This is a genomic window from Priestia megaterium (assembly GCF_023824195.1).
In the GTDB taxonomy this organism is placed as follows: Bacteria; Bacillota; Bacilli; order Bacillales; family Bacillaceae_H; genus Priestia; species Priestia megaterium_D.
Window position 1 is genome coordinate 3914663 of record NZ_CP085442.1, and the last position, 115343, is coordinate 4030005.

At 38.4% G+C, this 115343-nt stretch carries 120 protein-coding genes, 1 pseudogene and 1 riboswitch (2 of these 122 running past the window's edge); of the genes and pseudogenes, 26 read left to right on the top strand and 95 right to left on the bottom strand.

Going from position 1 to position 115343, the window contains the following annotated elements; genetic code table 11:
* Both LIS78_RS31500 and LIS78_RS20350 read right to left on the bottom strand, forming a co-directional pair.
* On the bottom strand, positions 1-50 hold the beginning of the coding sequence (locus tag LIS78_RS31500) for a hypothetical protein (protein WP_016765283.1). Its footprint begins 76 nt before the window's first position; 50 of the gene's 126 nt are visible here — the first part of the coding sequence; the start codon lies at positions 48-50; the stop codon falls past the left edge of the window.
* A 103-nt stretch (positions 51-153) separates the two neighbouring features.
* Positions 154-558: a secondary thiamine-phosphate synthase enzyme YjbQ gene (locus tag LIS78_RS20350; RefSeq protein ID WP_061859442.1), complete on the bottom strand. Its 405-nt coding sequence runs from the start codon at positions 556-558 to the stop codon at positions 154-156.
* Positions 559-675: 117 nt separating this feature from the next.
* Between LIS78_RS20350 and LIS78_RS20355 the strand changes: the two genes are divergently transcribed.
* The 3 genes from LIS78_RS20355 to LIS78_RS20365 are packed head-to-tail and all read left to right on the top strand — an operon-like array spanning position 676 to position 4355.
* On the top strand, positions 676-2112 hold the full coding sequence (locus tag LIS78_RS20355) for a spore germination protein (RefSeq protein ID WP_061859443.1): 1437 nt from the start codon (positions 676-678) through the stop codon (positions 2110-2112).
* A gap of 15 nt (positions 2113-2127) precedes the next feature.
* Positions 2128-3231, top strand: a complete 1104-nt coding sequence (locus LIS78_RS20360) for a GerAB/ArcD/ProY family transporter (RefSeq protein ID WP_061859444.1) — start codon at positions 2128-2130, stop codon at positions 3229-3231.
* Entirely contained in the window at positions 3228-4355 is a 1128-nt protein-coding gene (locus tag LIS78_RS20365; protein ID WP_061859445.1) for a Ger(x)C family spore germination protein, read from the top strand. Before LIS78_RS20360 ends, LIS78_RS20365 begins: the two co-directional genes overlap by 4 nt.
* Before the next feature lie 6 nt (positions 4356-4361).
* On the opposite strand, the gene LIS78_RS20370 is transcribed toward LIS78_RS20365, so the two are convergent.
* Positions 4362-4730, bottom strand: coding sequence for a hypothetical protein (locus tag LIS78_RS20370; RefSeq protein ID WP_061859446.1), 369 nt, complete (start codon positions 4728-4730; stop codon positions 4362-4364).
* 230 nt (positions 4731-4960) lie between these two features.
* Between LIS78_RS20370 and LIS78_RS20375 the strand changes: the two genes are divergently transcribed.
* Positions 4961-5563: a DUF3885 domain-containing protein gene (locus tag LIS78_RS20375; protein ID WP_061859447.1), complete on the top strand. Its 603-nt coding sequence runs from the start codon at positions 4961-4963 to the stop codon at positions 5561-5563.
* A gap of 38 nt (positions 5564-5601) precedes the next feature.
* On the opposite strand, the gene LIS78_RS20380 is transcribed toward LIS78_RS20375, so the two are convergent.
* The 5 genes from LIS78_RS20380 to LIS78_RS20400 form a co-directional block, all read right to left on the bottom strand.
* A complete protein-coding gene (locus LIS78_RS20380; RefSeq protein ID WP_061859448.1) occupies positions 5602-6297 on the bottom strand; it encodes a hypothetical protein in 696 nt (231 codons plus the stop codon).
* Complete coding sequence (locus LIS78_RS20385; RefSeq protein WP_061859449.1) at positions 6297-7166, bottom strand: ABC transporter ATP-binding protein; 870 nt, start codon at positions 7164-7166, stop codon at positions 6297-6299. The genes LIS78_RS20380 and LIS78_RS20385 overlap by 1 nt, the downstream gene beginning before the upstream one ends.
* A complete protein-coding gene (locus tag LIS78_RS20390; RefSeq protein WP_028410922.1) occupies positions 7163-7531 on the bottom strand; it encodes a GntR family transcriptional regulator in 369 nt (122 codons plus the stop codon). Before LIS78_RS20390 ends, LIS78_RS20385 begins: the two co-directional genes overlap by 4 nt.
* 105 nt (positions 7532-7636) lie before the next feature.
* Positions 7637-8392, bottom strand: a complete 756-nt coding sequence (locus LIS78_RS20395) for an alpha/beta family hydrolase (protein ID WP_252284271.1) — start codon at positions 8390-8392, stop codon at positions 7637-7639.
* A gap of 217 nt (positions 8393-8609) precedes the next feature.
* Positions 8610-9500, bottom strand: a complete 891-nt coding sequence (locus LIS78_RS20400) for a YitT family protein (RefSeq protein ID WP_013058693.1) — start codon at positions 9498-9500, stop codon at positions 8610-8612.
* Between the two features lie 259 nt (positions 9501-9759).
* Between LIS78_RS20400 and LIS78_RS20405 the strand changes: the two genes are divergently transcribed.
* From LIS78_RS20405 to LIS78_RS20415, 3 genes are all read left to right on the top strand, one after another.
* Positions 9760-10569: a DUF4397 domain-containing protein gene (locus tag LIS78_RS20405; RefSeq protein WP_061859451.1), complete on the top strand. Its 810-nt coding sequence runs from the start codon at positions 9760-9762 to the stop codon at positions 10567-10569.
* Complete coding sequence (locus LIS78_RS20410; protein WP_061859452.1) at positions 10566-11189, top strand: class F sortase; 624 nt, start codon at positions 10566-10568, stop codon at positions 11187-11189. Before LIS78_RS20405 ends, LIS78_RS20410 begins: the two co-directional genes overlap by 4 nt.
* Before the next feature lie 128 nt (positions 11190-11317).
* Positions 11318-12136 (top strand): glycerophosphodiester phosphodiesterase family protein, encoded by an 819-nt coding sequence (locus LIS78_RS20415; RefSeq protein WP_195782092.1) that lies wholly within the window; start codon positions 11318-11320, stop codon positions 12134-12136.
* A 41-nt stretch (positions 12137-12177) separates the two neighbouring features.
* Here LIS78_RS20415 and LIS78_RS20420 read toward each other — a convergent pair whose 3' ends face one another.
* The 12 genes from LIS78_RS20420 to LIS78_RS20475 all read right to left on the bottom strand — a co-directional run bounded on the left by LIS78_RS20420 (position 12178) and on the right by LIS78_RS20475 (position 22104).
* Positions 12178-12864, bottom strand: a complete 687-nt coding sequence (locus LIS78_RS20420; RefSeq protein ID WP_195782091.1) for an ABC transporter permease — start codon at positions 12862-12864, stop codon at positions 12178-12180.
* A 1-nt stretch (position 12865) separates the two neighbouring features.
* Positions 12866-13708, bottom strand: a complete 843-nt coding sequence (locus tag LIS78_RS20425) for an ATP-binding cassette domain-containing protein (protein ID WP_195782090.1) — start codon at positions 13706-13708, stop codon at positions 12866-12868.
* Between the two features lie 118 nt (positions 13709-13826).
* The gene (locus LIS78_RS20430; protein ID WP_252284272.1) at positions 13827-14336 is read right to left on the bottom strand and encodes a GNAT family N-acetyltransferase; all 510 of its coding nucleotides are present in this window, start codon (positions 14334-14336) and stop codon (positions 13827-13829) included.
* A 35-nt stretch (positions 14337-14371) separates the two neighbouring features.
* Positions 14372-15577: a TolB family protein gene (locus tag LIS78_RS20435; protein ID WP_252284273.1), complete on the bottom strand. Its 1206-nt coding sequence runs from the start codon at positions 15575-15577 to the stop codon at positions 14372-14374.
* Between the two features lie 101 nt (positions 15578-15678).
* Positions 15679-16497, bottom strand: a complete 819-nt coding sequence (gene yidC / locus LIS78_RS20440; protein WP_013058701.1) for a membrane protein insertase YidC — start codon at positions 16495-16497, stop codon at positions 15679-15681.
* A gap of 21 nt (positions 16498-16518) precedes the next feature.
* Positions 16519-16791, bottom strand: coding sequence for a hypothetical protein (locus LIS78_RS20445; RefSeq protein WP_013058702.1), 273 nt, complete (start codon positions 16789-16791; stop codon positions 16519-16521).
* A 211-nt stretch (positions 16792-17002) separates the two neighbouring features.
* Entirely contained in the window at positions 17003-18382 is a 1380-nt protein-coding gene (locus tag LIS78_RS20450) for a sucrose-specific PTS transporter subunit IIBC (RefSeq protein ID WP_252284274.1), read from the bottom strand.
* A 178-nt stretch (positions 18383-18560) separates the two neighbouring features.
* Positions 18561-19388 (bottom strand): PRD domain-containing protein, encoded by an 828-nt coding sequence (locus tag LIS78_RS20455; protein ID WP_195782086.1) that lies wholly within the window; start codon positions 19386-19388, stop codon positions 18561-18563.
* A gap of 37 nt (positions 19389-19425) precedes the next feature.
* A complete protein-coding gene (locus LIS78_RS20460; protein ID WP_013084668.1) occupies positions 19426-19923 on the bottom strand; it encodes a PTS sugar transporter subunit IIA in 498 nt (165 codons plus the stop codon).
* A gap of 255 nt (positions 19924-20178) precedes the next feature.
* Positions 20179-20805, bottom strand: a complete 627-nt coding sequence (locus LIS78_RS20465) for an FMN-dependent NADH-azoreductase (protein ID WP_045293975.1) — start codon at positions 20803-20805, stop codon at positions 20179-20181.
* A gap of 140 nt (positions 20806-20945) precedes the next feature.
* On the bottom strand, positions 20946-21398 hold the full coding sequence (locus LIS78_RS20470; protein WP_195782085.1) for a transporter: 453 nt from the start codon (positions 21396-21398) through the stop codon (positions 20946-20948).
* A gap of 160 nt (positions 21399-21558) precedes the next feature.
* Positions 21559-22104: a hypothetical protein gene (locus LIS78_RS20475; protein WP_097824454.1), complete on the bottom strand. Its 546-nt coding sequence runs from the start codon at positions 22102-22104 to the stop codon at positions 21559-21561.
* Positions 22105-22790: 686 nt separating this feature from the next.
* Between LIS78_RS20475 and LIS78_RS20480 the strand changes: the two genes are divergently transcribed.
* Entirely contained in the window at positions 22791-23957 is a 1167-nt protein-coding gene (locus LIS78_RS20480) for an FtsW/RodA/SpoVE family cell cycle protein (protein ID WP_013084672.1), read from the top strand.
* A 244-nt stretch (positions 23958-24201) separates the two neighbouring features.
* Here LIS78_RS20480 and LIS78_RS20485 read toward each other — a convergent pair whose 3' ends face one another.
* Both LIS78_RS20485 and deoD read right to left on the bottom strand, forming a co-directional pair.
* Positions 24202-25650, bottom strand: a complete 1449-nt coding sequence (locus LIS78_RS20485) for a SulP family inorganic anion transporter (RefSeq protein WP_252284275.1) — start codon at positions 25648-25650, stop codon at positions 24202-24204.
* A 219-nt stretch (positions 25651-25869) separates the two neighbouring features.
* Positions 25870-26574, bottom strand: a complete 705-nt coding sequence (gene deoD, locus LIS78_RS20490; RefSeq protein ID WP_013058711.1) for a purine-nucleoside phosphorylase — start codon at positions 26572-26574, stop codon at positions 25870-25872.
* A 194-nt stretch (positions 26575-26768) separates the two neighbouring features.
* Between deoD and LIS78_RS20495 the strand changes: the two genes are divergently transcribed.
* Complete coding sequence (locus LIS78_RS20495; protein ID WP_013058712.1) at positions 26769-26921, top strand: hypothetical protein; 153 nt, start codon at positions 26769-26771, stop codon at positions 26919-26921.
* Between the two features lie 51 nt (positions 26922-26972).
* Here the strand turns inward: LIS78_RS20495 and LIS78_RS20500 are convergent, their stop codons facing one another.
* The 5 genes from LIS78_RS20500 to LIS78_RS20520 form a co-directional block, all read right to left on the bottom strand.
* A complete protein-coding gene (locus LIS78_RS20500; RefSeq protein WP_013058713.1) occupies positions 26973-27296 on the bottom strand; it encodes a hypothetical protein in 324 nt (107 codons plus the stop codon).
* 246 nt (positions 27297-27542) lie between these two features.
* Complete coding sequence (locus tag LIS78_RS20505) at positions 27543-28169, bottom strand: phosphatase PAP2 family protein (RefSeq protein ID WP_252284276.1); 627 nt, start codon at positions 28167-28169, stop codon at positions 27543-27545.
* A gap of 235 nt (positions 28170-28404) precedes the next feature.
* Positions 28405-29175 carry a sporulation protein gene (locus LIS78_RS20510; RefSeq protein ID WP_043976625.1) on the bottom strand — a complete coding sequence of 257 codons (771 nt, stop codon included), beginning with the start codon at positions 29173-29175 and terminating at the stop codon, positions 28405-28407.
* On the bottom strand, positions 29162-29995 hold the full coding sequence (locus LIS78_RS20515; protein WP_252284277.1) for a serine/threonine protein kinase: 834 nt from the start codon (positions 29993-29995) through the stop codon (positions 29162-29164). The genes LIS78_RS20510 and LIS78_RS20515 overlap by 14 nt, the downstream gene beginning before the upstream one ends.
* 6 nt (positions 29996-30001) lie before the next feature.
* Positions 30002-30256, bottom strand: coding sequence for a hypothetical protein (locus tag LIS78_RS20520; protein WP_114324454.1), 255 nt, complete (start codon positions 30254-30256; stop codon positions 30002-30004).
* Between the two features lie 117 nt (positions 30257-30373).
* Here LIS78_RS20520 and LIS78_RS20525 point away from each other — a divergent pair, with 117 nt between their 5' ends.
* Positions 30374-31435: a DUF2515 family protein gene (locus tag LIS78_RS20525; RefSeq protein WP_252284278.1), complete on the top strand. Its 1062-nt coding sequence runs from the start codon at positions 30374-30376 to the stop codon at positions 31433-31435.
* Positions 31436-31493: 58 nt separating this feature from the next.
* Here LIS78_RS20525 and LIS78_RS20530 read toward each other — a convergent pair whose 3' ends face one another.
* The 3 genes from LIS78_RS20530 to LIS78_RS20540 form a co-directional block, all read right to left on the bottom strand.
* The gene (locus tag LIS78_RS20530; protein ID WP_013058720.1) at positions 31494-31664 is read right to left on the bottom strand and encodes a YozD family protein; all 171 of its coding nucleotides are present in this window, start codon (positions 31662-31664) and stop codon (positions 31494-31496) included.
* A 265-nt stretch (positions 31665-31929) separates the two neighbouring features.
* Positions 31930-32616: a germination protein YodN gene (gene yodN / locus LIS78_RS20535; protein WP_013058721.1), complete on the bottom strand. Its 687-nt coding sequence runs from the start codon at positions 32614-32616 to the stop codon at positions 31930-31932.
* A gap of 202 nt (positions 32617-32818) precedes the next feature.
* Complete coding sequence (locus tag LIS78_RS20540) at positions 32819-33034, bottom strand: YozE family protein (protein WP_013058722.1); 216 nt, start codon at positions 33032-33034, stop codon at positions 32819-32821.
* A 408-nt stretch (positions 33035-33442) separates the two neighbouring features.
* On the opposite strand from LIS78_RS20540, the gene LIS78_RS20545 reads away from it, so the two are divergent.
* Positions 33443-34480 carry an acyltransferase family protein gene (locus LIS78_RS20545; protein ID WP_013058723.1) on the top strand — a complete coding sequence of 346 codons (1038 nt, stop codon included), beginning with the start codon at positions 33443-33445 and terminating at the stop codon, positions 34478-34480.
* 121 nt (positions 34481-34601) lie between these two features.
* Positions 34602-35447, top strand: a complete 846-nt coding sequence (gene dat, locus LIS78_RS20550; RefSeq protein WP_195782079.1) for a D-amino-acid transaminase — start codon at positions 34602-34604, stop codon at positions 35445-35447.
* 35 nt (positions 35448-35482) lie between these two features.
* Here dat and LIS78_RS20555 read toward each other — a convergent pair whose 3' ends face one another.
* The 13 genes from LIS78_RS20555 to LIS78_RS20615 all read right to left on the bottom strand — a co-directional run bounded on the left by LIS78_RS20555 (position 35483) and on the right by LIS78_RS20615 (position 48074).
* Positions 35483-35761 (bottom strand): YokU family protein, encoded by a 279-nt coding sequence (locus LIS78_RS20555; protein ID WP_013058725.1) that lies wholly within the window; start codon positions 35759-35761, stop codon positions 35483-35485.
* 14 nt (positions 35762-35775) lie between these two features.
* Positions 35776-37188 (bottom strand): lysine 2,3-aminomutase, encoded by a 1413-nt coding sequence (gene kamA, locus LIS78_RS20560; protein ID WP_050691578.1) that lies wholly within the window; start codon positions 37186-37188, stop codon positions 35776-35778.
* 67 nt (positions 37189-37255) lie between these two features.
* The gene (gene ablB, locus LIS78_RS20565) at positions 37256-38104 is read right to left on the bottom strand and encodes a putative beta-lysine N-acetyltransferase (protein WP_195782077.1); all 849 of its coding nucleotides are present in this window, start codon (positions 38102-38104) and stop codon (positions 37256-37258) included.
* A gap of 26 nt (positions 38105-38130) precedes the next feature.
* Positions 38131-39396, bottom strand: coding sequence for a peptidase (locus LIS78_RS20570; protein WP_028410900.1), 1266 nt, complete (start codon positions 39394-39396; stop codon positions 38131-38133).
* 13 nt (positions 39397-39409) lie between these two features.
* Positions 39410-40072, bottom strand: coding sequence for a 3-oxoacid CoA-transferase subunit B (locus tag LIS78_RS20575; RefSeq protein ID WP_252284279.1), 663 nt, complete (start codon positions 40070-40072; stop codon positions 39410-39412).
* Positions 40057-40758 carry a CoA transferase subunit A gene (locus LIS78_RS20580; RefSeq protein ID WP_252284280.1) on the bottom strand — a complete coding sequence of 234 codons (702 nt, stop codon included), beginning with the start codon at positions 40756-40758 and terminating at the stop codon, positions 40057-40059. The genes LIS78_RS20575 and LIS78_RS20580 overlap by 16 nt, the downstream gene beginning before the upstream one ends.
* Positions 40759-42108 carry an aspartate aminotransferase family protein gene (locus LIS78_RS20585; protein WP_252284281.1) on the bottom strand — a complete coding sequence of 450 codons (1350 nt, stop codon included), beginning with the start codon at positions 42106-42108 and terminating at the stop codon, positions 40759-40761.
* Positions 42109-42216: 108 nt separating this feature from the next.
* Positions 42217-43452 (bottom strand): dicarboxylate/amino acid:cation symporter, encoded by a 1236-nt coding sequence (locus LIS78_RS20590; protein WP_252284282.1) that lies wholly within the window; start codon positions 43450-43452, stop codon positions 42217-42219.
* A 540-nt stretch (positions 43453-43992) separates the two neighbouring features.
* A complete protein-coding gene (locus tag LIS78_RS20595; protein ID WP_195782073.1) occupies positions 43993-45462 on the bottom strand; it encodes an NAD(P)/FAD-dependent oxidoreductase in 1470 nt (489 codons plus the stop codon).
* A 217-nt stretch (positions 45463-45679) separates the two neighbouring features.
* Positions 45680-47080 carry an ATP-binding protein gene (locus tag LIS78_RS20600; protein ID WP_028415123.1) on the bottom strand — a complete coding sequence of 467 codons (1401 nt, stop codon included), beginning with the start codon at positions 47078-47080 and terminating at the stop codon, positions 45680-45682.
* A 153-nt stretch (positions 47081-47233) separates the two neighbouring features.
* Positions 47234-47407, bottom strand: coding sequence for a YjcZ family sporulation protein (locus LIS78_RS31505; RefSeq protein ID WP_286676934.1), 174 nt, complete (start codon positions 47405-47407; stop codon positions 47234-47236).
* 90 nt (positions 47408-47497) lie between these two features.
* Positions 47498-47923: a hypothetical protein gene (locus tag LIS78_RS20610; protein ID WP_229754532.1), complete on the bottom strand. Its 426-nt coding sequence runs from the start codon at positions 47921-47923 to the stop codon at positions 47498-47500.
* A complete protein-coding gene (locus tag LIS78_RS20615; RefSeq protein WP_195782072.1) occupies positions 47913-48074 on the bottom strand; it encodes a hypothetical protein in 162 nt (53 codons plus the stop codon). Before LIS78_RS20615 ends, LIS78_RS20610 begins: the two co-directional genes overlap by 11 nt.
* Before the next feature lie 214 nt (positions 48075-48288).
* Here LIS78_RS20615 and LIS78_RS20620 point away from each other — a divergent pair, with 214 nt between their 5' ends.
* The gene (locus tag LIS78_RS20620; protein WP_195782071.1) at positions 48289-49044 is read left to right on the top strand and encodes a DUF4397 domain-containing protein; all 756 of its coding nucleotides are present in this window, start codon (positions 48289-48291) and stop codon (positions 49042-49044) included.
* 31 nt (positions 49045-49075) lie between these two features.
* Here the strand turns inward: LIS78_RS20620 and LIS78_RS20625 are convergent, their stop codons facing one another.
* The 7 genes from LIS78_RS20625 to ilvA all read right to left on the bottom strand — a co-directional run bounded on the left by LIS78_RS20625 (position 49076) and on the right by ilvA (position 55849).
* Positions 49076-49648, bottom strand: coding sequence for a YpmS family protein (locus tag LIS78_RS20625; protein ID WP_252284283.1), 573 nt, complete (start codon positions 49646-49648; stop codon positions 49076-49078).
* 12 nt (positions 49649-49660) lie between these two features.
* Positions 49661-50545 (bottom strand): SGNH/GDSL hydrolase family protein, encoded by an 885-nt coding sequence (locus tag LIS78_RS20630; RefSeq protein ID WP_014458541.1) that lies wholly within the window; start codon positions 50543-50545, stop codon positions 49661-49663.
* Between the two features lie 236 nt (positions 50546-50781).
* Positions 50782-51360 carry an SCO family protein gene (locus LIS78_RS20635; RefSeq protein WP_286676935.1) on the bottom strand — a complete coding sequence of 193 codons (579 nt, stop codon included), beginning with the start codon at positions 51358-51360 and terminating at the stop codon, positions 50782-50784.
* Between the two features lie 24 nt (positions 51361-51384).
* On the bottom strand, positions 51385-53001 hold the full coding sequence (locus LIS78_RS20640; RefSeq protein WP_195782070.1) for an ATP-binding protein: 1617 nt from the start codon (positions 52999-53001) through the stop codon (positions 51385-51387).
* A 150-nt stretch (positions 53002-53151) separates the two neighbouring features.
* The gene (locus LIS78_RS20645) at positions 53152-53994 is read right to left on the bottom strand and encodes a DegV family protein (protein ID WP_195782069.1); all 843 of its coding nucleotides are present in this window, start codon (positions 53992-53994) and stop codon (positions 53152-53154) included.
* Between the two features lie 170 nt (positions 53995-54164).
* Positions 54165-54416 (bottom strand): YpmP family protein, encoded by a 252-nt coding sequence (locus LIS78_RS20650; protein ID WP_013058743.1) that lies wholly within the window; start codon positions 54414-54416, stop codon positions 54165-54167.
* A gap of 161 nt (positions 54417-54577) precedes the next feature.
* The gene (gene ilvA, locus LIS78_RS20655) at positions 54578-55849 is read right to left on the bottom strand and encodes a threonine ammonia-lyase IlvA (RefSeq protein ID WP_252284284.1); all 1272 of its coding nucleotides are present in this window, start codon (positions 55847-55849) and stop codon (positions 54578-54580) included.
* A 231-nt stretch (positions 55850-56080) separates the two neighbouring features.
* Here ilvA and LIS78_RS20660 point away from each other — a divergent pair, with 231 nt between their 5' ends.
* Entirely contained in the window at positions 56081-56299 is a 219-nt protein-coding gene (locus LIS78_RS20660) for a hypothetical protein (RefSeq protein ID WP_252284285.1), read from the top strand.
* A 60-nt stretch (positions 56300-56359) separates the two neighbouring features.
* Here LIS78_RS20660 and LIS78_RS20665 read toward each other — a convergent pair whose 3' ends face one another.
* The 13 genes from LIS78_RS20665 to LIS78_RS20725 all read right to left on the bottom strand — a co-directional run bounded on the left by LIS78_RS20665 (position 56360) and on the right by LIS78_RS20725 (position 70967).
* On the bottom strand, positions 56360-56509 hold the full coding sequence (locus tag LIS78_RS20665) for a hypothetical protein (protein WP_195782065.1): 150 nt from the start codon (positions 56507-56509) through the stop codon (positions 56360-56362).
* A 134-nt stretch (positions 56510-56643) separates the two neighbouring features.
* On the bottom strand, positions 56644-57129 hold the full coding sequence (locus tag LIS78_RS20670; protein ID WP_209150607.1) for a dihydrofolate reductase: 486 nt from the start codon (positions 57127-57129) through the stop codon (positions 56644-56646).
* Positions 57126-57920 (bottom strand): thymidylate synthase, encoded by a 795-nt coding sequence (locus LIS78_RS20675; RefSeq protein ID WP_013058746.1) that lies wholly within the window; start codon positions 57918-57920, stop codon positions 57126-57128. The genes LIS78_RS20670 and LIS78_RS20675 overlap by 4 nt, the downstream gene beginning before the upstream one ends.
* 483 nt (positions 57921-58403) lie before the next feature.
* On the bottom strand, positions 58404-59306 hold the full coding sequence (gene purU / locus LIS78_RS20680) for a formyltetrahydrofolate deformylase (protein ID WP_195782063.1): 903 nt from the start codon (positions 59304-59306) through the stop codon (positions 58404-58406).
* Positions 59307-59592: 286 nt separating this feature from the next.
* Positions 59593-61398, bottom strand: a complete 1806-nt coding sequence (locus LIS78_RS20685; protein WP_252284286.1) for an IucA/IucC family protein — start codon at positions 61396-61398, stop codon at positions 59593-59595.
* Complete coding sequence (locus LIS78_RS20690; RefSeq protein WP_252284287.1) at positions 61395-62552, bottom strand: MFS transporter; 1158 nt, start codon at positions 62550-62552, stop codon at positions 61395-61397. Before LIS78_RS20690 ends, LIS78_RS20685 begins: the two co-directional genes overlap by 4 nt.
* Positions 62553-62555: 3 nt before the next feature.
* The gene (locus LIS78_RS20695) at positions 62556-63845 is read right to left on the bottom strand and encodes a lysine N(6)-hydroxylase/L-ornithine N(5)-oxygenase family protein (protein WP_252284288.1); all 1290 of its coding nucleotides are present in this window, start codon (positions 63843-63845) and stop codon (positions 62556-62558) included.
* Positions 63824-64417 carry a GNAT family N-acetyltransferase gene (locus tag LIS78_RS20700; RefSeq protein ID WP_252284289.1) on the bottom strand — a complete coding sequence of 198 codons (594 nt, stop codon included), beginning with the start codon at positions 64415-64417 and terminating at the stop codon, positions 63824-63826. The genes LIS78_RS20695 and LIS78_RS20700 overlap by 22 nt, the downstream gene beginning before the upstream one ends.
* Positions 64414-66168, bottom strand: a complete 1755-nt coding sequence (locus tag LIS78_RS20705; RefSeq protein ID WP_252284290.1) for an IucA/IucC family protein — start codon at positions 66166-66168, stop codon at positions 64414-64416. Before LIS78_RS20705 ends, LIS78_RS20700 begins: the two co-directional genes overlap by 4 nt.
* Positions 66146-67666, bottom strand: coding sequence for a pyridoxal phosphate-dependent decarboxylase family protein (locus tag LIS78_RS20710; protein WP_252284291.1), 1521 nt, complete (start codon positions 67664-67666; stop codon positions 66146-66148). The genes LIS78_RS20705 and LIS78_RS20710 overlap by 23 nt, the downstream gene beginning before the upstream one ends.
* 1 nt (position 67667) lies before the next feature.
* Positions 67668-69032 carry an aspartate aminotransferase family protein gene (locus LIS78_RS20715; protein WP_252284292.1) on the bottom strand — a complete coding sequence of 455 codons (1365 nt, stop codon included), beginning with the start codon at positions 69030-69032 and terminating at the stop codon, positions 67668-67670.
* 262 nt (positions 69033-69294) lie between these two features.
* Positions 69295-69987, bottom strand: a complete 693-nt coding sequence (locus LIS78_RS20720; protein ID WP_195782055.1) for a copper homeostasis protein CutC — start codon at positions 69985-69987, stop codon at positions 69295-69297.
* 251 nt (positions 69988-70238) lie between these two features.
* Positions 70239-70967 (bottom strand): polyadenylate binding domain-containing protein, encoded by a 729-nt coding sequence (locus LIS78_RS20725; RefSeq protein ID WP_252284293.1) that lies wholly within the window; start codon positions 70965-70967, stop codon positions 70239-70241.
* 162 nt (positions 70968-71129) lie between these two features.
* Between LIS78_RS20725 and LIS78_RS20730 the strand changes: the two are divergent.
* Together LIS78_RS20730 and LIS78_RS20735 are read left to right on the top strand one after the other, a co-directional pair.
* Positions 71130-72559, top strand: a pseudogene (locus tag LIS78_RS20730) (cryptochrome/photolyase family protein).
* Positions 72560-72799: 240 nt separating this feature from the next.
* Positions 72800-74005, top strand: a complete 1206-nt coding sequence (locus tag LIS78_RS20735) for an ATP-binding protein (RefSeq protein WP_252284294.1) — start codon at positions 72800-72802, stop codon at positions 74003-74005.
* A gap of 24 nt (positions 74006-74029) precedes the next feature.
* Here LIS78_RS20735 and LIS78_RS20740 read toward each other — a convergent pair whose 3' ends face one another.
* The 3 genes from LIS78_RS20740 to LIS78_RS20750 all read right to left on the bottom strand — a co-directional run bounded on the left by LIS78_RS20740 (position 74030) and on the right by LIS78_RS20750 (position 75121).
* Positions 74030-74218, bottom strand: coding sequence for a hypothetical protein (locus tag LIS78_RS20740; RefSeq protein WP_252285372.1), 189 nt, complete (start codon positions 74216-74218; stop codon positions 74030-74032).
* A gap of 133 nt (positions 74219-74351) precedes the next feature.
* Complete coding sequence (locus LIS78_RS20745; RefSeq protein WP_025750238.1) at positions 74352-74837, bottom strand: metal-dependent hydrolase; 486 nt, start codon at positions 74835-74837, stop codon at positions 74352-74354.
* A 116-nt stretch (positions 74838-74953) separates the two neighbouring features.
* A complete protein-coding gene (locus tag LIS78_RS20750) occupies positions 74954-75121 on the bottom strand; it encodes a hypothetical protein (RefSeq protein WP_014458527.1) in 168 nt (55 codons plus the stop codon).
* Between the two features lie 124 nt (positions 75122-75245).
* Here LIS78_RS20750 and LIS78_RS20755 point away from each other — a divergent pair, with 124 nt between their 5' ends.
* Complete coding sequence (locus LIS78_RS20755; RefSeq protein WP_028410878.1) at positions 75246-75488, top strand: hypothetical protein; 243 nt, start codon at positions 75246-75248, stop codon at positions 75486-75488.
* Positions 75489-75524: 36 nt separating this feature from the next.
* Here the strand turns inward: LIS78_RS20755 and LIS78_RS20760 are convergent, their stop codons facing one another.
* From LIS78_RS20760 to gabT, 4 genes are all read right to left on the bottom strand, one after another.
* Positions 75525-76949, bottom strand: a complete 1425-nt coding sequence (locus LIS78_RS20760) for an NAD-dependent succinate-semialdehyde dehydrogenase (protein WP_209150613.1) — start codon at positions 76947-76949, stop codon at positions 75525-75527.
* A gap of 31 nt (positions 76950-76980) precedes the next feature.
* Positions 76981-78351 carry a sigma-54 interaction domain-containing protein gene (locus tag LIS78_RS20765; protein ID WP_252284295.1) on the bottom strand — a complete coding sequence of 457 codons (1371 nt, stop codon included), beginning with the start codon at positions 78349-78351 and terminating at the stop codon, positions 76981-76983.
* A 139-nt stretch (positions 78352-78490) separates the two neighbouring features.
* Complete coding sequence (locus LIS78_RS20770) at positions 78491-78670, bottom strand: hypothetical protein (protein ID WP_229754530.1); 180 nt, start codon at positions 78668-78670, stop codon at positions 78491-78493.
* Between the two features lie 151 nt (positions 78671-78821).
* Positions 78822-80177 carry a 4-aminobutyrate--2-oxoglutarate transaminase gene (gabT, locus tag LIS78_RS20775; RefSeq protein ID WP_014458523.1) on the bottom strand — a complete coding sequence of 452 codons (1356 nt, stop codon included), beginning with the start codon at positions 80175-80177 and terminating at the stop codon, positions 78822-78824.
* Positions 80178-80453: 276 nt separating this feature from the next.
* Between gabT and LIS78_RS20780 the strand changes: the two genes are divergently transcribed.
* Positions 80454-80879 carry a DUF2621 domain-containing protein gene (locus tag LIS78_RS20780; protein WP_013058765.1) on the top strand — a complete coding sequence of 142 codons (426 nt, stop codon included), beginning with the start codon at positions 80454-80456 and terminating at the stop codon, positions 80877-80879.
* A 31-nt stretch (positions 80880-80910) separates the two neighbouring features.
* On the opposite strand, the gene LIS78_RS20785 is transcribed toward LIS78_RS20780, so the two are convergent.
* The 3 genes from LIS78_RS20785 to LIS78_RS20795 all read right to left on the bottom strand — a co-directional run bounded on the left by LIS78_RS20785 (position 80911) and on the right by LIS78_RS20795 (position 82984).
* On the bottom strand, positions 80911-81402 hold the full coding sequence (locus LIS78_RS20785; RefSeq protein WP_013058766.1) for a CcdC family protein: 492 nt from the start codon (positions 81400-81402) through the stop codon (positions 80911-80913).
* A gap of 105 nt (positions 81403-81507) precedes the next feature.
* On the bottom strand, positions 81508-82065 hold the full coding sequence (locus LIS78_RS20790) for a DUF2179 domain-containing protein (RefSeq protein WP_013058767.1): 558 nt from the start codon (positions 82063-82065) through the stop codon (positions 81508-81510).
* Between the two features lie 211 nt (positions 82066-82276).
* Positions 82277-82984, bottom strand: a complete 708-nt coding sequence (locus LIS78_RS20795) for a cytochrome c biogenesis CcdA family protein (protein ID WP_116075867.1) — start codon at positions 82982-82984, stop codon at positions 82277-82279.
* A 139-nt stretch (positions 82985-83123) separates the two neighbouring features.
* Between LIS78_RS20795 and LIS78_RS20800 the strand changes: the two genes are divergently transcribed.
* Positions 83124-83300 (top strand): aspartyl-phosphate phosphatase Spo0E family protein, encoded by a 177-nt coding sequence (locus LIS78_RS20800; RefSeq protein ID WP_013084718.1) that lies wholly within the window; start codon positions 83124-83126, stop codon positions 83298-83300.
* 21 nt (positions 83301-83321) lie between these two features.
* Here the strand turns inward: LIS78_RS20800 and LIS78_RS20805 are convergent, their stop codons facing one another.
* The 8 genes from LIS78_RS20805 to yneA all read right to left on the bottom strand — a co-directional run bounded on the left by LIS78_RS20805 (position 83322) and on the right by yneA (position 91388).
* Entirely contained in the window at positions 83322-85127 is a 1806-nt protein-coding gene (locus tag LIS78_RS20805) for an ABC transporter ATP-binding protein (RefSeq protein ID WP_252284296.1), read from the bottom strand.
* Positions 85117-86880, bottom strand: a complete 1764-nt coding sequence (locus LIS78_RS20810; RefSeq protein WP_252284297.1) for an ABC transporter transmembrane domain-containing protein — start codon at positions 86878-86880, stop codon at positions 85117-85119. Before LIS78_RS20810 ends, LIS78_RS20805 begins: the two co-directional genes overlap by 11 nt.
* Positions 86881-86970: 90 nt before the next feature.
* A complete protein-coding gene (locus LIS78_RS20815; protein WP_013058772.1) occupies positions 86971-87183 on the bottom strand; it encodes a YneF family protein in 213 nt (70 codons plus the stop codon).
* A gap of 90 nt (positions 87184-87273) precedes the next feature.
* Positions 87274-87714, bottom strand: a complete 441-nt coding sequence (gene sirA / locus LIS78_RS20820) for a sporulation inhibitor of replication protein SirA (protein WP_013084721.1) — start codon at positions 87712-87714, stop codon at positions 87274-87276.
* A 148-nt stretch (positions 87715-87862) separates the two neighbouring features.
* The gene (tkt, locus tag LIS78_RS20825; RefSeq protein ID WP_195782047.1) at positions 87863-89869 is read right to left on the bottom strand and encodes a transketolase; all 2007 of its coding nucleotides are present in this window, start codon (positions 89867-89869) and stop codon (positions 87863-87865) included.
* A 167-nt stretch (positions 89870-90036) separates the two neighbouring features.
* Positions 90037-90267 (bottom strand): DUF896 domain-containing protein, encoded by a 231-nt coding sequence (locus tag LIS78_RS20830; RefSeq protein ID WP_195782046.1) that lies wholly within the window; start codon positions 90265-90267, stop codon positions 90037-90039.
* A 69-nt stretch (positions 90268-90336) separates the two neighbouring features.
* A complete protein-coding gene (locus LIS78_RS20835; protein WP_042991935.1) occupies positions 90337-91005 on the bottom strand; it encodes a YneB family resolvase-like protein in 669 nt (222 codons plus the stop codon).
* A 53-nt stretch (positions 91006-91058) separates the two neighbouring features.
* The gene (gene yneA / locus LIS78_RS20840) at positions 91059-91388 is read right to left on the bottom strand and encodes a cell division suppressor protein YneA (RefSeq protein ID WP_013084723.1); all 330 of its coding nucleotides are present in this window, start codon (positions 91386-91388) and stop codon (positions 91059-91061) included.
* A 146-nt stretch (positions 91389-91534) separates the two neighbouring features.
* Here yneA and lexA point away from each other — a divergent pair, with 146 nt between their 5' ends.
* The 6 genes from lexA (at position 91535) to LIS78_RS20870 (ending at position 96918) form a co-directional block, all read left to right on the top strand.
* Positions 91535-92152, top strand: coding sequence for a transcriptional repressor LexA (gene lexA, locus LIS78_RS20845; RefSeq protein WP_013058778.1), 618 nt, complete (start codon positions 91535-91537; stop codon positions 92150-92152).
* 211 nt (positions 92153-92363) lie between these two features.
* Complete coding sequence (locus LIS78_RS20850; RefSeq protein ID WP_252284298.1) at positions 92364-93491, top strand: hypothetical protein; 1128 nt, start codon at positions 92364-92366, stop codon at positions 93489-93491.
* Between the two features lie 54 nt (positions 93492-93545).
* A complete protein-coding gene (locus tag LIS78_RS20855) occupies positions 93546-93809 on the top strand; it encodes a hypothetical protein (RefSeq protein ID WP_252284299.1) in 264 nt (87 codons plus the stop codon).
* A 216-nt stretch (positions 93810-94025) separates the two neighbouring features.
* Entirely contained in the window at positions 94026-95531 is a 1506-nt protein-coding gene (locus LIS78_RS20860; RefSeq protein WP_252284300.1) for a glycosyltransferase family 39 protein, read from the top strand.
* Between the two features lie 20 nt (positions 95532-95551).
* The gene (locus LIS78_RS20865) at positions 95552-95944 is read left to right on the top strand and encodes a GtrA family protein (protein WP_042452636.1); all 393 of its coding nucleotides are present in this window, start codon (positions 95552-95554) and stop codon (positions 95942-95944) included.
* Positions 95941-96918, top strand: a complete 978-nt coding sequence (locus LIS78_RS20870) for a glycosyltransferase family 2 protein (protein WP_252284301.1) — start codon at positions 95941-95943, stop codon at positions 96916-96918. Before LIS78_RS20865 ends, LIS78_RS20870 begins: the two co-directional genes overlap by 4 nt.
* Positions 96919-96956: 38 nt before the next feature.
* Here LIS78_RS20870 and LIS78_RS20875 read toward each other — a convergent pair whose 3' ends face one another.
* From LIS78_RS20875 to hflX, 8 genes are all read right to left on the bottom strand, one after another.
* Positions 96957-97934, bottom strand: coding sequence for a cation diffusion facilitator family transporter (locus LIS78_RS20875; RefSeq protein ID WP_195782042.1), 978 nt, complete (start codon positions 97932-97934; stop codon positions 96957-96959).
* Positions 97935-98043: 109 nt separating this feature from the next.
* On the bottom strand, positions 98044-99870 hold the full coding sequence (locus tag LIS78_RS20880) for an APC family permease (RefSeq protein ID WP_195782041.1): 1827 nt from the start codon (positions 99868-99870) through the stop codon (positions 98044-98046).
* 162 nt (positions 99871-100032) lie between these two features.
* Positions 100033-100174, bottom strand: a riboswitch (cyclic di-AMP (ydaO/yuaA leader).
* 191 nt (positions 100175-100365) lie between these two features.
* Positions 100366-101412, bottom strand: a complete 1047-nt coding sequence (locus LIS78_RS20885; RefSeq protein WP_252284302.1) for an N-acetylmuramoyl-L-alanine amidase — start codon at positions 101410-101412, stop codon at positions 100366-100368.
* 119 nt (positions 101413-101531) lie between these two features.
* On the bottom strand, positions 101532-101711 hold the full coding sequence (locus LIS78_RS20890) for a hypothetical protein (protein WP_195782039.1): 180 nt from the start codon (positions 101709-101711) through the stop codon (positions 101532-101534).
* A gap of 621 nt (positions 101712-102332) precedes the next feature.
* Positions 102333-103667: a type I glutamate--ammonia ligase gene (glnA, locus tag LIS78_RS20895; RefSeq protein WP_013084732.1), complete on the bottom strand. Its 1335-nt coding sequence runs from the start codon at positions 103665-103667 to the stop codon at positions 102333-102335.
* A gap of 83 nt (positions 103668-103750) precedes the next feature.
* The gene (locus LIS78_RS20900; protein WP_014458504.1) at positions 103751-104158 is read right to left on the bottom strand and encodes a MerR family transcriptional regulator; all 408 of its coding nucleotides are present in this window, start codon (positions 104156-104158) and stop codon (positions 103751-103753) included.
* Between the two features lie 190 nt (positions 104159-104348).
* Positions 104349-105611, bottom strand: a complete 1263-nt coding sequence (locus tag LIS78_RS20905; protein ID WP_209151771.1) for a methionine gamma-lyase family protein — start codon at positions 105609-105611, stop codon at positions 104349-104351.
* A 14-nt stretch (positions 105612-105625) separates the two neighbouring features.
* On the bottom strand, positions 105626-106888 hold the full coding sequence (hflX, locus tag LIS78_RS20910) for a GTPase HflX (protein ID WP_374726307.1): 1263 nt from the start codon (positions 106886-106888) through the stop codon (positions 105626-105628).
* Positions 106889-107165: 277 nt separating this feature from the next.
* Here hflX and LIS78_RS20915 point away from each other — a divergent pair, with 277 nt between their 5' ends.
* Positions 107166-107777 (top strand): trimeric intracellular cation channel family protein, encoded by a 612-nt coding sequence (locus tag LIS78_RS20915; RefSeq protein WP_013058789.1) that lies wholly within the window; start codon positions 107166-107168, stop codon positions 107775-107777.
* 32 nt (positions 107778-107809) lie between these two features.
* On the opposite strand, the gene spoVK is transcribed toward LIS78_RS20915, so the two are convergent.
* The 6 genes from spoVK to bcaP all read right to left on the bottom strand — a co-directional run.
* Complete coding sequence (spoVK, locus tag LIS78_RS20920) at positions 107810-108766, bottom strand: stage V sporulation protein K (RefSeq protein ID WP_013058790.1); 957 nt, start codon at positions 108764-108766, stop codon at positions 107810-107812.
* Between the two features lie 187 nt (positions 108767-108953).
* Positions 108954-109178 (bottom strand): RNA chaperone Hfq, encoded by a 225-nt coding sequence (gene hfq, locus LIS78_RS20925; RefSeq protein ID WP_013058791.1) that lies wholly within the window; start codon positions 109176-109178, stop codon positions 108954-108956.
* Between the two features lie 32 nt (positions 109179-109210).
* Entirely contained in the window at positions 109211-110161 is a 951-nt protein-coding gene (miaA, locus tag LIS78_RS20930; protein ID WP_252285365.1) for a tRNA (adenosine(37)-N6)-dimethylallyltransferase MiaA, read from the bottom strand.
* A 100-nt stretch (positions 110162-110261) separates the two neighbouring features.
* Positions 110262-112139, bottom strand: coding sequence for a DNA mismatch repair endonuclease MutL (mutL, locus tag LIS78_RS20935; RefSeq protein WP_252284303.1), 1878 nt, complete (start codon positions 112137-112139; stop codon positions 110262-110264).
* A gap of 18 nt (positions 112140-112157) precedes the next feature.
* Positions 112158-114815 carry a DNA mismatch repair protein MutS gene (gene mutS / locus LIS78_RS20940; RefSeq protein WP_195782036.1) on the bottom strand — a complete coding sequence of 886 codons (2658 nt, stop codon included), beginning with the start codon at positions 114813-114815 and terminating at the stop codon, positions 112158-112160.
* Positions 114816-114981: 166 nt separating this feature from the next.
* Positions 114982-115343: the final stretch of a branched-chain amino acid transporter BcaP gene (gene bcaP, locus LIS78_RS20945; RefSeq protein WP_195782035.1), read on the bottom strand. The gene runs 1036 nt beyond the window's last position; only the last 362 of its 1398 coding nucleotides appear in the window; its start codon lies off the right edge, out of view; the stop codon is at positions 114982-114984.

Sequence of the window (115343 nt, forward strand, 5' to 3'; positions counted from 1 at the left end):
TTTTCATTTTCTTTTTTTACTGTTTCTTGTTCTGCACCTATCTTTTCCATTGTTCAATCTCTCCCTTTAACTGTTATATAACATTTATATTAAATTAACTTTGTTTTATAACAATTTTCAGAAAAAAGTTGGACAATGACGTATGAAAAAAAGTTATTGTGGGGATAAAATTTTCACATAATACGTACGAGTCCTCGGTCCATCAAACTCACAAAAATAAATTCCTTGCCACGTTCCCAGCAGCAGCTGTCCATCGTGAACGATTATATGCTGAGAGGAGCCGACCGTGCTCGCTTTGAGATGCGCCGCCGTATTTCCTTCCATATGAAGATCTAACTTATGTTCCCAAGGATATACTTCATCAAAGCGCCGAATCATATCGGTTTTTACATCCGGATCCGCATTTTCATTAATTGTTATACCAGCGGTTGTATGAGGACAGTAAACAATTACAGCCCCTTCTTTTAATCCTTCTGTTCTTATCACTGCCTGTACTTGACTCGTGACGTCGATCATTTCGTCACGCTTATTCGTTTTTAACGTAAATGAATGCAGCATACCATCACCTCTTTTCTTTACCATAACATATCTTTTCTATTCTTCCACATTTTTCGCATAACTCGTTTTCACATCGTAAACACTAAGCTCATTAACACAACAGGCGGTGAGTTATTTATGCTCGATTCAAAATTTCAGCCCAATGCAGACTACACCGTTCAAACGTTTCTAGATTTGGTGGGTCAAAATACAGATGTTGGTTCCAAAAAATTATGGCTGTCTCCCACAAAATATACATGCATTATTTATCTCCAAGGATTAGTCGACGGCGAAAAACTTGATAACCTTACTCAGCATATAGTTGAGACAAAAGCAAAAAGCGAAACGCAAACAATCGATGACATTGATTCGTTTATTTCCGTCATTAAAGACAAAGAAGTCTATACATACAAACAAGCGATCTCCTGTTTTTTTAAAGGTCAGCCCCTGCTGTTTATTAGCGAAAGCACTAAGGCATACTCGTTGAATATGTCCATGACGAAACAGCGCTCTTTAAGCGAACCTACAACAGAAAAAGTAGTGCGCGGCCCTAAAATTGCTCTTATCGAAAACTTAGATGAAAACCTTGGTCTTTTAAGGCAGCGTTCTACCGAAGAAGAAATGGTTATTGAAGACATTTATATTGGAAATACAAAGGAACATCGAACAAGTATCGTTTTTCATAATAAACACTGTCAAACTCACATTGTGAATCAAGTCCGAGAGAAATTATTAGATATTCCTTTAGATAACATTCAAGACTCAGGAATGATTGAAGAATTTTTAGAAGAAGCACCTTACTCACCGTTTCCTCAAGTACAAAATACCGAAAGACCGGATCGTGTTCTCGCTGCGGTGAATGAAGGGCGAGTAGCCATTTTAGTAGATGGCTCCCCTTTTGCTCTTTTAGTGCCTACAACTTTCGATATGATTATGAAATCACCCGATGATTATTACGAAAGATGGATAGCCGGTTCATTGCTAAGATTACTAAGGTACTTGTCTATTTTTATTACCCTATTCTTTTCAGCTATTTATATTTCACTCGTTTCGTTTAACCAAGGTCTGCTTCCGACGGAGCTAGCTATTACTATTGCCGCCACACGAGAAAACGTTCCTTTTTCTCCTTTCATCGAAGCAGTGGTCATGGAAGTGACGCTTGAATTATTGCGCGAAGCCGGGCTGCGCCTCCCTACTCCTGTCGGACAAACAGTTGGACTTGTAGGCGGGGTTGTTATTGGTCAAGCAGCGGTAGAAGCCCATATCGTTAGCTCCGTTATGATTATTGTTGTATCTGTATCGGCAATTGCGTCCTTTACCGTTCCTCAATACGGAATTGGCCTTTCGTTTCGAATTTTGCGTTTCGTATCTATGATGATTGCAGCAGTCTTTGGGTTATATGGCGTTACCATGTTTTTTCTTGTTCTCGTCATCCATTTAACCAAACTCGAAAGTTTTGGTATGGCTTACTTCAAACCGTTTTTTGCGTTAAATAAAAAAGCATGGAAAGACTCGTATGTTCGTCTTCCAAACAAAAGCCTAAAACAGTCTAAAAATAAATCTCAGCAAAACTAACAAAAGGAGGACCATATGGAACAATCACAGTCACAATCAAGCAAGCTTCTTTCCGATTTTTACGCCATTTCAATTATTTCTTCAACTATGCTTGGCGTCGGTTTATTAACGCTGCCAAGCAGCATTACAAATCAGACAAATAATGCAGATGGATGGATTGTACTGATTATGGACGGTCTTTTGTTCATGGGAATTGTTCTGTTTTTAGTCTGGATGGTTAAGTATTTTACGATTAGCTGTATGTTTGATTTCACACAGGAAGTAACCGGCAAGCTGATTGGAAATATATTTAATTTTGCTATGGTCGTTTATTTCACATCTGTGGCAAGTTTTGAAGTAAGAGCTATGGCAGAAATGATTCATTTTTATTTACTGGAAACGATGCCTATTGAATTAATCATCCTTTCGTTTATTTTAACAGGCGTCTATTTAATCACTGGCGGTATTGATTCTATTGGGAAAGTAATGGCGCTATGTACACCTATAACCATCATTATCCTTCTTACCTTATATGCTCTTAGCATCGGAATGGTGGATTTAAAAAACTTGCAGCCCGTGTTAGCTGATGGATTCAGCCCGCTTCTTTCTGCTTTTACAACCGTCTCTGTTTCCTTTTTAGGAATCGAAACGATTGTATTTCTACCGAAACATATGAAAAACAAAAAGCATTTACGAAAAGTTTCCATCATCGGATTTTCTATTCCTTTACTTTTATATATTATCACTTACGTATTAGTTGTCGGCGCTTTATCCGTTCCAGAAGTAAAAACAACCGTTTGGCCTACAATTGAATTTGTTCAAACACATGAAGTAAAAGGAATTTTCTTTGAGAGACTTGAATTATTTTTGCTTATTGTCTGGCTTCTTCAGTTTTTTTTAACCTTTGTGATGTATTTCTTTTTAGCTGTTTCAGGCTTTAAAAAGATCTTCAAAAACCGATCAACGACGAATATTATCTTTCTTGTACCAGTTTTATTTATGAGCGCTTTAGCACCCAAAACAGCAAGCGATGTGTCAAATTTTTCAACGGTACTGGGCTGGGCATTTTTAGTGACATTTTTAGTTATTCCTCTTTTTTTCAGCCTGTTAATGAAAATAAAAAAGGTTGTGTTCCAATGACGAAAAAATGTCTTCCTGTCATAATGACCATTTTTTTATTGTGCGGCTGTACAAACCATCGAAATATTGAACAACTTGCTCTTGTTATAGGAGTGGCAATGGATATTACGTCGAAAATAGAACCAAAAACAGGAAAAAACCAGCTTGTGCTGACTCATCAAACGTTAACCGAAACGGAATCCGGAAATATGTCTTCTTCTATTCCGTATAAGAACATTACAACTGCCGGCCCTACAATTCATGAAATCACGCGAAATATTTCGATGAAATCAGACCCTATATACAGTCAGCATCAGCGAGCGCTTTTAATAGGGGAAAAAGCGAGTAAAACGATTCCTCTTGATGCGCTTATCAATCAGTTTGTTCGTGATAATGAGATACGGCGCAGCAGCCTTGCATTTGTTACAAAAGGCGATGCTAAAAACGTTTTAACAATTCAAGGAATGTCTGTGCCGCCAGTCAACTTAATTTACGAGCTTGTTTACAATAAATTCAAAACGAATAAAATTCTAAATCCCCTAACAATGGGCGAGCTATCAGCTAAGTTAAAAACAGATCAAAGCTTTCTGATACAGCGGCTTTCTAAAATTAAAAATAGTGTTGAAATAGACGGTGCGGCAATCATAAAAGATAAGAAAGCAAAATTCACCTTAACTCAGCACCAAGTGGAGGCTTTAACGTGGTTAACGGGGAATATTAAAGGCGGAATTATTTACGGCAAACACGGGCCATATCCCTTTTCCTATGAAATTGGAGATGTTCAGCAAGATGTGAAGGCCCGCATTGATTCAAATCACTCCGTTCACTTTGATATCAACGTTCAAACAAGCGGCAGGCTGTCAGAAGATTGGGAGACTTCAAAACAGGCTCTGTCCGCCTCTAATGTCAAGAAAGTCGAGAAAAAAATAGAATCAATTATTCGTAAAGACGCGAAAAAAACACTCCGTTTGCTGCAAAACAGCTATAAAGCTGATGTAATTGACCTGCATGATTACGTACGAATTCATCATCCTCGTTTCTGGAAAAAACATCAGCATGAATGGGATGAAATATTTAGCCAGTCGACCATTGACTATCATGTTGATGTTCAAATTAAAGATTTTGGGACACAGGGCAGAGATTAGCTCTTATTACTCAACGCCAGCTTCAGTCAGCTCTTTTTTCTTTAGTTCCATAATCGTGAACTTATCGGTATAGTTTTTGCTGACGAAAAGCTGGCGTTCATTGTCGTTATTAAAATAAAATTTTTTATCATCTTGATATTGAAAATTCACTTTTTTCTTTTTCATTTGTTTAATAAACGTTAAGTAGTCATCTGAATGAATGAGATACCTTTTAGGCTTATCCGATATTTGCACAACGTCTTCGCCCGAAGACTTTAATTTTACAATACTCCATGCAATAGGAAGAGGGTTACCTTCTTGAAAGATCATTTTGTGAAAAATAAGCACAAAGAAAGCAGCTGTAATAATTGAAATAAGAACAAGCTGTTTTTTCACCGTATATCATCCTTTCTTCACCTCGTTACTACGTTAAGTAATACGACAGGCGTATGAAAAAACCTGTTCATACGCAAAGGTTGTGTAAAGAAATAATGCAAAACCAACAAAATATAACAGTTTGGTTACCTTTTGATTAAATAACATTACTTCTTTACAAATTTAGCTAATCACGTGATAGACTAAATTCAACATATTAAGTCAGGACTAAACTAAATGAGGTGTTGCGTATGACCACAATGCGACTTCAATCATACTTAACAACAATGTTTCCAAATGTTCAAATGAAAAGACCTCTTTTTTACAACGCGCCCGCAGGTATCCGCTTTACGCTTACCAATCAAAAAGGCGTATGGGAACGAGAATACATGAAAAATGTGTACGCACGCGCTTATGAAATTTTCGAGACACTCCATGAAAAAAATGATGAGCTGTTACTTGTTTTCAAAGCGAATGCTGCACAGGATGATTTACTTTTAAAAAAGAAAAAAGAAACAGCTATTAAAAAATTCATTCGCTCTCGCCTGAAGAAACAAGAAGTTCAATCCGTAGCATTATTAAATAACACTGAGTATATTATTGCCTGTAAAACAAATGATGTGAAAGAAAAGCTTCTTTTGCAATCAATTGCTAACCGCGATCTTCATATTCATCCGGCTATTGAAGAAGAGTGTTACATTGTGAATTTGAATAAAGAAACCATCTTCCACCTATACGACGAGCGCGGACTGGACATTGTATCGAACAATCAGTCTTCTCTTCAACTGCTTCAGCAAAAGTTTCACGACTGGATTCTAGATATTGATGCAGCTTGTTCTAAAAAAGTACAATAAAAAAGCAATCATTCAGTAAAGGAATGATTGCTTTTTTATTAGGCTTGATGGACAGGAGACGCTTTTTTTAAAAATAGCCAGTTGATAAGGAAGAGTAGGAAGCTTACGATAACCATTGTTCCAAATGCAAGTAATAACGACCCGTTCGAAAAGCTTTTTATAAAATGAATAACCGGTTCTTTTGTCACTGGAATGGTAAACAGTAAAATTAAAACAGCACCGGTGATCATCCCTCCTGTTTGCCCGAATTTGTAAACGATGCTGCCGAGCAAACACGCTGCTGCTGTAATAAAAAAGATAAATACAGCGTCTGTTAAAAAGTGCATAGCGACAGTAGGGTCGTGAAAGATAAAATCGCTCGCATAATAAAGCTGAACATTCATTAAATTCAAACTATTAATCACCTTTGTAGAAACGCTCATGATCACCACATTGATAAGTGACATCACAATTGCAAATAGAGCAAAAACACAGGTCATCGTTAAAAGATATGCTTTACGAGTAGCTCCTAACTTTAAGCAAAAGGAGAAACTTTTTCGAATGATAATAAAACTGACAATACCTGAAAAGATGTACTGCGGCATACTTGTTACTAATAGAAGATGCTCATTCACCTGACTGAACACTAAAATATCTACCGCAACAAAAGCTAACAGAATCGTCCAAAAGCGAATCATTAAATACTTTAGTTCAACGTAGAGCGAATAACTAATGGCGGCAAACTGTCCTTTCATTACGCTACACCTCCACGATTGGCTGTAAGATAAATCATAATATCCTGTATGTGAACAGCTTCTACATGAAATGAACTGTCGACAAGTTCTTCAGCATAAATATCTTCATTAAAGAGCACTATTTTTTTCTCTCCTCCAAATACTTGTTCATGGATTACTTGCTTTCCTTTTTCATATTCTTCAATTTGACTTTTAGGTCCTTTCACACTTACACAGCGCTGCTGCAAATTTTCTGCCGTATCCTGAAGAATCAGCTTTCCTTTTTGCATAATGAGTACTTCTTCAAATAAATTACTTACTTCATCGATTAAGTGCGTTGAAATAATGAATGTGCGTGGATATTCTTCATATTCATCCAATAAAAGCTCATAAAAGCGCGCTCGCATCGCAGCATCAAGTCCAATATAAGGTTCATCAAAGATTGTGATGCTCGTTCGAGAGGATAGCCCAACAATAATTCCTAATGCTGATTCCATACCTTTAGATAATGCTTTCACTTTCATATTACAATCTAAATCGAACTCTTCCATAAGCCTCTCAGCAGCTTCTTGGCTCCAATAAGGATAAAAAAGTGACGCAATTTTTAGCACGTCTTTGACTTTTAATGTTTTTTTGAAATTTCCGCTTTCGTTAATTAAGCAGATGTTTTGCAAAACAGAGCGGTTTTCAAACGGAGATTGATTTCCCACTTTTACCTCTCCTGTCGTAACTGGAATATGTCCGGCTACAATTTGCATAAGAGTCGTTTTGCCCGCTCCGTTTCTACCTAGCAACCCGTATATTTTATTTTGTGCTAGCGTAAGTGAAATGTCTTTTAACACTTGTTTAGATCCATAGCATTTATTTAACAGCTGCGCTTCTATATTCATTTTATTTCCCCCTTGTCTAACAGCTCTTTTAACTCGGTTACCGTAATTCCTAAATGCTGTGCTTCTTTTTTCAGCGGAACGATAAAACGGTTATAAAATTCTTCTTTTCTTTGTGTAAGCAATACTTCTTTTGCGCCCGCACATACAAACATCCCTATCCCTCTCTTTTTATACAATATTCCGTGGTCAACTAGCTGATTAATTCCTTTAGCTGCTGTTGCAGGGTTAATGCGATACATTTTGGCAAATTCATTCGTAGACGGTACTCTTTCTTCTTCTGGAAAAGCATCATTCAAAATATTCTCTTCAATGGTTTCTTTAATTTGTTGAAAAATTGGTCGCTGATGATCTAATGATTGTTTCATTTTGACTACCTCACTTAAGTGGTTCATTACTCATGTAACTAACTATATAACTAGTTGGTTATTTTTTCAAGTTTTATTTCCAAAAAAAAGAAAAAAGTCCATCAGTTAGTTACTGACGGACTTTTTCATTTGACTGTTTAACCACTTGACCGTTCTTTTTACTAGCTCATCCTGCTGCTCTTTAGGAGAAATACTGGCTTTGTTGTCTCCTTTTTGTTTCCCGTACATTCCAAACTGTGCGTGATTAGCTCCTTTTACTTGGACCAACTCCGTATTTTTTGAAAGTAAATGCTTGGTTTCTTTAATTTTTTTAGGCGTCGACAAACCATCTTTCTCACCGGTTAAAGACAAAATAGGGTAATTCGAGGTTGAAAAATCATTTTTATTCATGGGATACGATGCTAAAAGAACTAAGCCTTTTATTGAGGTTTGATGATCATACGCATAAGAGGCTGCACTCACTCCTCCAAGGGAATGCCCTCCGATAAACCATGCGGAAATCTTCGGGTAGCTCTTCACAATATCCGTCGCTTTGCTTTGACTAAAGAAGCTCATATTAAACGGAGAATCTACAACAGCAACAAGATATCCTTCATTTGCAATTTGCTGAGCATAATAGCCATATGCTAACGGCTCTACTTTAGCACCTTGATAAATAATATAGCCGGCTTTTATCTGTTTGTTCGTTTGGGCCTTGAATACGTAATAATCGTCTTTCTTCACTACTTTTTTCTCATCTAATAGTGAGTGAAGCTGCTTTGAAGGTTCATAATCAAAACCTGACCATATGACAAAAAAAGCTACGGTTACTGCAATAAGAACGGCAAGACCGACTCCTAATATTTTAAACGTTTTTTTCATGTCACTCCCTCTTTCTGTTTTTTTACTATGTACTCTTTCTATATCTTTTAGACATTTTACATGTTTGTTTCAAAGACATACAAGAAAAAAGAGGGGCTCAATATGCATGAAGCAGCAAAAGTGACGCAAACCATTACAAATAATCGAATAAGCATAGAAAGCTAAAAATTCTGCTGTAAGCTATATAAGGAGCAGTCTCATTAGTAGACAACCTTCATTAATGAATATCTCGTTTCTTAAACCTTCCTCCCCTGACTTCAGCAATAGCCGCTACAGCAAAAAAAGCAGATGGATCTATCTCATCGATAATCGCTTTTAGCTTTGCTTCTTCAAGCCTGGTAATAACACAAAAAATCACTTTTTTATCATCTCCCGTATACGCCCCTTCCCCATTTAAATACGTGACGCCTCTCCCTAAACGAGCAAGAATTGCTTCGCCAATTTGTTCATATTGTTCGCTGATAATCCAAGCTGACTTAGACTCATCTAATCCTTGAATCACAATATCAATCGTTTTAAAAGCAATGAAGTAAGCCATTAAAGAATACATAGCGCGATCCCAGCCAAATACAAAACCGGCACTTCCCAAAATAAATAAATTAAAAAACATAATTGTCTCACCTACGGAGAAAGGCGTACGCTTATTAAATAAAATAGCTAATATCTCGGTGCCGTCTAGCGAACCTCCGTACCGAATAACAATTCCTACTCCCACACCAAGAACAATTCCGCCAAACACAGTTGCTAAAAGAGGGTCACCTGTTAAGACCGGTAAGTCGTGAAAAATAGAGGTAGCAATGGATAGAATGATAACACCTAAAAGCGTAGATAGCGCAAATGTTTTTCCAATTTGCTTGTATCCGATAAAAAAGAATGGAAGATTTAATACGAAGATATAAAAGCCGATTTGAACATCCGTTAAGTGGGATAAAATAATAGATATACCTACAATTCCACCGTCAATAACCTCATTAGGGACAAGAAAAAATTCTAGTCCGACGGCCATTAAAAGGGCTCCCACTAAAATAAACAGCATGCGCTTTACAATCATTTTAGCTGATAGCGAACGATGAACAACCTTTTTTATTTCATGATTCGTTTGCAGCACATAACTTCCCCTCCTTTTGTAATAGAGACATCAACTACTAACCAAACGCTCTATTTTAATATTATCACAAAATTCAAACTATTTACCCGCTCCTTTACAAAAATTTCATCTAATGAAATAAATTATGCATATATTGGATAAAATTGTAGATGATAACAAATGAATAAATGCCCGAGTACGTTCAAAAGTGAATGCATGCTGACCACTTTTCATACGGGATTAACAGGACAAACTTAGATTAAAAGGAGAGTAAAACGTTATGAACCGTGTAAAGATTATTGCTGCTTCTTTACTCGCAGTTTTATTGCTAGCTTTTTCAGATAATTTCACTTCTGCAGCTGTGCAGGAGGCGATGATACGAGTTGTGCATGCGTCACCTGATGCACCTGAAGTAGATATATATGTGGACAATCAAAGCATCGTAGTCGGCGCATCGTTTAAAGATGTGACAGATTACCTTAAGGTACCTGCGGGGTCTCATAAAGTAGAGGTATATGCCATAGGTACAAAAGGAAAAGAAAAACCTGTCATTTCCACTAATGTAACCGTCGAAGCAAACAAAGCATATACCCTTGCTGCCATTAACCAAGTTGCACACTTGGAATTAAAAGTAGCTCAAGATGATATGAACGTAGCTAAAGGAAAGAGTAAAATCCGAATTGCTCACTTTTCTCCAGATGCTCCCGCTATTAATGTAGGTATTAATCACGGCCCTACCTTGTTTAAAGACACTGCTTTTAAACAAATGACAAATTATTCTGAAGTAGATGCCGGAACCTATGATTTAACCGTCGCAACTAGTCAAGACAATAAAAAAGTACTGGACATTCCAAACCTTAATTTAGAAGCCAACACGGTCTACACAGTGCTCGCTATTAACAAAGCCGACAGTCTTGAAACGCTTTTATTAAAAGATAATACGGCTATGCCTTCCGAAATGCCAAAAACAGGTATGGGCGGTGCTTCACAGGATAATTATAATTCAATTGTGCCGGTTCTTACTTTATTAGGAATTGGAGCGGTCGCTATATTTGTTGTTCGTCGTCACAGAGGATACGAAAGCGAATGAAATGGATAGGAGGGGTTTTCACCTTTTCTTTTATACTATTCATGAGCAGCTGGTTTGCCCAATCAGCAATTGCAAACAGCTCGACAGATTTTGTTGTGAAGATGGCTGAAACAAAATCGGCTCAATCCTTGAAATCTTCAGGGACTGCTTCTACGCCTCTTCCATCTCAGCTTATTATTCCGAAGCTTCATATCAAGGCTTTTATAAAAGGAATGGGCCTTACTAATCAAGGTGAAATGAGCGTTCCTGATAATGGTCATGATGTAGCTTGGTTTAAGCTTGGAGCAAGACCCGGAGAGGAAGGAAATGCGGTCATTGCAGGACACGTTGATGACCAAAAAGGTCCCGCTATCTTCTATCATCTCGACAAGCTTACAAAAGGAGATGAAATTTTTGTAACCGATCAGCAAGGGGATCAGCTGACCTTTGTTGTTACTAATAAAGCTTCTTACCCCCGAGATTCTGCTCCTATCAGAGAGATTTTCGGTCCAACTTTTCAACACCAGCTTAATTTAATCACCTGTACGGGAACATTTGATCACAAACAGAAAACTCATGAGCGCAGACTCGTTATTTATACAAGCCTCCGTCCGGAAAAAACAGCCGATGTTTCTCACTAAACATCGGTCTTTATTACTTTTAATTACATACTGGTTCGTTTTATTTAAATATTTACACAGCCTTAATATGAACACAACATCTCGCTAGTAAACTAATGCACGACCCCTCAATAAAAAGGAGTTTTGATATGAGACGAAAATGGTGGTTTGTAAGCTCACTCACTCTTTGTTTATGCGGTATTTTTATGTTTATACATACGCAGGCAGCTTCTACTCAAGCAGAAAAAGTAGCCATTATTGCTCATCGAGGCGCATCAGGATATGAGCCAGAGCATACGATGCAATCTTATCTCGCCGCCGTACAGCAAAAAGCAGATTACCTTGAACTTGATCTTCACATGTCTAAAGATCAGCAGCTTGTAGCAATTCATGACTATAGAGTTGACCGAACGACAAATGGAACAGGATATGTAAAACAGTATACAGTGAAGCAGCTTCAGCGTTTGAACGCAGGAAAAGGTAATAAAAAAGCCGTCATTCCAACTTTAGAAGAAATATTCCGTACGTTTGGCAATCGAACAAACTATTATATTGAAACAAAATCTCCTCATGAATATCCAGGTATGGAAAAAGAATTGTTAACGCTGATGGCTAAGTACAACATTCATACTGATCATGTTATTGTACAATCATTTAGTCCTGAAAGTTTAAAAACCGTCCATCGATACCGACCTACTATGAAACTAATTCAACTGATTCGTTCCAAGCAAACCAATATGTTAACAGATCAGCAGTTCAGACAAATTAAAACGTACGCGAACGGCATCGGTCCTAATGCAAACACGTTGACAAAACCATATGTACAAAAAGCTCGCTCGTATGATTTAGACGTCCATCCGTATACAGTAAATGATGAAAAACAAATGAGAACACTTATCGAGTGGGGCGTAACCGGCATGTTTACTAATTACCCGGATCGTCTTTATAACGTGCTTCATAATAAATAAACACTTGCCGCGGCAAGTGTTTATTCTTTATACATCTCTTTTTATACATCTCTTCTATTCGCCCGCCACAAGTACAGGCTAATTAATGCTATGGCATAAAGCAAAGCCCAGCCAAACACCAAAAATTTATTTAATCCTTCGTTAATAAATTGAATGATTGCAGATACAGGTGGCAGTACATACAGCAGCAGTCCGCCTCCTTGATACGGAAATGAGACGCCTGCCGCTGCAAGCGTAACGATTAAAATAAATAGAGGTCCGAACCACGATAAGCTGCCTTCTCTTACAACATCTCTTGTAAAAACAAGACCTATGCTCATACCAAGCAAACTAAACGTCCAGTGAATAATAAACCCAAACACCATTTGCTTAGTGGATATATCCACTTCAAACATATCAAGCAGCACGGGATAAGCAATTGAAACCGCTGATAAAAATGTAAACAGCAGAGCACAGCTAATAAGTTTGCTCGTAAAGTACTTGTTTTTTTTCCCTACGTGAAGTTTTGTAATAACTTCTTGACTGGAATCTTCCGCGTGAAACAGTGACATTGTAAACCAAGTAGTTAAAAAAAAGAGGAAAAGTGCCGTATTAAAAAAGCTATCAAGCACTGGATTCGGTCTATATGTATAGTTCATAAACAGCGAAATAATATAAAGTGCAAGCGGCGGAATATATCGATACGATTTAATGTATGTAATAAAGTGATAGCGAATCAATGCACCCATCTTAAATTTCTTCCCTTTCCATATGATATAGCTTTACAACTTCAGCTTGAACAGCAAGCAATTCTGCAAGAAACTCATTTACATATTTTTTATCTATATAAAAAATCCAGTAGTTTCCGTGCTGTTCAATTTTCGTGCACTTTTCTTTTAATAAACGAAGCGGCTTATTCAGAATGACATTTGCCTCAATAACCGTTAAATGCTCAATGAGTTGAACGCGCTCATTTTTTAAAATGCGCTGTGAGCCAATGGTGATAACACGATCCGCTACAGCATGAATGAGCCTTTCTTCATGACACGTAAATACAATGGTCATCCCTCGTTCTTTGAGCTTTGTAAAAATTCGTTCTACTTCTAGCTGAGCACGAGCATCTAATCCTGATAGAGGTTCATCAAGCAATAGCAGCTTAGAAGAACTCAGCAGTGCTTGCATCATGTTGACTTTTTGCTTCATTCCTTTTGAAAAAGAAATGATTTCTTCATGTCTAAACTCTACCATTTCGAAAGTTTCGAGCAGCTCTTCAATTCTAGAGCTGCGCTTTTTCTTAGACAATCCTTGAATTCGTCCCATGTGCTGCAAATAACCTGCTAGCGTAAAACGCAGCTCCTGAGGAAATTGTTCCACCACAAATCCAGGCGTACCGGTTTCTTTATGAAAGTGAACTGTCCCTTTAGTCGGTTTAGATAATCCGCCAATTAGCTTTAAAAACGTACTTTTTCCCGCACCGTTTTTTCCAACAATCGCGACAGTCTCTCCTTTATAAAGGGTCGTATGAACGTTTTCTAATACGGTATGTTTTTTGTATACTTTTGCAACATTTTTTAATTCAATCAGTTTTTCCATCTGCTGCCTCGCCTCTCCATAATCCTATATGTTAAATCATAGCATATTTATGGGGAATGTGCTTCCATCTCTATACGTTTCAGCTAAATTTTCCCGCACAAAAAAGCCTTTGATCATATCAAAGGCTTTTCATAGACAATACCATATGCTCTTCATCGATAAATTCACCATCTACTTGAAGAGCTCTTTTTTCATACGCATAAGAAGTAAAACCGAGGCTTTTGTATAGGGCTTTTGCTCCTTCATTTTTAGCAGCGACGGCCAGGTAGATTTGCAAAACATTCGTTTTGGAAAAAGCTTGTTCAACAGCGGTTTTTAACAGCTTCTTTCCAAGACCTTTCCCCCTTGCTTCAGGGACTACGTACATCCCCCAAATATCTCCTTTATGCTGAACTTTTAAAGGCTTTTGCTGCTGAAACCCTACGATCCCCACAAGTTGTTTTCCCATAAAAGCTCCTACTACAAATTCTGATTGGCTGCTTGGAAAATAATTTCGGATATCAGCAATTTCTTTTTCATATTCTTCTTCATAACTTAAAATAAAACTTTCGGGATGATCTTTTAAAGCACGAAGACGGAGTTCAAAGTACACGTCAGCGTCTTCTTTTACCAACAATCGTATATTCATTTTTTCACCTTAGTTTCTTATGTTTTAATTAGCTATTAAGGGCTGTACACGCTAAATACTTCATTCCACCGATACAGCTCATAATAATTTCCCGGCAGGTCTAAGTCTGAAATGAGTACCTTATCATTTTTCGTATCTTTTACGCGTGTTAAAAGATTTGCTTGTTTTCGATTTGTACGAATCCACATCGTTTGATTCGTTGCTTTATGATAAACAGGCGCGTAATCTCCTAATCCTTTTTGGGGAAATGTGAACTGACTTTGCTTATTGGTCTTTACGTTCATGCTATACAAAAAGGGCAGTGGCCTCTTTTTTTCATCATTCGACCACCCTGCTTCGGGCACACGTGAAATGATGATGTTATCTTTTCCTGTCCAAGTAAAATCCCAATCTGCGAAGCCTTTTGGAGTAAACACATGTTCTTTAAAAACCGGCATCTCTTTTAAAGTGAACTTTTTATTTTCTGTGGCAAACCTTCCTTCCCCATTAATAAATGCCAGTACTTGCTCTTCATTGCTCCACTTAAACCAATTGGGTACGTTAAGCATATCTCCCACTACTTGAAAAGCTTTCCCTTCTTTTGTAATGATGCACAGCTTATTTGCATCTGCAGACATCGAAGCCGTTGGAATAGCAATAAAACTAATCCATTGACCGTTAGGAGACCATTTGAAGCTGCTTGTTGTATACGCAAAAAATGAATCATTTTCTGCTGGCAGCGTCGTAAAAGCCTCCACTTTTTTTACGTCTAACCCTGCATATTTGCTCACTGTATATAGCTTTACCGGTCCCCATCCCGTGGGCGCCAGCGCAGCAGCTGACGTAATTAAAAATCGATCTCCTTCTGGAAACCATGAAAACTGATCAACCCCTACGGCTACACGCTTCTTTTCATGCGTTTTAACGTTGTAATATACTAAGATTCCATTCGAAATATACGCAAGTTCCTCAGCAATCGGTGACCATTGATAATGAGTCACATCATGTTCAACAAGTAGCGGTTTTCCTTTTAACGGTGCAATCATTAAAGAATCATTTTCTGCATAAGCAACCATATCTCCATGAGATGACCATTGAGGCATAGAGGCATGACGACCATTGGATAACTGCCTTTCGGTACCGTTATCATATACCCATAGGTTTCCTTGCCGTATAAAACTGACTTTCACTGTATTGGCAGCATTTATTTGCATAGGGAACAACATAAGAAAAAGCAGACATAACGCTATTTTTTTCACCATGTTCACTCCTGTCTTTTTTTATAGCGTTACACAAATCTCCTTATCTCATCACATTTTTGAAAAAATAAAAAAGCGCAGCTATTCGCTGCGCTTTTTGTATATTATGATTTTGACTTAGATTTTGGTGATGGCTTTGTTTTAGCTTGTGCTGTATTATTAGCCGCATCTTTTTCTTTTAATAAACTCATACGTTTTTTCAAGTAGTAACCTTGTCCAATTCCAAATAAGTTACCAATTACCCAATATAATGCAAGAGCAGATGGAAGTGAAATTCCCGCTACTAAGATGAAGATTGGCATAATGTTCATCATCATTTTCATTGGAGGTTGAATTTCATCCGTCATACTTACACGAATTTGTAAGAATGTCGTAATCGCTGCAACTACCGGTAAAATGAAGTAAGGATCTGGCTTTCCTAAACTTACCCATAAGAATGAATGCTGTGCAATTTCATGCGTTCGTGCAATGGCATTATAAAATGCGATAATAATAGGCATTTGAATAAAGATTGGCAAACATCCGCCAACCGGATTAATTTTATGCGTTTGGTAAAGCTGCATCATTTCTTTTTGCTGCTTTTGCTGTGTTTCAGGATCTTTTTTACCAGCATATTTCTTTTGAATCTTTTCCATCTCTGGACGAAGTGCTTGCATAGCCATCGTGCTCTTTTGCTGTTTTAAAATAAGCGGCAATAGAACTAAACGAATGATAACCGTCGCAATAATAATAGACAGACCATAGCTTCCGCCTGCCCACTCAGCAATTTTCGTTAATGCCATAGATAAAGGGTAAACAAAATAATGATCCCAGAATCCGCCGCTTGTAGCCGTGACCGGTGTTTTTGTACTGCTACAGCCGGCTAGAGCTAAAAGAAGCGCTCCCATTAAACCAAGCAATAATAATTTTTTATTTCTTTTCATATTCTTTCCTCCTAATAATGACTAAATGTATGAAGTGTTTTTCAGAAGGAAAGGATCTTCTTCATCATTATTCTTCTCTTTAACTGGTGTTTTTCTATACACATGTATAAATACATTTCGTCTTTTCCATATTGTTAATACTGAAGGATCAATCCCTGCATTCACATGGTCGGTGACAGGTTCCGCATGAAAAGCCGTAAACCTAGCTTCACGAAGCATATAATAACAAAGGATGTATAAAACGAAAGCAGATAAATACGGCGCATATAGAAAAAGATCGTGATAAAATTCCATGTGCCAGCTCTCTTTCTGACTATAATAGTACAATCCAATATATGTAGTGTAGCATTTACATTCCTGTTACACAACATCAACTTATCTCTTTGACTGTTCTACGTATTACTTTTTAAAAAGTTTCATATTTACGACACAAAATTTGCTCACCATAAAATATGATGAGCAAATCTAATACCATTCTCTATTCTCGTATGCTTACCGCTGGTTCTCAGTCTTCTTTTAGTTTCATTAACCACGTAACGCCGAATGCTACACCCACAGAGATAACCATACCGATTATATAGTGAATTAAATTGCTCATACCAAGCGGTGCAGCGATTGCCATCATTGGAATACCTGTGAGTCCGTATGCATTGGCTACTACGTGCATAAGTACAACGTAGCCTCCCCCGGCTGCTCCGCCTATAGCCGCAGCAATAAATGGCTTTCGAAGCCTTAAGTTAACGCCGAAAATAATCGGTTCTGTAATTCCTAAGAAGGAAGAAATAGCCGCTGGAATCGCAATTTTTTTCGTTTTGGCATTTTTCGTTTTAAAGTAAACAGCTAATCCTGCTCCTCCCTGCGCCACATTCGCGCAGGCCCAAATAGGAAGTAAGAAGTTAACGCCAATCTTCGGATTAGCAAGCAGTCCTGCTTCAATAGCATGAAAACTATGCTGCAAGCCTGTTAATACAATGGTTGAATATAAGCCACCAAACAAAATTCCTGCAAACACTCCGGCTACATCGTATAGAGACTGAAGGCTGATCGAAATTAAATCTCCAATATAGCGGCCGAAAGGACCAATAAACACAAGTGACACAAAGCCTGTGATAATAACAGTTAAAAAAGGCGTAACAAGTAAATCAACCGAATTCGGCACAATTTTCCGGAGTCCCTTTTCAATTTTGCTCATGACGTAGATAGCCAATAAAATTGGAACGACAGTACCTTGATAGCCAATCAGCGGAATACTTAAGCCAAACAAATCCATATATTCTGGCTTAGCATCTGCTAATGTCCACGGATTTAATAACATCGGATGCGTCAAGATCCCTCCGATAACCGCTCCCAGATAAGGATTTGAACCAAATTCTTTTGCAGCTGAAAATCCAATTAAAATCGGTAAAATGATAAATGCTGCGCCTGAGAACATATCTAACAACACAAACAACGCGCTATCTTCTGAGACCCAGTGGAACGCTTTCATCATCCCGAGCAATCCCATTAATAAACCACTGGCTACAATGGCTGGAATAATGGGAACAAAAATATTGGAAAGCATGCGGGCAAAACGAGCAAATGGGTTCATTTTCTTTTTCATTTCTTCTTGGTGATCCACTGGGGCAGCAGCCTCTTCAGCACCTAATTCTTTAACAAAAGCAGCGTGAATTTTATTAACGAGACCGGTTCCAAAAATGATTTGAAACTGTCCTGAATTTGAAAAAGCCCCTTTTACATCTTCTATTTCATCCAAACCTTTTTGATCTATTTTGCTTTCATCTCGAATAACGAGGCGCAAACGCGTAGCACAGTGCTGAGCACTAGCAATATTTTCTTTTCCTCCTAAAAGCGGAACAAGCTTTTTAGCAATTTCTTTTACGTCCATCTTACTTCCTCCTTTTTGTATGTCATAAAAAAAGCAAGACCTAAAATACGCTTATAAAAGACATAGTTGTCCTTCATGCGCATTCTAGGTCTTGCCTGCTTTACCAGTCACAATCCCGATTATTCAATTAATACGCTTTCATTGTACTCAAAGCAACAATATTCGTCAATGTTTTTTTCTATATTCTTTGCTCTATTCGGCAAATGTGAAGCGTGATGTATCCTAACTCCGCTTCTGGAAAATTAATTTCGTACTCATCTTTGACAAATTGCTTTATCGTTTCGGCACACTGATACGATTTTTTATATTTGACTTTTAATACGTCGAGCATCTCTTCATCCATCTCATGAAAAGGTTCATTTTGCGCTAAACGATTTAACGCAAAGCGCAAGTGAGTCAGCAGACGCTGATAGGACATGCTATTTTCATCAATCTCCGTATTCAGCTCTTTTTTTATAATCGTAACCATTTCATTAATAATCGTTGTATTCATCATTAGCTGCTGCATTCCCGGTGAATTCAGTTTCGCCGTATGAATATGAAGCGCAATATATCCCGCTTCGTCAATCGGCATCGTGATATCTAGTCTCTTTTTGATATGCTGAAGAGCCCACACTCCTATTGCATACTCAGGCTGATAGAGAGATTTAATTTCATTAAGCAATTTATTTTGTATGGAAATTCCGCGGGCTATCCTTTCGACAGCAAAGGATAAATGATCGCTCAAAGCAATATGCACATGATGACTTAGCGTAGCAGAAAGCTGCTGCTCAGCATACGAAATGATTTCTTCCGCCACTTGAATATGCTCTTCAGGAAGGTTTTTTAATAGTTCTTGAAACTTTTCCTGTTCTTCTTTCATGACAAAGACTTTCTCCACTTTCGCAGCATTAATAAGGTCATTTTTACCTTTTTGAAAAGCGATACCGGGACCCATCGCAATCTTTTCAACTCCGCCTTCCTTAAAGACAACAGCGTTGTTATTTAACACTTTTAAAATCTTCAAATGCGCTCTCCTTTCTTAAAGGAAAAGGCTTTGCTTATTACTTCATCGTTACTTTTGCACAAGCCGTTTCGCCTTTTTGAACCGTCCCTTGAGCCAAAATTTCGAAACTTTCACTTGCATCACTATTTGTAATAACAATTGGTGTGATAATGCTTTTCGCTTTTTCTTGAATAAGTGCTAAATCAAATGTAATAAGAGGTGTTCCTACACTTACTTTGTCACCTTGTGCCACGTGAGCTTCGAATCCTTCGCCTTCCATTGCCACTGTTTCAAGGCCGATATGTATTAATACTTCCGTACCGGCTTCTGTTTTTAAGCCTACCGCATGTTTTGTATGGAAAAGCTGAACTACTTCCCCAGCAACGGGTGAAACAACTTGTCCCTCTGAAGGCTCGATTGCAAAACCGTCTCCCATCATCTTCTGTGCGAACACTGGATCTGGCACTTCGCTGATTGGCAGGATATTACCTGAAAGCGGAGCTAGAACGGTTGTTTCTTTTGATTTTGTCTTATTACCAAATAATTTTTTAAACATCTCAATCACCCTTTTTTAGATTGTACTTGTAGCATACCCCAATGATTCTGCAGAAAAACTTCCCCTATCCCGATGTTACGTTAACATGGTCATTATTTAACCATGCTTTTTTTGTCTTGTAAATAAAAATGTATAAGCGCTTTTATAAGAAGTACGTTCTCTATGCTGCACTTTATGTAACCCTTTACATATTTTCCGAAGGAGGGATATTGAATTTTAAACCTAAAAAAAAGCCCTTTTAAAGGGCTTTTGACATTAGAACGTTGACGCAACTTCTTTTGCTTTTTCAGATGCTTTTGCTAGAATATTGTCTGCTTCTGCTGGTGTGTAAGCCATGCCTTCTGCAACAACCAGTTGGAAATCTTGAACACCAATGAAGCTCATCACTGTACGTAAATAGCTTTGAGTAAATTCTAGCTCTGCCGCAGGGCCTTCTGAATACACGCCTCCACGAGCTTCTAGTAATACTACTTTTTTATCTGAAGCTAATCCTACTGGACCATTTTCAGTATATTTAAACGTTTTTCCTGCAATTAAAATGTTATCAATATATGCTTTCATTAGTGGAGGGAAGCTTAAGTTCCACATTGGAGCTGAGAAAATAACTTTGTCAGCTTGTAAAAACTGCTCTACTAATTCACCCATACGCGTTACTTTTTCTAATTCAACAGCTGATAATTCTTCACCAGCTCCAGCTTTTCCCCATGCCGCTAAAACATCTCCATCAATGAATGGAACTGTTTCTTTATACAGATCAAGCGTTGTCACTGTATCAGTCGGGTTTGCTGTTTTATACTCATCTAAGAAAACCTGTGCTAAACGAGTTGAAAATGATGCTTCATCAACCTGCGGATTTACTTTTACATATAATACATTTGCCATAAATGTCATCTCCTAAAAAGTGTATTTTATCATTAATTCGAGATATTACTAAACGAATTATCTTTAATTCGAGATTTATTATATAACGTCATTTTTTATGCGTCAACCTTTTCGCACAAAAAAACTCCGCAAGCGGAGTTTTATACACATTGAAATTCTCGAATTTGATTTACATCTACCCCAGCATACACCCAGAAAGATCCTGTCCAGCGATATCCTGCAACTGAGCGTCTGCCTACAAAGGTTGGGTAAAACCAGTAAGGTCGACCATTTCTCGGCCATATATAGGTGTATCGGTATAAGCACCCTGAAATAGCACCTGGATCAACAGCATAAAGTGATGGACCTCCTGAACCTAGCTTTGGTGTAGGTGTAAAAGCTGGCGGTGGACTTGAAGGCGGCTGCGCTCCTCCCTGCGGCGGAAACCCTTGGCCCCCTCCTCCAGGTGGTGGCGGTGGAAATCCTTGACCTCCTCCAGGTGGCGGCGGCGGAAATCCTTGACCTCCCCCTCCAGGTGGAAACGATGGAAACCCTTGGCCTCCTCCAGGTGGAAACAAATTTTGAAAACGTGGATCGTATTGATATGGATACATACGCACTCCCCCTTTATAATGCTTGCTACGTTACAGTATGCATCATAATGAAGATAGGTGAATGTCTACTTTTACCTTCTATAGACTAATTGAACTATGTCAAACTTGGTGAGCTTAAAGGGGAACCTTATCGGAGGAAATAATAAATCCAACACGGAAACTACTTGCGTGTTGGATCTGCTTGCGGAAAATATTTTTCAATAAAATTATACAGCCAAAATACGGTAATCAAAATAGGAGCTATCAGAAAAGGATGTTGAATCCACATTTTCACCAGTACCTTTTCAAATGACGGAATCGATTTTAACACTTGAAATAACGAGCTTCCGCTAAAAATAACGCTCGTTCCTATCAATAAAAACGATAGCCAGTTAAATTGATCCATCCACATGCTCATAGAGATATAAAAACTAACACCCGTTCCTATGCCCCCCATTATTCCGCTTAAAATACTTTTTACCGAAAAAGGAATCCCTACAAACCATCCGGCTCCTAGTCCTGCACACCCTGCTAAAATGCTAGAAAAAAGCAGCGGCTGCTCAAGCCAGAGACATGCATTCACTCCAACCACTAAGGTGACATGTATTCCTACGTGAAGGGAAATTCTTTTGCCCACAGGCTCTGAAACATAATGATAGTAGCGCCCGCTATAAAAAATTGTCCACCATAATAATAAAAATGCTGTCACGCTTGCCCCTATAATCATAAACACACCTCTCTACGTTATGATTCTATTAATCTCTATCTATTATTTTCCTAATATCCTGTGTCTCTTATTCAGTAATCTATCCGTATACCTTCCATACGTTCGTTCATCAGCAAGAAAGTAGAATATAACTGTATTCTTGTCTCAACTGTTTACTTGTGGGAGTGCTAAGAAGTTGAATGTCTGCATTTAGAAAAAGATAGTGTAGAACACTTTCTCTTATCTTTACTATTATTCATATGTATAGCTTGCTAGATTTAGTCCTCGCAGTTTAGAATTTTTCAGTCGTTCGTATGAAACTATTTGCCCTTTCTTTCGTTATATATACACGTTCCTTTATCTTTTCACGTGCAAAAAAAGATAAATTCCTATAATATGTTTTCATATTAACCTTTAAGGAGATAAAGAAGATGAATTGAATAAATCCCTGCAAATAGAGTTTTTAGAAAAAAGAAATTGTTATCATTTCTCCTATTTATGTTATAGAATAATTCATGTATAATAAGAGGCTGTATGGTAACGCAGCTTGCGACATATCTTTTCTTACTTTTAGCAAGTCTATATTCAAAGCAAAAACTGCAAAGTGGGGTTAGTGCGACTCTTCATTAATCGACTTTGCATTAAAAACCAGCATTTTTCTTTTATCATAAAGAAAGAATGAGATTTAATAGTGACAGGTGAATAATATGGGTGAAAATCAAAGAAATGTTAGTAGATTTGACTGGAACTTGGCTTTCCTAATCTTCCTATTGTTTTGCGTAAGCGTTGTGGCAATCCATAGTGCTGAAAAAATTGGGCAGTATGATAAGAACTTCGTAGCGCAACAAGTTGTTTTTTATATAATCGGAATGGTGATTATAGGGTTTGTCATGCGTTTTGACTCCGATCAGCTTCAAAAGCTAACGTGGGTTTTTTATGGATTTGGGAACTTTTTATTGCTTCTTTTACTAGTGGCTCCGTCAAGCATTGCCAGAGAAATTAACGGGGCAAAAAGTTGGTTCACACTTCCAGGCTTTTCGTTACAGCCATCAGAGTTTATGAAAGTGTTTTTGATTATCACACTGAGCACGGTCATTGTGAAACACAATGAAAAATATCGTATCCGGACAGTAAGAGAAGACTTTTTACTGCTTGGTAAACTGGGTGCTGTACTTGCTTTACCTTTATTATTAATCATGCAGCAGCCTGACTTAGGTACCGCTCTTGTGTTCTTAGCAATCACGGTTGGACTTGTATTTGTTTCAGGCGTAAGCTGGAAAATCATCGCGCCTGCATTTTTAGGTATTACGGCGGTTGGTTCTGTCATTTTGGGACTTGTTGTTTATGCACCTAGCCTATTAGAAAAGTATCTAGGGGTTAAGCAATACCAATTTGGACGTATTTATTCTTGGCTTGATCCTGAGTCATATAGTTCGGGAGAGGGTTATCATTTAAAGAAATCGTTAGATGCGATTGGATCAGGAATGGTAAACGGTAAAGGAATTGGAAATGGAGTTGTCTATTTGCCAGAGGGACAGACCGACTTTATTTTTGCGGTTATTGGAGAAGAGTTTGGCTTTATCGGCGCCAGCATTGTTATTAGTCTTTTCTTCGTACTCGTTTATTACTTGATCAAGCTAGGCCTTGAAACAAAAAATGAATTCAATTCTTACTTATGTGTAGGCGTTATTTCAATGCTTACGTTCCACGTATTTCAAAATATCGGTATGACCATTCAAGTCTTGCCTATTACCGGAATTCCACTTCCTTTTATTTCGTATGGAGGTAGTTCACTGATGGGGAACATGTTTGCAATGGGTCTGATGTTTGGAATCTCATGGCATCACAAACGCTATATGTTTGGAAATGATTAAAGAGAGACGATGGTCTCTCTTTTTTCTTTTATCTCCCTATTAAGCATGCTACAATAAAGAAAACGCTTCCGAATTCTGTTTTAAAAGGAGTAGATATGCATGCTTGATTACCAATATCGGCGCAAAGCCTATGCTATTTTGTTAAAACAGACATCCGTACCTTCATCTACAACTTCTTTTTTCACCTGGCTCATACAGCTACTAAAACGAAACGCATAAAAAAAGGTGTGCAATTGCACACCTTTTATTTATGCGTCAGCGACGTTAAGCCAATTTGCCTTACGATTTTTTTACTCTCTTCATTTAGTCCTTTTACAATAACCTTTTTATTCAATTGCTCGTACTTATCGATAATTTTTGAGATGCCAATCACGGCCGATTGATCCCATATATGAGAAGAACTAAAATCAATAATGATGGTATCTGGGTCTGTTTCATACTGAAATTCATCCATGAAGAAACTGATGGTGGCAAAAAATAATTGCCCTGAAACCCTGTATTGTTTCATATTGCCTTCTGTTTGTGAAGTTGTTTTGATTTTAGCCATCTTCCAGCCAAATACAATGGTACTTAAAACAATACCTACCATTACTCCTAATGCTAAGTTATGTGTAAACAATACGATAACCACCGTAACAACCATTACAATGGCATCCGATAGAGGATATTTCGTTAAGTCTTTAAGGGACTGCCAATCAAATGTACCGGCAGCTACCATAAACATAACGCCTACAAGAGCAGCCATTGGAATTTGTTTAACAACATCGCCAAGCACCATAATTAAGAACAATAAAAAGACTCCGGCGACTAAGGTAGATAACCTTCCTCGTCCCCCTGATTTTACATTAATCATAGATTGTCCAATCATGGCACAGCCAGCCATTCCTCCAAAGAAGCCTGTTACAATATTAGCGATGCCTTGACCGCGCGCTTCTTTATTTTTATTCGAAGGCGTATCTGTAATTTCGTCCAGTACCGTTGCCGTTAGCATAGATTCAAGTAGGCCTACAATCGCCAAAGGAAGCGAATAAGGTAAAATGATAAGCAGTGTCTCCACTGATAAATCAACCTTCGGAAAATGAAGAACCGGCAGTGAACGCGTAATATTCCCCATATCTCCTACCGTTTTTAAATCTAAATGAAAGACAATCGCTACAATCGTCATCAAGACAATAGCAACAAGCGGAGATGGTATTGCTTTGGTCATGAACGGAAATAAATAGACGATGAGCAGCGTTCCGGCTACCATTGCGTACATCATCCAATTTGCTCCTTCAAAATGCGGAAGCTGTGCTGTAAAAATTAAAATACCCAGCGCATTTACAAATCCAATCATAACTGTTTGAGGAAGAAACGATAAAAACCTTCCTACTTTCAAAACACCAAGTAAAATTTGAATGATTCCAGTTAAAACAGTAGCTGCAAATAAATACTCAATGCCGTGATCTTTGACTAAGTTAATCATCAATAAAGACATTGCTCCTGTTGCAGCTGAAATCATAGCTGGTCTTCCGCCTGTAAAAGCAATCACAATTGCCATACAAAAAGATGCATACAGACCAACCATGGGATCGACACCGGCGATAATGGAAAAAGCAAGGGCTTCTGGAATAAGCGCAAGAGCAACTGTCATCCCAGACAAAATATCTGCTCGAACGTTTGAAAACCACTGCTGTTTAATACTTGCCATCATGATGGTTTATCACCTCTTATGAATTTTTTATACGATTTTCGACTTTCACGAAAATCAAAGCCGTTTTTAACGTATCAAATCGTACCATACAATTTCCCGTTTGGAAACAATTAATTTTCACAAATAAAAAGACGAGAAGCTTGATTGCTTCTCGTCTTTTTATTTGTTACGCCGCAGTATTTCGCTGCTATTCAGCAAATAAACGAAACGAAATTATGTTCATTCATTAATTGCTGCTTCAAGCGCAACAACAATCATATCGTTAAACGTCGTTTGACGCTCTTCTGACGTTGTTTCTTCACCAGTGAAAATGTGATCACTTACTGTTAAAACCGATAAAGCATTACGACCGTATTTAGCAGCTAGCGTATACAAAGCCGTTGTTTCCATTTCAACTGCCAATACGCCGTGAGCTGCCAATTTTTCTAGCTGGCCGTCTTCATTGTAAAATTGATCAGATGTAAATACACTTCCTACTTTTAACTGAAGGCCTTTTTCAACACCTGCATCGTAAGCGCGCTTTAATAAATCAAAGTTAGCTGTCGGTGCATAGTCAATAGGACCAAATTTAACGCGGTTCATTTGTGAATCACTTGACGAAGACATGGCTAAAATAACGTCACGTACTTTTACATCTTTTTGAATTGCTCCGCATGTACCAACGCGAATTAGGTTTTGAACACCATATTCATTCATTAGTTCATTTACATAAATAGCAATTGATGGTACACCCATTCCTGTTCCTTGAACAGAAACGCGCTTTCCTTTATATGTTCCTGTAAATCCAAGCATACCGCGCACTTCGTTATAGCAAGTTACATCTTCTAAAAATGTTTCTGCAATGTATTTTGCACGAAGTGGATCACCTGGAAGTAAAATCGTTTCTGCAATATCACCTTGTTTTGCCCCAATATGTACGCTCATTTCGTACCTCCTATATGTAAAAAATCTTACGCTTTCACTATACCATATTGTATCCCTTGCATGTCTATTTACTTCTAACATTATGCGTCAAAAATAAAAAGACATACTGCCCAAAAAATGGCGTAGTATGTCTTTTTATATAAGGGTACGCTAATAGCGCAAGGGATTTACTAACGTTAGCTGAGGTGATATGTATGGGAAAAAAACATCGCAACCGAATTAATTCGCCTAAAAAGAATAATCATATTCCAAAAGAAGCAATTATAGCAGAACATGAAGCCCATGGAGATGAATATTCAGCAACAAACCGAAAAAATGGCCCTGGCCATCATACTCGTGATTACTAAGGGTTAACATATAAATAAAAAGCGGCCAGATAGGTCGCTTTTACCTTATGTTTAACGTACGTGCAGGCGGTTCACTTTTTGCCAGCCGTCTGTCCATAGCTTGTAGTAATACTTTCCTCGAGTACCTTCATCAATTAACAAAATATCGCCTGTGCTAATAAACCTCGCATCACAATCTTTTGGCAAATTATCAGCAATATTAAACATCTGAAATACTTGTGTTGCTGCGTCTTGATGATCGAATGCTGTAATCGTTAGACGATGGACAGGCTTATATCCGCGCTTTTCGCCTTTTTCTTCTGTTTGCATAATGGTTACATCATATTCTGTGCTAATATTAAATTGTTTTTTTATTGTGGTCCACACACTCAACATTCTTCCCTCCACCCAAAAGCAAGTATTTACTCTTTTACGTCATGTATTCTTATATAATTAGTGATAAAATCCGAAAATCCTTTATCGAATCAAAACGTTTTTTGTCGAAATTACTAGTTTTTTCTTATTAAACATGTACATAAAATATTTGTTTCCCATTTTATCATTAGTTGTTTTTGAATGGATGAATCAATAGGCCTACTTAAACAAAATGAAATATTAACGAAAAAAATGTAACCATTGCTCCTATTTTTGGTTATATAGGCGCTTAGAAAGGAGGTAGACCACTAAAGACCAAGCAAGTCCTAAACAATATCCTGCTAGTATATCCGTTAAAAAGTGTACGCCTAAATACAAACGGCTAAATCCAATTAATAAAATAACAATAGCAATTACGCATGCAGCTGCCGTTTTAATAGCCCTGCTTCTTGTATACATCCATATTAACAAAAGTACTCCGCTGTAAAACGCCATTGAGTTCATGGCATGTCCGCTCGGAAAACTATAGTGAGAGGCGGGAACGACTTGACTCCAATCAGGTCTTGGTCTTGCAAAAATCTCCTTCAATCCCCAATTTAAAGCGCGAACTCCCCAAAAAACGAGCGTGATATATATAGCGAGCAATCCTTTTCGTTTATAAAGAAGAAATACTATAATCGCAAACCATATTGGCGCAGTGACATACCAAGATCCTACGGTTGTTATAAATATGATGATGGGTGTTAACGTGTCCGTCCTCCATCCTTCAATAGTATGAAGTACATTAAAGTCAAGCTGTTTCACCCAAGGTGTATTAAACGTAAATAAAATGAGTAAAAAGAAAGCTAAAAGCGATACAATAAATAGAGAATATTTTGTAGTGCGATTTACCATTTTTTATTTCCTCCAACCTATTAAAAGAAAAAGCATGTAGCGTTCTACATGCTTTACTTATTCACACGTTTTGGCTGAATATAGTCTTCTGGCCTAGGAGCTTGATGAACGACAAATTCAGCCGAAAATTCCTCTTTTGCATTTATTTTTTTCGTTTGCTTTGATTGCGGCATATACCTCTCTCCTTTCTTTTTACTGTCTTTAATATACGAAAAATAAAGGAGAGCTATGCACGTTAGCTATAGCGTGAAATAATACTGGTTAATATATTTTTTAACTGAGGAATTTCTTTTTCAGAAACATGAACATGAACGAGCGACTCATCTGCATCCAGCATTTCAGATAGAAAGCCGCCAAACCCTCTGGCACGTCGATCTACTTCTATAAATAAATCGTAGTCATGTAAGCCGCTCGGCTGCACGATGATTTCAATTTCATCTACTTTCCCAGCATACACTCCACCGCTTGGAACAAATTCAAATTCTTGAACAAAAGGAAGTCTTTTTCTCATCCGGCGAGGAGCTTCTTCGCACTCGACTTGGCGCAAGCGAAAGCCAAGCTGTTCCATAGCTTCAATTGTGCTTGTTACCATAAGGTTAGGAAGCACTTTTACATGATCAATATCTGACGGATCAACGGCATCTTTAATATCAAGGCTCGTTGCTACCCAAACCCGGGTTCTTCCTAATGTAACAGGCGTATCATCAGGCAGCTGAAAGGTAAAAGGAATAGACTTCGTTTCAGATGGTTGAATCGTGAACGGGTCATTAATCTTAAACGTATTAAGCTCAATATCCTGCTTGTATTTTTTATCGTCTCTTTCTTTTACATAGGTTGTAAATAGACGCAGATAGATGCTGTCAATTTTCTGCTCAACATTTCCTCCGTACACTTCAACAATCCCTTCAATCTTTTCACCAGCACGAAATTCATCATTGACAAGCTTAGCATCTACACGCGCTGCACCAATTCCAATGCGGGCTAACGCTTTATTAAATAGCGCCATACTTTCCCCTCCCTGAGTTCTTACTATTTATATAGTCATAAATATCTTTTTGTAAACTTTTAATGCTTTCATACGATTCATCTGCTCTCAGCATTTTTTGAATGATGGTCTTAATAGGTGTCGACAAACTTAGCTCTTGTTCCCAGCTTCTTTCTTGTTTTTCCGTAGGCTCATAACCAGAGTATAATAAAAATAAAAGAAAATGACCAAGTGCATAGATATCGCTTGCAGCAGATGTTCTTCTCATAAACTGCTGCTCTTCTACCAGGCTGCTTGTTTCTTCATAATCTCCTAAAAATCTAGAAAGACCGAAGTCGATAATATGAATGGTTCCTTCAACATCAATAATATTTGGAATACGAAGGTCACGGTGAACAATTCCTTGCTCATGAATAACGGAAACTACTTCTAGAATATCAAGTAAAATGTCAAGCGCTTTTTCTTCCGTATATACGCACTTCTCTTCAAAAATTAAATCTTCAAACGTTTTTCCTTGAATCAACTCCATCACTAGGAAACATCCTTCATCGGTTTCCACAGCTTCATACAGTGAAGGAATTTGAGGATGATTTAATTGAGACAGCAGTTTCGCTTCATAATGATAAGACTTCAGCCCCTGAGACGTGCGCTGCTTCGTTTTACGGAGCTGCTTTACTACTACCTTTTTTTGTTGCACAATGTCATTAGCAACATATGTTATACCATAGCTTCCCATTCCCAGTACATCTATGATTTCATAGCGTTCACAAATGACTTTTCCTTTTTTAAAAGTACGGTCAACTAGCCAGCGATGAAGATGTTTAAACATTCGTTTTTTCATTCCAAATCAACTTGAGAAAAAGCTTGAGAAGAAGCTTCCACTTTTACGTTTGCGCTTGTAGTGGTGGTGGCCATATTTTGAATGACTGTGGCTGTCATAATATTTGCTTCGTTTATAATCGCTACTGCTGCTATGGTGACGAGGACGTCTGTAATGATGATCGCTGCTGCTGTAGTGACGAGGACGTCGATAGTGTCGATCGCTGCTGCTGTAGCGTCGATGTTTAGATCCAGTTAATGATTCAAAAATTTTTCTGAACATAAAGAAAACCTCTTTTCTTAACATTTGTTACCCTTTATACGTACGAAATGTTATAAAGGTTTCAAAAAGTCCCTTACCCTTTTTTTATATAGTTAAACGTTTCAAAGGAGGCTTAACATGACTTCTACTGACACAAATCCCCTCATTAGATTGGCGGATGTTCTTCGCCTGCAGCAGATGATGCAGCTCAAACCTCCTGCTACCCTCCCGCTGTCTTTTATCGGAGAAGACGTAAAATTGATTAAAGAGATTCGAAAAAAAGTAAAAAAAGCTAATCAAAACAATGTTACACGTACCCAAGCTTATTTAGACTATTATCAAAAACACCCCGAAATTCACTGGGCTTTTTTAGCACACTTGGTTTCACGAAACGGCGGCTATTACATGACAGATCTCTCCACTACCTTAATAAAATCCCTGCTTTCTCCAGAAAAACAGCACGCGTACTTCTTGTTTTTAGAACATTCCAATTCCGCCATTTTTCATGATGCTTACGCTCAGCTGTTACTCTATGAAAAAAGCAAAGAGCAAAACAGCAATCTGTTTCATTTACTCCCAGCTTTTCACATATCTTCTTTTATGAAAGCTGTTTGGAATGACTTTTGGCAGCATAGAAACAAAACGCTCTTATCAATAGCCCTGATTGTGAACGAACAGTATCATATCGAAAAAAATGTTCTCTTTAAAAAAGAGTTTCAGCGGGATGTTCTTCACTCTTGGCAGTTTCACACTCAAAACTTTCTCGGTATGACTCAAATCGTCTTTCCCTATTATTCAGGTAATAAAATTGATTTAAGTGGAACAAAAGTGTATCATTTCGAGTCTGTCTTAAGACGGATTGAAGTGGGAAAAACTTTATACGTTCTTCTTTTTTATTCAAACTTGCATGATTCTATCTATACATTTAGCCTTAAACACCCCCACACAGGGTCTCGAAGCGATTATAATTCGGATATATTTACAAAGAATCGAACTCATTTCAAAAAGCTGTATAGCCCGACTTTAAATATGAGCTGGGGAGACCGCGTACACCTTTTTTTAAGAAAAGATGAGTGGTTTGAAGACGAAAGCATATTTTCTCTCCTTGAGTCTATTCCCGCTTCTTCAGTTAAAAAAATTCCCCTTCAGCATCATATAAAAGTGCAATCTGCTATCAAAGCTGCTAACCCTTTTTCATAGCCGCTGTCTCATAAACAAAACGACGAGTTTCCCCGTCGTTACAGATGTATCTATCTTTTTATTCTTCATCTTGCTCATCAATAATACATTTATCAATGAGATAATCAAAAGTTATATCCGCTAATTCGCCTAGCTCTTCTTCAGCGGGAACATAGCCTCGCTTGACTAGTTCATTGTAAAAGAACTCCGCAATTTCTTCCGTATCAATGACCACTTCGATTTCTTTCACAATATCACTCCTTATCCCGTTTGAACGGATTAGCGTACCTTATTTTTCTTAAAAATAGGTTCACTCCATCTTCTGCTTGAAGTTTTACCTTATACACATTTATGAACAATTCGGCAATAGTATGTCTAAAATTTCAGCAGTTTAAACAGAAAGGTAATTATACCCATTCTTTTTTCATTTCCATCGCCGTATACACAATAAAAGATAGCTAAGAGAGATGTGATGATCTATCTCGGCTATCTTTTATTTATTAGGCATCTACCTGCTATTTTCCTTGTTCGGATTTTGCTATCTTTTTTAAATGTTTCAGCACTAAGTTCATGACTTCAGCGTATTCTTCATCTTCAAAAAGCTCATACAAAAATTTATAATCATTGTACACATCTAAAAGACCGTTTATAATCTCATGCTTTTCTTTAGTTAACCTCACTTCTTCTTTTTCAGAACCGTTTTGTTTTTTCATCTTTGGTAGCAACTCCGTCTTTTTAATTTCTTTACCTAAATACAACATATCAACACTTTGAGCGTAATTTTCTGTTTCCTCATGAGGAGTTACGAGAATGAGTTCTTCTTCACTAGCCTCAAGCCATTCTCCATCTGTTACACGTGACAATTCATAGACAATATCTTCCCATGAATCCTCTTTATAACGCCATATTTCTGTTCGAATACCAATGATTTTAAATAACTCTTTTCCATAATTAAAAACCTGGACGATATCGCCGAAGAAAAATTTATATTCAAGCTCTACTCTTTCCTGCACTAATATTTGACCTTCATATTCTTCTAGAAGCTCAATTGTATCTTCTAAAAAAAGACCTTCACTATGGTTGATTTCGTATACAAAAATCCCATCCATCACTTTTATATCGGTAATAGTGCCAACGGTCCCGTATATTGTTACAACGACTGTTTCACCAATTCCGTATTTAGGTTTTTTCTTCCCTGCCATCGTCGCACCTCCTTAGTAAACATACACCTACTGAAAAGTTACAATATTATATGCAGTAACTAAAAAAGGGGAAGTATAACATCTTTAGAACCAAGCCTTTATTATCTATTGCCCTCTATCATTTTTACCCTTGCTTATTGCATGAGCTAAAGAAAGTAAAAAAGCAGGCTGATGGATATCCATCAGCCTGCTTTTTTATTTCTCACGCATTATTTTGATAAAGCTCCCATGCTTCATCAAATACGGTCATACTTGATAAATAATGTCCGTTGAGCTCTAAATAAGAACTCAGTTCGTCATAATCTGTTGAAGATTTCGGGAAGCTGTGATCATCATAAGCACTTCGCGCAAACTCTCCCATTCGATCATGCTTTTTATTTGATCGGAATTTCATTATATAGTGATAAAAGGATTTCATCGTACTCCCCCTCCAGCGGTATGTGTATCTTTTCTATCATTTTTTCAAGAAATCTACAACTTTCTTCTGTGATATGTAGATGTCGAACACTGCAATATAAGTGTTTTACTGGACAAAAAATATTAAATTCATGTTACAGTTGCAAAACAAATTTCACTATTAGCGTAACGAATAAATATTGTTATATCAATATTTTTCTTTTTTCAAAAAGACATTTGTAACAAAAACACATCGTTTTTATAACAAAAGCGTTGATTCGACAGGTTTTTCAAGCCTTTATGTAATTGCAAAAAAGAAGAATTCATGTTTTAATTCCGTAGTGAAAGGTTATTCTAACAATAATCGCCATTTAAATAAATCTTGTTGGTGGGAGGTTTACATCAGCATATGTTGAGGAAAAATAATACTATGAATACTCGAAATGCTTACTTTGATAATGCTAAATTCGTATTAATTTTTTTAGTTGTATTTGGACACATGATTTCTCCGTACCGAACAGATAGTAGCGGAATGCTGTCCATTTATCACTTTATCTTTATTTTCCATATGCCTGTCTTTATTTTACTAGCAGGTTATTTCTCAAAAAATTTTCATAAAAAAGGCTATTACAAAAAAATATTTACAAAGGTGGCTCTTCCTTACTTAGCTTTCCAAACTATCTATACCCTTTATTATAGTGTGCTTTATACAGATGAAACGTACACGCTTCAATATTTGGTTCCTAGATGGGCAATGTGGTTTCTACTGAGCTTAATTTTTTGGAAATTAATGCTTCCTTTCTTTGCGAAATTCCCGATGTGGATTAGCTTAACTGTCTCTATTTCGCTTGGACTTGCAATGGGTTTCATTGATATTGACGGATTTGATAAAATTCTAAGCATTAGCCGAATGTTTGTCTTCTTCCCGTTTTTCCTTTTAGGCTACTATTTGTCACAGCGACAAGAGCCTTTTACAAATCTTTTGACAGCGCGAAATCGAATCATTGCATCCATTGTATTACTAGTTACATTAATTGGAAGCTATTCTTTTCTAGACGACACGGCTTACACAGATATGCTGTATGGAACGAACACATACGACAATGTGGCCGAATTTTTAATGCGCGTTTCTCACTATGGAATTGCTTTTCTTGTATCTTTTGCCTTTATGGCTTTAATTCCAACGCGCGGTTTTGCTTTAACAAGCATTGGACAGCGATCCCTATACGTGTATTTATTGCACGGCTTCATTTTAAAATGGTTCTTTACAACTGACTTCTCAAAAAGTCTAGAGCCAACGTCATGGGGTATTATCGTCTTAATCGCACTGTCCATTTTGGTAACGATGCTTCTCGGCAGCCGTATTGTCGATTGGTTCATCACCGGTACCAAGCTCATCGTTCAGTTTGTTACACCTAAAAAAGCCATTCAGAAATTTTCATTAGCATTCAAACGTACGTTTTCATAAAAGTCATACTCCTAAAGGAGTATGACTTTTTTCATTTTCTTTGGAGAAACCAAGTAAATAATTTCATTTTGCTGAATTTTATGTTAACGTTTTAATATCTAAAGGAAGGGAGTTTTTCAAGATGGAATTAGCATATTATGCTGGAAAGTTTAGAGATATTAATGAGGCTGTTATTCCAATTGATGAACGCGGTCACCAGTTTGGAGACGGTGTTTATGAATTTATTCGCGTATACAAAGGAGTTCCGTTTTCGATTGAACGTCACTTAGACCGCTTAGAAAGAAGTGCAAAGGCAATCTTTATCGAACTGCCGGTTTCAAGACAAGAGCTAAAGGACATCATTCGTCAAGCAATGGAAAAATCAACGTTAAAAGACGCTGATATTTATATTCAAGTTACGCGCGGGATTGCTCCTCGAAATCATTTATTTCCCGATGTACCTGCACAATTAGCACTCACAATACGCCATCCTCGCCAAACACCTGAAGAAGCCTATGAAAAAGGCATTTCCACGCTTCTTTTAGAAGACGAACGATGGGCTAATTGCTATATCAAATCATTGAACCTACTTCCTAACCTTCTGGCCAAACAAGCTGCGGCTTCTAAAGGATGTAAAGAAGCTATTTTAGTAAAAGACGGATACATAACCGAAGGGTCGAGCAGCAATGTATTTGCGATAAAAGACAACGTCTTGTTCACGACTCCTGCCACAAGAAAAATTCTATCCGGTATTACGCGCGCTAACGTACTGGAATGTGCGCAGGAACAAGCCATTCAAATCCGAGAACAAAATATGACTCCTTCCTTTTTAAAAGACGCTGATGAAGTTTTTATTACGAGCACGTCTGTTGGTCTCTTGCCCGTTTCGAAAATAGACGAAGTCGAACTTCCAACTGTTCGTCCTGTTACAGTGGCTTTAAAACACGCCTACAGCCTACGCACTGCTGGAACAAAGGCTTATCAATAAGCAAAGCCGCCCCTTACAAAATAAGGGGCGGCTTTTTAGAATTTAAAGTAGTTGCGCTTTAATAATCTTGGCACCTTTAATAGCTCATCATACCGAATGGATTCATCAAGTTTTTTTGTATCGACAAGAAGCAGCTGTGTTTCCACTTCTTCTATGATCTCTTCTTCTTGATATGACATCCCGCAACCTGAACAGCTGATACATGGCATATGAGTAATTTCAATACTTCTCGTTCCGTCTGGCAATTCCCAGTATGCGGTATTGGTTGTTTCTACCGCTTTTTCTTCTTCGCACCATGCGCATTGAACAGTCATATTACAGGACCTCCTTAAGATGATGGAGCATCGTCGCTTTTACCGTCTTTTTTCAATTGAGCTTTAAACTTTTTATCTTTTAATTCATCTCTTTTTTCACGTTTATCTTTTAGACTTTCGTGAGCACTGTCACTTTCATATGTTTTACGTCTTTTTACTCTCCCTAACCCTTCCGGTACAAGATTGAATTGAGCATCATTCATAAGACCCGAGATGCCGATGGAAGAATCTTTAGCATCCGATGCTGGATAAACAGCTCGAAAATAATCATCTGCACGCCCAGGCACATAGCTTTCTGGCTCCGGATACGTCGTAATCACTCCTTCAAAGTTTCGCAGAACAACTTTACTTGCGCTTTGACTAATAATATAGTTTGGCTGAACCGCAATCTTCCCTCCTCCTCCCGGCGCATCAATAACAAACGTTGGAACGGCATAGCCAGACGTATGACCTCGTAACCCTTCCATAATTTCAAGCCCTTTGGAAACAGGTGCGCGGAAATGCCCAATTCCTTCTGATAAATCACATTGATAAATATAGTAAGGACGAACGCGTATTTTCACTAAATCGTGCATAAGCTTTTTCATGATAGCTACGCTGTCATTAATCCCAGCTAAAATAACCGCTTGATTGCCAACTGGAACGCCTGCATCGACAAGCATTTCACATGCTTTTTTTGTCTCTTCCGTAATTTCAATGGATGTATTAAAGTGAGTATTTAACCATACTGGATGATATTTTCTTAAAATGGCACATAAATTTTCCGTTATTCGCTGCGGAAACACAACGGGGGCTCTTGTGCCAATTCGAATAATTTCCACATGGGGAATAGCTCTTAAATTCTTCAAAATATATTCTAAAATGTTGTCATTAATCAGCAAGCCATCACCGCCTGAAATGAGTACATCTCGTACTTCAGGTGTTTTGGCGATATAAGCAATCGCAGCATCTAACTGCTTTTTTGGAACGCCCATTCCGATTTGTCCTGAAAACCTTCTTCGAGTACAGTATCTGCAGTACATGGAGCATTGATTGGTAACTAAGAACAAAACGCGATCAGGATAGCGATGAGTCAACCCTGGCACTGGAGAATCTTCGTCTTCATCTAGGGGATCTTCTAGATCGTATTTTGTTTTATGAAGTTCTTTGCCAACCGGAACAGACTGCATACGGACGGGGCAGCGAGGATCATCTGGATTCATCAAAGATGCATAGTAAGGCGTAATATTGAGCGGAATTGTTTTGGTTGAAATGCGTACTCCTTCTTCTTCTTCAGGAGTTAAGTTAATGACCTTTTTTAAATCATCTAACGTTCGAATTGTGTTTGTTAATTGCCAAATCCAGTCATTCCATTTTTCTTCAGGAACATCTTTCCATAACTCAATATCTTTCCAATGTCGGGACGGCTTATATAAATCATATAACATACAATCGCTCCTTTATGAAGATTTACTATTGTTATATGTTACAGCCCATAAATTGGTTAATTATTTCTCACCCTTTACTTTTTGACAGATCCTTCACCCATACGTTCATATCTTCTAACGATTTATAAATGTAACAATTATTCGTTAACCGTCCCGTATAGATATACCCAAGCTGCTGAAAGGCGGCGTTCATCCCAAATGAAAGCGCTCTCGCTATTGTGTATGCACAAAAAATATGCCGCTGTTTTAGCTCCACCTCTAGTGCGCTTAATAAATGCTTCATGAATCCATACTTTCGGTAAGCAGGGAGAGTCGCACAATCCGTTAGTTCAGCATTGTGATAGACATAGTCAATTTCAGCAGAAGCAGCGCTAACGATATCTTTCTTGTCAACTATGATATAAAACAAACTATCTTCTTGAAGCAAACTAGAGAGATACTCTTCTTCGTAGAGGGGAGTAGGATACACTGTGAAGATTTGACGGTAGAGCTGAGAAAGCTGTTTAGCATCAGATGAAATGGCTCGGCGCATGATCAGTTGATTTGATAAAGGAGAATAATCAGATGTCGGCAAATTCAAAACATCTTGAAGCAGCTCTGTTTCTTTTAACGTCTCCCCGCTGTCTCGGCGGGATTGAGACGTATAGTAGCATAAAAGATACGCGTCGCTTCCGTTAAAATAGTAGGGAACAGTTGCTTCTAAAGAAAATCCCAAGCTCATCCAGTCCAACAGATGTTCAGCACGTGCTTTTATAATCCACTTTTCGTACGTTGCCTTATCAATTTCTTTATATATATAGCTGTAAATATCGTTCACATTTCCCCGGTAATCATCTATTCTCAGACGCTTGTTACATTCATCTAAAAAAAGAGTCATAGCAAAGGTTGGTTGACAAATATGTTCTTGTTTCGCCATTTGTTTGTATCCTCTCCCTTTTTAGCTTAGTCCGCAATACTGCACCAGTCTGCTACGGTGAGAGCAATAATTTCTGCTGCGTCAAGCATCGTTTGAATACAAATATACTCATTCGGAAAGTGGGCCACTTCTGTTACTCCCGGTCCAAAAACAACTGTTGGAATATCCCCTACTTGTGACAGTATCCCTCCGTCCGTTCCCCAAGGAGATGCTTCAATGATCGGCTGATTCTGTTTCACTTGATAAAAAGAGGACGAAAGAGAGGTCATAAGCGGATGCTCCAATTCAATTTCACCGGGAAGCCAGTGGGCCCCAAACCATTCCAAGTCGACAGGATGCTCAGCAAACCACTCATCACACTGAGGCAAAAGTTCAAGCCAGGATTTCATTTCTGCTCTGACATTTTTCATTTTTTCATGCGGAGCAACTCCTATCCTGCCTTCTAATATTACTTGATCAGCGACTGAAGAAGGCCACGTTCCTCCTTGTATATTTCCGATATTAATCGGCACGGGAATGGGAATTTTATTATAGAGCGGATCTGTAATTCGGCTGTTTCTCTCTTTTTCAAGACCCTCAATATGTTTAAGCACAACAGCTGCTTTTTCAATCGCACTCACGCCTTCATACCGAGTCCCTCCATGTGCTGCTACTCCATGCACGGTCACTCGAAACCACATGGAGCCTTGCTGTTTAGGGAAGATCTTCATGTTGGTTGGTTCTGGAATAATGGCACCATCTGCTTTATACCCTCTAAGTACGCAGGAAAGTGTTCCTGCACCTCCGCTTTCCTCTTCTACTACGCTTTGAAAAATAACATCTCCTTTTAGTGAAATATCTAGCTCTTTCAACGCTTGAATAGCTAAAAGTAACGACACATTTCCCCCTTTCATATCCGTTGCTCCGCGTCCATATAAGTTTCCATCTTTTACAACAGCCGTATAAGGGTCTTCCGTCCACTGTGAAAGATCTCCGGGTGGCACTACATCAATGTGCCCATTCAAAATGATGGATTTCCCTCCGCCTTTCCCTTTTAACACGCCTACCACATTCGGACTATCTCGAAAAGTAGAACGATTGGAGGCAAAAGCTTCATGGCTACGAAGTATTTTTTCGTCCGGTTCCCATATATCAATATCTAACTGCAGCTGTCGAAGGCGTTCAATGACAATTGCCTGCGCATGCTTTTCAGAACCCTGTACGCTTGCTTCTTCTACGAAACGCTTGAGTAAACGCACTGCACTTTGACGATGCTCTGTCATCCAGTTATGAATAGATTGCTGTATGTTCATGTAATGGTCCTCCTTATGGTATCGTAATCAATTGATCACTCAGGCGAACTGTCGCTTCTGTTGAACTCAAAATATCCTCTACGGTATAAGGAGACATTAACTCTGTTAGAAGAAGCGCATCTTTTTCTACTTTAAAAACCGCCCGATCTGTAATAACTAATCCCACGCAGCCCGAAGCAGTAAGAGGTAAGGAACACGTCTTAACCAGCTTCGGTTCTCCTGTCTTGCTCGTATGATTCATTAGCACAATGACTTTTTTCGCTTTTTGAGCTAATTCCATCGCTCCTCCCATCCCAGGAACTCGCTTACCTGGCACAATCCAATTAGCTAAATCCCCTTTTTCACTCACTTCTAACGCACCAAGAATGGTCATATCAACGTATTCTTTTCGAATCATCGCGAAGGCTGTAGCACTGTCACAGTATGAAGCCCCTTGAACGGTAGTTGTTGGATAGCCTGCTGCATTGCAGACATTCTCATCTTCTTCACCTAAAGGAGGCGAAGATCCTAACCCTAAAATTCCGTTTTCAGCATGAAACATCACATGAACAGCACTTGGTACATAATTAGGAATAAGAGAAGGAATGCCAATCCCTAAATTAACAATCATGCCGTTTTTGATTTCAGCCGCAGCACGTTTTGCAATACGATGACGAATATCTATTCCCAAACCCATTTCCAATTCACTCCTTTTGAAGGGACAATATAATCCACAAATACACCTGACGTCATCACGTTCTCTGGGTCAATGTCGCCAAGAGGAACGATTTCATCCACTTCAGCAATAGTTATACGACCTGCCATAGCCATTAATGGATTAGTGTTTCGAGCGCTTTTATCATAAAGCAAGTTGCCGAACGGATCTGCTTTTTTTGCATATACAAAAGCCACATCGGCTGTGAGTGGTTTTTCAACTAAAAACGTCTTGCCGTCTACTTCCACTTTTTCTTTTCCACATTGAATAATGTCATTTTCAATTCCTACATCAATCAGTACTCCTCCGAGTCCAACTCCTCCCGCTCGAATCCGTTCAGCAAGCGTTCCTTGAGGAGAAAACTCAACTTTCAGCTTTTCTTCTGTCATCAGCGTTCCAGCCACTGGGTTCGATCCAATATGAGAAGCGATCAGCTTTTGAATTCTTCCTTGGCTTACCAATTTCCCCGCACCAATATGAGGAAAGCCTGAATCATTACATATCAATGTAAAATTTGATTTTCCGCTTTCAATAAGACCATCAATGAGAGAAGGCGGACTGCCTACTCCTCCAAACCCTCCTATCATCAGCGTAGCAGCATGATCCACGTATTCAATCGCTTGTTCCACAGTTGTAATCTTTTGAAATGAGTTTTCGACCTTTGTCACTTATTTCACCTCATTTCCCTGTTTTTCATTTTGCACTTCATGTAATGTTTTCGAAAGCAGATCGACCGCTTCATCAAGTTGACGATGAGTAATCGTAAATGGCGGCGCAATAATAATACCGTCTCCTTCGACTCCGTCTGTTCCTGCTTGCGAAGGATAAAGGAGAAGACCATTTTTTTGGGCTTTACTTATTACGCGCGCCGTCATATTTTCCGAGGATGAAAAAGGCTCCTTCGTTTTTGGATTTTGCACAAGCTCAAGACCAACTAGTAAGCCTTTGCCGCGTATATCACCAATGATAGGGTAAAGAAGTTGAAGCTTCTTCAATTTCCCTACTAAATAGTCTCCTTTCAGCGCTACTTCTTGAACAAGATCATGCTTTTCAATATAGGTTAAAACAGCTATCCCTACAGCGGATGACAGCGGATTAGCGCTTAGCGTATGTCCGCTCATAATTAATTTGGATCCTTTCATGATAGGTTCAATCGTTTTGCTGCTAGCCAACGTAACGGCTATTGGTGTATATCCTGCTCCCACTCCTTTTCCAAGCGTCATGATGTCTGGTTTAACTCCCCAGTGCTCATACGCGAACATCACGCCTGTACGCCCAACTCCAGTCATGACTTCATCCGCAATCCATAACACATCATATTTATCACAAATTTCTCTTATCACTTCATAATAGCCGGGGGGAGGTGTAAGCGCTGCTCCGGCTGCTCCTACAATGGGCTCTGTAATAAAAGCAGCAATATGTTCAGGGCCGGTTCGTTTGATAACTGTTTCCAATTCGTGAGCACAAGCAAGATTACAGGATGGATAGGTTTGATGAAACGGACATCGATAGCAATAAGGAGGTGAAACCGAAGGGTAATCTTCAAGCAAAGACGAGAAGCGTTTTCGTCTTCCAACGTGCCCTGACATAGACAGAGCTCCTATTGTAATACCGTGATAGCTCATCCAGCGTGACAAAATCTTTGTTTTGGTTGGCTTTCCTTGCTCTTGAAAATGCTGAATTGCCGTTTTCATAGCCGTTTCAGTCGCTTCTGTCCCGCTGTTAACAAAAAAGCTCCACTGGAAATGATTGCTACTTAATTCACATAGTTTCTTAGCTAATGCTTCTGTCGGATCACTTGTAAACTGCGACCGATATACAAACGCAACTTTCTGTGCCTGATCGGTCATCGCATCAATAATTTCTTTTACTCCGTGTCCGATACTTGCTGTAACTGCCCCCGACGAAGCATCTATGTACCTTTTTCCATCTTGGTCGTACAAATAAATTCCTTTTCCATATGAAATAACTGGGTAGTCATCGTCGAGCAGCGGCTTTATCACATGGGTCCTATTCATTTCCGCACTCTCCTTTCAAACACATACTCTTATTAAACTGTATGCTGAAAAGAAGAGTTTCTTGCCAATAAAAAAAGCCCTAGCATATAGCTAAAGCTTTTACACTTATTAAGCTGATTGCGTTACAGATTTATCGATACGCTTTGCTTCTGACTCAGCCACAATAACGGCACACGCAGCGTCTCCCGTAATATTTACAGATGTACGAAGCATATCAAGCAAGCGATCAATCCCGATAATCAATCCGATACCTGCTACAGGCAGACCAACCGAACTCAATACCATTGCTAGCATAATGAGACCAACTCCCGGCACACCTGCTGTACCAATACTAGCAAGCACCGCTGTCAATACAACCGTCACAAGAGCACCCAGCGACAGGTCAACACCGTATACTTGCGCAATAAAAATAGTCGCTACACCTTGCATAATTGCCGTTCCATCCATGTTAATGGTAGCACCTAACGGCTGAACAAAACTGCTGATGGACTCCGGGACACGAAGATTTTTTTGAGCCACATTCATTGAAATCGGAAGCGTTGCATTACTGCTTGATGTACTGAATCCAACTGTCATCGCAGGAGCAAAACCTTTAAAAAACTCAATAGGATTACGTCTGGCCATAAGAGCGACTGATCCCCCATATGTTACGATCGAATGGATAAACAGTGCGAGCACGACTACAATCATGTACAGCCCCATCGCTTGAATTGCCTGCCAGCCTTGACTTCCAACCGCTGTTGCAAGAAGCCCAAATGTTCCGTAAGGAGCAAACTTCATCACTAGATTTACAAGGTACATCATCAATTCATTACCTTGCTCGAGTAAATTGTAAAGTCCTTTTGTTTTACTTCCAAGCATCGTAATACCAAAACCGATAAAGATAGAGAAAACGATAAGTTGAAGCATATTCCCTTCAGCCATCGCTTGAATTGGATTGACTGGAATCATATTTAAAAATGTCTCTCCAACCGGCGGTGCTTTTTCGGCTTCAAAAGAAGCGTTTTTTGTATCAAAAGATCCAAACGTACCCGGTTTAATTGCATACGCTAAAATTAAACCAATAATAATCGCAATGGTTGTTGTAATTAGGAAGTAGGAAACTGTTTTTGCCCCGATTCTTCCTAGTTTTTTAGGATTTCCTAAACCTGCTACACCTAACGTGATAGAGAAAAATACAATTGGTACAACAAGCATTTTAATTAAGCTTAAGAAGATTTGGCCAAGCGGTGTAAACAAGTACTTGTCCAGCGGAGCAAAAGCACTTGGAGCAAAAGCATTAATCAACACTCCTACAATAGCACCAGCAATTAGCGCGATAATGATCTTTGTCGATAGCTTCATAGATTTACCTCCCGTAAATAAATTATATTAGAATGATTCTAACTACCATACTTATTTTACCCTACATTGAGAGCGCTGACACCAAAATATACAATATATTTAAAATTTTCAGATTAATAATTCAGGAATATTTTCAGCTATATAAAAAACCATGAGAATATCGTGGTTTCATAAACCACCATTCATAAATATGAATAATTATTCTAATACCCGCGTACTTTACTGCTTTCATAAATATTTTACTCATCAAAAAATAACTCTTTCCAACTGTTGATTTTATCCTTATTGTACTGCTTGATATAAACTCCCTAAAATTTCACTGAATTTATTGATGCAAAGAAATGTACATTATCAATTCGCCTTATTCTATTTAATTCTGCTTTCGATAGAAGAATGGATTCCGTAATATCTTTTAAAAAAGAGAGGGTAATTATCATATAAAACTACCGGAGTTGGAGCGGTACAAGTTCTTTACTTTTTACTTATTCGCTCTCGTTATTTAACACATATAAAAAAAGAGGCCGTGACGGCCTCTTTTTCTTATACAGTAACAGGTTCAGAACTTGCTTTGCGATTCTTTAATTTTTCAACAATGTCACGTGCTACCCACACACCGCACGCACTTGCCTGCGCGAGTCCTCGCGTAATACCAGCTCCGTCTCCTCCCACATATAAACCGGAAATTTCAGTTTCAAACTTATCGTTTAGCTTCGGACGGGCTGAGTAAAATTTCGCTTCCACACCGTAAAACAGCGTATGTTCAGATGCTAAACCAGGCGTTACATGATCCAGTGCTTCTGTCATTTCAATTAAGCTTTTCATCGTATTGTAAGGAAGCACTAAGCCCAAATCACCAGGGACAGCTTCTTTTAACGTTGGTTCTAAAAAGCCTTCTTTAATTCGATTCGCTGTTGAACGACGGCCCTTTAAAATATCTCCATACTTTTGAACCACTAAGCCCCCGTTTGACAGCATATTAGCTAATCTTGATACTTCGTGCGCATATTCGTTTGGCTGATCAAATGGATCCGAAAATTTATGTGAAACAAGCAGCGCAAAGTTCGTGTTTTTACTTCCAAGCTTCGGATCTTTGTATGCGTGTCCATTTGCTAACATAATACCTGAATGATTCTCTACTACCACATGTCCTGAAGGATTGCTGCAGAACGTTCTGACTCTTGTACCTACAGACGTATTGTAAATGAATTTCCCTTCGTACAAGTGCTTGTTGATTTCTTCCATAACAACGTTGGATGTTTCTACTCGAACGCCGATGTCTACTTGATTGTTAATCATTCTTAAGCGGCGTTTTTTTAGTAAGTCACTCATCCACTTCGAGCCGTCTCGACCTGGTGAAACAACCACTTTATCAGCCGTAATTCTTTCACCATTCTTCAATTCGATACCGCGCACGATATGCTGACCATCTTCTTTTTCTGTTATTAAATCGGCTACTTCCGTTTTATACTGCATATCAATTTTTTCTTTTAAGTATTCATAAATGCTTTTTAAAATTTCTAAATTTTGCTCTGTTCCTAAATGACGCACCTGGGCACGCAATAGCTTTAATCCTGCTGCGTATCCGCGTTTTTCAATTTCACGAACTTTATCAGTTAACGGATCCGTAATCGTATCGGTTGCTCCGTGTTTTAAATTAATTTCATCCACATATTTAATTAAATCTACCACCTGTGATTCAGACAGATAATCCGTCATCCAGCCTCCAAATTCACTGGTGATATTAAATTTCCCGTCTGAATATGCGCCGGCTCCACCGAAACCATTTGTGATAGAACAAGCAGGCAAACAGCCGGCAAACTCTTTTTTGCCAACCGCAGGCGGACATTTTTCAATTTTTTTCTGAAGAATCGGACAATTACGTCGATAGATATCGTGTCCTTTATCGATTAATAAAATAGTTGCTTCCGGTAATTTTAACGTTAACTCATAGCAAGTAAAAATTCCAGCGGGTCCTGCCCCTACCACAATAACATCATAATTTGAGTTCATTGTACATTCTCCCATCATCTTTTTTCTTTGGGTAAAAGATAAAAGTTATTGACCGAATTTTCTTTTTTTATTATCATTCGGTTATTTTCTAGACATTTGATAATATATCAAAAACAAACCCTTTAGTCAACAATATACACGAACATTAAAATAAAATATTTAAATAATATTCGTTTTTATTCCAAACAAATAAAAACCAGTGAACAAATAGCAAGCGCTATGAAATGTTCACTGGTTCTTTAATGTACGGAAGAGCAATTTCTACTTTTGTTCCTACTCCTACTTTACTCGCAAATGAAATATGCCCTTGATGCTGTTCGATTATTCGGTAGCTAATCATTAACCCTAGCCCCGTTCCTGTTTGTTTAGTGGAATAAAACGGTTCACCTAGCCGAGCTAAAGATTGCTCATCAATTCCACAGCCTTCATCCTCGATAATGACCATGCCGTATTCATTTCTTTTCTCAACGGTGACTTTAACTGTACCTTTGCTCATTGACTCAAGCGCATTTTGAATTAAATTAATAAAAACTTGTTTAAGCGCATTTTCTTCACAAAAGATTGTAATCTCATCACTAATCTCATTAATAATACGACAATTTTTATAATTGGCGTGTGTATCTAATAGTAATGTCACGTGACGTATGATTTGATTGAGACTTTTGGGGTGGTATGAATTTTCAATTTTAGGCTTGGCCAGCGTTAAAAATTCTTGAATAATGGATTCGACGCGATTCAATTCTTCAAGCATAATATCATTGTATTCTTCGTTATACTGTTTCGATGCTTTTAACAGCTGAATAAACCCTTTAATCGCCGTCATTGGATTACGAATTTCATGTGCTACTCCTGCCGCTAACTTGCTCACCATTGTAAGCTTTTCAGATTTGCTTGCCATTTCATCATATTTTTTTCGATCCGTTACGTCGCGAATAATATACTGAATGGCATCCTGTCCTTCAAACTTAATTTTGGTTGCCGAAGATTCAATAATGACGACTCCTTTTTTAGTCAATAGTTTCACATCAACACGCGGCCTCACGGACATTCCATTCATCAGCTGAACCATTCGTTCTTTTACGATTTCCAAATGTTCGGGGTGAATAAAATGAAGCCAAGGACGCCCGATATACTCTTCTTTTTTCTCACCGCCAAGAAGTTTAACACCAGCGGGATTCAAGTATTGAATTCTGCCTTCTCTTGTTACAATAAATGCATCTTGGCTTTGCTGGACAAACTGCTTATATTGCTTCATTTTCCGAATGACTTCCTCTTGCTTTTCAATACTTGAGGAAAACTCTTTCCACTGAACAACTAAGAGCGGAATATCCTCTTCCGTGCGCTGAATATGGATGTGCATCGGAAACTGCTGATCTACTTTTTTCTTAAGTAAAACAACTTCTTCCTCTTGCTTTCTTAACGGTTCCACTTCATGCTTTTCAATAAAGAAGCGATTTGGCTCTTCAAATACATTACAGGAAAGAAGTCGTTCCTCCGTCGTTTTAAAAAGGTGGCAGCACGCTTCATTTAAAATTTGAATATCTCCATCCATATTCATTACGAGCATTGGTGTAAATGACATTGAAAATAGCTGTTGAAATACTTTTTCCTTTTCCATATATTCACCTTCGCTTATTGAGTTACTAGCTATAGTATAATATGGTAAATGTTGATTTGGCAAAATTTTTTTATTATTTAAACAATTTATATGTAAGTTTGTCCTTTTCCATCTGTTATAAAAAGCTCGCACATGCGAGCAAATAAGGCCTAATCAGCAAAAACAGGTGCAGCCAATGATGATTAATAAAATAAACAGCACAACAATTAGTGTAAATGACTGACCCGTTCCGTAATGATGATAACCACCAATCGGATAGTGACAAGTATCATATAAGTGGTGATAGCCTCCATGGTGGCATGGATCATAACAATCGTAGTTATACATAGCAATCTCTCCTCTTGTTTTTTTATTCATTTCGTACACTGTACTTTATATGCTTTAGTTGATTGTCCTGCATGTGCATTCGCCCATTTTTTACTTTCTCTTCCGCCATATTCGCCTTTTGGGCTGCAGCGTATACGAAAACAACAAAAGTAAAATGGTTCCCATCACCAGTAAGGTAGTAAAATCTTTCATAAACTCAATAATGATCCCTATATACGGGAGATGGTATGCGTAGCTTCCAATCACTTTAAAAGAAGCAGGCAAAGAATCTCTTTGAGCTGTAACCAGTACATCAAGCTCTTGATTATGGGCCAGTACAAGTTCATTCTTTGAAGAAGATGATTCGTCTCTAAAGACAACTATATCTCCGCGATGCAGGTGGTGATAATCCGTTTCTTGAACGGTCACGGTGAAACCAAATAGGCTTGGAACTGTACTAACAAATAAAAATGTAAAGCAGATAGCATAAAGAACAAGTACATATCGAAACGCAGAAAACATACATTTATTGATCATAAGTAATCAGCTCAATTCGCTCGGTTACTTTATTTAGCGCGGGGGCAATGTGAATAAATGAAGTAGAGCGCTCTGTAAATTGAATTAAAAGTAGCAGCAGTAAAAAACTTAATATAATTAACCGTAACATCCGAGCATAAAAATCGCGCATGCTCTCACTCCTTTTTTCTATACTAATTTCGGTCGTACAATAAGCCTTCAGTCAATAATTTGATTCAGTATATGCACATAGCGGGCATTTGGCTCATTGTTTCTTCTGGGAGGTCTCGGGAGTGATCAGTGATCGGCATAAATTATGAGTTTTAGCATATGTTTGGTTACGTATGGAAATGTTTTTATACTCCGACAATAAGGGAGCTGAACATATGGCTAATTATTCCTTTGATCAATATATTAAAAAAGCAATGAAATACGATTTTCTAGCTAACTACTATAAGTATAGTGATCCATCTAAGCATATTCATTATTATCAGAAGCATTTGTACTATATCCAGCAGGCCATCTTAACTTCTTCTGAAAATACGAATTTGCGCGTAAATCCGCCGCAAATCCGTATACTTCACGCTTCTCCGGATTCTCCATCTGTAGATATTTATATTAACAACAAACGAGTGATTCGCAATTTAACTTATAAACAAGAAACAGATTATATTGAATTACAAGAACCTGGAAGATATACAATTTCTATTTATCCCGCTGGAGAAACGGGAAAACCTGTCTTAACGGAATCATTTACATTTGAAGGAAACCAAAATTACACAGTAGCGGCGGTAGATGAGCTAAACAAGCTTGATTTATTATTTATTTATGACAATACGGATGTGCCAAGTGGAGAAACAAAGCTTCGGTTTGTGCACCTTTCTCCTGATGCTCCTGCTGTGGATATTGCGGCTAGAGGCGGAGACGTCATTTTTTCTGGAGTGCAGTTTAAAGAAGTCACAAAATATTTGCCTTTATCCCCCATGCACGTTCAACTTAGTGTGCGCATAGCAGGAACCAAAAATGTAGTACTCGAAATCCCGGCACTGAACCTTCGTCCGAATCGAACATATACGGTATATGCCGTCGGATTTGCTAAGAACCGTCCTGCATTAGAAGCGCTGATTTCCCAAGATCGTTAGCAAAAAAAACCTTCCAAATTGGAAGGTTTTTTTATTCACTGCGGGAAATTAAACGTACGCGAATATCATCATTTTTTAAATCAAACCTTTGTACTTTTACAGCAAAATCACTCTCTAACTTCATCTGCTGTAACGCTACGTATACTGATTCATTCTTTGGATCGATCGTTACCCATTCTGGTAGCGCAAAATTATTATTTACGTATCGAAGCACTGTGCGGACAGGAAGCTGCAGCTTTCCAACAGAAAGTGACTGCTGTTCAAGCACAATATCTCCATTTTTTTGTACGATTGGATCAAATGTCATTCGAATATTAATATCATCGCCGAATACTTGAATCGTACCGTCTACTCTTACTACATCGGTAAGAGTAATTTTGTAGTTAAGCGGCTGATTCTTAAATTCTTTTTTTAAATATTTATCAATCAGTACATTTAAGTCCGCTTTTTTAGCCAAAATAGTTAATTCTGCGTCTCCTTCTACTTTTTCAGAGGGAGTTGGATTGGCCTTGTCAACCGGTTGAAAAATAAACGCAATAATAAGGATAGCCCCTAGAACATTAATCCCTAATAACGCGATAAATAGGGTTTTCCACTTCTTCATATAACAATCTCCTTACTCGTTCCCACTCTCTTTCGTGTTTTTCTCTTTCTCATCAGATGTAACTTCTTCTGCTGTTTCCTTTTTCTGGTCTCCAACGAGTGGATCTTCTTCCTCCATTGATTTACTAATGCGTTCAGCCATTAGTTTGTACCCTTTTTTATTAGGGTGAAACTCGTCTTTCCCTAATAAATTTACGTCAGAATCATAAAAAATATCATCAATTTTTACATAACTTACATTATCATATTGAGAAGCAATTTTCTCGCTTGCAGCATTCCATTCATTAATAACGACATTAATTTCTTTCACATCACTTAACGATTTAAAGAATGGATTATAAAAACCAATTAAATAAATATGAGCATTGGGATTAAGCTTACGTATACGTGAAAACACGTCATTTAGACGTTTTTCATATTTGGACTGCTGTGATTCAAACGTCTTAATAGAGATATTGTAAAAGTAATCTCTTACCACTTTCATCACATCATTGCCGCCAATCGTCAAGAAAACGATGTCCGCTCTTGATACTTCAGCTGCTACTCCCGGCTGATTTAACCTCGCTAATAGCTGATCCGTCCGGTTTCCTCTTTTGCCCAGATTCTCTGTTCGTACATTTTGCACTTCATTTTGTTTAGAAAGGTATTTAGTTAAGTATGGTACATAACCGCCTTTTTTAGACTCATCTCCTACTCCTTCTGTTAATGAGTCACCAATGGCTACAATATCTAAATCTACAGGAAAAAAGCCTTTCGGAATATGCTTTTTAGGCGTTAAATCCACTTCTTTCTGAACGGCTTCTTCTTTATTGTCCGTGGGCAAAAAAGTCGTCGTCGAACAGCTCGCTAACACCACCGCACTCATACTGCTTATCACTATACTTTTCCATTTTCTCATTATAACACCTACTAACTATGCTGTATTCTCGCTGTCACAAGCAATACTGCTTACCGCTCTGAATAACTATATCTTTATATCTTATCATACTATGTCAAGTTGATATTTTACTACGTTTCTTGTATATAGTATATGTAAAAAAAAGGATAAGCATGTTTCTTTCATAAAAATATCCGCTAACACATCACTATAAGGATAGCTGTGTTTGGCGGATAGATTTGACGGTTTTATAGCTCTTACTGAAGAGTTTTAATATCTTTTATCATATCTTCATAAGGAGGATCAGTCACTCCCTGATAAGATTTTTGAACGACTCCATTTTTGTCAATTAGAAAAAAATCCGTACCGTGAATAACCTGCGGATTTTCTTGCGGCTTTTTCACAATCGTTTTAAATTGATCCAGCGCAAACTTTTCAATTTCCGCTTGTTTATAACCAGTTAAGAAATCCCAATTCGAAAAATCAGCACCAAATTTAGTCGCATAGTCCTTCATTTTCTGTGGAGTATCTACTTCAGGGTCTACACTAAATGAAACAAAGCGAACGTCCAGCCCTTCATCCTTGGCCATTTTTTGTAATTTAGCCATATGAGCCGTCATTGGGGGACATACGGTTTCGCAGCTTGTGAAGATAAAGTTAGCTACCCAAACGTTCCCTTTCAGCTGACTTAGCCCTACTTTCTTTTGATCTTGGTTAACATAAGAAAAAGAGTCCATCTTCCAATTAAGCGGATTTTCTATTTTGGAACCACAGGCTGTTAACATCATGCAACTAATGAGCAGTAAAAAAACCAATTTATAAGACCAGCTTTTCATATGTTCCTCCTGCACGGTTAAAGTTTAGTCATAGCTAGGGAAAATCAAGGTAAACGTTGAACCTTTTCCTGGTATGCTTTTCACTTCAATTCTTCCATTCATTTGTTCGACCAGTTGATAAGACACCATCAGACCAATCCCTGTTCCTTTTTCTTTTAAAGAATAAAACGCTGTCCCCAGCCGGTTCACTTGTTCACTGGTCATGCCTATACCAGTATCTTCAATTTGAATATGTACATGCCCTTCTCGCTTGTAAAGCCCCACTCGAAGCGTTCCTCCAGCTCTCATAGCTTCAATTCCATTTTTCATAATATTAAGCAGCACTTGATTCAATTCGTTTCGGCTGCCGCGAACATACATCTCTTCTTTTGCGTCTAATTCTATGAGTATATTGTTTGTTAATAAAGCGTAAGAAGATAATAAGTCTACTAAGCTTGTAATACACTCCAAGCAGTTAATAAAACGATGCTGATGAACATCCGGCTTGGCTAAAGATAAATAGTCATGAATAATCGCTTCCGCTCTGTCCATTTCGTTAATCATAAGATGAATGTAACTTAATTCAGTGTTTGAAAGCTTTGTGTTATCTTGAAACAGCTGCAAAAACCCTTTTACCACCGTCATAGGATTTCGAATTTCATGCGCTACAGAAGCAGCTAATTGACCAATCGCATTCATTTTCTCTGCTCGCTGCAATTCCTTTTGCATCCTCGTTTTTTCCATAATAACTTCTAATTCATCAATCGCTTTAGCAATTCCATCTTTTGAATGACTGAAATTCGTTTCTACGTTCAGCTGTTCTTTTGTTGCTGACACTTGTTGAAAAAGCTGCTGAAGCCGCTCGGTCATTTCATTAAATCTTGTGTGTACATTCCCTAACTCAGAATCATTTTCATGTGTCAGCTTCACATCAAATTCCCCTTGACTTACTGCTTGAATTCCTTCTATTAATTCTCCAAGGGGCGACATTAATCGCCTTAGTCCCCAGTCTTGAATAACAATAATGAAGGTAAACAAAATCGTAAACGCAACGATCAAAGCCACAATTAAACGTTTTTGATAGATATAGATAGCGCTTGCATCTATATCTACACCAAGAATAGCCACGACTTTTCCAGAGCTGTTTGTAATAGGCGATAAAACGGTTATCCACGTCCCGAATTCGTCTTTGTATGTAGATGTTACGATATTCTTCTTTTCTTGTTCTGCTTGCTTAAATGATTTGTAAAATTCTTCTCCCCCATAATAAATCATGGACGGCTCTAGCGATTGCTTAATTTTCTTATTCGCTGTTACGATAATCTTATTTCCATGCGACTTGAATTTTTCGGTCGTCATAATATATCCCTGCAAGTACGACGGATGCAATTCATAAATCTTTCTGAACTGCTTTTCTAGCTCGTCTTTTTCAGGAATCGTCCCGTTCCTTGAATCCACTGCTGCTATTACGTCTTGTTTAGATAAAGACTCCCTCCATAAATCGGCCATAATTAACGCGTGCTGCGTTAGTGTCTCTTTTGCCATTTTCTTTTGAACTTGATAGCTAATGGCTAAAGAAATGACTCCAAGGGCAACTACAATTAAAGTAGAAAATAAAACCGTTTTGTTAAACACACTCAAATTTCGAATATATTTTTTCATCGGTATACTCCGGGTTCAAAAGAATAGTAACCAGCACAGCATTCGCTGGTAGAAAGTTGATTCTATTATATCACACGTTCGTCCACTTCTCTTTCTCCTTTTTCCAAAAAAGAGAAAGCCAAAAAAGTGACTTGCAAAAAGCAACCCACTTTATTCAGCAAAATACATAAAACCAATTGCACCAATACCCGTATGCGTCGAGATAATAGGCGTCGTATCTTCAATCGAAAATTGCGTATAGCCCCTTGCCTTCACGATTGATTCTTTTAACTTAGAGGCGAGTCCAAATCCATCTGCATGTACAAGCCCTACTCCTTTAATACTTTTTCCTTCTGTATGCTCTTCGAACTGTTTCGTTAAAAACTTAACAATTTGAGAATGGCTGCGCACTTTAGCAACGGGAGTATATACTCCGTCAGCTAGAGAAGCAATCGGCTTAATATTTAAAAGAGAACCGATCAATCCTTTTCCTCGTCCAATACGTCCACCTTTAACCAAATTTTCAAGCGTATCAACTACGACAAAAAGATTCGTATTTTGACGCACCTCTTCCAAGCGCGTGACAATTTCTTCTACTGTATGCCCATCTTCAATCATTTTCACCGCTTCAAAGACTTGAAACGAAAGAGCTTTTGTAATGTACATAGAATCAACAACGGTGATATTTCCTTCTACCATTTGAGCCGCGCTTTCAGCTGCTCGAACAGTTCCGCTCATTCCCCCAGTCATATGAATCGAAATGACATCATACCCTTCACTAACTAATCGTTCATATACTTCAACAAAAGAACCAATAGCTGGTTGAGAGCTTTTTGGTAATTCTTTTGAATTTTTCATTTTTTCAATAAAATCTGCCGGCGTTAATTCCACGCGATCTAAATACGTTTCATTATCAATGTTAATACATAAAGGTATCATCTCAATACCGTACTTTTCAGCTTCTTCCAACGTTAAATCAATTGTTGAATCCGTTACCACTTTAATTTTCGCCATGTGTTCACCCCTATAAGATGCATTGCAGACTAGTATAACATGAACACTTACAACAATATAGTTATAATAGAATGCAAGTTTTGCTAATTCGTAAAACGCATGTTCAACCTTTTATATCAACAAAAAAAAGTTGACTCTGCTGAAATATTCAGAAAAGTCAACTTTTACGTTTATGCATTATGTTTTAATACATGAGACTTAAAGAGCTGTTCGTAATCTTTCCATTTCAACACGCGTTTTAAATATTCTTGAAACGAGTAGGTTTGCTTCGGAACTGATTCGTTCGTGATTTGTCTAATAAATAAATCAAGTTTTGCAGATAACATGAACCGAAACGTGCTATTTTCCTCTAAAACTGGAATTTCAGTAATTTTTACTTTTTGACCACTGACATGTTTAAATTCAAGGCTTTTTAATAGCAAGGCGATCAACCCTCTTTTTACCCGTTTATTTTATTATAATGCTTAGGGCACTTTCTGTCTTGATAAAATAAAAAGAAAACACAAATATTTTTTAAAATAAAAATGCTTCATCAACTTATTCGACAGTTGATGAAGCATTCCTTTTTAAAATGACCTTCTATTTAAATAAATAAGTGAAACAAGTTGCTTTCTTTATTAATTTCTGTGTAAGGAAATCCTTTTTTATCCATACGATTAATCAGTGGATAATAATCTTCTTTATGCTTGAGCTCGATTCCCACAAGTGCTGGTCCGCTGTCTTTGTTATTCTTTTTCGTATACTCAAAGCGCGAAATATCGTCTGTCGGTCCAAGCACTTCGTCTAGAAATTCACGAAGAGCTCCTGCGCGCTGAGGAAAATTAACGATAAAATAATGCTGTAATCCTTCATAAATCATCGAACGTTCTTTGATTTCTTGCATACGTCCAATGTCATTGTTTCCTCCGCTGATGACGCAAACAACCGTTTTTCCTTTAATTTGCTCACGGTATGAGTCAAGAGCAGCAATCGAAAGAGCTCCTGCTGGTTCTGCTACAATCGCATTTTCATTGTATAGAGATAAAATGGTTGTGCAAACCTTGCCTTCAGGAACAACTACAATATCGTCCACAAGCTCTTTACTGATATCATACGGAAGCGTTCCGACTGTTTTAACAGCCGCTCCGTCTACAAATGGATCGATTGCCGGTAGCGTCACTACATTTCCGTTTGCTAAAGATGTTTGCATGCCAGGCGCGCCTGCTGGTTCTACCCCAATCACAGCTGTTTGAGGCGAGATGCTTTTTACGTATGTGCCGACACCGGAAATTAATCCGCCCCCGCCGATACCCGCAAATACGTAGTCAATTTCATCTTCACAGTCATTGAACATTTCAACGGCTACTGTACCCTGTCCTGCAATAACGTCTACATCATTAAATGGGTGAATAAATGTTCGATGTTCCTCTTCACTGCATGCAATAGCTTGTTCATAAGAATCATCAAACGTATCTCCGATTAGTACGATCTTTACGTTATCTTTGCCTAAAAATTTCACTTGATTAATTTTTTGGCGCGGCGTTGTGCTCGGCATAAAGATTTTACCATCGATATTTAAATGACGGCACGCATATGCTACACCTTGTGCGTGGTTTCCTGCACTTGCACAGGCAATTCCATTTTCTAATTCTTCTGGAGATAACTTTTTGATTCGATTGTACGCACCGCGAATTTTAAATGAGCGCACCACCTGTAAATCCTCACGTTTTAAATAGATATTACATTCATATCGTTCAGATAAAACGTCATTACGCTGTAGTGGTGTATGCACAACAACATCTTTAATCAATTGATTTGCAATCATGATGTCCTCTAAATGTACGTGTTTTGTTCGATTATCTACTTGTTGTTTCATAACCAACTTCCTTCCTCTTCTACCATTATTAATTTGTACATTATATCACATAAAATTTAGAAAAATCATTATTTTTCATTAATAATGACTAAAAAAACTTTTCCGACTATTTTACTGTCCACATACATTACATATGTTTAGCAAACGCTAAATAGACTTACAAAATTGCCCATACTTTCTACATGCAGCTGATGCGATAACAGGTATAAATTAAGAAAGGTTGTGGAATAAATGGAGTTTTCGCTCCAAAGTCATGAAAGTGCCGTTCCGTGCGAAATAGTTGCAGATGAGGAAAACGGTAGATATATGCTTCGCAAAGCAGATACAAGCGGAGAAGTTTTTAATACACCAAACGAGCTGATTCAATGGATTCAAGCAAACTGGAGCGCTGAACAGTTTGTGTGCCCGGCGGCTTTTCACGAAATGATGAAGCAATTAAAATCAATATAAAAAGAGATTGAGACATAACGAAATCAATCTAAAGACGAATAAATGGAATATAGGAGCTAGCTAGTAGGGGTGGCTTGTTACAGCAGTTGATTTCCGTGCAAGACTTCGCTTTCCGCAGGCGGCCGGTGAGCCTCCTCGTTGCTTCCGCTCCTGCGGGGTCTCACCTGTTCCGCTTTTCCCGCAGGAGGCTCCGCCTCGCCCTCCAATCAACTGCTAAAAGCACCTACATACATGAAACCTACCTTCATCCTCATAATGAAAAGATCCGAACGATTCAACGTTCGGATCTTTCTTCAACTAACATACTTTTGTACCAGACTTGCGTTTTTTATAAACAACAGAGATCAGCTTCGCTCGTATACAGTAAAATAATACGTGTAGGGATTTTTTTCATCTTTAATTCCTTGTTGCTTCGAAATAACTTTCCATTCGCTCAAATCAATCGCAGGAAAATGTGTATCTCCTTCAAAGGATTCTTCAATATGCGTAATATAAAGTCGGTTTGCAACGTCTAATGTTTGCTCATACAGAGTAGCTCCACCAATCACAAACAGCTCGTCTTCTTTTTCAGCATCTAATGCTTCTAGTTCCCCAACTGAATGAATAACGGTTGCTCCTTCTTGTTGATAATCTTTTTGACGCGTAAGAACCACATTTTCACGATTAGGGAGCGGTCGTCCAATTGATTCAAACGTTTTTCTTCCCATTACAATCGTATGACTCGTTGTGATGCGCTTAAAATACTTCAAATCTTCCGGAAGGCGCCATGGCAAATCATTCTCTTTACCAATCAGCCTGTTTTGATCCATTGCGACAATGAGGGAAATCATACGCTCACAGCTCCTTTGATGTGAGGATGCGCATTATAGTCTACTAACTCAAAGTCTTCAAATTTAAAGTCAAAAATTGATTTTACGTCTGGATTGATTTTCATTTTTGGCAAAGCATGAGGCTCACGCGTTAACTGCAGATTTACTTGTTCAATGTGATTGCTGTAAATATGCGCATCGCCAAACGTATGAACAAAATCACCTGGCTCTAAATCACACACTTGTGCCACCATCATTGTAAGCAGCGCATATGAAGCAATATTAAACGGTACGCCTAGGAAAATATCAGCTGAGCGCTGATACAATTGACAAGACAATTTGCCGTCCGCTACATAAAACTGAAATAAGCAGTGACACGGCGGCAAAGCCATATTGTCTACATCAGACACATTCCAGGCGCTTACCATTAAGCGGCGAGAATCAGGGTTGTTTTTAATTTGATTGATAACATTTGTAATTTGATCAATTTTTTCTCCGTCCGGCGTTGGCCATGAACGCCACTGATGACCATACACAGGGCCAAGCTCGCCGTTTTCATCCGCCCATTCATTCCAAATGCGCACGCCGTTATCTTGTAAATACTTAACGTTTGTATCTCCTTGTAAAAACCAAAGCAGTTCATGAATAATTGATTTCAAATGAAGTTTTTTTGTCGTTAATACCGGGAAACCTTCTTGTAAATTAAAACGCATTTGATAGCCAAATGTGCTAATTGTACCTGTTCCTGTCCGATCTTCTTTTTTTGTTCCATTTGCTAACACATGCTCGCAAAGTTCAAGATATTGTTTCACTTCCGACACTTCCTTTATTAAAAAGTCCTTTTCTATTGTATAAGTGTTCACGACCTAAGTAAACAACTAAATCTCAGCGCATATAGAAAAGTTCCTTATCGTTTAAGTACGCGGTCTCCCCAGAAAAACAAGGCGGAGACATAGCTTCACTTATCCCACCTAAAGACGAACAAATGGGATAAGTGAGCTAGTACGGATCGCTTGTTACAACGCTGTGGATTTCCGTGCAAGACTTCGCTTTCCGCGGACGGCCGATGAGCCTCCTCGTCGCTTGCGCTCCTGCGGGGTCTCACCGATTCCGCTTTTCCCGCAGGAGTCTTCGCCTTACCCTCCAATCCGCAGCTAGAAGCCACTACATAAATGAAACCTACGTTCACCATCACCATAAAAAAATCCGAACGAGTTAGATTCTCTGCCAAGAATCTCGATTCATCGTTCGGATTTTCCTTCGGTTAAACTACTTCTATAACAGCCTAGTCTTTGTTAATTAAATACAATTGTGCGGTTTTCATGAACTAAAATGCGGTCTTCTAAGTGCCATTTCACAGCGCGTGCAAGCACCGTACGTTCAATTAAGCGGCCTTTTTTCTTTAAGTCATCCGCATCATCACGGTGGTTCACGCGTTCAATATCTTGTTCAATAATTGGTCCTTCATCCAAGTCGTCCGTTACATAGTGAGACGTAGCACCAATTAATTTTACACCTCGTTGATATGCGCGTTCATATGGACGTGCTCCAATGAATGCCGGTAAGAATGAATGGTGAATATTAATGATACGATACGGATTTTCAGCCACAAAAGTCGGCGTTAAAATTTGCATATAACGCGCCAAGATAATTACGTCAATATTATAATCTTTTAATACCTGTAGCTGTTTGCCTTCTGCTTCTTGGCGAATGTCTTTTGTCGCCGGTATATGCTTAAACGGTATACCGAATGATTCAACCACTTCGCGCGCATCTTCGTGATTGCTCACAACGACAGCGATGTCTGTCATCAAATCTCCGCTTTCCCATGCCCAGAGCAGCTCTAATAGACAATGAGGCTCTTTTGACACAAAAATAGCTGTTTTTTTCAAATTATGGGCATATGTAAACTGCCAGTTCATTGAAAATGTATCGGCAATTTTTTTGAAGCTTTCTTCTAGCTTTACTTCTTTAGCTAATAAATCCTCACATTCAAATTCGAAACGGATAAAAAACATACCCCCTTCATGGTTCGTTGAATGCTGACTTGATTCTACAATATTTGCACCATGCTCATGTAAAAACGTAGACACAGCGGCTACAATACCCGGTTTGTCCGGACAGCTAATTAGCAGCCGACCTCGATTTTTATATTTCTCTTTATATGAAGTTAAATGTTTTTGAATATGCGATTTCATGTAATTCCCTCTCTTTTTTTAAATATACAGACAATTGTACCATTATCCTTGTAGCGATGCGACATTGAAATAAGGCTTTGACAAAAGAGAGCCGAAACGTTTGCTTCAGATTGTGTACTTGTTGTTCTAACATCTACTCCCATCAAATCGTTCATTCACTCACCTTTACATTCTACACATACATAAAATGAGTGTTTCCTAAAGTGCTGCAGCTCATCCCCTTCGCTTCCTGCTTTAGAATCAACCATAAAAAAGCCGCTAGCACAACACCAGCAGCTTTCCCTTATTATTGCACAGCTTTTTCGCTAACTTCATGTAAAGCATTCTGTACCGTACCGTATTCGCTTGCGTGAGGACGATCTCCGTCATCTTCGTATCCATAATCAAACATTCGGTTTCGATTTAACGTTAATTTCGTAATGGTTGGACGTAATAAATCAAACAGTTCAAATCGTTTTTTCAAATGTGGAAATGATGCTTGATAACGTAAAATTTCTGCTCGTACACTTTTCCAAAAGTCCGCTTCTTCTACGCCTTCATGCTCTTCTAAAATAGTCGCTAAATAGCGGAAGTGACAAATAAATAGCCCTGTTAAAATAAACTGCGTCAGTCCTTCCGGCTCTTCGCTTCGCAACACTTCTTTTAATTCAAAAGATAGCTGCTGCAATCCTTCAAACGGCTGATCGCTAATATTCACATCGTCTACAAAATCTTTCATAATAATTCGAACCGGCTTGTTATGTTTGAGCACTAATACCGTATTTTGACCGTGCGGGGAAAATACAGTTCCGTATTGATACAAGTAATGAAGAAGCGGCGGCAACACAGCGCTGGTTAACGCATCAATCCACTCGGCAGGAGTTAAGCCCGACTTTTCTATATAAGATGAAACTAAAGCTTTCCCTTTACTGTCAACATGTAAAAGCGCAGCTAGCGTAATCGCATGCTCTCCTTCTTCTAACTCTTGATAGATGCTTTCACGCCAAACGACTCCCAGCATTTCTAAATACTGATAAGGCGCGTTTTTAATAGAAGCAAACGTCGGCTGAGTTACGTTTAACGTAGCCACTTCACCTAAAAGTCCTACTTTGCACGTATCTTTTAAAAACACATCGCGATCTCGTATGCCTTTAATGTGCTGAGTTACTTGAGGAGCAATTACCGTACGCTCACTTGGAAGCCCTCTGTATACAAGGGTATTTAATATACTCATGGGAAGCTTTACATGATATTTATCTCTATTTGTTGTATTCACAAATGTACGAATCGACTGCTGAGGAAAGTATTGATCTTCACCTTCTCCTAAAGGAACGATTAAATCATTTGCAATGTATTCAGCGAATAAAGGAACAATCACATTCATCCACTGCCATTCATGGACGGGAATATAGTAATAGTCCGCTGCTAAAAGGTCTTGGCTTGTTAATTCTTTTTCAAATTCAGCTAGCGTCTCACCGCTTAGCTCCTGCTTCATGACATCATCGAAGCCGAGGGTATCTAATGAATGAAACGAAGCAATTTGCTTCGCAACAGCAATCCATGAAAGCTGAATTTTTTGTTTTTGCTCAGGTGCAAACCGCAGATAATCATCATAGCCAAACCCGATGCGCCCTTTGTTGTATGTAATCCAAGGATGTCCTGTCATTTCACCTTCTAGCTCCGCATAATCCATATCTGCTAATTCATCAGCTGATTTTCGATTTTGCAAATGCACGTCTGCTATTAATGTATGAAAATATTCTTTTGCTAAGTGACCTGCGGTTGAGCTAGACATTCCTTTGTCTTCAGATAAGCTAATTAACAGCTGCAAGGCCTCCGAAAATGTAGGGGTTGACGCTTTAGATGTCAGCTTAATACTTTCTGGCAATACAGAAAAACTGTCAAACAATCGCTGTTTCGCTTGATATGTATACGTAACGCCCCGGTGGTCTTCCCATCGATACGTGGCAAGCGCACCCTGCTTTTGCAGCTGTTTTGGCTCAATAATATTTTCATACATGAATTCCTGCAGCATTTTAGCTAAAAGCTGTCGATTTGCTTTTTCCCATGATTGCTTATTAAATACGGAAAGATTCGTTTCTTTGATTTTCATCCTTCATTCTCCTTTACTTGTCTTAGAATAGGGATTGTTTTATTACGCAGCGGCATTACAGCGCTAGCAGCTAGCAAAGCAGCGGCACCAGCTGCTAAAGGAAGCGCTAAATTTACTTTGCTGATTTCTAGTGCTAAAAGCGGTGCAATCAGCAGGGCAATATTTTGAACAGCAATAAGCCAGCTGTAATAGTAAGCAGCTCCTTCTTTGCTTTTTTGAAATAAATAGATATCAAGTATAACCATGCTGAGATAAAACCCGGCTCCATATAAAATTCGGCTTATAATAAACATGCTGAGATGATCGGCATATGCTTGCAAACATAGCAGTAAAGCACTAGCACCCGTTACGCCATAAAAAAGCGGTATAACTTTGCCATTAAATAGCTTTGTAGGTACCGTAAGCTTTAAGACGATCGCCATAATGCTCGGCATCACATATAACAAAGCGCTGCCTTGACTGCTCATGCCATATGTTTCATTTGTAAACAATGTAAAATAAGGGCGAATGACATTGTGTCCAAGGTGAAAAAAGAAAATAGCCAGCAAATAGAAAAAAATAGGCTCGTTTATACTTTGAATGTATGGTGGTATTTTTTCTTTTTTTAAAGATGAAGCTTTTCTTGTTAAGAGCCATACGGCCAGTACCATATCAGCTAAAGCAAAGTATTGATATACTTTAAGCGGCATTTCCCATGCAATAATCGTACTTCCAAACAAGCTAGCGACAATAATAGCCGTATGAACAATAAATACATAGGTTGTTGCAGCACTTGCCTTTTTCTGTCCATTTTTCATGCCGCCTACTAAATATGGGTATAAAAGATATAAACTGCTTTGAAACACAAGTAATACTAACGAAGTGGCTAAAAACCCATAAAAAGTAGAAACTTCGCTCAGAATGACTTTAACTAAGGCTGTCATTAGAAGTGACGCTACGATTATATGTTTTACTTTCCACTTCTTAAGCAGCATTCCCCATAAAGGAGTCATAACAATAACCACAATCCGGCAGCAAATAATAAAAAAAGACGTCATTGCGACTCCATCTACATGGAAAGCATTTGTAAAATACTGCGGATAAAATGGTGATAATAACACTTCCGACGTCATGGTCATAAACAAACAGATAAAAACAAAACGCGGAGAAATCATCTCTTAAAATCCAAACTTTTGGAAAACAGTATTTTTATATATTTTATACACGCTTTCGCCTGCAATTTGGTTAATCAAAACCGCATTGCGATAAGCGCCTAAACCTAAGTCTGGTGCTCCAACCCCGTGTGTATGAAGCTCTCCGTTTTGAACAAATAGCGGGGCTCCTTTTTTCTTCATCTCAACTTGATAGAGTTCGTTAATTTTCAGCTGTCCTTTTTCATCAAACAGCAAATGTTCTTTTAAACCTTCCATAAAAGCAGGCTCTTTTGCATGATAGCCCGTGGCCATAATGACAATTTCACTTTCTTCTTTTTCAAACGAGTCCTGCTCGTATTGGTGAAGAGTAAGAAGATGTGTATCGTTTGTCTTTTCAACGCCTGCAAGTTCCGTAAGCGCGCGCATCGTTAGCGGCACTTCTTTTCCTCCAATTGTTCGTTCGTAAATCAAATCATAAATATCACCGATCGTTTCAAAGCTTATTCCTTTGTATAAAAGAGCTTGATTTCGTAAAACGCTCTCTTTTTTCTCTTCAGGCAATCTGTAAAAATAGCGGGTATAATCAGGTGAAAAATGTTCAAGGCCAAGCTTTGAATATTCCATCGGATAAAACCCTTTTGAGCGAGTATACCAATTCAGCTTATAGTCAAACTGAGGCTGCTGTTGAAGTAAGTCATAGACAATTTCAGCTGCGCTTTGACCAGAGCCAATTACGGTTATACTTTTAGCCTTCAGCGTTTGCTCACGCTTCATTTTATAATGAGCGGAGTGATAAAACGTATTGCTTGCCACTGTTTGAAAGTCTCTTGGCACCACGGGCTGCGTACCTACTCCGGTTACAAGATGATAGCTGTAATAGGTATGAAGCTTTCCTTCTTTTTCAACCGTTACTTCATAAAAAGGTTTAGCTTCTTCATGCATTTTCACTTCTATTACTGTGCTGTTAAATTCAAGCCCACTCAGCTGGCTCGCTACCCAGCGGCAATAGTGATTGTATTCATTTCTCGGAATATGAAACTTCTCAAAGAAATAAAACTGATACAAGCGCTCATGCTCATGCAAATAATTTAAGAACGTGTACGGACTCTTCGGATCCACCATCGTGACCACGTCCGCCATAAACGGAACTTGAAGAGTTGTCCCTTCCAAAAGCATTCCTGGATGCCAATTAAACTCATTTTTTTGTTCAAAACATTTATATGTACAATCTGTTTTATCAATCAAAGCTGCTAATCCTAAATTAAATGGACCAACTCCTACTCCAATTACGTCTAAAACGTACCGTTGTTCCATTCGCTCCACCTTCTTTCAAATACTTTTCTTTCACATTTCAGCAATACACCTGTTTTATCAGGCAGCGACACTTCTTTTATAAATTGAAACCCGCATTTTTTAAATACTGCAATCATCTTTTCATTTCGTATATCTGGTTCCGCTATTACTTTAGCAGTACCTGCTACCTCGAACTTGTGCTTTAGCAAACTAAGAAGGAGCGGATAAATATAGCCTTTTCCTAAAAAAGCAGGTTCTCCAATTAATAAATGAATCCCTTGATCTCCTTTTTCATAAGGGTAATAGTTACTGATAATATCGCCTTCAACCGTATAAGATTCCCAATAGCTCATAGGTACACCGTCAATTTCTCCAATTAGCAGTTTTTGATGGGAATCAGCTAGAAATGTTTTTAAATGCTGCTCATACGCCTGTTTTGAAATATTTAAATTCCAATACGGAATAACATGCGGTTCATGCATCCACTTGTACAGCCGTTCGAAATCTTTTGCAAAAGAAACAGAGCGAAAGGTGATGCTCTGCTCCTTTTGCTGAATCATAAATGGATACTGCGTTTGTAATGCTGATTTCATACACGTACACCTGCAGATTCGTACAGAGGATTTTTAACATTTACGTAAACAGACTGCGTTTCAAGAGAGCCTACCAGCTCATCCATATCATGAACGCGCGTTAAAAAATTGGCTTTGCAGGGCAGCACTTTCTCTTCTAACATTGATGAAACAAGCCCTGTATGATCTTTTTCTTTGTACATCTCTATTTCTTGTCGCAGAATCAATAGCAGATCTGACTCTTGAACGAGGCCAGCTGCACCAAAAGCATTAACCAATCCTAAAATATGATTAAAAAATACGTAATAACGAAATCTTTCTTCTGCTACAGCGTCATCACATACCGTATCGCTTTCTCCGTTTAAGGAAGGAAGCAGCTTGCGAAGCTCTTGTTCCTTTGATTTCATAAAGTAATAGCCTTGGTTGTCACGGTAGTAAAACACCGATGGATATCCGTTTTCATCAAGTTTAATAACGGAATTTTGCTGATGAGCTTCCAGCGCAATTCCTTTTTGAGTGTAAAGCCACATCATAGGATGAAAAGAGACATCTAAATAGCGTTTAAACCAGCGCTTGCTTATGTCTTCATTCGTGCTATTTTCACTTGCAGCAATATAATTAATAATATTTTCAATTTGAGAAGCTTTCCCAAACACATGATCTTGACACAAACTTGCTAGAAGTGTTGTTCGGTCCCCTTGCTCACCTTGAAAAGGATTGCTTCGAATCATGACTTCAAACCCAAGCTCCTTTTTTCCAAGCGCGATGTAAGCAGGGTCTTCAATCACTTGAAAAGCCGGATGATTTTCTTGAAGCTCCGCCTGTAATCCCTTTTGCAATAAACGGCTAACTTCTACCCCTCTGCTTAATTCTTTGCGTTTATTCACTCTCAGTGAATTAGTAATCTTCACCGGAATAGAAAATTTGTACATCACATCTGCATCTTCACTGTATACGGTTCTAACAGACGAAGTCGGATAAAACGGCTGACCGTGTGGCCCTAGATAAGCAAGCCTGCCTTTTTGAATCCATTCACACACTTCTTCTTTTCCTAAAAGATAACGAGCTTGCAGCGGATGCATAGGTATAAGTGAATAATCGTCCGCTTGGCAATACAACTGTATGAATTCTTCAGAAACTGTCTTATCTTTTTTCAGCTGCTCTTTAATAAGCTGTGAAGCGGTTTGACTCCCAGCGGACTGTTCTGCAACAAGAGATTTATGTGCTTTAAAATAATGAAGCTGAAATTTCCCGTTCACTTCAGGTCCAAACACCTCTTCTTCTTCAGGTAATATTCCTTGACGGCTTTTAGGTGTCGGATGCAGCTGGTGGCCAATAAGCAATGACTGCTCAGATTCTAAGAACGTTTTGTCCCATTTATAGCACGTCTCTAACTCTTTCTGTCTTTTTTCAATAAACAATTTCATATTTTCATAGCTTAATAGCACACGTACAATTAGCTCATTCACCTGTAGTAAATGATCCGTTACTTCTTTTAAAAGAAAGGCCAAAAGAGTGACGATATCTAACTCCTTAAGCTCCCCTTGCTGAATACGATAAGAAAAGTTTGAAAAGAACAAGTGACGTCCGGTGGCTGAGCGATACTTTACTGGAAAGTAAAGAGTTACCGGCTGTTTTTCTAGTCTAAGAACGAGCCTTTCCTCGCTTTTCATTTCTGAAACGGACTCCCATACTCCCTTACCTGTTTCTCGAATATAGCAATTAATCATGTTTTGCATCGTAATAAAATTAGCCGATAACTGAGCGTTCACGTAATCGCTCCTCCTTTTTCTCCAACTCTTTTCCTAAAGCCACGACTTCCTCTAACTGAGTGGCAACAGAATCAACTGTAATCATAGGATTTAACATCGTTAGCTTTAAATAAGCTTGCTCATTATGCTTTGTTTTTGCCATGATAAAAGTGCCTTTTTCGTATAAGTGCTGCTGAATAAGCTGATTCAACTTATTTTCATAATGCTGCTGTTTTTGACAATCACCATATAAAGTATCTGGCACATAGCGAAATACAACCGCGTTCATATAAGGATCATTTAACACCGCAATATTCCTTTGCTTTCGTAAATGTTCAGCTGTTTGCTTAGCCGTTTCAATCGTATGGTCAACCATTTTTCCATACTCATTTGTACCTACTGCACGGAAAGTCAGCCATAGCTTCAAGGCGTCAAATCGTTTTGTTGTTTGAATACTGCGATCTACCAAATGAACATACTCATCTTCTTCAGGATTTAGATAATCTGCATGAAGCTGAATGTGTTTAAACATAGCTTGATCCTTCAGTAGAAATGCACCGCAGCTTACCGGCTGATAAAACCACTTATGAAAATCCATCGTAATAGAATCTGCTTGTTCAAGAGCTTTTAAGCGTTCACGATATTTATGTGAAAATAGCAGCGCTCCTCCATAAGCGGCGTCAGCATGAAGCCAAAGCCCTTCTTTTTTAGCTAGCTCACTCATTTCAAAAAGAGGATCTACGCTTCCAAAATCCGTCGTGCCTGCCGTTGCCACAATAGCAAAAGGAAGGTTCCCCTTTTCTTTGACTTCCCGTATCGCTTCTTCTAAATTTTCTATATCCATCTCATGTCTCTCGTTGCACTTTACACTCACCACTGCATTCATGCCCAGTCCAAGCTGAGCTGCAGATTGCTGCACCGTAAAGTGGGCTTTTTCCGAGCAGAAAATCCGCAGTTTTTTAGCTTCAAACGGTAAGCCTTCTTCGCTAACATCAATTGAAAATGCAGCATGACAATATTCATTACGAGCAAGCAGAAGTCCCATATAATTCGACTGAGTCCCTCCGCTTGTAAAAACGCCCGAAGAAGAGCTTGGATAACCAATTTGTTTTGTTAACTCATCAATCACTTGATCTTCTATATACGTAGCTGCCGGACTTTGATCCCACGAGTCCATAGATTGATTCAAAGCAGAAATCATCACTTCCGCAGCAAGGGCCGGTATAATGGGAGGACAATGCAAGTGCGCCATTGCTCCGGGATGAGAAATATGAAGTGAATGGTTTAGAACTAACGCTTGTACGTCATCAAACAGATCTTCTAACGGCTGTTCGTGTTCGCTAAAATAGACGGAACGATTGACTAAGTTCGTTAAATCATTAACGTTAATGTGAGTATAAGGCGATTGTAATTCACGGTAGTGACGTTTAATCACCTCAGTCATTCCAACTATCATCGCTTCATAATTCTCAAGGCTTTCTTTTGATGATGATAAAAACCATTTTTCAAACGGTGCCATTCTATTTATTCACCCACTTCTTTTCTGCTGCTTTTATCGCTTCTTCAAATCTCGTTAACACTTCATCGGTTTGGTGTTTCGTTAAAATTAATGGAGGAAGCAGACGAATAACAGCACCATGTCTTCCACCGACTTCTAAAATGACCCCTCTGTCAAAACATTCTTTTTGGATCAGCTTAGCTAACTCACCGTTTGCAGGATAACTGCCGATTTTATTAGCTGACTTTGTCGCGTCTACAATCTCGACACCGAGCATCAAACCTCTTCCCCGTACATCTCCAATCGAAGATACTTGCTTTTGGATATGTTTTAGCTGACTCTGAATATAAGCTCCTAATTCATGAGCATGTGCAGGTAAGTTTTCTTGTTTTATAAATTGCAGAGTGGCTTGTCCTGTAGCCATCGCAAGCTGATTTCCTCTAAAGGTGCCGATATGTGCACCCGCTTCCCATTGATCGAGCCTTCTATCATACAGAACGACTGATAAAGGAAGGCTGCCTCCAATTGCTTTAGATAGTACTAATACATCCGGCTCGATATCAGCGTGCTCGAATGCATACAGCTTTCCTGTTCGTCCGATTCCAGTTTGAACTTCATCTACAATAAGCGGAATGTTTCGTTCTTTTGTGATTCTGCGAAGCTCTTTTAACCATGGAATTGGCGCCGGAACAGAGCCTCCTTCTCCTTGTACAATTTCTACTACAACACCCGCCGGAGTAACAATTCCGCTTTCAGGATCATCCAGCATATTTTCAATGTATGTACTAATGTAAGTGTGACCTTCAGCACCTACGCCAAACGGGCAGCGGTATTCATATGGATAAGGTAGAAAATGTGTGTCCGGCACTAGCGCATGAATGTGCTTTTTGGGACTCGTTGTACCGCTGATGCTTAACGTTCCATGGGTGGAGCCGTGATACCCCCCTTGAAAGGATAAAATCGTCCGGTTGCCTGTTGCTGTTTTCACAAGCTTCAAAGCCGCTTCAATCGCGTCTCCTCCAGTTGGACCGCAAAACTGTATTTTAGCTTTGTTTGCAAATTCTTCTGGTAAACTAGCAAATACTTCATCGATAAAAGCTTCTTTGACAGGCGTTGTTAAATCTAATGTATGTAAAGGAATAGATTTTGCTAAAACGTCTTGTATTGCTTCATGGACTACGTAATGATTATGACCAAGAGCAAGCGTGCCGGCTCCTGCTAAACAATCAATATACTCTTTTCCATCCATATCCGTGATCACGGCGCCTTTTGCTTGCTTAATTGCAATAGGCAGGCGTCTAGGATAAGACCTTGCATTGGATTCACGTTCATTTTGCATAGCAAGCAGCATTTCGTTTGATGTAAGTTGTTTCGTTGACGTTGACATATCATATCCTCCTGTTTGTTCAAATGATAATGATTTTCATTAACAATTACAACAATAAATGATAATGATTATCACTGTCAATGATTATTCTGAAAATATGAAATTATTCCTATTTCACTCTAAAGTCGGAAAAACTCAGCATTTCTCTTATGTATCAAGGATTCAAAGGTTTTTATGATGTTTTCCAATTAGGGAAAACTATGTAATAAGTCCCTTTCTATTTCCAAATAAAAAAGTGCTACAATTCCTTGTAGCACTTCTGTTACTTTTGCTTATTCATCGTTTCTTTTGCAGCTTTTACACTCCTTGGGTCAAGCGGTTTCGTATATTGACAATTCACTCGAACCCCTGAACCAATACGAATTTCTTTCACGGGAGTAACGGATAAGAACGCTTGAAGATTTTCAGGTTTCAGCCCTTTTGTCCCGATTAAAATAATATCTTTATCTTTCATTCTTCTTAACAGTTTTTTAATATGAGGAATACCGTTTAGCGCACTTTTATCCGCTCCTGAAGTCATGACACGCTGAATTTTCTTATAGCTTAAAAGCGTTTCAAGCGCCTTTTCTTGATCACTGATTTCATCAAATGCTAAGTGGAACGTTACATTCATTTCTCCTGCCGCATCCAGCAGTCGCTTTAAAGCTTGCTCATCAATAATTTTGTCTTCTGTTAAACAGCCAATTTCAATTCCATCAATGCCAATTTCTCTTGCATAGTGAATATCTTCAATCATTGTTTGCAAATCATCTTCATCATATTGAAAAGATTGATTATGTGGACGAATCATCACAAATATTGGGATATGTATCGTTTCTTTCACTTTTTTCATCAAACCGTAGCTTGGGGTTAAGCCGCCTTCACCGATTCCAGTTACAAGGCTTATACGATCGGCACCATGTTCCTGGGCAACTTTAGCATCATGTAAGGTTGCAGCTGTGACTTCTAATATCATTCTAAAAACACCCTTTCCCCTTTAATATAGAGCTTTTGCCTTCTTTTCCCTGTATTTATACTTAAAAAACTCTACCAAACTCTCTTATGTAAGAAAACACCCAAAAGATGTGATTAATATTTTCAAAAAATTGAATGTCATGGAAAAAGAGTAAGAACTATTCTTTTTCTCATGACGTTTCAATTAATAAAATTCTATATTTATACTAAAGATTCAAAAATACATCCCTTTTATCTAGGGTAAAGGGTTTATTAAAAAGAGCGTGGATTTGTTTGTTGCGTGAACATCCACTCATTTAAAGAATGAGGCTGCTGATGACCAACGTGTGCTGAGAAATCGCGGCATCCGCAATCATACATCGGCATTTGACCCATTCCTCCGTGCATTGGCGGCATTCCTCCTTGTATCGGCATTTGGCCCATTCCTCCGTGCATTGGCGGCATTCCTCCTTGTATCGGCATTTGGCCCATTCCTCCGTGCATTGGCGGCATTCCTCCTTGCATCGGCATTTGGCCCATTCCTCCGTGCATTGGCGGCATTCCTCCTTGCATCGGCATCTGGCCCATTCCTCCGTGCATTGGCGGCATTCCTCCTTGCATCGGCATTTGACCCATTCCTCCATGCATCGGCATTCCGTCTTGCATCGGCATTTGACCCATTCCTCCATGCATTGGCGGCATTCCTCCTTGCATTGGCGGTAGCTCTCCGTACATTGGCATTTGATTCATTTCTTTTTGCATCGGCGGCATTCCGCCTTGCATTGGCATTTGATTCATTCCTCCATGCATCGGCGGCATTGCATCTTTCATCTGCGGCATTTCTCCGTACATTGGCATTTGATTTGCGCCTTCTTGCATCGGCATTGCCTGCATTTCTTTTGCAGAAGGCATAGGCGGCATTTTAGCAGGCTTAGGTGCTGCTTGCATATATGGATTGGATATCGGTTGTCCGGTTTGTTTCATTCCATACGAATTTCTCATTTTTAAGGGCTCCTTCCCATTCTCTTACTCTGTTTACGTTATTCTTTTTACCATCAATCTGAAATTCGTCCATAAGAAAATAGGCCTTCTACACATTCAAAATTGTAGTACGTATAAGAAAAAAGCTATAATCGAGGCAAATTGCAGATAGAAAGGTGGCACATGATGAATAAAATCATTATCGTATGGATTCGAAAAGATTTTCGGCTGGTTGATAACCCAGCTCTATTTCACGCAGCTAAAGAAGGAATGGTTGTACCTGTTTATATCCATGACGACTATGAAGAAAGCTCAATGGGAAGTGCAAGTAAATGGTGGCTTCACCATGCGCTGAATGACTTTAAAACCTCGATCGAAAAAATAGAAGGCACGCTGATTGTACAAAAAGGAAACCCTAAAGATGTGTTGCAAAAATTACTCCATGAAACGAATGCACAAGATATTTATTGGAATAGACGCTATGAACCACATGCGCTAAAAAGAGATAAAGAGCTTCAAGTTTTTTTTCAGAGCAACAAATAAATATTCGCACATTTGAGGGATTTCTCCTTCATGAACCTTGGAAAATCACAAAAGAAAATGGAGATCCTTATAAAGTATTTACAGCTTACTATAAAGCTTCTCAAAAACATTCAGTATCTTCTGCTGTAAAAAAAGTTACTTCCATACAGGCCTCCTCCAAATCGGTTGAATCTCTTTCAGTCTCAGATCTCGATTTGCTTCCAAGCATACCGTGGGATGAAACGATTAAGTCGACGTGGGAAGCTACGGAAAAAGGCGCTATTGATGTCTTCAAAACGTTTTTAAAGAATAAGCTGCTTCATTATGAAAAAGGACGAGATTTTCCTGTTGAAGCATTAAATTCATTTCTATCTCCTTATTTCGCTACAGGACAGCTCTCAGCTCGAGTCCTTTATCATTATTTGAGAACTAAAGCAGAAAAAGTACGTTCTGATGCTTTTGAACAGCAAGCTGAAATGTTTATTCGTCAACTTATATGGAGAGATTTTGCTTATCAGCTGCTTTATCATTTCCCGCACACTACAAGTGAACCGCTTGATGAAAAATTCAAGCAATTTCAGTGGGCTGACGGCAATGAAGAGCTTCAAGCTTGGAAAAATGGAAAAACCGGCTATCCCCTTGTCGATGCCGGAATGCGGGAGCTGTGGGAAACAGGGTTTATGCACAATCGAGTTCGAATGGTAGCTGCTTCCTTTTTAGTAAAGCACCTTTTAATTCATTGGAAACACGGAGCAAATTGGTTTTTTGATACCTTAGTAGACGCAGATTTAGCTAATAACACAATGGGCTGGCAGTGGGTTGCAGGCTCGGGAGCAGACGCCGCGCCATATTTTCGTATTTTTAATCCAATTACTCAATCAGAAAAATTTGATAAAGAAGGAGAATATATTAAAAAGTGGCTTCCAGAGCTTAAAGATATTCCTTCTTCTTATATTCATAAACCTTGGGAGGCCCCAGCAGACGTATTAGAAAAAGCAAACGTTACACTTAATAAAACATATCCGGCTCCAATTGTCGATCATAAAGCAGCTAGAGAGCGAGCGCTGGAGCATTATCAGCATATCAAATAAGAGGTAAATAACGCCTCTTATTTGATGTGCTGAATTTTTTAAATGTGTAAAAAATTCCATTCCTCATCTATTTGCAACTAAAAACATGTATTTGAAATCTCTTTACAGGGTTTTCAAGCCCAATTCTCCTCTCTATAGCACATTTGATTTTTCATATTTTTTCCTATAATTTGAATATATAATAATGATTATATATGCTTGAGAACTCTCTCATTGCATAGATCTGATTGGAGTGATTCGATGCCCGTTTGTCCTTCTTGTAACTATAAGGAAGATTATAATTTTTGCAGAATGTGCGGCACTCAAGTTCGGCACACCTTCACCAACCAAGAAGATCAGCTTTTTTATCCATTAAAAGATCGAATCATTACGGATAACAATGAACCAAAGCATCAAGCTATTTTATCTCATACCCATGATTTAGTATGTGCTATTACTGAAGATGGCATTTATGAATACGCTTCTCCTTCTTACGCTAAAACGTTAGGCATTTATCCTGATGAGCTTATTGGACAACATGTGCTTATTAATGCGTATCCCGAAGACAAACACATAATCTCGACTATTTTAGCTAACATGAGCAAAACAAAAGATGCCTCCACATTTGAATACCGAAAATTTCACGTGAACGGCACCATCGTTTTATTAGAATGTAAAGGCGCTCCAATTATCACATCCACTGGAGAAATCGAAGGGTTTGTATTTGTCTCACGAGACGTAACAGAAAAAAGACAAGCAGAGAAAAAGATCCAGAATTCAGAAAAACTTTCTGTCATTGGTCACCTTGCTGCAAGTATTGCACACGAGGTTAGAAATCCTTTGACAACCATTAAAGGGTTTGTACAATTGTTCAGTGAGACACAGCAGCCGAAAAAAACAATGATTTATCGAGATCTCATTCAGCATGAACTTTCACAAATTGAACATATCATTACAGAGTTTATGAGTTTAGCTAAACAAGAGTACGTATATACAGACAACCTTGTTATTACCGACTTGTTAGATGAGGTATTAAAGCAATTTGAACCGGCTACTGGAGTCAAAAACATCCATATCTTTCGTCATTATCCAAAAGAACATCCTCTGCTCGTTAGTGGGCAAAAAACACAGCTAACCCAAGTATTTATTCATATTATACAAAATGCTATTGATTCGATGGAAAGCGGCGGCAAGCTGGCGGTATCGATTGAAAAATCAGCTAGAGAAACGCTGTGCATTGTGATAAAAGACAGTGGATGTGGAATTGATTCAAAGCGTATCCCTCATATAGGAGAGCCTTTTTATACAACAAAAGAACGAGGAATAGGCCTGGGACTAACAATTTGCAACAAAATTATTAACGAACATAATGGTTTTTTTCATGTATCCAGTGAAAAAAATGACGGCACAAGTATTACCATTACCCTTCCTATGAAAACGACTGAACTTTACGTAGTGGAAGCCTAAAAGAGAGGTTGAGACATAACTAAATCACTTCCATTTAAAGACGAACAAATTAGATAAATGCTCTAGTATAAATGGCCTTTTACACCGCTGTTGATATCCGTACAAGGCTTCGCTTTCCGCGGGCGGCCGATGAGCCTCCTCGCCTCTAGGCTCCTGCGGGGTCTCATCTAGTCCGCTTTTCCCGCAGGAGTCTTCGCCTTGCCCTCCAATCAACCGCTAGAAGCAACTAAACAGATGAGACCTACGTTCACCATTCCAATAAAAAACGAACCACCAATCAAACATTTTGATCAATAGTTCGTCATTCACCTTGGCTAACATACTTTTGTCCCAGCCTCTTCTTCCTTTAAAACAGCTGGGTGTACAGCTGATACTTATAAAGCATATAGAAACTTCCTATCACTGCCAGGTAAAAGATGAGAGTCTCTGCTCCGCTACCTGTTTCATATGTTAAAGGAGGCTTAAACTTCTTCTTGCTAAGAGGTGAGAAAAAAGGTACCCCTCGTTTAGAAAAGAAATCTCCAAGAATATGAAAAGCGTATCCATAGGCTATTCCTAATGTAAAGTCATTGTCATACATCGTATGTAAATAAAAAATAAGTCCGCTTGCAAGAATAGAATGCGTAATACCTCGGTGTCCAAAAATAGATTTAATTATTTTTGCGAGACCAAGAGATCTTCTACCAATATATGAATTTGGTTCATCAATATCAGGAAGCAGTGCTCCAATCGCGATGCCTACAACATAAGGAAATGTAAACGAAGCGTCTCCTGTTATAGCCACGCCGGCACCGGCAGCAATCGATGTTGCAATATGTGTGTGATATCTCAAATATGCCACCTTCTTTCTTTTTCAACTTAAGGCAAGCACTGTGACCAAAATCACACATACGTTCGCCCAACGTTAACTATAAGTGAAGGTGGTAAAAATGTCAAAATAATCTATGATTACGTAAGCTGCAGACCGACTAACCCGATAAGCATCACAAGAAAACTAATAAGAGTACCCTTTCCATTTTTCTTTGCTCTTCCATCTTTTTTGACAATAGAATAAATCCACGTACTCGAATACACAGCGAATCCAAGAAAACCAAATAACGTGATATATGTAAACATACCGAAACTCCTTTGCTTGTCATTACTATTAACTATACGAGATTTTATAAAAAAAAACAAAGTAGTATGACGGCTTGTTTAATATCTCTTTCTTTTTCTTATACTAGGAAAAGGAGGGATGGCTATGCAACAGAAGCAGCTGGAAGATATATTCGACTTTTATGGGTTAAGTGAGGTTTATCGCGGCAATTTTGAGGACGTTGAACACCACTGGTTATTTAAAGACGTGGAGGCAACTATACTTGAAGATTTTTTTAACTCTCACGATTGCGAAGATCTTGAATGCTGTACTCTAGAAGAATTTTGTTTTTTATTCATGAATTTCCAATCCATACATGCACAAATTCCCCACGTGTACTATTACTAAAAAAGTGATTTCGCAGGAAAGCGAAATCACTTTTTGTTAAAAGCCTAAAGAAATATATTTTACTTCTAAATATTCTTCGATTCCATAATGTCCGCCTTCGCGTCCAAGTCCACTTTCTTTAAAGCCGCCAAACGGCGCTTGTGGGGTAGAAGGTAGTCCATCATTTAGCCCTACAATACCATATTCTAAAGCTTCAGCAATACGGATAGCTTCTGAAATATTTTCAGTGAACACATAGGCTGCTAATCCGTAAGGCGAGTTATTTGCACGGCGAATAACTTCTTCTTCTGTTTGATACGTCGCAATTGGAGCAATTGGTCCGAATGTTTCTTCGTACATACAAAGCATATCGTCCGTTGCACCATCTACAACCGTAGGTTCAACAAACAGTCCGCTGCCCTCTTCACGTACAGATCCTCCCGTTAAGACATTCCCGCCTTTTTCTACAACATCAGCTAAATGGCGCTTTACTTTTTCTAACGCTTTTTCATCGATTAAAGGTCCGATATCCGTACCTTCTTCTAAGCCGTTTCCGACTTTCAGCTGACTAACAGCTGCTGCAAACTGCTCTGCGAACGGTTTAGCAATAGACTCGTGCACGTAGATGCGGTTTGTACATACGCATGTTTGACCAGCGTTACGGAATTTAGAAGCAATTGCATTTGTTACTGCTTTATCTAAATCAGCATTTGCTGTTACGATAAACGGAGCGTGTCCGCCTAATTCTAAAGACACTTTTTTAACCGTATCAGCTGCTCCGCGCATTAACAGTTTACCTACTTCTGTAGAGCCCGTAAACGATAGTTTACGTACACGTCCATCTTGAAGCCACGCTTCTCCAATCGCTTTTGCATCTCCCGTAACTACATTAATTACGCCTTTTGGAATACCCGCTTCTTGTGCCAGCTCTGCTAGTCGAAGAGCCGTTAGTGGCGTTTGTTCTGCCGGTTTAATAACCGCTGTACATCCAGCTGCTAAAGCTGGCGCTACTTTACGCGTAATCATAGCTGCCGGGAAGTTCCAAGGTGTAATAGCTGCCATGACTCCCACAGGCTGCTTATGAGCAAATAATCGTTTATTAGGAGAAGAAGCTGGAATTGTTTCTCCGTAAATGCGTTTTCCTTCTTCTGCGTACCATGAAACGAATCCGTTGGCATAGCCAATTTCACCTTTTGCTTCTTTAAGAGGCTTGCCTTGCTCGACTGTCATTATTTCAGCAAGTTCATCGGTGTGTTCTTCGATCAGCTGATGCCATTTAAATAATAATTTACCGCGCTCTTCTGCTGTTTTTTTAGACCAAGTTTGAAACGCTTCATAGGCAGCATCTGCTGCTAGCTTAGCTTCTTTCTCTCCACCTTTTGCAACAGTAGCCACTACTTCATTTGTTGCTGGATTTACCACTTCGTATGTATCATTTGCTGAAACAAATTCTCCGTTAATATATAAGTTTGCTTGCTTCATATTTCTTCACTCCCTGCTTAAATTTATCTACTCAATGTTCTGTGCTGTCCGAAACGTACTTTCGAATTTTACGACTGGCTTGTGATTGGCTAATACCAAGCTGTTCTGCTACTTTGTAAGACGACCTATGCTGTTCAAACGCCTTTATGACCATCTCTTTTTCCACATGTTCAATCATTTCAGGAAGCGTATGGACAGGTTGATCGATAGCAAACTCTTTTGCAAAAGGCAAATCTTTAAGCGTAATCATTTCTTCCCCTGTAACAACCAGACGCTCAATGATATTTTCCACTTCACGAACGTTTCCTTTCCATTCTTGTCCTAAAAATGCATCTAACGCCTTTGGTGATAAACGTACATTACGTTCGTATACCGTATTAAAATGGTGAAGAAACTGATAGACAAGCGGCAGAATATCTTCTTTTCGCTCTCGTAAAGGAGGAATGGTAATCGGCACTACGTTAAGTCGATAGTACAAATCACGTCTAAACTTTCCTTCTTCCACCATTTGTTCTAGATTTTGATTCGTAGCAGCAATAATTCGTACGTCTATTGATACTGCTCTTGTTGAGCCCACGGGACGAATTGTACGGTCTTGCAGCACGTGGAGCAACTTACTTTGTGCTGAAAGAGAAAGTTCACCAATCTCATCTAGAAAAAGCGTGCCTTCGTTCGAAAGCTCAATGATCCCTTTTTTCCCTTCTCGAAATGCTCCAGTAAACGTACCGCCTTCATAGCCAAATAGCTCTGATTCAATAAGCTGTTCAGGAAGCGCTGCACAATTAAGTTCATGATACGGCTGCTGTTTTCTTGTACTAAGCTGGTGAAGCAGTTTTGCTACTCTGCTTTTTCCTACCCCTGTTTCTCCAAGTAAAAGAACGGTTGTATTTACAGAAGCAACTCGTTGAATGGTTGAAAAAACTTTTTTCATCGCTTCACTTTTTGTCACGATGCCTTCTAAATCCACGGCTTCGTTTAACTCTTTTTTATAGTTTTCAAGCTGTTCTTCCATCTCTTCTACTTTTCGTTTTAATTCCATTAAGTCTGTTAGATCTCGAGAATAGCTAATAACGCTTTTTAAATGCCCGTCGTTTATAAATACCGGCCTTGTCCGCACATGAAGATACCGGCCGGAGTTTGTTTTTTGAACCAATTCAATCGCTTGATTAGATTCAATCACTTTTAACGTGGCCGAAGGATAAAAAATACCCATTTCCTGCAGTTCTTTTACGTGCTTTCCAATAAAATCTTCCACTTTCAAAGCATAGTTTTTTTCACACTCTGAATTTACAACTAACACATATCCATTTGCATCAGTTACAAAGATTTCATCAAATGATGACTCAAATATATCGTAAAGTTCGTCGTTAATTTGCTGAATATGCTTTTTATGAATGGTCATTTGAATCACCTTTTCGTCAAAAAATAATTATTATTTTATTTTATCAGAAAATGAAAAATCTATAAATAGAGTGTCCAAACATACCCATTCTTTGTGATTCATGAAGAATGAAGTTGAGACATAACTAAATCCAGCCCATTTAAAGACGAACCAGTAGGATAAAGGAGCTCGTATGAATCGCTTGTGACACCGCTGTTGATTTCCGTGCAAGATTTCGCTTTCCGCGGGCGGCCGGTGAGCCTCCTCGTTGCTTCCGCTCCTGCGGGGTCTCACCTGTTCCGCTTTTCCCGCAGGAGTCTTCGTCTTGCCCTCCAATCACCAGCTAGAAGCAGCCACATACATGAAACCTGCGTTCACCATCGCCATGAAAAATCCGAACGAGTTGGATTCTTCATCAAAAATCTCGATTCATCGTTCGGATCTTTCTTCAACTAAAATACGTTTGTCTCAGCCTCATGCCACAATTTCTCTTATACTTCAACCGTTTGCTGTACGCTTGCTTCTAGTGCTGCTTCAAAAATAGCTAAGCCTTCTTCTAACTGCTCATCCGTAATAACAATTGGCATTAAGATACGAAGAACGTTTCCAAATACTCCTGCGCTAAGCAATAATAATCCACGCTTGTTTGCTTCTTTTACGATGCGCTGTGTAAGCTCTTTGTCCGCTTCTTTTGTTTCACGGTCTTTCACAAGCTCAATCGCAGACATCGCTCCTAATCCGCGAATATCACCGATACAGTCATATTTTTCTGCTAGTTTTTCAAATCGTGATGTTACCACTTTTCCAAGGTACTCACCGCGTTCATTTAGCTTTTCTTCTTCAATGATATCAAGTACAGCTAAAGCTGCTTCACATCCAAGAGGACTTCCACAATACGTTCCGCCAAGCTCACCAGGATTAGATTCATCCATGATTTCAGCACGGCCAATGACACCGCTGATTGGTACGCCAGCTCCTAGTGATTTTGATACCGTAATTAAATCAGGCTCAACGTCAAAATGTTCAATACCGAAGTAGCGGCCTGTACGTGCAAATCCTGCTTGAATTTCATCTGATACAAATAAAATTCCGTGCTCTTTACATAATTGATACACTTCTTGCACAAAACGTTTACCTGGAACAATGAAACCACCTTCACCTTGAATCGGCTCCATTACAACAGCTGCAATCGTTTCCGGTGCTACTTCTGTATTTAAGAAGTTTTTGAATTCTGTAATCATGAAATCTTCGTATGCTTCAACTGATAACCCTTGTGGACGGCGATACTCATAAGGATATGGAGCTTTGTATACTTCAGGAGCAAACGGTCCAAATTCATATTTATATGGTTTTACTTTACTTGTCATTGTCATTGTCATTAATGTACGACCATGGAAACCGCGGTTAAAGGAAATAATTCCTTGACGCTTTGTATATTTACGAGCAATTTTCACTGCGTTTTCTACAGCTTCTGCTCCGCTATTTAAAAGTAATACTTTCTTGTCAAATTCACCAGGTGCAATTGCTGCTAATCTTTCTGCAAGCTCTACATATGACTCATACATCATTACATTAAATCCTGTGTGAATAAAACGGTCTACTTGCTTGTGAAGCGCTTCTTTCACTTTTGGATGACTGTGCCCTACATTGATTGTGCCAATTGCCCCTACGAAATCAATAAACGTATTGCCATCGACATCTTTAACGATCGCCCCTTCAGCCGTATCAGCAAATGTCGGAATGCCATAACTTACGCCTTTCGGAATGGCACGGTGTCTTCTATCTAATAATTGCTTTGCATTTTCTCCCGGTAAATTTGTTGCTACTTTGCTAAAAGTTTGACTCATTTTTTATCTTCCTCTCATATTAAATAATTCTTCAATTAGTTTATATGCAAAAAACGTGCCAACTTTTAAAAAGCTGAAAAATAAGCATTTTTAGATAATTCTAACGATAATTTACTTACCAATAAGTCTATATAAACTTATTGATAAGTCAAAAAAGACTCTTCCCTCACATAAAGTGCAGGAATTTTATATTGCCATAAAAGGAACAAGGCTTTTATAATAAATGTATAAATATAGTAATGTTATGATTAACCTCTTTATAAAGGAGTGAAAAATATGCTAGAGGGCTGGTTTTTATGGGTTATTTTATTTTGGGTTGTCTTTTTAATGAGCATGTTTGCTATCGGCGGATTTTTTATGTTCAGGAAATTTTTAAAGCGCTTACCAAAAGAAGACGGCATGTCTGAGCTTGATTGGCAAGATCACTATCTTTCCAAAACCGTCCACCTTTGGTCAGCGGATCAAAAGCAGCTATTAAACGTTCTTGTTGAACCAGTACCTGAACTATTTCGCGATGTAGCCAAACAAAAAATCGCGGGGAAAATTGGGGAACTCGCAATTGAGGAACAAGCAGCCTCTATAACGGAAGACTTAATCGTACGTGGATACATTTTAGCTACGCCTAAACGTGATCATAAATTTTTATTAAAAACATTAAAAAAGCAAAAAATAGATGCCGTTCCCTATCAGCATTTATTTTAAATCAAAAAAGGTGGCTGCGTAGCCACCTTTTTTAGTTTAATATCGTTGTATTAGCAAGACGATCATTATGCAGCTTTCGTTCGAGCTTTTTGTACGATGTGTACATAGCAATGCGCCAAGGTACAATCATACCAAATGCTAAAATCCAGAACATACCGCCAAGCTGACCAACATCAATTGAAGAACTTAAATATATTTTCATTGCAATTCGAATAATAAGCAAACCAATAATAATGAATGCAAAAGCTTTTGAACGCTTCAAGTAAATATGATCGTCACGAATTTCAAATTTAGACGTTTTAATTAACAGGATTGAGAAAATCATGCCTGCTATTAACGCCTCAAGCAGTTCTGCACCCGTTACTCGAAACATTGGAAAGATAAACATTAACGCTCCCGTACTCATAAAAAAAGGCGGAAGTATAATTTTTTTTGCATTCGTTGGTTTATCAGCAGCTTTCATTCGAACAACTAATATGAAAGAAGCCATAAAAATTGCGACAAGTGTTGAAGCAATAACCAATGAAATCCTTCCTTTACTATAGTTTAGTGTTTACTTATTATTATAATCCAAAAAACATCAGAAGTAAAAGTGCAACAAAAAAACAGAAGAGGATCTCTTCTGTTTTTATTTAGTAGAGGTGATATCTGCTTTTGCTTTTTGCTTTTGTTTTTGCTTTTTCATTGCTTTTAGTAAGAACCCGCCTTTAAATTTACGCGGCTCGTATGAAATAATGAAAGCACGAGGCTCATATTCTTCAATGAATGCTAATAGCTCTTCTTCTCTACTTCTTTTTGTTAAAATGTCTAATCTATAGCGTGCACTGTCTCTTCCTTCTCCTTGGTAAACAGTAACACCAAAACCTTCCTGTCGAAGGCGGTTAATCAACTCTTCATTTTTGGTCATAAGGTTAACTAAGAATGTTGTATATCCGATAGCAAGTCTAGATTCGATATAACTTCCAAGGATAATTCCCACTCCAAACCCAACTGCATATACAACCATAGCAAGCGTGCTTTGATCTCCTGAAAATACAAGGGATAAGCCGAATACATAAATTAACGCTTCAACAAATCCAAAAACCGAGGCATACATACTCATACCTTTGACTAAAAAAATTGTGCGCAGCGTCAAGATCGGTACATAGATCAGTTGCAAAAGCAAGATTAACAAAATATCTTTCAATTTATACACCTCTTTTTAACAATTAAAAATATGACGATTTCATTGTATCACTCCGTATTTATAGAAGATATAGTAAAAATAAATTTTTTCTATATATTTTTTCGAATCATATTCGTGCTTATTTCCTAAGAGCGAAAGTGAACATTTCGTCTCTAAAAAACAAAAAAGAATCTGCCAAGTTCCAGATTCTTTTTTGTATCACTTTCCCTTTTCAGAAGCCCGTAAACCCTCCAAATACGCTCGTTGTATAAATAATAATTTTTGTCATCCAGTCAAAATACAAAACAAATCCCATGCCAATCATTGCGTATCCGCCAACTTTCATCATGGAATTCATATGTTTTTTTAACCAGTTCATTTTCCCAATAAAAAACGTCATAATAAAAAATGGAATAGAAAACCCAAGTGAATAAGTTATCATATACAAAAGACCAGAGCTTGGGTTTGTCGCTGCAAGCGCCATAACCGATACTAAAATAGGGCCCGTGCAAGGAGTCCACCCTGCTGCAAAAGCCATACCAATAAAAGAAGAACCAAAGAGGCCAGCCGGCTTATTTGCGAATCTAAGCTTGTGTTCCTGCATAAGAATTCGAGGCTTAAAAATTCCGAGTACAACTAGACCAAAGAAAATAATAAGAATAGCACCAATCTGCCGGATTAAATCCCTATAGTTAAAAAACCACTGACCAATAAATGACGTCGCAAAGCCAATCATAATGAAAATAATAGAAAATCCAAGCAGAAAGAAAGCTGTGTGAATAAAAGCTTTTCGCTGATGTGACTTAGCGCCTTCCTTTAGCTCGCTAACTGACACTCCCGTTATGTACGATAAAAAAGCTGGGTACAAAGGCAAACAGCAAGGTGAAATAAACGATAAAAAACCTGCGCCAAATGCCAAAAACAAATTTAAATCTCCCACATTTCCCACTTCCTTTTTTTGTTCTTTTTGTTCTTTTTCGTTACCATTTTGTAACCAAATTGTCTTATCTCACTTCTTTCAAATAGTACCATTATCTTGTATAATTAGGTAAACGACTTGTTAGAAGGGATACATAGCATTGGCCAAAAAAGATATTCTATTAGCGATTGAAAAGAAACGAGAAGAACTCATCCGCATAGTCCGAGTAAGTGGATTAAACTCTCCACCTGCTATTAAACATAGTCAAGAATTAGATCATTTATTAAACGTTTACAATGAATTCCCTGCTCAAACGACAGAAACAACCTCTTCATGAAGGTTGTTTCTTTTTTTGCCTTCACTCTATCAATTCTGTATAAGTCTCTTTTACTCCTGTTTCTTTGCTGAAATTCTCTTCTTTTTCACTGTGCTGAAGCTGATACATATTATAGTACAAACCGCATTTGTTTAGCAGTTCAGCATGTGTGCCTTTTTCGACGATTTTTCCTTTATGCAATACTAAAATACAGTCGGCGTGTTGAATAGTGGATAAACGATGGGCAATCGCAATTGTTGTGCGGCCTTTTCCCATATCTCTTAACACTTCTTGAATCGCTTCTTCTGTTTCTGTATCAATGTGCGCTGTTGCTTCATCAAGAATAAGGATTTTGGGATTTCGGATGACCGTTCTTGCAAATGCTAAGAGCTGACGCTGGCCGCTTGATAAAGTGGAACCTCTTTCCACTAGCATTTCATTATACTTATTAGGGAGAGCTTCGATAAATGCGTGAGCTTGCACAAATTCCGCCGCTGCTTTTACTTGTTCATCAGAAAAATGGTCTTCGTGCAGCGTAATATTTCGTTTTACGGTATCTGCAAATAAAAAGGCATCTTGCAGCACCAGCCCTACTTCATCTCGAAGCTGTTTATTTGAAAAAGACGATAGCGGTTTATTATCTATCAAAATGTCTCCTTTTTGCTGCTCATAAAAACGCATTAATAAATTAATGATGGAGCTTTTCCCGCTTCCAGTATGGCCTACTAAAGCCACAGTTTCTCCTTCGTTTACCGTAAATGATATATCAGAAAGCACATCTCGAACACCATCATAGGAAAACGTTACGTTTCTGAATTCTACCGTTCCTTTTTGTACCCCCTGCTTTTGTTCTCCTGTCATGACTGGATTTTTTTCTTTTTCATCCATCAAGTCAAATACCCGAGAGGCTGATACCATCGCTTGCTGATACATAGAAAGACGCTGCATCATTTCATTAACGGGTTCAAAAAAACGATCCAAGTAGTTGATAAACGCGTAAAGAACACCAATTTTAACAGGGCTGTCAGCTACGGAAATACCAAAATAACTGAGCACAAGAATAACGGCTAAAATGTAAAGAATTTCGACTGCGGGCCTCAGCAGCAAACCATCTAACTTAATATTGCGCATCCCCGCTTTGTAATGCTCATCATTAATTTCTTCAAATTCCGAGCGCAGCCGCTTTTCTTGACGAAATAACTGAATAATAGACATGCCTTGCAAAGACTCATGAAGCTTGGCATTTAACTGACTTAGCTTTTCTCGGAGCTGTCCGTAGTAAATAGCGCTGTAATGCTGATAAAGCTTCATAAGTCCCCAAATGAACGGGAAAAGAACTAAACAATAAAAAGCCAGCTTCACATCTAGCATAAACATGGCTATAAAAATACCGATCAAAAATACCCCATTTTGAATAAAAACCGCGATGACTTCCACAAACATTTCTTTCATGGCTTCCGTGTCATTTGTAATTCGAGATACCAGGCTTCCCGTTGGCGTGTTGTCAAAAAAGCGAAGCGCCAAGCGATGAACATGGAAAAAAACGTCAATTCGAATCTGCTGAATAATTTGAAGCGCAATTTTTTGAAACTGCAGAAGCTGAAAGTATTGAACGACAATTTTTAAAAGCTGTAAAAGCAAATAACTGCTTGCAAGCCACACAAGAGGCTGAAGAGGCAAGTACTTAGGAGTTAAATAATCGTCAATAAAAATTTTAATCAAAATAGGCCCTAATAAATCCGCAGCCGTAGCAATTAATAATAGTGTGAACGCTAAAAAAAATGATTTTTTATGCGGAATTGTATAGCGAAACAGACGTTTATGTACCGAAGAGTGCTCAATTTTCATTTTGGATCTCTCCTTCTTCTACCGCACGTTCAAGCTGCTGTCTATCGTACATATCCTGGTACCAGCCGCTCACGCTAAGCAGTTCATCATGAGTTCCTCGCTGAATAATTTTCCCTTTATCAAGTACAAGAATCAGGTCTGCATGAGTAACCGAGCTCAGTCGATGCGCTGTAATAATCGTTGTTCGATTTTGACGTTTTTGCTTCAACGCTTGTAAAATACCAGCTTCCGTTTTTCCATCTACCGCTGATAGCGAGTCGTCTAAAATTAAAAGCTCAGGATCTAATAGAAGAGCTCTTGCAATCGAGATACGCTGTTTTTGTCCACCAGATAACGAAACGCCTTTTTCACCTACTATTGTTTGATAGCCATCTGTAAAATCGAGAATGTCTCTATGTACATTTGCAACTTTAGCCGCTTCTTTAATTTCTTGATTGCTTGCTTCTCTTTTTCCAAACGCGATATTATCAGCGACTGTTGTTGAAAACAAAAAGTGATCTTGAGGAACATATCCAATGCTTTTGTACAATGAATCAAAAGCATAGTCTTTAATGTCTTTTCCTCCCCATAAAACAGCTCCGTCGCTTACATCAAATTCACGAAGCAGCAGCTTTAAAAGCGTGGTTTTCCCAGCACCCGTCTTTCCGACAATACCTAACGTTTGACCGCGAGAAAGTGTAAAATAAATTTCGTTTAACGTGTATTCGTCTTCTTTAACATACGAAAACCTATGAATAACAGCTTCAATATTTCCTGTTGGCATTTCAACACTAGGATGCGCTGCTTCTTCAATCGAATTTTCTTCTTTTAATAAAGAAAATACCCTGTCATATGATGCTCTTCCTCGTTCCACAATGTTAAATAGCCAGCCAAACGCGAGCATCGGCCAAATAAGAAGGCCCAAATAAGTTGTAAAGGTAACAAGCTGCCCCAGTGTTAACTCTTCACTAATAACCATCTTGCTGCCAAAAATAAGAGCAAGTAAAAAAGAAAGTGCTACAATAATCGAAATGGTCGGATCAAACAATGCATCTACTCGTGCTACTTTCATGTTCTTTTGGACAACATCTGCAGACTTAATGCGAAACTCTTCGACATCAGCTGCTTCTTCCCCAAATGTCTTAATGACTTTAATTCCGCTAATGCTTTCTTGAACCTTATCATTTAAAGTAGAAAATGCTGCTTGTGCGTGATGAAACCGCGCATGAAGCAATGTACCATAGTAACTTGTTAAAACGGCCATAAGCGGCATAGGAATAAGGCAAATAAGCGTTAATTTCCAGCTGATTGTGAGGGCCATTGTGCATAGAACAAGCCCTCCTGTGACAATCGAATCCACAAGCGTCAAAACGCCCGAACCTGCAGTTTGTTGAATAGCTTGAATATCGTTCGTTGCATGCGCCATCAAATCCCCAATTCGCCGCCGCTGATAAAAGGCCTGATTCATCTTGGTAAAATGAGTGTAGAGGGTATTTCTCAGCTGCTTGGCTAGTTTAACAGATGAACCAAATATCATAATACGCCATATGTACCTTGTGAAATAGGCCACAACAGCAGCTCCTAGCAAAATGCCAACCATCTGCATTAAGCGCTTTCCATTCAGCGTCCCTTCTTTAATGCCATCTACCGTTAAACCAATAATTTTAGGCGGGAGAAGTTCTAATGCTGCCACAATAATGAGCAGCGCTATCCCCGTTATGTAAGACTTTTTTTCCTGTTTGAAAAACCACCATAACTCTCGAAAAATTTTCATCGTATCCCCCTAGCCCCGCAACCATTTTCTTATATCTATCATAAAACAAAAGACACCCTTCTGAATAGAGAGTGTCTGTCCAATTAACCATTATTTAATTTGGCCGTTCATTGCTTTCATCATTTGGTTAATTTTTTTCTGCGATGGTTTCATGCCCATTTGCATCATCATCATTTTTAACATTTGTTCATTAATTGGTGGATTTTTCTTCAGATAGCTCATCATATATTTACGAGCAATGAAAAATCCTAGCGCTATCCCAACAATTAATGCTAGAACACCAACTAGAATATACATTCCCATGGTATTACTTCCTCCTTCATGTTGTCTAACTTACAGTGTACTAGACCATACGCTATTATACAATATTTCCGTTCCAATTTCCTTAAATAATTACACAAATTTTCTTGTTTTCACAGGCCTCAGCCAGCCGTATTCATCCGTTCCATAATTCACTGCTAAAAAACAAGGATCTAGCTTGCGTAATACTTCAAAAAAAGCTGTCTCAGCATCAACATTGCCATCTCCTTCAATTGTTATACAGCGATTCGTTAATTTTATAGATGCTCGACTTTTTTTATGAGGATATTCCAGCACAAACGTCTCCTGATGAGTAAAAAAATGAGGATAATGAGAAAACGCCTGAAGCAATTCTCGTTGAATAAATGAAATGGGCAGTTGGCGAGTAATGTAATGAACTTGTTTTTGTAAGTGCGTTTCCTGCAAGTGACGTTTCATTCTATATTCAATCAGCAGCTGATAGATGAGCTTTTCTCTTCGAAAATAGGATGATGCAACTTCTTCCTCCATTAAATATACTTCATACGTTCTCACGATTCATCCTCCCTTTCGGCTCGTTCTTTTTTGTACCATTATACCGAATGGTATACGCAATGCTTGTCTATCGATGAAAAAATTCCTTTGTTTTTTTGTCGAAAAAAAGAGCAGACCACAGGAGTCTGCTCTTTCTTATGAAGAAGAATTATGCATTAAGCAAGCTTTTCACTTTTGCTACTACATTTTCAACTGTAAAACCAAATTCTTTCATGATTGTTTCACCAGGAGCAGATGCACCGAAGTGATTAATACCAAGAACTTGTCCTTCGTCTCCAACATAGCGTTCCCATCCAAGTGTAGAAGCCATTTCAATACCTAAACGTTTTTTCACTGATTTAGGGATAACACTTTCTTTGTACTCAGCAGATTGCTCTTCGAAACGATCCCATGCAGGCATACTTACTACAGATACGTCAATGCCTTCTGCAGCTAATGCTTTTTGTGCATCTACTGCTAGGCTTACTTCAGAGCCTGTTGCAAGTATTAATGCATCCGCTTGGTCTTTACCAGCTTTAGATACAACGTACGCACCTTTAGACACGCCTTCGTATGCATTTTCTTTTGTACCTTCAAGCGTTGGCAAGTTTTGACGAGTCAATACAAGCGCCGTTGGGCGGTCAGTTGACTCTAATGCTAAGCGCCATGCAGCAGCTGTTTCATTTGCATCTGCAGGACGAACCACTGAAAGACCTGGCATTGCACGAAGTGATGGCAATTGTTCAATTGGCTCATGTGTTGGGCCGTCTTCTCCAACTGCGATACTGTCATGTGTAAATACATATGTTACAGGAAGCTTCATTAAAGCTGCTAAGCGAATTGCTGGGCGAAGATAATCAGAGAATACAAAGAATGTTCCTCCGAATACTTTTACACCGCCGTGTAGAGCCATACCGTTTAATGCAGCTCCCATTGCAAATTCACGTACACCGAACCAGATATTACGTCCGCTGTAATCAGCTGCAGTGAAGTCTTCTGAACCTTTAATCATTGTTTTATTTGAGCCAGCTAAGTCAGCTGAACCGCCGAAGAATTGAGGTACAGCTTGTGCTACTGCGTTTAATACTTCTCCAGAAGAAGCACGGCTAGCTAAGCTTGAACCCGTTTCGTATGCTGGAAGCGTTTCTTCCCAGCCTTCCGGTAACTTTCCTTCTACTGCTAGTTCAAATTGACGACCTAGTTCAGGATATTTTTCTTTATACTGTGCAAATACATCGTTCCATTCGTTTTCTTTCTTTTGGCCATCTTCAGCAATTGTAGCTTTGAAGTGAGCATACACTTCTTCTGGCACATAGAAATCTTCTTCAAATGTCCATGCATAAGCTTCTTTTGTTAATTTTGTTTCATCGGAACCTAATGGAGAACCGTGCACGCCAGAAGTACCCGCGTGGTTTGGAGAACCAAATCCGATTGTTGTTTTTACTTCAATTAGCGTTGGGCGTGTTAAATCGCCTTTTGCTTCTTCGATTGCGTTTGCAATCGCTGTCAAGTCATTGCCGTCTTCAACGCGGATTACTTGCCATCCGTAAGCTTTGAAACGATCTTCTACGTTCTCAGAGAACGAGCGATCTAAATCTCCGTCTAAAGAAATATCATTTGAATCGTATAAAACAACTAAGCGTCCTAATTTTAAGTGTGCCGCTAATGAAGCTGCTTCAGCAGATACACCTTCCATTAAGTCTCCGTCACCACAAATACCATACGTAAAGTGGTCTACAATTTCTAAACCTTCTTTGTTGTATGTTTCAGCTAAATGACGTTCTGCCATTGCTTTACCAACAGCCATTGCAATACCTTGTCCTAGTGGGCCAGTTGTTGCATCAACACCTGCTGTATGACCGAACTCCGGATGACCTGGTGTTTTACTTCCCCATTGACGGAAGTTTTTAAGGTCTTCAATTGATAAGTCATATCCAGCTAAATGAAGCAAGCTGTATAATAGTGCCGATCCGTGTCCTGCTGATAATACAAAGCGGTCACGGTTGAACCAGTTTGGATTCTTTGGATTGATGTTCATAAATTTTGTCCACAATGTATATGCCATTGGAGCAGCTCCCATTGGCATACCTGGGTGACCTGAATTTGCTTTTTCAATCGCATCGATTGATAAAGTACGAATTGTTGCAATCGAAAGATCTTCAATACGTTGTGTCATACTCTTCATTCCTTTCAAAACTATGTACATATGTTATCATACTAATGATTTGCTTATTTGTACAATACTTGAACCAAAAAAATTTCCACTTTTACAGTTTTTGTGCCCCTTATTAAAAATATACAAAAAACTAGAGGGAACACTCCCTCTAGTTTTACTAGAACGTCTTAGTGAAGACGCTTCTTTTTACTCTCTTTTAACTTCTTAGGCGTAACATCTTTACCTTCTTCGTCCACAACTTTAATCGTATGAAGGTGATTTGTCATAGATTGTCGGAAAACTTTTAAATATTCCTGACGTAGCTCTTGCTGTTCTTTCGCTTCAGATTCTGTCAGCCCTTCAGCCTTTGCCTTTTTTGAAAGAGCATTAATACGAGTAAGTTTATCTTTTGATAGCATATAAAACCTATCTCCTTATAATCAATAATTAAAATTACCGAACCGTTCCGGCAGCATGTAGTCATCTTACTAAATCTCTTTCGTTTTATCAAGAGATTGAGCACTCTCTTGATACTCTTGATAGCGGCGATGTACCGTCGCTTTTGAAATATTATAACCAAAACCTTTTAGCGTAACTGAAATTTCAGCAAAGGTTAAGCCGTTATGACGAAGGCGTACAATTTCTTCAATCGGCGCTTCTTTTTTTTCTCTTCCCGAGTTAACTCCTTGATTTTTTAAATTTTGCTGCGGACGATAGCCGTTTTCGACGGCTCTTTTCATTCCTCTTTTAATTTTAGCATTATGTAATTTTCGCTGATGCTCTTCCACTAAGCTAATAATATCTAACACCATCGAATCAGATTCTGAAAGCTGAAGCTGACCTTGATGACTAATCGTATAGATCGTAGCATTTTCTTTATGAAAAGCATGAAGCAGCGCAATTCGGGCATTTCCTCTGCCTAATCGTGTTTCGTCTTGAATGAGCAGCACAGATATTTTTTCTTCTTTCATTGTATGAAGAACATCCAAAATACCCTCTCTGTCTACGTCATATCCGCTTGCTTTTTCCATTACGACTTTTTTTACCTCTAGATGGTGAAGATCAGCAAGCTTTTTTAATTCTTCTTGCTGGCGCTGTAAAGATGTTTCTTGGGTTTTTTTATCCGTACTGACACGGCAATAAATAATGGCGTCCACTTTTATCACGACCTTTTCGGCTTCTAACAATATTCAGGAACGGCCGTTACACACTACTGTTCAATTGCCACTTGATTATGTAACTCTTTTTTTAAAACAGGAATATATAATTTATCTCCAGGAGATAAAGACTGGGCAGTGTCTGAGTTTAAATCATTGACGTCTTCAACCCATTTGACAAATTCATTGGTGGTCAAATGATGGTGATTATGATACTTGTTGGACAATTCCCAAAGCGTATCTCCTTTTGTAATAGTAACCGTTGAATATTTGTCTAAATCTACTTTATCCGCTCCTAAAACCAGCGTCAATACATATGTAAGTGCAGCGATAACTGCAAAAAAAATAGCGTAATGTTTCATAGAATGTAAGAATTGTTGCATATTATGATCCCCCTATCAGAATATATGTTCTTATTTTATTGAGAACATTTGTTTCTGTCAATGGAATTCTTCGAACTTATGTTTGTATATTGACACATCACGTGGTATAATTCACCTAAAGAATAGCTAAAATCGAGGTGAAAAATATGAAGCTATCAAAACGTCAACAAGACATACTAGATTTTATTAAGCACGAAGTAAAATTAAAAGGTTATCCGCCTTCTGTTCGTGAGATTGGGGAAGCGGTAGGATTAGCCTCTAGCTCCACTGTACACGGGCATTTAGCTCGTTTAGAAAGCAAAGGGTTAATTCGCAGAGATCCAACAAAACCAAGAGCAATCGAAGTTCTTCAACTAGACGAAGTAAACATCCCTAAAAGCAATGTCATTAATGTTCCTGTTATCGGTAAAGTAACAGCGGGTCTTCCTATAACAGCTGTTGAAAATGTGGAAGAATATTTCCCTCTTCCAGATAAATTCGTTTCTCCAGATGATCATGTATTTATGCTTGAAATTATGGGAGAAAGTATGATTGAAGCAGGTATTCTAGATGGCGATATGGTAATCGTACGTCAGCAGCAAACAGCTAATAATGGAGATATTGTGGTGGCTATGACCGAAGACAACGAAGCAACGGTAAAACGTTTCTTTAAAGAAGAAAATTTCGTTCGTTTACAGCCTGAAAATTCAACGATGGCGCCTATTATTCTTCGCCACGTAACGATTTTAGGAAAAGTAACTGGTGTATATCGCACAATTCACTAGTCAGACACTGTATGTAAAACCAACTAATCATGATGTTAGTTGGTTTTTTTACGTTTGTTTTCTAAAAAAATTGGCATATTATAAATGATACGCTGAATCATTGCAGGCAGGTAGAACGGTTTTTGTAAAGCTTGTTTTACCTTTTACTTTCTATCTGCATTTCCTCGACTCTTACAAGGAAATACAACCGACCATAAGAAGGATGTAGTTTATGACCAATACACCAAGGAAAACAGAACCATTTCAAACCATTGTACCTACCAAAGCAATGAACATGTTTCTTTTTCCTTTTTCCTTTGATCGAAAAAATAAAGAGCAGCTTGTTCATGCACTGGAAGTAAATTTGTTCGAGTTTTTTTCCATTCAAAACAAACATTTAGAAAAAGAATACTACGGAGAACAATATTACGTATCTCATGATAGCCTGGATCAATATTTTCTTCCTTACATTGAATGCATTCTATTCCCTGACTCGTGCGAAAAAGAAGGGTTGCTTCGATTTTCAAAAAAAATAGACCATACCATTACGTTACACACTTTCTCCACCACCGTGTCTAGCAACGTGCTGTCTGTGGATGTTTTTTTATGTCCTTTTGAAATTGGCGTCATGACCATTCGCACTGAGATGAGCCATAATCATTACACCTATGATGATATTTTAGAATTCATGAATCATTTTCGTGTATTAGAACCGAAGCTTGCTGAAGAGCATGGATCCACCATTACCTATGAACATCATCCCTATAGCAAAGTACAAGATTATATTTTTTCACAGCTCGCGCCATTTTTGAACGAACACATCAAAAAAGAAGCCACACCTGAACAGCACGTTGGGAGCCTTCCTTATTTTATCGATGAACGGATGTTTGTGTTAAGTTATGTAACGGTAAATCAAGAGCAAGAGATTAATTCCACAACTTTATTTCGTACTGGGCAGCTAAATAGTTATACGCCTGAGGGGAAAGCGTTTATTTCTGCACACAATCATGAGTATATTAAAACGTATAATACTAAACACGTGTATTCCAGATGGGCTCCTGAAACCTATTACGTCATAACAGACCATGTGTTTTCGTGTATTTCTAAATCGACAGACTCTAAAACAGATCAGCTTTTGATGAATCATTTATTTGGCCAGCATTACTATAATTTATTTTTACATTTTTTCTATAAAATCGTGTTGCTAAAACTATCTTATGAGTATTCTCAGCTCACGTTTCATAAAAATTCAGAGGGCATTGAACGACTAATCCGCTCTATTACCGTGTTTTCAGGTAAATATTTTTTTTTAGAAATTAGCTCTCGCACAGAAGGTCAAGAGTTTTCTGAGCTCTTTTAAAAAATTTTCCACATCAATTCTCTTTATCAAGAAGTCAAAGAAACCCTTGGTACTTTGTACCAAAATCAAGAGAAAATCGCAGCCAAGCGTCACAATTACTTATTATTAATTTTAACGATTTATACGGTTCTTTCCGGTATTTACGGAATGAATTTAGTTATTAGCAAACTAAAGGGAAACATCAATTGGGATAGTATGAAGCAGTTTTCTATCTTTGAATATATCGCTTTAATAGTAGCTCTATCAGGAATTCTGATCAGCATTAGTCTCGGAGTGAGTTCCCTATGGAATTTATTAAAAGATCGATTTAAAACATAAAAGCTGTTCGCATACGTATGGATGCAAACAGCTTTTTCTATTATGAAATCTTTTTCCTACTCGGCTTACCCTTTTATCAAACGTTATGCCGCTATTGTAATTTCAGAACAATCTAACATTATACTCTATAAGAAAAATATATACAAAATGATAAAATATGGTATCATAGGGTAGGAATTTTGTACCTTATCTATGAAATAATTTGCAGGAGGTAATATGCTTAACTCATTTTTATCCAAAAGCCTGATCTTTTTATGTGTCATTATTCTTACATGGTCTCTATGGGGCAGTTATAGTACGATGACAAATTCATTGGAATTAAAAGGCTTGGCTTTAAGTAATTCATTTATTATTGAAGGAATATTTATCACTTTCCTTGTCATTTTTCTAATAGCTATTGCAAGTAGATACATGAACAAAACTGTTTTTTTTATTTCACTGATCGTTTTGACCTTAGGTATTCGATTAGCATGGATGCTTTCTGTTCAAACGCCTGTAAAATCTGACTTTCTTGTCATGTTAGATGCCGCGCGTAATATAGCAAAAGGAAATTATGAATTTAACCAAAGCGTTTATTTCACTACATGGGTATATCAGCTAGGCTTTTCATTCTATGAATCTGTTATTATTCGCTGTTTTGGAGATAATATTTTTATATTAAAATTGTTAAATATTTTTTATTCCACTGGAACCGTTATTTTTATTTATTTAATTGGCGCTAAAGTATTTAACGAACTTGCTGGGAGAATGGCAGCTTTTCTGTATGCGTTCTACATTCCGAACATTCTCTATAGCTCAGTGTTAACTAATCAGCATTTAGCTACTTTTTTATTTTATGCAGCTTTTTACCTTATTATAAAAAGATTTGCTCATAACAAGTTTAGCTGGCTTTATATTGGCCTTCTATTGTCGTTAGGAAATTTAATGCGCCCTCTAGGACCCATTATTATCGTTGCTGTTTTCATTTATTTCATCTTGCAAATTCTTCAACCTTACATTAAAACGATGGATGCTGCTGAGTTAAAAGTTCGTCGAAAGAAAATAGGAAAAAACCTCGTAGGCATACTGGCTACTTTTTTTATTGCAAATGCGCTGATCAACTATTCTTTTGTAGCTAGCGGTATTTCTAAATATCCTTTAAGTAACAGAGATCCTTTATGGAAATTCGTCATTGGCTTTAATTACGAAACAAGCGGTTCTTATTCTTCAGAGGATGCTAGTCGTTTTATGGGTATGCCAATTGGAGAAAAACGAGCTGAAGCAGAAAAAGAGGTAATTAAAGAACGGGTAGCAGATAAAGAGCAACTTTTAGATCTCTTTCACATTAAATTCCTGAATATGTGGGGAGGAACGGATGCATCTACATTTTGGAGCATTTCATTAACTCCTCAAGAAGATGTACCTTTTAATAAAGAGAAATTAATTAGTGCTGCTCAAAGTTATGAAAGAATTATTTATTTTTCAACTACTATTCTTTCCATTATTGGACTTATATGTTTATTCCTGAAGAAGCAGGATAAATATCCGTATACACTGTTTTTATTACTAATCATAGGATACGTTCTTATTCACTTGCTTATTGAAATTCAAACTCGCTATCGATTCTTTATTTTTCCAAGCTTTATGCTGCTCGAAGGGTTTGGTATTTCAGTGGTTCTATCTTATTTAATAGTACGATTTACTAAAAATGAGCCCCAGACAAAATGTGAAGAGATAAATTAAATGGAAGGGATTATGCAACCGTGATAAAATTCCTGAAATTCGGATTTGTAGGTATAATGAATACCCTGCTCACTATTATCAGTTACTTAGCACTCATTCATTTTGATATGAATTATATATTGGCTAACGTACTATCTTATTTCATTGGCGTCATAAACAGCTACTATTGGAACAAATCGTGGGTGTTTCAAGCAACGGTACATAAATGGATGTTAGCTCAATTTTTCATCGTAAACCTTATTACTTTAGCAATTAATACAAGTTGCTTATTCCTTCTTGTACACTATACACCTGCTAATCCAATAATTGGACAACTGTTGTCTACTTGTATAGGAATGTTTATCAATTTTTTCCTTAATAAAATATGGACGTTTAAGCACACAAACAATCACTCGATAGGGGGTAAAGCATGAAAGAACTAATTTCAATTGTGGTACCTATGTATTTTGAAGAAGAAGTAGCTAATGAATGCTACAATCGCTTGCTTTCCGTGATGCATAAAAACCACATTAACTATGAATTCATTTTCGTCAATGACGGCAGCACAGACCGAACAATTGAAATCTTAAAAGACGTAGCAGCTATGGATTCTAACGTAAAAGTTATTGATTTTGCCCGTAATTTCGGGCACCAAACTGCCGTAACAGCAGGCATTGATTATGCTCAAGGTGATGCTATCGTTATTATTGATGCGGACTTACAAGATCCGCCAGAAATGATTCCCGAATTAATTGCTAAATGGCAGCAAGGCTATGAAATTGTATATGCAAAGCGCAAGAAACGAAGCGGAGAGACCTTTTTTAAATTAGCCACGGCTAAGTATTTTTATCGCTTTTTAAATTATATGTCCGATATCGAAATCCCTAAAGACACGGGAGATTTTCGTATTATCGACCGAAGAGTAGCGGATGTATTCAAAAAAATGACTGAACGCAATCGTTTTGTACGAGGAATGATGTCTTGGATTGGCTTCAGGCAAACATATGTAGAATATGAGCGCGATGAACGCTTTGCCGGTGAAACAAAATATCCTTTAAAAAAGATGATCAAGTTTGCTTCAGATGGAATTATTGGGTTTTCAACGAAGCCTTTGCGTTTAGTAATGGTTATTGGCTTGTTATCGGTTTTTGTATCACTTTTAGTTTTAAGTTATTCGATTGTTGTTTGGCTGATAGGTAAAAACATTCAGCCTGGCTGGACTTCTATTATGGTAGCTATCACCTTCTTTAGCGGTATTCAGCTACTTGGTTTAGGACTAGTCGGACAATACATCGCAAGAATTTACGATGAAAGTAAAAATAGACCTATTTACGTTGTACGTGAAACCATTAACTTCTCGAAAGCTTCAACAGATTCTCAAAACGTACGTGAAAAAGTATATAGCTAAAAAAACAAGGAAGAAAACGGTTGTTTTCTTCCTTGTTTTTATTCTTTTTGAAGCTGTAAATCACTTGGCACCCAGTCCGGAATTCCATCATCTTCATCAAATTCAATAATGACATCCGTTACTCCTTTTTCCTGTAAAATACGATTTTCCAGACGATCTTTAATATCATCAGCTTCTGCCACTGTTAAAGAAGGATCAATTTCTACTTTTAATTCAACGTGAAGCTCTTCTCCTTCTTTCATCACCATTAATGTTTGAATATCACGCACTTGTACATCTTGCATGACAATCGCGCCAATTTTTATTTCCATTTCTTTATCTGCTTCACCAAGCGCTCCAGCAGCATTATCTAAAAATACTCGTCCTACTACAAAAAACATCATAAGCCCAATTAAAATAGAAGCAATTCCTTCAGCTTGGTGAAAAGGTGTAAACCGTGAAATGAAAACGGCTATTAATGCCAATACGCCTCCTCCAGTAGCTACCAGATCTTCCATAAAGACCAGCTTGGTTGCTGGCTTTGCTTTCTTTAAATGAGCAAAGCTTTGCGTAAAAACATTAACTCCTGCAGTATTCATCCCGACATCGTGCAAAATTTCTTTCATTGCCTTAAATAGAACAAACATCTCAAGCAATACCGAGATGCCAAGTACTGCAATATTTAAAATAAAGCCTGAAGACTTGGTCGGATGAAGAATGTGGTGATATCCTTCTTTAATCGTTTCAAACGCCATGATCCCTACTACAAGAACCGCTCCTAATAGAACGAGATTAACCAATCGGCCGAAACCGTTTGGAAATCGTTTGGTCGGGGCTTTTTTACTTAATGCCGAACCTATAAAGACAAAAAACTGATTAGCTGCATCTCCTAAACTGTGCATCGTTTCAGCAAACATTGCTACATTCCCTGTTAAAGCGAAAGCAATTCCTTTAATGATAGAGATAATGGTATTAACTACAGCGGCCATGATGGCCGATTTATTTCCTTTTCGCAACAATTTAATTAATTCACTCATGCAATCCCTCCGTTTGCACCTTTGATGAGATTCGATTACGGTTAGTGTATGTGAATATAAAAATTAAAAACCTCCAACATACAAGTTGGAGGTTTTTAGTCATGTTTCATTATTTTTTAAAACGGTACGGTACAGTTGTAACAATTACATTTTTACGGTAAAGCAAATGTGCTTTTAACAGCAGACTGGACTGATTGTGAAGGATATTTTGCCAGCTTTTTTTCGTAATGAATTGCGGAATAACGACCGTAACGGCCATATTATTTTCCCGGGCTTTTTCCTCAGCCATATCGATGAATCGAAACAGCGGCCGCACTAAGCTGCGGTATTGAGAATGAAACGTAACAATACGAATATCTGGCTGCCACTTCTCCCACTTCTCTTCCATTCTCTTTTCGCCTTCTCGATCAAAGGCCACATGCACTGCAATAACGGTATCGCCAATCGTTCTTGCATAATTTAATGAATTTTCTACTACCTTTGTCATTCCTGCTACAGGAACAATGACCACACTTCCTTCAAGCTTTCCAATCTTTTCTCCTTGCTTAATGCGAAGCTGCTCTCCTACCGCTTCATAATGCGTATGAATGCGATGAAAAATATAGACAATAACCGGTAAGAAAATGAGCACGGACCATACTTGTGAAAACTTCGTTGTAAACAAAATGATTAGCACAGTTAAGGTAATAAGCGCACCAATTAAGTTAATGGTTAGCTTTCCTTGCCAGCCTGCCGGCTTTTCTCTAAGCCATTTGACAATCATGCCTGTTTGAGAAAGCGTAAATGGAATGAACACTCCAACTGCATAAAGAGGAATTAATTGTTCAGTCGCTCCTTTAAAAGCTACAATTAAGACAATAGAAGCAATTCCAAGGGTCACAATTCCATTTGAATAGCCTAGTCGATCGCCACGAATTTGAAACATTCTTGGCATGTATTTATCAGACGATAAGTTGACAGCCAGCAAAGGGAAAGCTGAAAAGCCCGTATTCGCCGCTAGCACTAGAATTAGAGCTGTTGTGCCTTGAATAAAATAATAAAATCCATTTCGTCCAAACACACTCGATGCAATTTGTGATACAACCGTTTCATCTGCTTTTGGAGAAATGCCAAGCCAATAAGCTAAAAACGTGATGCCCGAAAATAAAACGGCTAAAATACCGCCCATCAGCATTAATGTATGAACAGCATTTTTTGCACCTGGCTCTTTAAAGTTAGGCACTGCATTTGAAATAGCTTCTACACCTGTCAATGCCGAACAGCCTGACGAAAAAGCTTTTAATAATAAAAACAAACTAATACCTGGCACTACTGTACCGAGAGATGGATGAAGCTCAGGTGAAACTTGACCTGTCGCTATTTTAAACAAGCCTACCGCTATTAACAAAATAAGAGCAATAACAAATAAATAAACCGGATAAGCTAATACAGAAGCGGATTCTGTTACACCACGTAAATTTAAGACGGTAATAAAAATCACCAGCAAACACGCAATTACTACATTGTAATGATGCAGCGTTGGAAAAGCCGAAGTTAAAGCATCGGTTCCTGCTGAAACACTCACGGCAACTGTTAAAATATAATCTACTAACAGTGATCCCCCAGCGATAAGCCCAGGATTTTCTCCTAAATTGGTTTTCGAAACAATATAAGCTCCTCCGCCTTGCGGATACGCATAAATAATTTGACGATATGAAAGAATTAAAGCCGTTAGCAGTACCAATACCCCAATCGCAATTGGAATCGAATACCAATAGGCAAGGACGCCGACTGTTGCAAGTACAATCAAAATTTGTTCTGTTCCATAAGCCACTGAAGATAAGGCATCTGAAGATAAAATAGCCAGTGCTTTAAGCTTACTAAGCTTTTGATCGCCTAACTCTTTTGTTTTAAGCGGCTTTCCAATCAATAATCTTTTGAGAACTGAATAGTTCACGTAATTTCCCTCCGATGATTGCCTAGCTACTATTTACTGTTCATTGCTAAGCTCCGTTACAAGTTCACGAACAAGTGATATTATTCCTAAAAAATACCTTCTTATGTTAAAAAAGCGCACAAAAAAAACACTAAGGGTTCTCAGCGTTTTTACACAGCTTAAACCTCCTCTCCAAAACGCTTATGGGGTTAGCTGTCGGATTCGGGCTATGAGAGTAGCCCTACCTTTAAAAAAAGGATTCACCCCAAGTGACAATGCACAAATTTGGGTCCCCCACTTCTGACGAATTAAGCGATAACAGGTCAATATAATTTTCGGTTAAAGGGTATGATCGATAACATGTTTCTTTCATAACTATCCTTTGTTCTTAGATAATATACTCCCGTACAAATGGTTTGTAAAGCATTATTTTACGTAAACCATAAAATAGTGCTTAAGGCGCTTTTAACAGAAAAACAAAAGGCCTTCTGCCCGCTTACAGAAGACCTTTTTGCTTTAACTTTTTGCTTTTAAAACGGCTGCTAGCTTGTTTTTCGTTTGAGGACCATAAATGCCATCTACATCATAAGGAAGATACACAAGCTGAAAACGTCTTATTGCATCTTTCGTTTGAACTCCATATATTCCGTCTACTGACCCTACTTTAAAATTCACCGCATTTAATGCTCTTTGAAGCTGCTTCACAGCTTCTCCAGAATCACCTTGTTTTAAAATCCCATTTGGAAGTGGATATTGTTCCGAAGGTGGAGTAGGTGGCGGTGTTGGAGATGGGTTTGGTGAAGTCCCTGAAGGAATAACAATTGTTTTTCCAACCTGTAGTGTTAAAGGATCAGAAAGCCCTGTATTCGCTTCTTGAAGCGCTTGTACTGTTATGCCGTACTTCTGTGCAATACTGTACAGCGTATCTCCTTGCTTGATCGTATACGTTTTTGTACCGGGTTCAGAAGGTGATGGATTTGGTGTTGGTGTTGGAGATGGGTTTGGAACTGCACGACGAGGTAAATTCAAATATACGGCAATTCCTTTTGCATACGATTCACCCATACTTTTTAAAAAAGCTTCATTTTGGAGAAGTGCTGCATCTGTGCGGTTATCAATAAAGGCTATTTCAGTGAGTACTGCGGGCATATTTGTTAAGCGAAGCACCGCATAATTGGCTGATTTTCGACCGCGATTCGGATGATTATACGACAGCAGCGTTGGCTGTACTTGGCCGTGGACAATTGATTGAAACGTTTTACTGGCATTGCTAGCGCTTCTATAAACATAATCTTCATATCCTGTTCCTCCACCGGCATTTACGTGAATAGACATAAATGCATCTGCTCCCCATGAATTAGCTTGAGAAGCGCGCTGAGATAACGATAAAAAAGTATCTGTGGTACGAGTGGTTTTAATCGTAAAGTCACTGTACGTGCTATTTAAATAGCTTATTAAATATTGTTGAATTTTTAAAACTAAGTTTTTTTCATATAGTCCGTTCGCTCCGACTGCTCCTGCATCTGCCCCACCATGTCCTGCGTCAAGATAGATTTTTTTCATATTACTTGTCCCTCCTTATTGTTAACATATGCATGAGGGCAAAAAGTGCTACGTATACTAGCCTACTAGATGAAAAATTACTAAAAAAGGAGATTGAGCCATAACGAAATCACTCCAATCTAAAAACGAACAAATGGGATAAATGCTCTAGTATGGATTGCTTGTGACATCGCTGTTAATTTCCGTGCAAGGCTTCGCTTTCCGCGGGCGGCCGGTGAGCCTCCTCGTCGCTTACGCTCCTGCGGGGTCTCACCTATTCCGCTTTTTCCGCAGGAGTCTTCGCCTTGCCCTCCAATCAACAGCTAGAAGCAACTAAATAGATGAAATCTATGTTCACCCTACCAATAAAAAATCCGAACGATTCATCGTTCGGATCTTCCTCCACCTAACACTTTTGATCCAGCCTCTATTCTGGTTGATTAAAGTATCGATCGGGAGGGGTCTATTATTTATAACGTTAGGACCTATTTAAAAAGCAGAACGCCTATAACAATGAGAATAATCCAAATTGGAATGCTTATCAATATCCCTATCACTAAACCTTTAAAAAAATTTCCTTCTTTCATTTTATTACATTCCTCTCCAACAGTATTTTCTAACGATACTATGATTGGCTGAAAATTCTCTGAAGTTATACTGAAATACAGTGCAGAGTGAACACATAAACAATCTCACTATCTGTTATACACTACTTTTACTTATAGATTCAATGAGACAAAAAGCTTATCCTTTTTAATTCATGTAAATAAATTCTTTCTTGTATGTAACAAAACAATAAAAAAAGCTCCCTGTAAATTGTACAACAGGCAGCTTTTTTACAAACAAGCTATATATTCAATGTACGTATGCAGAGCGTCATTCATTTTGAAAAACAAAAAAGTCCGAGAGAACGTATAAACGATCTCTCGGACTGTTAGAAATTAATATTGGCTCATGTATTGGTCACGTTCCCAAGGATGAACTTGTGTACGGAACATATCCCATTCGATTTCTTTCGCTTCAACGAAGTGCTCTGCTAAGTGTTCACCTAGAGCAGAAACCATAACTTCGTTTGATTGGAAGCTATCTAAAGCTTGAGCTAATGTTGCAGGTAAATCTACGATACCTTCTTCAACACGCTCTTCTTTTGTCATTACATAGATATTACGATCGATAGGTTTTGGAGCTTCAAGGTTGTTCTTGATTCCATCTAAACCAGCTTTTAATAGAACAGCCATTGCTAAATATGGGTTAGCAGCTGGGTCTACGCTACGTACCTCAACACGAGTTCCTACGCCGCGAGAAGCTGGGATACGAATTAATGGGCTACGGTTGCGAGCAGACCATGCAACATAACAAGGAGCCTCATATCCAGGCACTAGACGCTTATAAGAGTTTACAGTAGGATTTGTTACTGCTGTAAAGCTGTGTGCGTGCTTGATGATACCTGCGATAAATTGACGAGCAGTATCACTTAGCTCTAGATTACCGTTTTCATCATAAAATGCGTTTTGACCATCTTTAAATAATGAAACGTTACAGTGCATACCTGAACCATTCACACCAAATAATGGTTTTGGCATAAATGTAGCATGTAAGCCATGTTTACGTGCAATTGTTTTTACAACAAGTTTGAACGTTTGGATATCATCACAAGCTTTTAATGCAGCAGCATATTTGAAGTCAATCTCATGTTGTCCAGGAGCTACCTCATGGTGAGATGCTTCAATTTCAAAGCCCATTTCTTCAAGCTCTAATACGATGTCACGACGGCAGTTTTCACCAAGATCAGTTGGCGCTAAGTCGAAGTAGCCACCTTTATCATTTAATTCTAATGTAGGTTCGCCTTTTTCGTCTAATTTGAATAAGAAGAACTCTGGCTCAGGTCCAAGGTTAAAATCAGTAAATCCTAACTCTTCCATCTCTTTTAACACACGTTTTAAGTTATTGCGTGGATCGCCATCAAACGGAGTTCTATCTGCATTGTAGATGTCACAAATAAAACGTGCTACTTTACCTTTTTCAGATGTCCAAGGGAAAATAACAAATGTATCAATATCCGGGAATAGGTACATATCTGATTCTTCAATACGTACAAACCCTTCAATAGAAGAACCGTCAAACATCATTTTGTTGTCTAACGCTTTTTCTAATTGACTTACTGGAATTTCAACGTTTTTAATTGTTCCTAAAATGTCAGTGAACTGAAGACGAATATACTTTACATTCTCTTCTTGAACTTTGCGGAAAATATCTTCTTTTGTGTACTTTGCCATCGTGTGATCCTCCCCTAAATCTCTATATAATATTTATAATCTATACCCCTCATATACGAACGGCATAAATATTGATAACTTTGTTAATGAAAGAACCTGGACATATCTCCTTGATTTAAAGTTGCTCGATTAAAACGGCCTGCTTGCATAAGTTCTGCACGAAGCATTTTTCGCAATTCATCGTCCGTTAATTCTGGCTTTGCTGTTTCTGCCACAACTTTTTCTTCTTGCTTATGCCCTTTTTGCTCCTTTTGAAGATGAAACAGCTGTTTTACACCTGCTAAGTTTACACCTTGTTCAATAAGATCACGGATTTCAAGCAGCTTATCAACATCGTTAAATGAGAATAGTCGTCGATTTCCCTCTGTTCTTACTGGTGCAACTAATTCATGTTCTTCATAGTAGCGAATTTGGCGAGCCGACAACTCAGTTAACTGCATCACAATTCCAATTGGGAAAAGTGGCGTATTTCTTCGAATGTTGTCACTCATTTCAGTTCCTCCTTTGGATTAACTATTTACATTGTATGCTATGTTAGTTCACCTGTCAACCGAATGTTAGTAATTCTAACATAAATTTTTCTGAACATTTCTTCTATACAAATAAATAGCGCTTCGTTTATTTTTATAAGCCTATCTTTTCTTTCTTAACGGGGAGAAAATAGTCTTTCTATCTTATATTTTATAAAAGTTCTTTCGTCAGCATTTGATCTACTGCCATGCATATTGCTACTTTTACGTGAGCATACGTTAACCCGCCCTGCACGTAAGCGACATAAGGAGGCCTGATAGGCCCATCTGCCGTCAGCTCGAGGCTTGCTCCTTGTATAAACGTTCCAGCTGCCATAATCACATCATCTTCGTACCCTGGCATATAAGCAGGATAGGCCGTTACGTGTGAATTAATTGGCGAAGCGAATTGAATAGCCTGACAAAAAGAAACCATTTTATCACGGTCATCGAACTGCACGGATTGAATTAAATCTGTTCGTTCACTGTCCCACTTCGGCTCGCTTTGCATCCCTAGCTCTTCGAACATAGCGGATGAGAAAACTGCTCCCTTTAATGCTTGACCGACTACGTGCGGAGCCAAAAAGAAACCTTGATACATTTCTTGTAAGCTATACAGCGTCGCTCCAGCTTCTGCACCGATTCCAGGGGTTGTCATTCGGTATGAACAAGCTTCCACTAGGTCTTTTCTTCCTGCAATATAGCCACCGATTTTAGCAAGACCTCCACCAGGGTTCTTAATGAGCGACCCCGCCATCAAATCTGCTCCTACATGCGTTGGCTCGATTGTTTCTACAAATTCACCGTAGCAGTTATCGACAAATACTATAACGTCAGGCTTAATACTCTTTACAAAAGAAATCATTTCTTTTATTTGCGCGACTGTAAAAGAAGGACGAATGCCGTAACCTTTTGAGCGCTGAATGCCTATCATCTTTGTGTGCTCATGAATAGACGCTTTCACTTCTTCAAAATCCACTTGACCTTGCGCTGTTAAATCTACTGATTTATAGCTAATATTATATTCTTTTAAAGAGCCTACACCGCTTCCTCGTATACCAACGATTTCTTCAAGGGTGTCATAAGGCTTTCCAGTTATATATAATAGTTCATCTCCAGGACGCAGTACACCAAACAGCGAAATGCCAATTGCATGCGTACCTGAAATAATTTGCGGACGCACCAGGCAAGCTTCTGTTCCAAAAACGTCCGCATATACTTTCTCCAACGTATCGCGGCCTAGATCGTCATATCCATACCCCGTTGTCGGATTAAAATGAGAATCACTCACTCGATTTTGCTGAAAGCTTTGCAGCACCCGAAATTGATTTGCTTCAATGCGCTCGTCAATTTTCTCATGTACGGGCTTAATTTGTTTTTCTACTTTTGCAGCAAGTTCCCGAATGCGTGCCCCGTTTTTTAACTGATCAAACATCATTTCTTTGTTCCTCAACTTTCTTCAAGCGTTTGTAGCTTTTTGTAAAGGGGATGCTCTTTTGCAATATACCCTTTGCACTGATACTTCTCAGTTTCTTCATTGAATTTTAACGACTCAAGAATAGAGACCGTTTTTAGTTCAGCGAGCATTTTTCCTTCATAAGCCGGCAGCAGCACATGAAAAAACGCCATTTCTTTTTTCATTTCTTCTTGAATTCTTTCCCCAAGCTTCACTAAATCAGTAGCTTTAAAAGCGCTCATTGATAACGATGTCGAAGCGGATGGGACAAATAGTTCATGTTGCATATCTTCTTTATTGTAAACTGTCAGCATCGGAATGTCCGTTACGTTCAGCTCTTCTAGTAAGCGATGCACTGTTTTTTCGTGGTTGTTGTAATCTGGATTAGATGAATCTACCACGTGCAGAACAAGATCAGCTTCGGTTACTTCTTCAAGTGTTGAACGGAACGCGGCTACTAACGTTGTTGGAAGATCTTGAATAAATCCAACCGTATCAGTTAACAGAGCCGTTAATCCTGACGGAAGCGTATACTGTCTTGTCGTTGGATCAAGAGTTGCAAACAGCTGATTTTCTTCAAAAATACCAGCTTCTGTTAAGCGGTTAAAGATCGTCGATTTACCAGCGTTCGTATAGCCCACAATCGCAATTTGATAGACATGATTACGCTTACGTCTTTCTCGATAACGTTCGCGGTGACTTACCACTGTCTTTAACTGACGCTTAATTTCATCAATTTTGCGGCGAATATGTCTGCGGTCACTTTCAAGTTTCGTTTCACCAGGACCTCTTGTTCCAATTCCGCCTCCAAGACGTGACAAAGCGGTACCTTGTCCTACTAACCTAGGTAGCAGATAATTTAATTGAGCAAGTTCCACCTGCATTTTTCCTTCTCGCGTTTGAGCACGCTGTGCGAAGATATCCAAAATCAGCTGCGTGCGGTCAATAATACGCGCAGATAACCCTGCCGACAAATTGCGGATTTGACTGGGTGACAATTCATCATTAAATACAATTAAATCAGGATCTAACTCTTCTTCAAGAGCCACAAGTTCTTCTACTTTCCCTTTTCCAATATAAGTAGCTGGATGAATGCGATCGCGCTTTTGTGTTAACCTTACCAGCACTTCACCTTTTGCAGTCTCAGTTAAAGATGCTAGCTCATCCATTGAATATTCAAAACGTTCGTCATCGTCATGAAGCTGACATCCGACTAAAATTACGCGTTCAAGTTCAGTATTCATTTCTGCTGTCAAAGATTTTTCCTTCCCTTACTATTAAATTGACAAATCATTCATATCATATCAAAAAAATGTCCATTTCTCCATCTTTGCAAAAGAGACAGAATACATTGTCTTTTACTAGTTTAACACCCTTTTTAAAATCTATAAAACGATGATTAAAAAAACATTGAAATATCACGAAATTCTGTATACAATTTGAATTGATTTACTTATCGAAATTTGAATCAGGCTACCTGATTTTAAAATAATAGTCGCTACTTGGTGAAAACAGAATAAAGGGGATAGCATCATGACTTGGGACGTACTTAGCATTATTGGAACGATTGCCTTTGCAATCAGCGGAGCTTTCATTGCCATGGAAGAGGAATATGATATTTTAGGTGTTTACATACTGGGAATCGTAACGGCTTTTGGCGGAGGAGCCATTCGAAACCTGCTTATCGGTGTACCGGTGTCTGCCCTTTGGGAACAAGGACTCTTTTTTCAGATTGCTTTATTATCTATCACTGCCACTTTTTTATTTCCAAACAATATCTTAAAACATTGGAAGCGATGGGGAAACTTTTCAGACGCCATTGGCCTTGCAGCATTCGCGATTCAAGGAGCGCTTTATGCCACTCATATGAACCATCCGCTTAGCGCGGTTATTGTAGCTGCGGTCTTAACAGGAAGCGGCGGGGGTATTATTCGAGATTTATTAGCACGTCGAAAGCCTACTGTTCTTAAAGATGAAATTTATGCGGTATGGGCGATTATCGCAGGATTTAGCGTAGGACTGCATATTACAAACACGCCTGTAGAACTTTATACGTTATTTATCTTACTTGTAGGTCTTCGGATGTGTTCATATATTTACAAATGGCGCCTGCCGATCAAAACGATTCGACAACCAAATATGTAGAAAAAAAGCCTTTCGTGACGAAAGGCTTTTTTTTACAGCTGAATATCGCTTGACGTTAAAGTGAGAAGCTCATTGCGCTCATAGCTTTCTTCTTCTAAAAGCCTCATGGATTGAGTACGTATGGAACGTTCGATAATGTTTCGTACATATCTACCGTTACTAAAATCCCTAGGCGTCTGATTGTACTTCACGTCCATGAAATGATCTTTTAGCTTTTTATAGGCCTCTGTACTAAACTGATACTGCCTATCATTCATCATGTGACCCGCAATGTCCATCAGTTCATTCACATCATAATCCGGAAAATCAAAAATAAACGGAAACCTAGAGCGCAGTCCTGGATTAAGACTTAAGAAATTTTCCATTTCTCTTGGATAACCAGCTAAAATCAATACAAACTTATCATTTGAATCTTCCATATGTTTGACCAATGTATCAATCGCTTCTTTTCCAAAATCTTTTTCTCCCCCTCTTGCAAGAGAATAAGCCTCATCGATAAATAAAATACCTCCAAGCGCTTTTTTTACAAGATCTCTCGTTTTCTGAGCGGTATGACCAATGTATTCTCCAACTAAATCTGCCCGCTCTGCTTCAATTAAATGTCCTTTAGACAAGATGTTCATATTCAAAAATAATTTACCTAGCAGGCGGGCTACCGTCGTTTTCCCTGTTCCTGGATTCCCTTTAAACATCATATGCAGCGCCTGCTTTCCCGCTTTTAAGCCCTGTTCCTCTCTTTTTTTGTTAATATATAACCACGCATATATTTCTTTTATCATTTTTTTCAATTCTTCCATTCCAACCAGTCCGCTCATTTCTCGTTCAATTTCCCGAAGCGGCTCATGATTTATCACAGCTTTTTTGGCAGGACGCGGAATTGATGTCGTATACGATTTTTCCTTTTTTGTTTCATTATTTAAAATGATATTAATTTGCCCATTATTTTTAAGAGTTATCGGCTGCTCCACCATGTTCACCTCTCGTTTCATCCCACTTCTCTGTATCGCATAGCTGCATGCGATGAACGATACGAAGACAATGATCTCTTATTACCGAAGAAATAATCGTCTATTATAAGGTTTATGTTCGATGAGTAAAAACAATGTTAAGAAACTTTTTTAAGCCTTTATTTGCATAAAAAAAGCATCCGATTATGCGGATGCTTCTCTTTAATCTCTATTCAAGTTCTACTGTAATATTTTTATTTGGTACAAATGTCGAAATAGCATGTTTATAAATCAGCTGCTGTTTTCCTTCAGATTCAATTAACACAGTAAAGTTATCAAATCCTTTAATTAGTCCTCTTAATTGAAAACCATTTAAAAGAAATACCGTCACATAGATATTTTCTTTACGTAATTGATTTAAAAATTGGTCTTGAATATTAACTGATTGTTTCATTATTCGGCCTCCTCGTTTCTCTATCTGTTTACTTAATTCGCTTCTTTCTTCAGCTTTCCTGCAATATATGTAAAAATTTCAGCAAACTTTTCGGGAAATTTGTCAACTTCCATCTCTATCCATTTTACAGGCATTTTATTTCGAAACCACGTTAACTGACGCTTTGCATATCTGCGGGAATTTTGTTTCAACTGTTCAACAGCTTCTTCGAGCGTACAGCGTCCTTCAAAATAAGCATACAGCTCTTTGTAGCCGATAGCTTGAATTGATTGTACATCATGCAGACCACTTTCGTACAATGATTTGACTTCATCAAGCAGTCCAGCCTGCATCATCATATCGACTCGGTGATTAATTCTCTCATATAATACGTCTCTATCCATTGTAAGTCCAATAATGCTTACGTCATATAATAACTCTTGCGACTGTTCTTTTGTATAGTCACTGAATTTTTTGCCCGTTACTTCATAAACTTCAAGCGCTCTGATTACACGGCGATGGTTATTTTTATGGATAGCAGCTGCACTGTCTGGGTCAATTTCTTTTAGCTTTTCATACAGGGGATCAATGCCATGAGCTTTAATAAATATTTCCATTCGTTCACGAACTTTTTCATCACTAGGAGTTTCTGTGAACTGATAATCATAAATAACGGATTGAATATAAAGACCCGTCCCTCCAACAATCATCGGCATTTTTCCTCTAGCATGAATATCATCGATTTGTTTTCTTACAATCTCTTGAAATTCTGCCACAGAAAACGATTCATCTGGCTCCTTAATATTGATCAGGTAATGGGGAATACCCTGCATCTCTTCTTCTGACACCTTCGCTGTTCCGATATCCATCCCTTTATAAATTTGCATTGAATCACCTGAAATAATCTCTCCGTCTAACTGTTTGGCAAGTTCAATGCTCAATTTTGTTTTACCAACCGCAGTTGGTCCAATAATGACAATAAGTTTTGGTTTCTCTCCCGTCATAACAACACTACTTTCATCTATAGGCATTCACATCATTCCATTTTATCCAAATGGCCATGATTTATTCAACAAAACGGCTAGCTGCAGCTAGCCGCATTGCCTACATCACTCGCTTAAACATTTTTTCCATTTCATACGTCGAATGATGAATAATAATTGGTCGTCCGTGCGGACACGTAAATGGATCTGTTGTTTTTCTCAACGTTTCAAGTAAAGCAAAAATCTCATCGTTTCGCAAATGATGATTCGCTTTAATCGATCCTTTACAGCTCATCATAATAGCTGCTTCTTCTCTTAACTTTTCGATATTGACTCGTTTCATCGTAAAGATTTGCTGAATCATTTCTTCAATGGTTTCCTGTTCCTCTCCTTTTGGAAACCACTGCGGATGCGAACGAACTATATAGGAGTTTTGTCCAAACGGTTCTAGAAAGACCCCTACTTCAGCAAGCATGTCTTTGTGCTCTTCTAAAATCAAGGCTTCATTTCCCGAGAACTCTAGCGTAAGCGGCATAAGCAGTTCTTGAACTTCTGAATCTACTTCTCCAAGCTTTCGCTTAAAATATTCGTACTTAATTCTCTCCTGCGCCGCGTGCTGATCAATAATAAATAATCCTTTTTCATTTTGTGCCAAAATATACGTTCCGTGCATTTGGCCAATTGGGTACATCGCAGGAACACGCGGTTCTGGCTGCTCTTTGGCTGAAAGGTTTGGTTCTGGAATAGGGACGTTTTCTTCCACCGATTCTTCATAGTGTTCTATTTCTCGAAACGTCGGTTCAAGTTCTTCATCTTGACGTATGACCTCTGTTTTAACAGGCGGCATGATCTCGTCTACACGAACGGGAGCCTCCTTAAGGCTAGGCTCGCGAACCGTATCAGACGGCTGATAGCCAGACGGTTTAGACCGATGATCAAATGTAAAGGTCTGCTGCTCAGTTGGCTGAACAGCTGATTTTGACTTAGTTGGTACTACAGCATCCGGAATTAACTGCTGCTTTTTAAAAGCAGCTTTCACTCCTTGTTCAATAAGTTCAAACAGCTCCGCTTCCTTACTTAAGCGCACTTCTAGTTTCGCTGGATGAACATTCACGTCCACTAACAAAGGGTCCATTGTAATGGTTAAAAACACGATTGGAAAACGGCCGATAGGTAAAAGGGTATGATAGCCCTGCTGTACCGCTTTTAACAACCCGTAGTTCTTAACAAAACGACCGTTAATAATGGTCGACATGTAGTTACGAGAAGCTCTTGTAATTTCAGGAAGAGCGACGTAACCATTCACTTCATAATCAAGAGACTGAACGTTAATCGGAATCATTTTTTTAGCCACTGCCATTCCATAAATAGCTGCAAGCACCTGGCGCACATCTCCGCTTCCGTTCGTATACAGAAGCTGTCTTCCTTGATGCATCAGCCGAATTGAAACTTCAGGATGAGACATCGCAAGACGATTGACTACGTCCGTTACGTTACCAAGCTCCGTGTTTACCGTCTTCATATATTTTAAACGTGCAGGTGTGTTAAAAAATAAGTTTTCAATAACAAGTTCGGTACCTTTTCGGCTTGACGTTAATTCGTGATGAACGATTTCTCCGCCTCTAAGTTTAAGATGAGTGCCGGCTTCTTCTCCCGTACTCGTTTTGAGTTCAAGCATTGAAACCGAAGCAATACTTGGCAGCGCTTCGCCCCGAAATCCTAACGTTCGAATTCGAAATAAATCTTGTTCTGTTTTGATTTTGCTTGTCGCATGTCTTTTAAAAGCAGTCAAACAGTCTTCAGAAGCAATGCCGTCTCCATTATCCAATATACGAATTTTTGAAAGCCCAGCTTCTTCTAGTTCAATTTCAATAACTGTACTGTTTGCATCAATAGCATTTTCGACTAGTTCTTTCACCACCGAAGCAGGTCGTTCAACAACCTCTCCGGCAGCAATTTTATTTGAAAGTTCGTCTGAAAGTTGCACAATTTTACCCACAGACTCACTCCTCTCAATCTATTTCTTCTTTAATGATTTTTGCAGTTCATACATCGCATTCATTGCGTCTAAAGGCGTCATTTCTAAAATATCCAGCTCTTTTAAACGATCTATAATTGCTTTTTCCCGTTTCGAAAGCGCAGGCTTTTCTTTTTTCTCTTCTATTTCAAAGAACGAAAGCTGATTGGCTTCATCTGCTTTTTTACTATCTACACGTTCTTCTTGAACCAAAGAAGCACCTTCTTGTGAAACTTGTTGTGTCATCTCTTCTCTTTTTGGAGCCTGACGTACAGGTTCACGTTCAGAAGGCTGTTCTAAATCGTATAAGATAACGCGAGCTCGCTCTAGAAGCGGATCTGGAAGTTCTGCTAGTTCCGCTACGTGAATACCATAACTTTTATCCGCAGCACCATCTTTGATTTTGTGTAAAAAGACGACTTTCCCATTTTTTTCAACCGCGCTTACGTGAACATTTTTAAGCGCAGGAAGCGACTCATCGAGTACGGTTAATTCATGATAATGAGTAGAAAATAGTGTCTTACAGCCAATATGTTCATGAACGTATTCAATAATTGCTTGAGCCAGAGCCATTCCGTCATACGTAGACGTGCCGCGTCCAATTTCATCTAATAGGATCAGACTCGACTGAGTGGCATTTGTCACTGCGTTTTTCGTTTCTAGCATCTCGACCATAAACGTACTTTGACCTGAAATTAAGTCATCGGCTGCTCCGATACGTGTAAATACTTGATCAAAAATCGGCAGAACCGCTTCGTCCGCTGGCACAAAACAGCCAATTTGAGCTAATATCGCCGTTAAAGCGACCTGACGCATGTACGTACTTTTACCAGACATATTTGGTCCTGTAATCAGTAAAATTGAACTATCATCCGTCATTTGACAGTCGTTTGGCACATATTCCTGTGAATTCATTACTTTTTCTACCACTGGATGGCGTCCATTTTGAATCGAAATATCTCCGCTTGAAAAAATAGGCTTCGTGTAATGACGTTCTTCACTGATTTTTGCAAAGCACTGCAGTACGTCAAGCTCACTTACTTTTTTAGCGAGTTCTTGCAGCCTTGGAATATATGCTTTTACTTCCTCACGGATTTGTAAAAACAATTCATATTCCAGCTCTACAATTTTCTCTTCCGCTTCTAAAATCAGCGCTTCTTTTTCTTTCAGCTCAGGCGTAATAAAACGTTCTGCATTGGTTAACGTCTGTTTTCGTTCATACATTCCTTCAGGCAAAAGATGCAGATTTGCCCGCGTTACTTCTATATAATAGCCGAACACGCGATTATAACCAATTTTCAGTGAGCGAATCCCTGTTTTCTCACGCTCTTGCTGTTCAAGTGATGCAATCCACGTTTTTCCGTTTCGACTTGCATCTCGGTATTGATCAAGCTGTTCATGATAGCCGTCATTAATAATGTCTCCTTCTTTAATTGACAAAGGAGGGTGCTCTTTTAATCCTCTTTCAAGAAGATTAGCTAATCGCTCACAAGGATCAATGTCTTCAACAAGCTTTGTGGCATAAGGATGATTCAAACGATTCACAACCTCTTGAATATGAGGCACATTTTGCAATGATTTTTTTAATTGAATTAAATCACGAGCATTTACATTACCAAAAGCTACTCGACCAGCTAAGCGTTCTAAATCGTACACATCTTTTAGTAACTCACGTAGTTCTTCTCGCTCAAAGAACTGTTTCATTAAGACATCTACCATATTCAAACGATTATCAATATCCACTTGTTTTAAAAGCGGACGGTCAATCCAATTTTTTAATAAACGGCCGCCCATTGCCGTAACGGTCTGGTCTAATAACCATAGAAGCGAACCTTTCTTTCCTTTTGAACGAATTGTTTCGGTTAACTCTAAGTTCCGCTTAGAGAACAAATCAATTTTCATATATTCATTGATTTGATAAAACTGCACGGGCTGTAAGTGTTCAAGCGAACGTTTCTGCGTGCGAGTTAAATACTGAAGAATACGCGCAAACGTTGTAATAAGCTTTTGCTGCTGAAGCGACTCTACTAAATAATCTAGTCCTTCTACTTGCTCTGTACTATTCTCATAAGAAATGGTAATCGTCATGCGCTCTTTTAGTGTTTGTAATAAGTCAGCAGGAAACTCAGAGCTTACAACGACTTCTTTTGCTTCTTTTGCATAAATCTCTGAGACTATATCATGAAACGAACTAACAAGCGTTACGCTGTTTTCTCCTGTAGACAAATCAGAAAGAGCAAGACCAAACGTTTGATCCTCGAACTCAGTAACAGAACAAATATAGTTATTTTCCTTTTCATGCAGTCCGCGTTCGTTCATCAGTGTTCCGGGTGAAATCACCTGCACCACTTCTCGCTTTACAACACCTTTTGCATGCTTAGGGTCTTCTACTTGCTCACAAATAGCTACTTTAAATCCCTTTTCAATTAAACGCTCGATATACGTAGGAGCAGAGTGATACGGAACCCCGCACATCGGAATTCGTTCTTGTCCTCCTCCGTCTCGACTTGTTAATGTTATTTCAAGTTCTTGAGAAGCTGTCGTAGCATCTTCAAAGAACATTTCGTAAAAATCACCTAATCTAAAAAATAAAAAGGCATCTTGATACTCTGCCTTAATTCTCAAATATTGCTGTATCATTGGCGTATACGCTGCCATACTATTCCTCCATACCACATCTAGTTGTGCGTTTTTGCTACACGTATTATAACATAAGTCTTTCTTAAACTTAATTTATTCAAATAGAACAATCTTCAATTTCTTTTCATAAAACAAATAAAAAAGCTTCGGACGAAGGAAGAAGCTTGTCCGAAGCTTTTCATTATTATTTACTGTTGTTCAAATGACTATGCTTACGTCCGTATAAGAAGTAAACTACTAGCCCTAGTACAAGCCAAATTACGAAACTAATCCATGTTAACTTTGGAAGCTGAAGTGCTAAGTATAAACAGAACACAAAAGCTAAAATTGGAATCACCGGCACGAACGGTACGCGGAAGCCAGTCGATTCTGAAGTTTGTTTTGATTTACGTAAATATAAAATTCCAATTGATACGGTCATAAAAGCAAAAAGAGTACCGATGTTTGTTAACTCTGCTAATCTTCCTAATGGTACTAAACCAGAGAAGATGGATACTAGTAAACATGTAATCCACGTATTTACTACTGGCGTTTGTTTTTTCTCAC

What these genes read in the sequence shown, in the direction of transcription:
- LIS78_RS20755 (WP_028410878.1), top strand. Translation starts at nt 75,246, where the DNA reads ATGCAACAGAAGCAGCTGGAAGATATATTCGACTTTTATGGGTTAAGT.
- kamA (WP_050691578.1), bottom strand. Translation starts at nt 37,188, where the DNA reads ATGTTATATGATTTATATAAGCCGTCCCGACATTGGAAAGATATTGAG.
- LIS78_RS20715 (WP_252284292.1), bottom strand. Translation starts at nt 69,032, where the DNA reads ATGTCAACGTCAACGAAACAACTTACATCAAACGAAATGCTGCTTGCT.
- LIS78_RS20905 (WP_209151771.1), bottom strand. Translation starts at nt 105,611, where the DNA reads ATGTTTGATCAGTTAAAAAACGGGGCACGCATTCGGGAACTTGCTGCA.
- gabT (WP_014458523.1), bottom strand. Translation starts at nt 80,177, where the DNA reads ATGAGTCAAACTTTTAGCAAAGTAGCAACAAATTTACCGGGAGAAAAT.
- LIS78_RS20810 (WP_252284297.1), bottom strand. Translation starts at nt 86,880, where the DNA reads ATGAAAATTTTTCGAGAGTTATGGTGGTTTTTCAAACAGGAAAAAAAG.
- LIS78_RS20600 (WP_028415123.1), bottom strand. Translation starts at nt 47,080, where the DNA reads ATGGAAAAGGAAAAAGTATTTCAACAGCTATTTTCAATGTCATTTACA.
- LIS78_RS20640 (WP_195782070.1), bottom strand. Translation starts at nt 53,001, where the DNA reads ATGAAAAAATATATTCGAAATTTGAGTGTGTTTAACAAAACGGTTTTA.
- LIS78_RS20485 (WP_252284275.1), bottom strand. Translation starts at nt 25,650, where the DNA reads ATGATGGCAAGTATTAAACAGCAGTGGTTTTCAAACGTTCGAGCAGAT.
- LIS78_RS20700 (WP_252284289.1), bottom strand. Translation starts at nt 64,417, where the DNA reads ATGAAATCAGCATTACAAACGCAGTATCCATTTATGATTCAGCAAAAG.
- LIS78_RS20850 (WP_252284298.1), top strand. Translation starts at nt 92,364, where the DNA reads ATGACCAATACACCAAGGAAAACAGAACCATTTCAAACCATTGTACCT.
- LIS78_RS20620 (WP_195782071.1), top strand. Translation starts at nt 48,289, where the DNA reads ATGGCTAATTATTCCTTTGATCAATATATTAAAAAAGCAATGAAATAC.
- LIS78_RS20780 (WP_013058765.1), top strand. Translation starts at nt 80,454, where the DNA reads ATGCTAGAGGGCTGGTTTTTATGGGTTATTTTATTTTGGGTTGTCTTT.
- LIS78_RS20515 (WP_252284277.1), bottom strand. Translation starts at nt 29,995, where the DNA reads ATGAAAAAACGAATGTTTAAACATCTTCATCGCTGGCTAGTTGACCGT.
- LIS78_RS20615 (WP_195782072.1), bottom strand. Translation starts at nt 48,074, where the DNA reads ATGCGCGATTTTTATGCTCGGATGTTACGGTTAATTATATTAAGTTTT.
- LIS78_RS20460 (WP_013084668.1), bottom strand. Translation starts at nt 19,923, where the DNA reads ATGTTTAAAAAATTATTTGGTAATAAGACAAAATCAAAAGAAACAACC.
- LIS78_RS20660 (WP_252284285.1), top strand. Translation starts at nt 56,081, where the DNA reads ATGGAGTTTTCGCTCCAAAGTCATGAAAGTGCCGTTCCGTGCGAAATA.
- LIS78_RS20690 (WP_252284287.1), bottom strand. Translation starts at nt 62,552, where the DNA reads ATGATTTCTCCGCGTTTTGTTTTTATCTGTTTGTTTATGACCATGACG.
- LIS78_RS20405 (WP_061859451.1), top strand. Translation starts at nt 9,760, where the DNA reads ATGAACCGTGTAAAGATTATTGCTGCTTCTTTACTCGCAGTTTTATTG.
- lexA (WP_013058778.1), top strand. Translation starts at nt 91,535, where the DNA reads ATGAAGCTATCAAAACGTCAACAAGACATACTAGATTTTATTAAGCAC.
- tkt (WP_195782047.1), bottom strand. Translation starts at nt 89,869, where the DNA reads ATGACACAACGTATTGAAGATCTTTCGATTGCAACAATTCGTACTTTA.
- LIS78_RS20875 (WP_195782042.1), bottom strand. Translation starts at nt 97,934, where the DNA reads ATGAGTGAATTAATTAAATTGTTGCGAAAAGGAAATAAATCGGCCATC.
- LIS78_RS20385 (WP_061859449.1), bottom strand. Translation starts at nt 7,166, where the DNA reads ATGAATATAGAAGCGCAGCTGTTAAATAAATGCTATGGATCTAAACAA.
- LIS78_RS20630 (WP_014458541.1), bottom strand. Translation starts at nt 50,545, where the DNA reads ATGAGAAAATGGAAAAGTATAGTGATAAGCAGTATGAGTGCGGTGGTG.
- LIS78_RS20760 (WP_209150613.1), bottom strand. Translation starts at nt 76,949, where the DNA reads ATGAAGCAAGCAAACTTATATATTAACGGAGAATTTGTTTCAGCAAAT.
- LIS78_RS20645 (WP_195782069.1), bottom strand. Translation starts at nt 53,994, where the DNA reads ATGGCGAAAATTAAAGTGGTAACGGATTCAACAATTGATTTAACGTTG.
- deoD (WP_013058711.1), bottom strand. Translation starts at nt 26,574, where the DNA reads ATGAGCGTACATATTGGGGCAAAACAAGGTGATATTGCAGAAACGATT.
- LIS78_RS20750 (WP_014458527.1), bottom strand. Translation starts at nt 75,121, where the DNA reads ATGTTTACATATATCACGTTATTTGGTTTTCTTGGATTCGCTGTGTAT.
- LIS78_RS20525 (WP_252284278.1), top strand. Translation starts at nt 30,374, where the DNA reads ATGACTTCTACTGACACAAATCCCCTCATTAGATTGGCGGATGTTCTT.
- LIS78_RS20725 (WP_252284293.1), bottom strand. Translation starts at nt 70,967, where the DNA reads ATGAGAAATTCGTATGGAATGAAACAAACCGGACAACCGATATCCAAT.
- LIS78_RS20355 (WP_061859443.1), top strand. Translation starts at nt 676, where the DNA reads ATGCTCGATTCAAAATTTCAGCCCAATGCAGACTACACCGTTCAAACG.
- LIS78_RS20595 (WP_195782073.1), bottom strand. Translation starts at nt 45,462, where the DNA reads ATGAACTCAAATTATGATGTTATTGTGGTAGGGGCAGGACCCGCTGGA.
- LIS78_RS20590 (WP_252284282.1), bottom strand. Translation starts at nt 43,452, where the DNA reads ATGAAGCTATCGACAAAGATCATTATCGCGCTAATTGCTGGTGCTATT.
- LIS78_RS20695 (WP_252284288.1), bottom strand. Translation starts at nt 63,845, where the DNA reads ATGGAACAACGGTACGTTTTAGACGTAATTGGAGTAGGAGTTGGTCCA.
- LIS78_RS20670 (WP_209150607.1), bottom strand. Translation starts at nt 57,129, where the DNA reads ATGATTTCCCTCATTGTCGCAATGGATCAAAACAGGCTGATTGGTAAA.
- LIS78_RS20395 (WP_252284271.1), bottom strand. Translation starts at nt 8,392, where the DNA reads ATGAAAAAAACGTTTAAAATATTAGGAGTCGGTCTTGCCGTTCTTATT.
- yneA (WP_013084723.1), bottom strand. Translation starts at nt 91,388, where the DNA reads ATGCAACAATTCTTACATTCTATGAAACATTACGCTATTTTTTTTGCA.
- LIS78_RS31505 (WP_286676934.1), bottom strand. Translation starts at nt 47,407, where the DNA reads ATGTATAACTACGATTGTTATGATCCATGCCACCATGGAGGCTATCAC.
- LIS78_RS20380 (WP_061859448.1), bottom strand. Translation starts at nt 6,297, where the DNA reads ATGAAAGGACAGTTTGCCGCCATTAGTTATTCGCTCTACGTTGAACTA.
- LIS78_RS20500 (WP_013058713.1), bottom strand. Translation starts at nt 27,296, where the DNA reads ATGTTGAGTGTGTGGACCACAATAAAAAAACAATTTAATATTAGCACA.
- LIS78_RS20430 (WP_252284272.1), bottom strand. Translation starts at nt 14,336, where the DNA reads ATGAATATACGATTGTTGGTAAAAGAAGACGCTGACGTGTACTTTGAA.
- LIS78_RS20860 (WP_252284300.1), top strand. Translation starts at nt 94,026, where the DNA reads ATGCTTAACTCATTTTTATCCAAAAGCCTGATCTTTTTATGTGTCATT.
- LIS78_RS20390 (WP_028410922.1), bottom strand. Translation starts at nt 7,531, where the DNA reads ATGAAACAATCATTAGATCATCAGCGACCAATTTTTCAACAAATTAAA.
- LIS78_RS20365 (WP_061859445.1), top strand. Translation starts at nt 3,228, where the DNA reads ATGACGAAAAAATGTCTTCCTGTCATAATGACCATTTTTTTATTGTGC.
- LIS78_RS20480 (WP_013084672.1), top strand. Translation starts at nt 22,791, where the DNA reads ATGGGTGAAAATCAAAGAAATGTTAGTAGATTTGACTGGAACTTGGCT.
- LIS78_RS20625 (WP_252284283.1), bottom strand. Translation starts at nt 49,648, where the DNA reads ATGAAGAAGTGGAAAACCCTATTTATCGCGTTATTAGGGATTAATGTT.
- LIS78_RS20420 (WP_195782091.1), bottom strand. Translation starts at nt 12,864, where the DNA reads ATGGGTGCATTGATTCGCTATCACTTTATTACATACATTAAATCGTAT.
- LIS78_RS20830 (WP_195782046.1), bottom strand. Translation starts at nt 90,267, where the DNA reads ATGCTATCAAAAGATAAACTTACTCGTATTAATGCTCTTTCAAAAAAG.
- LIS78_RS20915 (WP_013058789.1), top strand. Translation starts at nt 107,166, where the DNA reads ATGACTTGGGACGTACTTAGCATTATTGGAACGATTGCCTTTGCAATC.
- LIS78_RS20710 (WP_252284291.1), bottom strand. Translation starts at nt 67,666, where the DNA reads ATGGCACCGTTTGAAAAATGGTTTTTATCATCATCAAAAGAAAGCCTT.
- LIS78_RS20465 (WP_045293975.1), bottom strand. Translation starts at nt 20,805, where the DNA reads ATGGCAAATGTATTATATGTAAAAGTAAATCCGCAGGTTGATGAAGCA.
- LIS78_RS20870 (WP_252284301.1), top strand. Translation starts at nt 95,941, where the DNA reads ATGAAAGAACTAATTTCAATTGTGGTACCTATGTATTTTGAAGAAGAA.
- LIS78_RS20375 (WP_061859447.1), top strand. Translation starts at nt 4,961, where the DNA reads ATGACCACAATGCGACTTCAATCATACTTAACAACAATGTTTCCAAAT.
- yodN (WP_013058721.1), bottom strand. Translation starts at nt 32,616, where the DNA reads ATGGCAGGGAAGAAAAAACCTAAATACGGAATTGGTGAAACAGTCGTT.
- dat (WP_195782079.1), top strand. Translation starts at nt 34,602, where the DNA reads ATGGAATTAGCATATTATGCTGGAAAGTTTAGAGATATTAATGAGGCT.
- LIS78_RS20475 (WP_097824454.1), bottom strand. Translation starts at nt 22,104, where the DNA reads ATGATTATAGGGGCAAGCGTGACAGCATTTTTATTATTATGGTGGACA.
- LIS78_RS20610 (WP_229754532.1), bottom strand. Translation starts at nt 47,923, where the DNA reads ATGATCAATAAATGTATGTTTTCTGCGTTTCGATATGTACTTGTTCTT.
- LIS78_RS20815 (WP_013058772.1), bottom strand. Translation starts at nt 87,183, where the DNA reads ATGGGAATGTATATTCTAGTTGGTGTTCTAGCATTAATTGTTGGGATA.
- LIS78_RS20435 (WP_252284273.1), bottom strand. Translation starts at nt 15,577, where the DNA reads ATGGTGAAAAAAATAGCGTTATGTCTGCTTTTTCTTATGTTGTTCCCT.
- LIS78_RS20410 (WP_061859452.1), top strand. Translation starts at nt 10,566, where the DNA reads ATGAAATGGATAGGAGGGGTTTTCACCTTTTCTTTTATACTATTCATG.
- LIS78_RS20555 (WP_013058725.1), bottom strand. Translation starts at nt 35,761, where the DNA reads ATGACTGTTCAATGCGCATGGTGCGAAGAAGAAAAAGCGGTAGAAACA.
- LIS78_RS20805 (WP_252284296.1), bottom strand. Translation starts at nt 85,127, where the DNA reads ATGAAAATTGAGCACTCTTCGGTACATAAACGTCTGTTTCGCTATACA.
- LIS78_RS20360 (WP_061859444.1), top strand. Translation starts at nt 2,128, where the DNA reads ATGGAACAATCACAGTCACAATCAAGCAAGCTTCTTTCCGATTTTTAC.
- LIS78_RS20900 (WP_014458504.1), bottom strand. Translation starts at nt 104,158, where the DNA reads ATGAGTGACAACATTCGAAGAAATACGCCACTTTTCCCAATTGGAATT.
- hfq (WP_013058791.1), bottom strand. Translation starts at nt 109,178, where the DNA reads ATGAAACAATCAGTTAATATTCAAGACCAATTTTTAAATCAATTACGT.
- LIS78_RS20765 (WP_252284295.1), bottom strand. Translation starts at nt 78,351, where the DNA reads ATGACCATTCATAAAAAGCATATTCAGCAAATTAACGACGAACTTTAC.
- LIS78_RS20885 (WP_252284302.1), bottom strand. Translation starts at nt 101,412, where the DNA reads ATGAAAAAAATCTATCTTGACGCAGGACATGGTGGGGCAGATGCAGGA.
- LIS78_RS20450 (WP_252284274.1), bottom strand. Translation starts at nt 18,382, where the DNA reads ATGGACGTAAAAGAAATTGCTAAAAAGCTTGTTCCGCTTTTAGGAGGA.
- LIS78_RS20545 (WP_013058723.1), top strand. Translation starts at nt 33,443, where the DNA reads ATGAATACTCGAAATGCTTACTTTGATAATGCTAAATTCGTATTAATT.
- yidC (WP_013058701.1), bottom strand. Translation starts at nt 16,497, where the DNA reads ATGAAAAGAAATAAAAAATTATTATTGCTTGGTTTAATGGGAGCGCTT.
- LIS78_RS20685 (WP_252284286.1), bottom strand. Translation starts at nt 61,398, where the DNA reads ATGAAAATCAAAGAAACGAATCTTTCCGTATTTAATAAGCAATCATGG.
- LIS78_RS20415 (WP_195782092.1), top strand. Translation starts at nt 11,318, where the DNA reads ATGAGACGAAAATGGTGGTTTGTAAGCTCACTCACTCTTTGTTTATGC.
- ablB (WP_195782077.1), bottom strand. Translation starts at nt 38,104, where the DNA reads ATGGCGAAACAAGAACATATTTGTCAACCAACCTTTGCTATGACTCTT.
- LIS78_RS20445 (WP_013058702.1), bottom strand. Translation starts at nt 16,791, where the DNA reads ATGGAATTTTATCACGATCTTTTTCTATATGCGCCGTATTTATCTGCT.
- LIS78_RS20735 (WP_252284294.1), top strand. Translation starts at nt 72,800, where the DNA reads ATGCCCGTTTGTCCTTCTTGTAACTATAAGGAAGATTATAATTTTTGC.
- purU (WP_195782063.1), bottom strand. Translation starts at nt 59,306, where the DNA reads ATGAAATCGCATATTCAAAAACATTTAACTTCATATAAAGAGAAATAT.
- LIS78_RS20510 (WP_043976625.1), bottom strand. Translation starts at nt 29,175, where the DNA reads ATGGCGCTATTTAATAAAGCGTTAGCCCGCATTGGAATTGGTGCAGCG.
- LIS78_RS20425 (WP_195782090.1), bottom strand. Translation starts at nt 13,708, where the DNA reads ATGGAAAAACTGATTGAATTAAAAAATGTTGCAAAAGTATACAAAAAA.
- mutS (WP_195782036.1), bottom strand. Translation starts at nt 114,815, where the DNA reads ATGGCAGCGTATACGCCAATGATACAGCAATATTTGAGAATTAAGGCA.
- LIS78_RS20540 (WP_013058722.1), bottom strand. Translation starts at nt 33,034, where the DNA reads ATGAAATCCTTTTATCACTATATAATGAAATTCCGATCAAATAAAAAG.
- LIS78_RS20470 (WP_195782085.1), bottom strand. Translation starts at nt 21,398, where the DNA reads ATGTATCCATATCAATACGATCCACGTTTTCAAAATTTGTTTCCACCT.
- LIS78_RS20520 (WP_114324454.1), bottom strand. Translation starts at nt 30,256, where the DNA reads ATGTTCAGAAAAATTTTTGAATCATTAACTGGATCTAAACATCGACGC.
- LIS78_RS20350 (WP_061859442.1), bottom strand. Translation starts at nt 558, where the DNA reads ATGCTGCATTCATTTACGTTAAAAACGAATAAGCGTGACGAAATGATC.
- LIS78_RS20505 (WP_252284276.1), bottom strand. Translation starts at nt 28,169, where the DNA reads ATGGTAAATCGCACTACAAAATATTCTCTATTTATTGTATCGCTTTTA.
- LIS78_RS20570 (WP_028410900.1), bottom strand. Translation starts at nt 39,396, where the DNA reads ATGAACATACAGCAATCTATTCATAACTGGATGACAGAGCATCGTCAA.
- LIS78_RS20495 (WP_013058712.1), top strand. Translation starts at nt 26,769, where the DNA reads ATGGGAAAAAAACATCGCAACCGAATTAATTCGCCTAAAAAGAATAAT.
- glnA (WP_013084732.1), bottom strand. Translation starts at nt 103,667, where the DNA reads ATGGCAAAGTACACAAAAGAAGATATTTTCCGCAAAGTTCAAGAAGAG.
- ilvA (WP_252284284.1), bottom strand. Translation starts at nt 55,849, where the DNA reads ATGAAACAACAAGTAGATAATCGAACAAAACACGTACATTTAGAGGAC.
- spoVK (WP_013058790.1), bottom strand. Translation starts at nt 108,766, where the DNA reads ATGAAACGAGAGGTGAACATGGTGGAGCAGCCGATAACTCTTAAAAAT.
- LIS78_RS20575 (WP_252284279.1), bottom strand. Translation starts at nt 40,072, where the DNA reads ATGGGTTTGGGAATAGATATTCGTCATCGTATTGCAAAACGTGCTGCG.
- miaA (WP_252285365.1), bottom strand. Translation starts at nt 110,161, where the DNA reads ATGACGGGAGAGAAACCAAAACTTATTGTCATTATTGGACCAACTGCG.
- LIS78_RS20720 (WP_195782055.1), bottom strand. Translation starts at nt 69,987, where the DNA reads ATGATATTAGAAGTCACAGCTGCAACCTTACATGATGCTAAAGTTGCC.
- LIS78_RS20585 (WP_252284281.1), bottom strand. Translation starts at nt 42,108, where the DNA reads ATGAATAGGACCCATGTGATAAAGCCGCTGCTCGACGATGACTACCCA.
- LIS78_RS20635 (WP_286676935.1), bottom strand. Translation starts at nt 51,360, where the DNA reads ATGAAAAGCTGGTCTTATAAATTGGTTTTTTTACTGCTCATTAGTTGC.